69 protein-coding genes and 2 tRNA genes are annotated in these 98741 nt (G+C 56.8%); 38 read left to right on the top strand and 33 right to left on the bottom strand.

Features of this window, described 5'->3' with window-relative positions; translation table 11 throughout:
- Positions 1-189: 189 nt before the first annotated feature.
- Positions 190-1548 (bottom strand): DcaP family trimeric outer membrane transporter, encoded by a 1359-nt coding sequence (locus NB063_RS02285; protein WP_250927109.1) that lies wholly within the window; start codon positions 1546-1548, stop codon positions 190-192.
- 585 nt (positions 1549-2133) lie between these two features.
- On the opposite strand from NB063_RS02285, the gene NB063_RS02280 reads away from it, so the two are divergent.
- The 3 genes from NB063_RS02280 to NB063_RS02270 all read left to right on the top strand — a co-directional run bounded on the left by NB063_RS02280 (position 2134) and on the right by NB063_RS02270 (position 7136).
- Positions 2134-2913 (top strand): DUF4136 domain-containing protein, encoded by a 780-nt coding sequence (locus tag NB063_RS02280; protein ID WP_250927108.1) that lies wholly within the window; start codon positions 2134-2136, stop codon positions 2911-2913.
- Positions 2914-2966: 53 nt separating this feature from the next.
- The gene (locus NB063_RS02275; protein WP_250927107.1) at positions 2967-4832 is read left to right on the top strand and encodes a patatin-like phospholipase family protein; all 1866 of its coding nucleotides are present in this window, start codon (positions 2967-2969) and stop codon (positions 4830-4832) included.
- A gap of 96 nt (positions 4833-4928) precedes the next feature.
- The gene (locus NB063_RS02270; protein WP_250927106.1) at positions 4929-7136 is read left to right on the top strand and encodes a serine/threonine-protein kinase; all 2208 of its coding nucleotides are present in this window, start codon (positions 4929-4931) and stop codon (positions 7134-7136) included.
- Positions 7137-7172: 36 nt separating this feature from the next.
- Here the strand turns inward: NB063_RS02270 and NB063_RS02265 are convergent, their stop codons facing one another.
- Positions 7173-7445 carry a hypothetical protein gene (locus NB063_RS02265; RefSeq protein ID WP_250927105.1) on the bottom strand — a complete coding sequence of 91 codons (273 nt, stop codon included), beginning with the start codon at positions 7443-7445 and terminating at the stop codon, positions 7173-7175.
- Between the two features lie 1181 nt (positions 7446-8626).
- Here NB063_RS02265 and NB063_RS02260 point away from each other — a divergent pair.
- The 6 genes from NB063_RS02260 to NB063_RS02235 all read left to right on the top strand — a co-directional run bounded on the left by NB063_RS02260 (position 8627) and on the right by NB063_RS02235 (position 14689).
- Positions 8627-8845 carry a hypothetical protein gene (locus NB063_RS02260; protein ID WP_250927104.1) on the top strand — a complete coding sequence of 73 codons (219 nt, stop codon included), beginning with the start codon at positions 8627-8629 and terminating at the stop codon, positions 8843-8845.
- Between the two features lie 11 nt (positions 8846-8856).
- Positions 8857-11118 (top strand): DUF3987 domain-containing protein, encoded by a 2262-nt coding sequence (locus NB063_RS02255; RefSeq protein ID WP_250927103.1) that lies wholly within the window; start codon positions 8857-8859, stop codon positions 11116-11118.
- Between the two features lie 727 nt (positions 11119-11845).
- Positions 11846-12340: a DUF2924 domain-containing protein gene (locus NB063_RS02250; RefSeq protein WP_250927102.1), complete on the top strand. Its 495-nt coding sequence runs from the start codon at positions 11846-11848 to the stop codon at positions 12338-12340.
- Positions 12337-13875, top strand: a complete 1539-nt coding sequence (locus NB063_RS02245; RefSeq protein WP_250927101.1) for a recombinase family protein — start codon at positions 12337-12339, stop codon at positions 13873-13875. Before NB063_RS02250 ends, NB063_RS02245 begins: the two co-directional genes overlap by 4 nt.
- On the top strand, positions 13872-14291 hold the full coding sequence (locus NB063_RS02240; protein ID WP_250927100.1) for a hypothetical protein: 420 nt from the start codon (positions 13872-13874) through the stop codon (positions 14289-14291). The genes NB063_RS02245 and NB063_RS02240 overlap by 4 nt, the downstream gene beginning before the upstream one ends.
- A 143-nt stretch (positions 14292-14434) precedes the next feature.
- Complete coding sequence (locus NB063_RS02235) at positions 14435-14689, top strand: hypothetical protein (protein ID WP_250927099.1); 255 nt, start codon at positions 14435-14437, stop codon at positions 14687-14689.
- 404 nt (positions 14690-15093) lie between these two features.
- On the opposite strand, the gene NB063_RS02230 is transcribed toward NB063_RS02235, so the two are convergent.
- Positions 15094-15167, bottom strand: a tRNA-Arg gene (locus NB063_RS02230).
- Between the two features lie 237 nt (positions 15168-15404).
- On the opposite strand from NB063_RS02230, the gene NB063_RS02225 reads away from it, so the two are divergent.
- The 8 genes from NB063_RS02225 to NB063_RS02190 all read left to right on the top strand — a co-directional run bounded on the left by NB063_RS02225 (position 15405) and on the right by NB063_RS02190 (position 27090).
- Positions 15405-17981: a type IA DNA topoisomerase gene (locus tag NB063_RS02225; protein WP_250927098.1), complete on the top strand. Its 2577-nt coding sequence runs from the start codon at positions 15405-15407 to the stop codon at positions 17979-17981.
- A 201-nt stretch (positions 17982-18182) separates the two neighbouring features.
- Positions 18183-19190 carry an ABC transporter permease gene (locus tag NB063_RS02220; protein WP_250927097.1) on the top strand — a complete coding sequence of 336 codons (1008 nt, stop codon included), beginning with the start codon at positions 18183-18185 and terminating at the stop codon, positions 19188-19190.
- Complete coding sequence (locus NB063_RS02215) at positions 19187-20545, top strand: hypothetical protein (RefSeq protein ID WP_250927096.1); 1359 nt, start codon at positions 19187-19189, stop codon at positions 20543-20545. The genes NB063_RS02220 and NB063_RS02215 overlap by 4 nt, the downstream gene beginning before the upstream one ends.
- 124 nt (positions 20546-20669) lie before the next feature.
- Positions 20670-22382 carry a serine/threonine protein kinase gene (locus NB063_RS02210; protein ID WP_322975039.1) on the top strand — a complete coding sequence of 571 codons (1713 nt, stop codon included), beginning with the start codon at positions 20670-20672 and terminating at the stop codon, positions 22380-22382.
- On the top strand, positions 22379-22678 hold the full coding sequence (locus NB063_RS02205) for a hypothetical protein (RefSeq protein ID WP_250927094.1): 300 nt from the start codon (positions 22379-22381) through the stop codon (positions 22676-22678). The genes NB063_RS02210 and NB063_RS02205 overlap by 4 nt, the downstream gene beginning before the upstream one ends.
- Before the next feature lie 181 nt (positions 22679-22859).
- A complete protein-coding gene (gene gatB, locus NB063_RS02200) occupies positions 22860-24356 on the top strand; it encodes an Asp-tRNA(Asn)/Glu-tRNA(Gln) amidotransferase subunit GatB (RefSeq protein ID WP_250927093.1) in 1497 nt (498 codons plus the stop codon).
- Positions 24357-24944: 588 nt separating this feature from the next.
- Positions 24945-25832, top strand: coding sequence for a hypothetical protein (locus NB063_RS02195; protein ID WP_250927092.1), 888 nt, complete (start codon positions 24945-24947; stop codon positions 25830-25832).
- A gap of 289 nt (positions 25833-26121) precedes the next feature.
- Positions 26122-27090, top strand: coding sequence for an NAD(P)-dependent alcohol dehydrogenase (locus NB063_RS02190; protein ID WP_250927091.1), 969 nt, complete (start codon positions 26122-26124; stop codon positions 27088-27090).
- On the opposite strand, the gene NB063_RS02185 is transcribed toward NB063_RS02190, so the two are convergent.
- Complete coding sequence (locus NB063_RS02185; RefSeq protein ID WP_250927090.1) at positions 27068-27451, bottom strand: DoxX family protein; 384 nt, start codon at positions 27449-27451, stop codon at positions 27068-27070. The genes NB063_RS02190 and NB063_RS02185 overlap by 23 nt on opposite strands.
- Before the next feature lie 165 nt (positions 27452-27616).
- On the opposite strand from NB063_RS02185, the gene NB063_RS02180 reads away from it, so the two are divergent.
- Complete coding sequence (locus NB063_RS02180) at positions 27617-28645, top strand: DUF1570 domain-containing protein (protein WP_250927089.1); 1029 nt, start codon at positions 27617-27619, stop codon at positions 28643-28645.
- Positions 28646-28734: 89 nt separating this feature from the next.
- On the opposite strand, the gene NB063_RS02175 is transcribed toward NB063_RS02180, so the two are convergent.
- The 5 genes from NB063_RS02175 to NB063_RS02155 all read right to left on the bottom strand — a co-directional run bounded on the left by NB063_RS02175 (position 28735) and on the right by NB063_RS02155 (position 35837).
- Entirely contained in the window at positions 28735-31023 is a 2289-nt protein-coding gene (locus tag NB063_RS02175) for an HlyD family efflux transporter periplasmic adaptor subunit (RefSeq protein WP_250927088.1), read from the bottom strand.
- A gap of 21 nt (positions 31024-31044) precedes the next feature.
- A complete protein-coding gene (locus tag NB063_RS02170; RefSeq protein WP_250927087.1) occupies positions 31045-33261 on the bottom strand; it encodes an HlyD family secretion protein in 2217 nt (738 codons plus the stop codon).
- A gap of 142 nt (positions 33262-33403) precedes the next feature.
- Complete coding sequence (locus NB063_RS02165) at positions 33404-34333, bottom strand: aminotransferase class IV (protein ID WP_250927086.1); 930 nt, start codon at positions 34331-34333, stop codon at positions 33404-33406.
- On the bottom strand, positions 34305-35426 hold the full coding sequence (locus tag NB063_RS02160; protein ID WP_250927085.1) for a fatty acid desaturase family protein: 1122 nt from the start codon (positions 35424-35426) through the stop codon (positions 34305-34307). Before NB063_RS02160 ends, NB063_RS02165 begins: the two co-directional genes overlap by 29 nt.
- A gap of 337 nt (positions 35427-35763) precedes the next feature.
- A tRNA-Met gene (locus NB063_RS02155) sits at positions 35764-35837 on the bottom strand.
- Between the two features lie 377 nt (positions 35838-36214).
- Between NB063_RS02155 and NB063_RS02150 the strand changes: the two genes are divergently transcribed.
- A complete protein-coding gene (locus tag NB063_RS02150) occupies positions 36215-37291 on the top strand; it encodes a beta-ketoacyl-ACP synthase III (RefSeq protein ID WP_407652530.1) in 1077 nt (358 codons plus the stop codon).
- A gap of 59 nt (positions 37292-37350) precedes the next feature.
- Here the strand turns inward: NB063_RS02150 and NB063_RS02145 are convergent, their stop codons facing one another.
- Positions 37351-37881 (bottom strand): shikimate kinase, encoded by a 531-nt coding sequence (locus tag NB063_RS02145; protein WP_250927083.1) that lies wholly within the window; start codon positions 37879-37881, stop codon positions 37351-37353.
- A 54-nt stretch (positions 37882-37935) separates the two neighbouring features.
- Between NB063_RS02145 and NB063_RS02140 the strand changes: the two genes are divergently transcribed.
- Entirely contained in the window at positions 37936-39330 is a 1395-nt protein-coding gene (locus tag NB063_RS02140; protein WP_250927082.1) for a hypothetical protein, read from the top strand.
- 115 nt (positions 39331-39445) lie between these two features.
- Here the strand turns inward: NB063_RS02140 and NB063_RS02135 are convergent, their stop codons facing one another.
- The 15 genes from NB063_RS02135 to NB063_RS02065 all read right to left on the bottom strand — a co-directional run bounded on the left by NB063_RS02135 (position 39446) and on the right by NB063_RS02065 (position 63725).
- A complete protein-coding gene (locus NB063_RS02135; RefSeq protein WP_250927081.1) occupies positions 39446-40819 on the bottom strand; it encodes a hypothetical protein in 1374 nt (457 codons plus the stop codon).
- 216 nt (positions 40820-41035) lie between these two features.
- Positions 41036-43168, bottom strand: a complete 2133-nt coding sequence (locus tag NB063_RS02130; RefSeq protein WP_250927080.1) for a hypothetical protein — start codon at positions 43166-43168, stop codon at positions 41036-41038.
- A 2-nt stretch (positions 43169-43170) separates the two neighbouring features.
- Positions 43171-45198 (bottom strand): multiheme c-type cytochrome, encoded by a 2028-nt coding sequence (locus NB063_RS02125; protein ID WP_250927198.1) that lies wholly within the window; start codon positions 45196-45198, stop codon positions 43171-43173.
- 849 nt (positions 45199-46047) lie between these two features.
- The gene (locus NB063_RS02120; protein ID WP_250927079.1) at positions 46048-48537 is read right to left on the bottom strand and encodes a site-2 protease family protein; all 2490 of its coding nucleotides are present in this window, start codon (positions 48535-48537) and stop codon (positions 46048-46050) included.
- A gap of 136 nt (positions 48538-48673) precedes the next feature.
- The gene (locus tag NB063_RS02115) at positions 48674-49576 is read right to left on the bottom strand and encodes a thiazole synthase (protein ID WP_250927197.1); all 903 of its coding nucleotides are present in this window, start codon (positions 49574-49576) and stop codon (positions 48674-48676) included.
- 190 nt (positions 49577-49766) lie between these two features.
- Positions 49767-51059, bottom strand: coding sequence for a hemolysin family protein (locus NB063_RS02110; RefSeq protein WP_250927078.1), 1293 nt, complete (start codon positions 51057-51059; stop codon positions 49767-49769).
- Positions 51060-51116: 57 nt separating this feature from the next.
- On the bottom strand, positions 51117-51587 hold the full coding sequence (ybeY, locus tag NB063_RS02105; protein WP_250927077.1) for an rRNA maturation RNase YbeY: 471 nt from the start codon (positions 51585-51587) through the stop codon (positions 51117-51119).
- A gap of 8 nt (positions 51588-51595) precedes the next feature.
- Positions 51596-53959 carry an HD family phosphohydrolase gene (locus tag NB063_RS02100; protein WP_250927076.1) on the bottom strand — a complete coding sequence of 788 codons (2364 nt, stop codon included), beginning with the start codon at positions 53957-53959 and terminating at the stop codon, positions 51596-51598.
- Between the two features lie 19 nt (positions 53960-53978).
- Positions 53979-54980: a PhoH family protein gene (locus tag NB063_RS02095; RefSeq protein WP_250927075.1), complete on the bottom strand. Its 1002-nt coding sequence runs from the start codon at positions 54978-54980 to the stop codon at positions 53979-53981.
- A gap of 182 nt (positions 54981-55162) precedes the next feature.
- The gene (locus NB063_RS02090) at positions 55163-56047 is read right to left on the bottom strand and encodes a phosphatidate cytidylyltransferase (protein ID WP_250927074.1); all 885 of its coding nucleotides are present in this window, start codon (positions 56045-56047) and stop codon (positions 55163-55165) included.
- Between the two features lie 598 nt (positions 56048-56645).
- The gene (gene tpx, locus NB063_RS02085; protein ID WP_250927073.1) at positions 56646-57164 is read right to left on the bottom strand and encodes a thiol peroxidase; all 519 of its coding nucleotides are present in this window, start codon (positions 57162-57164) and stop codon (positions 56646-56648) included.
- A gap of 57 nt (positions 57165-57221) precedes the next feature.
- The gene (locus tag NB063_RS02080) at positions 57222-58619 is read right to left on the bottom strand and encodes a M48 family metalloprotease (protein WP_250927072.1); all 1398 of its coding nucleotides are present in this window, start codon (positions 58617-58619) and stop codon (positions 57222-57224) included.
- A gap of 857 nt (positions 58620-59476) precedes the next feature.
- Positions 59477-61558 (bottom strand): transglutaminase family protein, encoded by a 2082-nt coding sequence (locus NB063_RS02075; protein WP_250927071.1) that lies wholly within the window; start codon positions 61556-61558, stop codon positions 59477-59479.
- Positions 61555-62793 carry a DUF58 domain-containing protein gene (locus tag NB063_RS02070; protein WP_250927070.1) on the bottom strand — a complete coding sequence of 413 codons (1239 nt, stop codon included), beginning with the start codon at positions 62791-62793 and terminating at the stop codon, positions 61555-61557. Before NB063_RS02070 ends, NB063_RS02075 begins: the two co-directional genes overlap by 4 nt.
- Positions 62790-63725 carry an AAA family ATPase gene (locus tag NB063_RS02065; RefSeq protein ID WP_250927069.1) on the bottom strand — a complete coding sequence of 312 codons (936 nt, stop codon included), beginning with the start codon at positions 63723-63725 and terminating at the stop codon, positions 62790-62792. The genes NB063_RS02070 and NB063_RS02065 overlap by 4 nt, the downstream gene beginning before the upstream one ends.
- Positions 63726-64033: 308 nt before the next feature.
- On the opposite strand from NB063_RS02065, the gene NB063_RS02060 reads away from it, so the two are divergent.
- The 12 genes from NB063_RS02060 to NB063_RS02005 all read left to right on the top strand — a co-directional run bounded on the left by NB063_RS02060 (position 64034) and on the right by NB063_RS02005 (position 79121).
- Positions 64034-65257, top strand: a complete 1224-nt coding sequence (locus tag NB063_RS02060) for an amino acid aminotransferase (RefSeq protein WP_250927068.1) — start codon at positions 64034-64036, stop codon at positions 65255-65257.
- A gap of 215 nt (positions 65258-65472) precedes the next feature.
- Positions 65473-67587 (top strand): peptide ABC transporter substrate-binding protein, encoded by a 2115-nt coding sequence (locus tag NB063_RS02055; RefSeq protein ID WP_250927067.1) that lies wholly within the window; start codon positions 65473-65475, stop codon positions 67585-67587.
- On the top strand, positions 67584-68513 hold the full coding sequence (locus tag NB063_RS02050; protein ID WP_250927066.1) for an ABC transporter permease: 930 nt from the start codon (positions 67584-67586) through the stop codon (positions 68511-68513). Before NB063_RS02055 ends, NB063_RS02050 begins: the two co-directional genes overlap by 4 nt.
- Positions 68510-69766, top strand: a complete 1257-nt coding sequence (locus NB063_RS02045) for an ABC transporter permease (protein WP_250927065.1) — start codon at positions 68510-68512, stop codon at positions 69764-69766. The genes NB063_RS02050 and NB063_RS02045 overlap by 4 nt, the downstream gene beginning before the upstream one ends.
- The gene (locus NB063_RS02040) at positions 69763-70827 is read left to right on the top strand and encodes an ABC transporter ATP-binding protein (protein ID WP_250927064.1); all 1065 of its coding nucleotides are present in this window, start codon (positions 69763-69765) and stop codon (positions 70825-70827) included. The genes NB063_RS02045 and NB063_RS02040 overlap by 4 nt, the downstream gene beginning before the upstream one ends.
- Positions 70824-71846, top strand: a complete 1023-nt coding sequence (locus NB063_RS02035) for an ABC transporter ATP-binding protein (RefSeq protein WP_250927063.1) — start codon at positions 70824-70826, stop codon at positions 71844-71846. Before NB063_RS02040 ends, NB063_RS02035 begins: the two co-directional genes overlap by 4 nt.
- Before the next feature lie 116 nt (positions 71847-71962).
- Positions 71963-74587, top strand: a complete 2625-nt coding sequence (locus tag NB063_RS02030; RefSeq protein WP_250927062.1) for a M1 family metallopeptidase — start codon at positions 71963-71965, stop codon at positions 74585-74587.
- The gene (locus NB063_RS02025; protein ID WP_250927061.1) at positions 74584-75207 is read left to right on the top strand and encodes a DUF6702 family protein; all 624 of its coding nucleotides are present in this window, start codon (positions 74584-74586) and stop codon (positions 75205-75207) included. The genes NB063_RS02030 and NB063_RS02025 overlap by 4 nt, the downstream gene beginning before the upstream one ends.
- A gap of 137 nt (positions 75208-75344) precedes the next feature.
- Positions 75345-76220 carry a methylenetetrahydrofolate reductase [NAD(P)H] gene (gene metF / locus NB063_RS02020; protein ID WP_250927060.1) on the top strand — a complete coding sequence of 292 codons (876 nt, stop codon included), beginning with the start codon at positions 75345-75347 and terminating at the stop codon, positions 76218-76220.
- A gap of 503 nt (positions 76221-76723) precedes the next feature.
- Positions 76724-77116 (top strand): calmodulin-binding protein, encoded by a 393-nt coding sequence (locus tag NB063_RS02015; RefSeq protein WP_407652525.1) that lies wholly within the window; start codon positions 76724-76726, stop codon positions 77114-77116.
- A gap of 90 nt (positions 77117-77206) precedes the next feature.
- A complete protein-coding gene (locus NB063_RS02010) occupies positions 77207-78571 on the top strand; it encodes a helix-turn-helix domain-containing protein (protein WP_250927059.1) in 1365 nt (454 codons plus the stop codon).
- Positions 78492-79121, top strand: a complete 630-nt coding sequence (locus NB063_RS02005; protein WP_250927201.1) for a hypothetical protein — start codon at positions 78492-78494, stop codon at positions 79119-79121. Before NB063_RS02010 ends, NB063_RS02005 begins: the two co-directional genes overlap by 80 nt.
- On the opposite strand, the gene NB063_RS02000 is transcribed toward NB063_RS02005, so the two are convergent.
- The 7 genes from NB063_RS02000 to NB063_RS01970 form a co-directional block, all read right to left on the bottom strand.
- On the bottom strand, positions 79111-80724 hold the full coding sequence (locus tag NB063_RS02000) for an alpha-L-fucosidase (RefSeq protein ID WP_407652524.1): 1614 nt from the start codon (positions 80722-80724) through the stop codon (positions 79111-79113). The two genes, NB063_RS02005 and NB063_RS02000, sit on opposite strands and share 11 nt — an antisense overlap.
- Before the next feature lie 137 nt (positions 80725-80861).
- The gene (locus NB063_RS01995; RefSeq protein WP_250927058.1) at positions 80862-82337 is read right to left on the bottom strand and encodes a sugar MFS transporter; all 1476 of its coding nucleotides are present in this window, start codon (positions 82335-82337) and stop codon (positions 80862-80864) included.
- On the bottom strand, positions 82327-83355 hold the full coding sequence (locus NB063_RS01990; RefSeq protein WP_250927057.1) for a zinc-binding alcohol dehydrogenase family protein: 1029 nt from the start codon (positions 83353-83355) through the stop codon (positions 82327-82329). The genes NB063_RS01995 and NB063_RS01990 overlap by 11 nt, the downstream gene beginning before the upstream one ends.
- An 857-nt stretch (positions 83356-84212) precedes the next feature.
- Positions 84213-85145, bottom strand: a complete 933-nt coding sequence (locus tag NB063_RS01985) for an aldo/keto reductase (RefSeq protein WP_250927056.1) — start codon at positions 85143-85145, stop codon at positions 84213-84215.
- A gap of 196 nt (positions 85146-85341) precedes the next feature.
- The gene (locus NB063_RS01980) at positions 85342-86592 is read right to left on the bottom strand and encodes a tagaturonate epimerase family protein (protein ID WP_250927055.1); all 1251 of its coding nucleotides are present in this window, start codon (positions 86590-86592) and stop codon (positions 85342-85344) included.
- Between the two features lie 300 nt (positions 86593-86892).
- A complete protein-coding gene (locus tag NB063_RS01975) occupies positions 86893-88671 on the bottom strand; it encodes a hypothetical protein (RefSeq protein ID WP_250927054.1) in 1779 nt (592 codons plus the stop codon).
- 155 nt (positions 88672-88826) lie between these two features.
- Positions 88827-90629 (bottom strand): AI-2E family transporter, encoded by a 1803-nt coding sequence (locus NB063_RS01970; protein ID WP_250927053.1) that lies wholly within the window; start codon positions 90627-90629, stop codon positions 88827-88829.
- A gap of 268 nt (positions 90630-90897) precedes the next feature.
- Here NB063_RS01970 and NB063_RS01965 point away from each other — a divergent pair, with 268 nt between their 5' ends.
- Positions 90898-93375 (top strand): TolC family protein, encoded by a 2478-nt coding sequence (locus NB063_RS01965; protein ID WP_250927052.1) that lies wholly within the window; start codon positions 90898-90900, stop codon positions 93373-93375.
- 247 nt (positions 93376-93622) lie between these two features.
- Here the strand turns inward: NB063_RS01965 and NB063_RS01960 are convergent, their stop codons facing one another.
- Entirely contained in the window at positions 93623-94186 is a 564-nt protein-coding gene (locus tag NB063_RS01960; RefSeq protein WP_250927051.1) for a hypothetical protein, read from the bottom strand.
- Between the two features lie 285 nt (positions 94187-94471).
- On the opposite strand from NB063_RS01960, the gene folP reads away from it, so the two are divergent.
- The 5 genes from folP (at position 94472) to NB063_RS01935 (ending at position 98717) form a co-directional block, all read left to right on the top strand.
- Positions 94472-95389: a dihydropteroate synthase gene (gene folP / locus NB063_RS01955; RefSeq protein ID WP_250927050.1), complete on the top strand. Its 918-nt coding sequence runs from the start codon at positions 94472-94474 to the stop codon at positions 95387-95389.
- 745 nt (positions 95390-96134) lie between these two features.
- On the top strand, positions 96135-96551 hold the full coding sequence (locus NB063_RS01950; protein ID WP_250927049.1) for a hypothetical protein: 417 nt from the start codon (positions 96135-96137) through the stop codon (positions 96549-96551).
- A gap of 192 nt (positions 96552-96743) precedes the next feature.
- Complete coding sequence (locus tag NB063_RS01945; RefSeq protein ID WP_250927048.1) at positions 96744-97232, top strand: hypothetical protein; 489 nt, start codon at positions 96744-96746, stop codon at positions 97230-97232.
- A 120-nt stretch (positions 97233-97352) separates the two neighbouring features.
- Positions 97353-97835, top strand: a complete 483-nt coding sequence (locus tag NB063_RS01940) for a hypothetical protein (RefSeq protein ID WP_250927047.1) — start codon at positions 97353-97355, stop codon at positions 97833-97835.
- Positions 97836-98285: 450 nt separating this feature from the next.
- The gene (locus tag NB063_RS01935; protein ID WP_250927046.1) at positions 98286-98717 is read left to right on the top strand and encodes a hypothetical protein; all 432 of its coding nucleotides are present in this window, start codon (positions 98286-98288) and stop codon (positions 98715-98717) included.
- Positions 98718-98741: the final 24 nt, after the last annotated feature.

Raw genomic sequence — 98741 nt, 5'->3', positions numbered from 1 at the left:
GCACCCCAGGCTGTAACATGTCATCGCTCCGCGATTATGAAAAGCGCAACTTCAAAACTTACGCGTCGGGTTATGATTCAATCAACAGCCTGCTGGAGGCATTGAATCTGGGCGGCAACGCCGACCTGTGATCTCGGTCGTCCACTGGATCCTTGTCGGGACAGATTCAACCATCGCACCGACGTGGGCTCACGGTAAGTCAAAAATGACCGCCGTCTGAATGCGATGTGCCGGCGCACTCGCGCGATCGACGTTTTCGCGTGTCCCATACAGATACTCGATCCCCACTTTCACACGCTCCAGCGGACTCCAGATTAGGTTGGCGGCCAAGTAAGTTGTGCGATGCACATCGTCGGGGTCCTGAAACGCCGTATTGTCAAGGCTGTTTTCGGCATACGTCAAGTTGGAACTTAGGTCGTCGTTCCAATCCTGCGTATACCCGACCATCCAACCAAACAACGGCAGCAAATCACCTTGGTCGACCGCCGTCGGTGCCGCATCGGGCAAACCACGGTAACTGCCAATGCCCTCGCCGAACACGATTTGAGAATAGACCTTGCTGCGCTCGGTCAGGAGGATGCTGCCGGCAAAGTTGAAGCCCCAGGCGTCGCGCGTGAGAACCTCCGCGCCGGTTGGCTGAAATCCGACGACGCGGTAAAGCCCGGCGGCTTGAAATCTCAACAAGTCCGTCTTCAGCCGCAGGTGTCCTACGAAGTCAGGTGATTGACTGCGTGGATCGCCGGTGACCCCGACGGGTGGTTCGATGTTGAACTGAGTGTCCTCGATCGCCAATGCCAGTGTCAGGTCATCACCGAGCAGGGGCTGAGTCCAGCGGGCTTGAGCCTGCCGCCGGTTCACGCTGGACACGGAGCCCTCAAAATCGAGAGTGGCTGGGGCTGACGCAACATCCGTGAAGGTGGTCCATGTTTGTCCGACCAGCAGCGAGCCCACCTCGCCGTACGCATGCCGTAGGCGATACTGATTCCCGTCGCCGAAAAAGTCTCCTTCAACAAAAATCCGAATCGTATGCTCATCGGATACCCAGCGTGTATCAAAGCTTAATCGCGTCTGTCTGGCGTGAAATCGTGCGTTTGTCCGCGGTGGAGCCCCGACCGGTATGCTTGTCGTGACAAAGGAGTCCGTCGAATCAATCGGGGCGAAGTCATAGATGAAATCCGCTTTCACGAAGCCGCCAATCTTCATGGCAATGTTTTCACCAGCGACGATCACTCCGTTGGCGAAGTCAGGAGCCGAATACAGGTCGAGGCCCACTGCAAGCCGTTCTGGGCTGGTGAAAGCCTGCGTGAGTAGCGAGGAACGTCCACGAACACTTAGGTCCAGTGGTGCAGCGACAGTTTGAAGGAATGACGCCACCGCGATGGTCGGCTGATCCGTCATCGATGTGTCGATATCGTCGTCAGCAATCATGCCAACGGGTAAGTCAACGGGTAAGTCGGTGGCGGGCGCGGGAAACTGACCCTGAGCGCCGCTCGTTAGCAACAGCCAGAGCATGGCCGTTGCCATGACACCATTGTTGTGAAAGGGCATCTCGGTCCCTCCACGGCGTTGGCAAGTGAATTGCAGTTAAATCGTCTCGGACAGAGTGGCCTGAAGACGTTAAGAGATGGTTCCTTGAGTCTGTTATCGCCTTTCGTCGAGTAAAAATTTAACGATTTTAACGATTGCGAGGCATTTCGACACAATGCATACCCTGTGAACAGAGCGGCTGCTGTTCAGTTTGCCATGGCCCCAACTCATCTTCATCGCCCGACCCAAACTTCAATAAACATTCGCTCCACCAAACGTCGCGATGATTCCGCGCTCCGCCAATCTGTCGGTCATAGGGATCTGAGCGACTGGAAATCACTCATTTATCACTCGTTCTTAGCGATGCTCGGAGCCAGCCAGGCTCGTAAAGTGGGGTAACGGTGCAGTGTCACCGTTGGCCTGAGACAACGCGGGAAATCGTTTCCGCCAACGTACCAATGATCGATTGCCAATCCATGCGTTTTGAACTGAACCATCGAAACACGTCCCGGAAAAGTGACAACGGAAACGAATCTCGTCAACGTCCGTAGCAACTTCAATGGAACGACACAAAGATGCATCGACACAATCAAATTGGAGTCAAACATGATTGCGAACACCCCTGTCGAGGCGATCACTCAGTTCGGAGTCATGTTGGCCTTCGGCATCATCGTGATCGTGATGTTCGCAGTATTTGCGTCCGGAACGTCGATCGGCCGATTTTTGCTTCCGCGAGCGGTCACCGACGTGGTGTCGAAACTCTTGCCGCAATCGTTTATCACGGACGCCGAAGCTACGGCTACCGGTGATTTTATATTGCAGGTAAGCGGGACGCAGCGATTAACGAGCGTGCATGTGCACCGAGGTGTTGAGATGACGATCGCTTGGGCCTATGACGAATCAATCGAGTTCCCCCAAACGGGAACTTATGCTTTCAGCAGTTTTCAGCACAATCTTAAAGCGAACTCCGCATTGAAACCGCAGAAAGTCAAGGCTCGTATCGAGAAAGCACTCGCGGACACTTTGACGTCAAAGCAGTTTCAGACATCCGAAACGGGCGCTGCCGATATCGGGATCAGCGTATTTGGAGCGTTGGAAAAGGAGGTGTCGTTGCAGGCCATCACAGAAACTTTCGATCGGCCTGACGACGACGAGTGGCGAGAAGCCATCCATACGGCGATGACACACGGGCGTGACGAAGAAGTAACGACCTTGGGTCGCGGGTCTCTCGTGCTTGACATCGTCGATTCGCGAACGAAAGAGGTGCTTTGGAGAGCGGCAGCCATTTCAAACATGTTGGTGGACGTCAGCGATACCGAGAAAGAGCGTCGTATGGGTGTCGCGGTCAGTGAAATGTTACGACGTTTCCCCCCAAGTCGTGTCTGAGGAATTTTCAATGCCATCGCATGTTCGCGTGAGAGAAACAAGAGGAATCATGAATGGAGAACGATAGCGAGGGAGCGTACGATGAACGGATCATCGTCGAACTGAAGCGACTGCCCTGGTGCCAGGGTTTAAGTGAATCAGCCATCGCTGACATGGCGGCGGTGGGCGAGTATGTCCATTTGAAAGAAGGCGATATCGTTCATCTCGCCGATCAAACATTGACCTCAGTCTTCTTTGTCGTCGATGGACGCCTGCTGGCATCCGTCATGGATCGGTTCGGCAACTGCGTGCTCGAACGTCCGTTGACCCGAGGCTCAGTACACGGATTGCTTTCGATCGCACAGCCCGATAAAGCAAGCACAAACGTGGTCGCGACCGAGCCAACCACAGGAATCCGGCTAGGTATTGAATCGCTCGCCAAACTCGCGGGCACGCACCCTGACTTGCAGATGAATCTTTATCGGCTGGCCGGCAACATCGCTCGTCAGATCGTGATGGTCGATCGGACCAAGGATCAACCGTCGCGGGTCAGCATCGTTCATGAGTCTCCAGCCAGCCGTCGCCTGACGCCTGCGTTATTAAAACGACTGAAGCAAATGGAAGAGTCGCCATGTGTGCTGGGAGATGACCGTGAATGGGAACCCATCGAAGACGTCCCATTTCGATTGTTATTCGCCGATGGAAAACTGATCAGCGAACAAGAACGTCAATCGCAGTTGAATGAGTGGTCGGATTCTGATCGAATCTTTGTCGACCTGGATGCCCATCATGAGCAAGTCCATCTGGTTCGCTTGATGAGCGCGGCGGACCGGGTGTTGTGGTGTGTCCAACCCAGTGACGCTCACGCCGCTCTGCAAACCATCAAATCGCTGCAGTCTTTGGTAGCCGGTTGGCGTGAAAAAATCTGCTTGGTTTGGTTGCTCGACGGCGAAACGACAATCCCGCCCTATTTCCCCGAAGTCGCTGATCTCGTTGAACGCGATTTCAAACTCTCATTTTCGCAGCCCGCACCGAATCAAGGAGGACTCCTGCCAGCGGGAGTGGAGCGGATCGTTCACCATCTTCGTGGGATTCAAATCGGAATTGCTCTTGGCGGTGGTGCCGCGCGCGGCATGGCTCATTTGGGCGTCTTGAAAGTGCTTGAGGACAACGGCATCTACGTCGACATGATGGCGGGCACAAGTGCCGGTGCAATGTCAGGGACACTCTACGCGTCTGGCATGAGCGTCGATTACACAATCGAAAGTTTCAAGAAAGACTTGCGACTACCGTGGTACTTTCGATGTTTGCCAGGCGGTAGTTATTGGTACTTGTTGTTCAAATACAGAAGACGCCAATTCGGCCCCATGCTGAAAAAGTATCTAGGAGATGCGCGGCTCGAACAATTACCGCTTCCGATGTGTACCGTGACCGTCGATTTAGTTCGCGGTGGGCCAGTCGTTAGAGAAACCGGCGACGCGACGCAATGTATTCTCGAAAGCATCAACATACCTGGTTTTTCGGTGCCAATCGTTGGCAATGGCGAGGCCTTGATCGACGGTGGAATCGTCAACAACATTCCAGCGGACGTCTTGGTCGGGAAAGGATGTAACTTTGTGATCGCCTCGAGTGTAACGGCCAAGTTAGAAAAGGAATTTGCGGGGATCTGTGCTGACCCACCCGGTAAGAAGCGAAAGTCGCTTTCGGTGTTGAACGTTCTGATGCGAGCCAGCATGGTGCAAAACTTCAACATGAACTCGGTAGGAATTCAGCCTGCCGATTTCATCATCGAACCTGATGTGACAGCATTTGATCTATCCGAATTTGAGCGCACCGATGAATTAGCTGCGGTAGGTGAAAGAACAACAAGTGAGGTGCTGGAGATGTTAAAGCAACAACTGGCCAAGTTGGATAGCAAGTTGTTTCCGTGGGGATCGTAGCAGAACGAATCGACTGTTGGTCGCGATTTGTCTATCCGATCCTGCTGGCGTTTGTGCTGGGACATTCCTTCCTGTTTTGATAACCATGAGTCCCCCATGAGCCAAGATTCCTCCTTAAACCAGTCCCGTGTTTCGCGATTGCGATCGGCTACCGGATCAGTACTGACCCAAAATCTACTCTCGCCAAAGCGAATGTGGCTCGGACCGGCTCTAACCGCCATTGTGATTGCGGTCGTTGGATGGATGGCGCATCGATCGGTTGAGGACTCGGTCAAGACAAACGTTGCCGAACAACTTCAAGCGTTGCTCAGCGCAGATCTGGCCACACTGGAATTCTGGTTTGAGGAACGGCGCATCGACGCGCGCTCCATGGCGAGAATGAAACGCGTCAGTGAGTCGGTCGCGGAGTTGGCCGAAATCGGAAAAGAGTCCACTCCGGAAGAGGTCTCCGCTGCGTTGTTGACCAGCGATGCGATGGGTGAACTTCGGGAACGGATGCGGCCTCTGCTTGAGTCAGGCCGCATCGAAGGATTTGTCGTGATCGACCAGAGCGGCATAGTGATCGGCCGGGATCAGAACACGGCGGCTGGAGACACGTCCCTTGTCGAACGATTTCAACCTGTCCTGGCACCCGTCTTTGCAGGAAAGACTGTCATCATCCCACCGTTCCCAAGCGTGCTACCGCAAGTCGATCGGGATGGATCCATGCGAGCCGGTGTGCCAAACATGGCCGTGGCGAGCCCCGTCAAGTCCGTCGACGGAGACCCGATCGCCGCACTTTGCTTGACGTTGAATCCCGCGAAGGAATTCACCAAAATTCTGCGAGTGGCGCGTTACGGGAAGAGCGGTGAAACCTACGCCTTCAATGCGGAAGGGTTGATGATCACCGGCAGCCGATTCGATGACGAATTGAAGAAGATCGGTCTGCTTGCAGACGACGAACAGACGCGTTCGGTACTGAATGTTCGCATTCGCGATCCAGGTGTCGACCTCACCCGGGGAAACAGACCGACACTCCGCGGACCGGAGCAGCCGCTGACTCGCATGGCGGCGGACGCAATCAGTGGAGGAGAAGGTGTCGATGTGGATGGCTACCGCGATTATCGCGGCGTCCGCGTGGTCGGCGCGTGGAAATGGTTGCCCCGAGAAAACATTGGGATCGCGACGGAAGTGGATGCCGCGGAAGCCTTTCGGCCGCTGTACGCTTTGCGCCGCGCGTTTGGAGCCTTGGCTGGTTTGCTGGGGTTAACCACGATTGGGCTTGCAGGGCTCGCCGTTTATGCTTCGCGATTGGAACTTCACGCCCGGCAGGCTGCACTCGAAGCGAAACGACTCGGCCAATATGCCCTCAGCGAAAAACTCGGTGCAGGTGGGATGGGTGTTGTTTACCGCGCTCACCATGACATGCTCCATCGGCCGACCGCTGTCAAGCTTCTGCATGTGGATAAGACCAACGAACAAGCGATCGCTCGGTTTGAACGCGAGGTGCAACTGACAAGCCAACTGACGCATCCGAACACGATCGCGATCTACGATTACGGCCGCACTCCCGAAGGCATCTTCTACTACGCGATGGAGTATCTGGACGGAATCTCGCTGCACGATCTGGTCGACCGTTTTGGGCCGCTGCCTGAGGATCGCGTCAATCACATTTTGCGACAGCTCTGTGGCTCTCTCTCAGAAGCTCATGGACTCGGGCTGATCCATCGTGACATCAAACCCGCCAATATCATGCTGACCAAATGCGGCGGCATGTGTGACTTTGTCAAGTTACTTGATTTCGGGTTGGTGAAGCCCCAAAACGCGGATCGCAATATGACGCTCGCCGGATCACTAACCGGAACGCCGCTCTATATGTCGCCCGAAGCCATCCAGCAAGAAGAACTTGACGCACGCAGCGATCTGTATGCAGTCGGAGCCGTGGGATACTTTCTGCTGACCGGCACGCCGGTGTTCGATGGCAAGAGTATCGTCGACATCTGCAAACAGCATCTCCAGGCGACGCCACAACGTCCATCCGAGCGATTAGACAAACCGATCAATGAACAGTTGGAGGAGTTCATCCTGCGTTGTTTGGCCAAACGCCCCGAGGAGCGCCCGGCGAGCGCCGAACTCTGCGAGGAAGAATTATTGCGTTGCCCATCGGCGAGTCGCTGGACACAGGTGCAAGCCAAAGCATGGTGGGCAAAACATTTGAAAGAAGACCCGTTCGTTGGCGACACCACAACCGACACCAAAGCTGATGCACATGACGTCACCGCGACGATCGATGTTACCATCGACGCGCAAGAGCCCACCGAATAGGAAGTTTATCTTCTGCTCGTCTCGTTGCTGCACAGGCTATGGGATGTCGATCCTCACGGCGGACTTCCGCTCTTTCGCACCCAAAGAGTCGGTGCTGTTAGGGGGCAATCGCCTCCTTGCCAACCAAACATTCGCGACGCCGCCGTGGCCGCAAGCTTCTTTCCGAGTATGCCGCGGAGACTTCATCAAGGGTCGCTCGGCATCGTAGACCACTGCATTCCGTTCTTCCGCTGGTTGCCATGTTCGGGCGATCGTTGAGAAAGCCAATGCGAGGAAATCCATGTCGCAGACACTGTTGCTGCCTGCCATCAACGATTCATCGCAACGAGTTTTCTAAATTTTGACGGAATCTGGGGATCGAGGCGGACCGTTTGCATAAGTAACCCTGAGGGAGCCATTGTTTTCGGTCCGTCGGCTAAAGATCCACAGAAAGAAAATCGGCACCAACGCCGCGTGCTTGACGGCTTTTTCACGGGACGCTTTTTTTGCTGCGCAATTTTGCTGGCGAACGGATTATGTGACTACTGGAGCCGCACTGTTTCGTCAGCTGGATTGCCAACCGGGTAGGTCTGTTTCAGGTGCGATTGCTTCATTTTGCAGAAAAAGTGGTTCATGCCCTCGCGTGTTCGCCTAAGTAACCCAGGAGGGCAGTCTAATGCGGCGATGGAAGTGTTCTCGAAAACTATCGATGGCACGCACCTCCGATGAATTGCATAGCTAAGAAAGGGAGGCTCTTGTTTTCCCGACCAGCATTTTGGCCAAACTCCAGCTGCGGCTGAGCACGTTCTGACAAACGCGGCATAGGTAACTGGGGAGGGCCAATGTATGCGGTCGACAGAACTTTCGAGAAATCGAGATCGTGGCTTCGTCAATTCGGCCCGCGCGTCGGTGGGTTCACAATTTGCGACAGTGAGCTTCGTTCTGTATTTCAAAGTGCCGACTATTTTTGCATTGTTTTGAGATTGTCAACGCTGGTTCTGACGGCGTCTGAAAATCCCAGAGCCGGGTACGCGACGGCGAGATTGAGACCGTGTTTTCCTTAATTTTCGTTCGTTTCCGATGTCGCTGACTGCTTTGCCGTGAGCCAATCCATGCCAAGACAGGTTCGGATCAACGCGGGTCGGTCGGGCCGTCGAAAGCTGCTTCCATTTCCATTTCGAGCGTGTTTTGCCGAGTCAATTCGGTTTCGGGTTAGAGTCTCCGACGTCGTCAATCCAGCCGAAACTGTTGTTTGACAAACCGCGTTCAATTTCCATAATCCCAATTGCTCGAACACCGAGCCACTCAGCCAACCAACCAGCAACCGACCGAGCCAACAAGCTCCTCGCCCGCCTGCGAATCATTGCGGCGAGCTTCTTTTGAATCTGCCACTCGCGCCCGCATCGGGCGATGACTTCGCAGTTTTTGGTCCCTCTCTCTTTCTGGGCTTCGCCGCCTCCCCGTTGCTGGGCAATCGCTGCGAAGTCCTTCCACATGCTGCAAGGAAAGCTATGTCACAACCTCCGTTGCTACTGACCGTCGGCGAGATCGCCCGACGGTTGGACACCAAGATTCACCGCATCGAATACATCATTCGATCAAGACGAATCGAAGCAACCGGCTGTGCCGGTCACGCTCGCGTCTTCTCGCAGGCCAGCCTCGATCACATCGCCAGCAAACTGAGCCGCATGGATGCGGATCGCCACCCTTCCACTCGCTCCAACGGTTGAGGAACAATCGAATGACGAAACAAACCCACGCCACGGCCGCAAATCCGATTCGGGATGCGGCGTATCGGTACATCGACGCGGGATATCGCGTGCTGCCGGCCGATGCACGACGCAAGTTCCCAACGCTCGCGTCCTACAAGCAGTATCGCAACAAACCGCCAACCGAAAAACAAAACGACACTTGGTTCTCGTCAGCCGATGCAATTTGCATTTTGACCGGCGGGGTGTCCGGAAGTTTGGAAGTGCTCGATTTCGATCAGGCCGGCCGAGCGTTTGACGCTTGGTGCGATCAGGTAGAAGAGCATGACCCGCGTTTGTTGCAGCGATTGGTGGTTCAGAAATCGCGATCAGGCGGACGGCATGTGTTCTTCCGCAACGAGCTACTTACGCCGAAGAGCGGCGTACATGCCCGAACGGTTACACCTGAGGTCGATGGCAAAACGGTCCTGATCGAATCGCTTGGCGAGGGCAGCTTGGTGATGTGCGATCCGTCTCCGGGCTACGTCGTCCTGCAAGGCGACCTAACCAAGGTACCGGTGATGTCGGTCGACGAGCGGGCGATCTTGGTCGACGCGGCTTGTTCGCTCAACGAAGTGAAGCCGACCCAAGGAGACGCACCGACGACCAAGACCACGAGCGACGGAACCCAGCCCGGCGACGATTTCAGCGAGCGTGGTGATGTTGCCGCGATCCTGACGAGGCATGGTTGGCGATTGATTCGCGATGGCAACAACCAGCAATGGTGCAGGCCAGGGAAAGCCACCGGTTGCAGCGCAACGTTGAAAGACGGCGTGTTCTTCGTTTTCACTTCCAACGCTTCGCCGTTTGAACCCAACAAGTCGTACTCGCCGTTTGCAGTTTTCGCGTTGCTCGAACACGGCGGCGATTTCTCCGCGGCGACGAGGCAGCTTGCCAGCGAAGGTTACGGGAAAGCAAAGGACAACGACGTCAATCTATCGAGCTTTCTCGATGGCCTCTCCGGTGCGACCAAGCCGAAGGCGAAGCCACCCGCGGAGCCCGAACTTCCCGACCCCGGTCCGGTTCCTGAGTCGTTGTTGCAGGTTCCCGGCTTCGTCAGCAACGTCATGTCGCACTGCCTCGACACGGCTCCGTACCCGAATCCAACACTCGCATTCGCCGGTGCGATCGCGTTGCTAGCCACTTTGGCCGGTCGCAAGGTCCGCGATCCCGGCGACAACCGAACGAACCTTTACTTGCTGGGGCTGGCCCATTCGGCCGAGGGTAAAGACTGGCCACGAAAGTTGAACGTTCAGATACTGCACCAAGTCGGTTTGGCAGACTGCATCGGTGAACGATTCGCATCAGGCGAAGGGATTCAGGATGCGTTGCATTTAACACCTTCAATGTTATTTCAAACAGACGAGGTCGATGGCATGTTGCAGTCGATCAAGAAGTCCAATGACGCGCGTTACGAGAACGTGCTATCAACGCTGCTGACGATGTACTCATCCGCGAACACGGTCTATCCGATGCGTCGTAAGGCTGGCAAGGAATCACCGGGAACCATCGACCAACCTTCGTTGGTGGTTTTCGGGACCGCGATCCCGAACCACTACTACGCAGCACTTTCCGAGCGAATGCTGACCAACGGATTCTTCGCTCGCATGATGATTCTGGAATGCGGCCAACGGGGTGAGGGCCAAGAACCAAAGATCGCCGAAGTGCCCGACACGATCATCGACGTGGCCAGGTGGTGGGCGGACTACAAACCCGGCGGCGGCAACCTGGGGACATGGCATCCACGACCGAGAATTGTGCCACACGATGATACCGCCAAAGGGATCCTTGTCGAAGCGAGACTGCACGCCGAGCGTGAGTACGCCAAGGCGGAGCGCAAGAACGATTCGGTGAGCACCACGGTTTGGGGCCGTGTCAACGAACAGACTCGCAAGCTGGCGTTGTTGTACGCGATCAGTGCGAACCACGAATCGCCGGTAATTGACGAACCGGCGGCGAAGTGGGCCATGACATTGGTCGATCACTTGACCCAGAGAATGTTGTTCATGGCTTCGTCACACGTCGCCGAGAGCCCGTTTGCAACCGATTGCTTGAAGGTGTTTGCCAAAATTCGCAAAGAGGACAACCTGAAGATCGGTCACAGCAAGTTACTCAAGGCGATGGCGATGGAGGCGGTGCTCTTCAAGAAGCTGATTGCAACTCTGGTGGAACGCGGTGACATCATCGCCGAGCAAGAAACGACCGCCGGACGAACCGGGACGTTGTACCGATTGAACCGTGTCCAGCAAGACTGAGTCGGAAAGAACGTTGGTTTCGGAAAGAAGTCCTCCGCCGATGGGCCGCCGGCAATCGGAAAGAAGCAGAAAGAACGGAAAGAAGTCAGAAAGAAGATTGATTGAAAAAGAACATAAATAACACACTTCTCTCTCTTCTTTCCCTCTTTCCCTTCCCCCTCCCCTCGCAACCAATTTCCGGCGTCTGTGCGTGCGTGTGCGACATGGGCCGGAAAGAAGAAAGAAGTTCTTCCGCCGGTTGGTCATCTAATGCTGCAACTATCGGTCACGAAGACGAGGGCCATCGACAGGAATCGAACGGGTCCTCCCGGCGGATCTTTTTCATGACAGGGCCACCGGAACAGCCACGCTATTAGGCACAGTTTGTTTCGCTTGTCCGAACGAAATCTCAACCCAAAAACCACCCAACCATCTCCCCAAACAACGACCCGCCCATGGAAGCTCTATGCCAACGCCGATGACCATCGGTGCCCTCAATCCCCCGAGTTTGGATGCTCACAAAAGTCGAATCTTCATCGCCTTCACCCCAGTCCCGCCAACTCCAAATCGCCACTTGTTTGGCCGACGCGATCATCAACTTGCGAGCGTTGTCGCGAGTCTCCCTGCAAAAAACTGAGACTTCTTCCGAAAGTTGCCAACGTTCGGTTGACTCTGCCGCGAACTCATGGCTCTGTGTCACACCGCCGAACGTCTCGGCGGAAGAAACACACCAACGCAGGAGTCCCAAATGAAGCTCAACGTTGCCAAGGAGGTCGCTCGATTGCAGAAGATGACCTGTGGCGAACTACGCGATCAATTCGCCACTGTCACTGGCGAAACGACCAACGCGAAGAATCGCAAATGGCTGGTCCGCCGAATCGTGTGGCGGATGCAGGCGAATGTCGAAGGCGGTCTTTCGGCGGACGCGATCAATCGCATCCGTCAACTGGCCGACGGAGCGGACTTACGAGTCACTTCGCCGGCCACCCGGCGTCTCTCAAACGATGCCGCCAAACGCACCCGAGTCCTCCCGACCGGCGTGCAATCGTCGGCAACACCGCTGCCGGGAACGCTGATCACACGCGTCTACAAGGGCCGCGAGATTCGGGTTCGCGTCACAGCCGGTGGCTTTGAATTTGAAGGCGAGCTGTTTCGTTCGCTTTCGGCCGTCGCCAAACACATCACCGGGTCGCACTGGAGCGGCAACCGGTTCTTCAAACTTGATCAACAGGAATCCAAATGATGAAAGATCCAAAGAAGACGGTGCGATGTGCGATCTACACACGCAAGAGCACCGAAGAGGGACTCGAGCAAGAATACAGTTCTCTCGATGCCCAGCGTGATGCTGCTGAGGCCTATGTCGCTTCGCAAAAACACGAAGGCTGGGATGTTATACCAAAGTCGTACGATGACGGCGGTTTCACCGGCAGCAACATGGAACGACCGGCATTGAAGCGATTGCTCGCCGACATCGTGGCCGGTGAAATTGACTGTGTGATCGTTTACAAAGTCGACCGACTCAGCCGATCGCTGCTCGACTTCACCAAGATCGTGGAGGCGTTCGACCAGCACGGTGTCTCGTTCGTCAGCGTCACGCAGCAGTTCAACACATCAACGTCGATGGGCCGGCTAGTGCTCAATGTGCTGTTGTCGTTTGCCCAGTTTGAACGAGAAATGATCAGCGAGCGAATTCGCGACAAGGTGGCTGCCTCACGCCGCCGCGGCAAATGGTCCGGTGGAATGCCGCTGCTGGGCTACACGGTCGAGAATACCAAATTGGTCGTCGACGAAACCGAAGCCGACCGCGTTCGACAGATTTTTGGTCTGTATATCGAACATCGCTCACTGCTGCCGGTCGTCAAAGAACTTCGACAACGCGGTTGGACGACCAAACAGTGGGTGACGAAGAAGGGCGACCATCGAGGCGGCCGAGCTTTCACGAAGAACGCGGTTTACAAGTTGCTAACCAACGTCACCTACATCGGCAAGATTCGATACAAGGATGAAACACACCAGGGCGAGCATGATGGCATCGTGCCGCTCGACTTGTTTCGCCGCGTGCTGAATCAACTCAAGGCTAACGGTCAATCCGGCGGCACAGGTGTCCGCAACAAACACAATGCATTGCTCAAAGGCCTGATCTGGTGCAAAGCCTGTGGCCGCCCCATGACCCACTCGTACAGTTGCAAGGGAAGCAAGCGATATCGCTACTACGTCTGCGGTACCGCGATGCAAGAGGGCTGGGCGAAATGTCCGGCTCCATCGGTGCCAGCAGGCGAAATCGAACGCTTTGTTGTCGAACAAATTCAAACCATCGGCACCGACGAAGACATGCTCAACCAAACAATCGAGCAAATCGAGTCGCGATCCAATCAGCTTCGGACAAATCTCGAGGCGGAACGCAAATCGCTGCAACGGCAACTTCGCAACGATCATGAAAAGTTACGAGCGATCGCCGCCAACGTGGCAAACAATGGCCGAGTCGCTGGCTTGCCTGAACTGCAAGCACGAATCGACTCCGCCGAAGATCGCCTGAAAGCCATCGCCAGCGAAATACAGTCTCTCGAAGACCAGGCCATTGAAAACACGGATGTCCGGCGACTGCTTTCTGGCTTCGAAGAACTTTGGCAAACGATTCAGCCCCGTGAACAAGTCCGCCTTACCGCACTGCTCGTTGACCGCGTCGACTTCGATGGGGTCGCGGGCAACGTCGGCATCACGTTCCACGACACCGGCATGCAAAGCCTGACCGCCGAAAGCATGGAGGTGCCCGCATGAACGCCAAGCTCACCATCAACAAATCGTTCCACGTTCAAGTTCGGCGCAACGGCAGCAAGTCGCTCGCCGACGGCAAGGCCCCTGACAAGCCGCTCGGGCGAATCCCACGGATCACGCGGTTGCTGGCCCTGGCCCATCGCTGCCGCGATCTCGTCCGCGACAGCGTCATCATCAACCAAAGCGAACTGGCCCACTACGGCCAAATCTCCACCACCCGCATGTCCCAGATTATGTGGCTCGACAATTTGGCTCCGGACATCCAAGACGCTATCCTCGCCCTACCGCGAACCGTCCAAGGTCGCGACGCGATCCTAGAACGCGAAGTCCGCCCCATCGCCAAAACGCTCGACTGGGAACAGCAACGTTCCATGTGGGCGGATCTTCGGAAGCGGCTCCCCAAAACCGATCCCACCTGACCGAGGACTGGTCACCAACCCCAAACACTTTCCAAACTTCGCCCTTACGCCGCCACGTTCGCCCAAAGTCGCGGCTTTTTTCGTTTGCGGACGGTTCGTCGATCTATCGCTCTATTCGTGGGACGGCGTGGTACAATATCGGCATGAACGCTATCCAACTTTTTGATCGAATCCTAGATCCCGTCACTGACGCCTTCACACCTGAAGTCGCTCGTCGCGTTGTGGATTTGAAAGCCGACGCGGAGATGCAAAGCCGCATCGACGAGCTTGCAACCAAATCGAGCGATGGCAGTCTCACTGAAGAAGAAGTTGCGGAATACAAGAGTTTCGTGGACGTCATTGACCTGATTTCGGTGCTCCAAGCCAAATCGCAGCGTGTTCTGAACGCTGCTCGGTAGCATGGACAAGGCAACGCGAGAAATCATAATCGAGCGTGTAAACAACGCGTGCGAGTACTGTCGACTTCCCCAGTCTGCACAACCATTCGCATCTTTTCACACTACGTGGCATCAGCGGCTGTTAACCCGAGCATGATTTCTTTCGTCTGGCTCGCAGGGGCCGAAGCATCCGGCGAATGAACTTAGAGCGCTGCCAAAAGGCGAGAGCGCGATAGTCTCGGCGGAGAGTCGTCAACTTTCGGTTGAGAGGGCTCACCGGTACCGGCCAACAAGAGACCCCCGAGAGTCTCGGGAAGCCGCGAACACCGTAAAAACCAGGCGTTTTTCGCGGCAAAAACAAAGCCGTCACATTCGGCACTCTTTGCGAACTTGCGTGGCAGCATCAGTTCGCAGATTGCAAAGAGTACACCCGGAGGGATTCGAACCCCCAACCCTCGGTTCCGAAGACCGATGCGCTATCCAGTTGCGCCACGGGTGCACGTGGTTTGTTGTGACGATTAGTCGGCTGCCTCGACGTTGGGAGACTCGCCTTTCGTCAGTTCTTATGATGGACTTTTTTGGCTCTCGCGGCAAGGGTGCTGCTCGAGAACACGACCGGAACTTGTGTCTTCGTGGTCCGTTCGCTCCGGTTTGCCGGATTGGGTAAGCCATGTACATTTGGTGACGATGGCGTGTTTTCTTCCCAAAACGGAGCGGGGATTATGCCGGCCACTCGATGGCTTGGCAAGCGGGGATTGGGAACACGCGGACGTGGCGTTCATGGTCCAGATACAAAGGGATTGCGGTGAAGGTGATTCTGGCGGAAAAGCCTTCTGTCGCTCGTGATTTGGCGTCGTTTTTGAAAGCGTCGGATCGTCGCGATGGGTATTTCGAAGGCAATGGCTATCAAGTGACTTGGGCGTTCGGCCATTTGGTCGAACTGAAGGAGCCCGGCGATTATGACCCATCGCTCAAACGCTGGACGCTCGAGTCGCTGCCCTTTATTCCCGAAAAGTTTCAATTGCGACTTCGCGGTGATGATGGGGCGAAGAAGCAATTTGCGGTGATCAAGCGATTGTTTCGCGACGCCGACTCACTGATTTGTGCGACGGACGCCGGGCGTGAGGGCGAGTTGATCTTTCGCTATATCCTCACGCTTACCGCGTGCACGAAGAAACCGGCGGAGCGGTTGTGGCTGAGTTCATTGACGCCGACTGCGATTTCGGCCGCGTTTCGTTCGCTCCGTCCGCTATCGGACTTCGACAATCTGTACGCCGCGGCGCGGTGCCGGAGCCAAGCGGATTGGGTCGTCGGTCTCAACGCGACTCGCAATTACACGGTCCGCTACCGCGGTGGAGTGAGCAGGGGCAGGTCAGGCCACGATGATGCGGGACGCGGCACTGCAGGTCGGAGTGCCTCGGGTTTGTTATGGAGTTTGGGGCGGGTGCAAACTCCGGTGCTCGCGATGATCGTTCGCCGCGATGATGAGATCCGTACGTTTCGCCCCGAACCCTTTTGGGAATTATTGACGAAGTACCGCGAGGTTCAGTTTCGTCATACCGGCAAACGTTTCGACAAAGAGGACGACGCCAATGCGAAGCTCAAGATTGCCGCCACTCATCCACTGGAGGTTCAAAAGGTCGCCAGCAAGGCTGAGAAATCTCAACCGCCACAGCTTTATGATTTGACCGAGTTGCAACGAGACATGAGTCGTCGCTACGGCATCTCAGCGGCTGATACGTTGGCCGCCGCCCAATCGCTCTACGAAGCCAAGCTGATTACGTACCCGCGAACCGATTCGCAGTACCTCAGCAAAGACATGCGGAAGGATATCCCGGTTGTGATGGAGCAACTTCGCTCTCTCAAACCGAAAGAGATCGGCAAACTTGATTTGAAAGCGTTGCCGTTCACCGCCCGCATCGTCAACGACGCCAAAGTGTCCGACCACCATGCCGTCATCCCGACGGGAGCAACGGCCGGGGTGCTCCGCGATCGCGAACAGAAGGTTTATGACGCCATTGTGGTTCGTTTCATCGCGGCGTTCTATCCACCGTGTGAAAAAGAAATTACGACGGTAGATGCGAAAGCTGGCGAGGTTGATTTTAGGGCTCGCGGCGTGCGAGTTGTCGTGCCGGGGTGGACGGAGTTGTATCCACGCAAAGCCAAACGTGGCAAGGATGCGGACGAACAGCAAGTGTTGCCGGAATTCAAACCAGGCGAAACAGGGCCACACAAACCTTTTGTGAAGGCGGGCGAGACTTCACCGCCCAAACATTTCACCGAGAACACGTTGCTCGGTGCGATGGACACGGCGGGGAGGCTGGTCGACGAAGCGGAACTGCGTGAAGCCTTGAAGGAGAAAGGGTTGGGAACCCCCGCGACACGTGCGGCCACTATCGAAACGTTACTGAATCGTAAATACATCGCTCGCGAGAAGAAAAACGTTGTCGCCACCGATCTGGGTCGATATCTCGTCGCAATCGTACGTGATCGCAACTTGACTTCGCCGGAATTGACTGGCGAATGGGAAGCCAAGCTGAAACAGATCGAAGCCGGAAAATTGTCGGCCGATGTGTTTATGCATGAGATCGCCGAATACACCCGTGGGATCATCGAACACAGCGATTCGATGTCGATCGATCACAAGATCTACGGTCCATGCCCGCGATGCGGCGAACCGGTGATCGCGGGAAAGAAAGCGTTCGGGTGTTCGGGCTGGCGAAAGGGATGTCAGTTCGTGCTGCAGCCGACTTATCGGGGCGTGGACTTGTCGATGGCGCAGGTTCGCGAACTGCTGCAGCTCGGCGTAACGACTTCTCCCGTGGTGATCGATGACGGTTATCCATTTTTGTTGGCGATGTCGAACCCGGGCGTTACCGTCGAGATCCCGATACCACAGGGCAACGAACAAGACGGGGCGGCCCCACCGTCGACTTCCACACCGTCCGGAAAATCAGGCGGTTCGCAGGCAAAAGGATCACGCAGCAAGGACGCAGGTCAAAACGACTCGACGAGAGCGACGGCCAAAGCGGAGGGTGGCGGAGCGGCAAGCGAAAAGCCACTCGGCGTTTGTCCATTGTGCGGGAGCCCGGTGACCGAACAATCGAAATCGTATAGCTGTACTCGGTGGCGGGACGGTTGTGGGTTGACGATTTGGAAAACGATGTCTGGCAAAAAGATCTCGATGACGAACGCGAAGAAATTGCTCAAAGGTGGCGAGACTCCAGTGATCAAAGGTTTCCGCTCGAAGGCGGGGAAGCTGTTTGATGCCAAGTTAAAGCTGGTCGATGGCAAGATTCGTTTCATTTTCTAAGTCGCTCCCGCCCGTCCTTAACGAACTCGATCCGCGGTTTTCATCGTTGAGACCGCGAAACAGACGCACGAGGCAAACTAGAAACCGTGTTTTGCCATTCGCCGAGCAAGATGACGACTATGGGGTAAACGTCTTTGCGATAGAATTATCTGCGGAACGCTTTCTCCCCATCTCCCCATCTCCCCATCTCCCCATCTCCCCATGAAGCGACTGCTCACTCTTTTTGGTCCGATGCTCGCCTTGTTGATCGTGGTAATTGTATTCGCGGCGGCGGAATGGATTACGGGGACAGAAGGGAATTTTTCGTCGATCTCGTCGGCCCGGTTGGTGGGCGTGCAGAGCGTGAAGATCGGCATCGCCGCATTGGGCATGACGTTGATCATCATCAGTGGCGGTATCGACTTATCCGCCGGAACCGCAGCGGCCATGTGTGGCTGTGTTGCGGCGGTGGCGTTGGACAGCGGTTACTCGATTCAAACGGCGATCGTGGCGGCGGTGTTGTCTGGGGCCGCGTGCGGTTTGTTCAACGGTGTTCTGATTGCCTCATTAAAGCTGGTGCCGTTCATCATCACACTCGGTTCGATGACGATTTTCATGGGGTTCGGGAAATTCTTGTGCGATCAGGGCGGCACGATCACGCCGCCGCGCGAGACCATCCCCGATTGGCTGCGATCGATGGTGACGCAGTATCCCGATCCGATGTGGATTCCGTATTTGTATCCGTTGCCCAATTTCGGTTGGGGCGTGTGGCTGACGCTGGCCCTCTCGATCGTGGTCGCGGTGGTGTTGCACAAGACGGTGTTCGGTCGTCACGTGTTTGCGATCGGTTCGAGCGAGGCGACGGCGCGGTTATGCGGCGTGCGGGTCACTCGGACGAAGATTCTCGTTTACGTGATCGCGGGTGCGCTGTTCGGGTTGGCCGGATGTGTCGATATCGCGAGGCTGGAAAAAGGTGACGCGACGGCGGGCATGGGCTTGGAACTGGAAATCATCGCGGCGGTCGTGATCGGTGGCGGATCGTTGTTGGGCGGCCGGGGAAGTATCGTCGGAACATTGTGCGGGGTCTTGATCATGGGCGTGATCAATCTCGGTTGCACGGCCTTGGAGCTCGAAAATCAAGTTGAAAACATTCTGCTCGGGGTGATCATTATTGGGGCGGTCTATGTCGATCGCCTGCGCAGCATGCAGTTCTCGGGAGGCTCCTCATGACGCAAAAGAATCAACGATGGGTCGGTGCGATCTTTTGGGTCGTGGTGATCGTCGCCGGGACATCTTGGATGCTCGGCGGAGGCAACGCTGATGACGAAGCCCGAGCCGCCACATCGCAACGCGAAAGTCCCGCTGAGCTGATGCTCGGATCGCTGTGGACGCGGCAAGCGTCGTTTGCGATCGCGGATCCGACGGGAATCGTTCGGGTCGGCGATGTGGTGTTTGCTCCGAATGCGAAGGATTCCCAGACGGCGGGTTCCGATGCTACCGATGACAACGCGCCGGATGCGTGGCGGGAGATCGGATACGTCACCTCGGTTCGGCAGCACGACGATTCCGACAATCAGTTGACGGTAACGGTGTTTGAGTCGGACGCTTGGTCGACCGCGGCGGCGTTCACGGTTCATCGCAACAGCGGTCGTTTGGGAGACGTGCTGGCAACCATGGTGCCGCCCCAGAAGCGGGAAGAGTTGCAGCGGAAGTTGACGCTCGCGTTCGAGACTCACGCCGACGCGGTGGCTCGCGAAATTTTGCCATTGGTGGTCGAATCCGTCCAAGCCACCGTGCCGCTCATTGAGACGGCGTTGCGTGAAGCGATTGAGCGACACGATGAAGAGATTGATGCGCTCATATCGCGTTATCGCGAAGAGATCGTGCGTGAACGAATCGTGCCGCTGGTTCGCGAAGAGGTCTTGCCGATCGTGCAACGCCACGGCCAAGAACCCGCCGAATCAATCGGCCGGGAGGTTTGGAACAAAGCATCGTTGTGGCGATTCGGTTGGCGAGCGATCTACGACAAGTCACCGCTTCCCGAACGTGAATTGTTGGTCGAGGAATGGCGACGATTCGTCGACGAAGAGGTCATCCCGATTGTCGAGGAACATCTCGACGAGATCGCATTGGCGGTGGAAAATATTTTTAAAGACCTCGCCGCCAATGAGCGACTCCGAGAGGAGTTGTCGGCGGTGGTAGGAACGATCGCGGAAGATCCGGCTGCCCGTGATTTATTTCGTCAGATTCTTCGCGAGGCCATCGTCGACAACGATCGGATCCGAGAAGCGTGGACCGGGGTCTGGTCATCTCCGGAAGCGAAGGCGAGACTTCACCGGGCGGGCCAACGAATCGAGCCAATCCTTCGCGAGATCGGTGATGAACTGATGGGCACCCGTCGTGGTGGGATTGAACCGGGCTTTGCGAGGGTTTTGCGAAATCAAATTCTCGCCAAAGACCGAACTTGGATCACGATCACACCGGGTGAAGGAGATTTGACGGCGGGACAACCGATTCGTTTGCAAGAATCGAAACGATTCATGCCTTACCCGGTGGTGTATGTTGTGAAGAAGAATAATTTGTAGCGGTGCGGCCTGAGCCGACGTTTATTGATCGAAGCTGCCCCGCGATTCGGCCGCCGTTTGTGCCGCAGAACTGGAGCGTTCCGATCCCTTCGCTTTTCGTCTTCCCTCAACCCCTCGCCGACCTTTGACCCGCAGCCGACTCGGACCACTCGCTATTGAAACTCCGTTGGGTTCCAACCCGATGAGTAAGGATGCACGCGTGTGGCGGGCGATCCACGTATCGCTGCGTAAGAGCGTCGCCGTGCGAGTCTTTCACGTCGCCTTCGGTGGGACGTTGGAGTCTCGCACCCAGTTTGCGGAGGAATGGGCGCGGCTAAAGAAGCTCGACCATCCGGCAATTTGCAAGTGCTATGGCGGCGGGTTTGAAGACAGCGAAGCGTATCTGGCTCACGAGTTGATCGAAGGCCCGACGCTCGCGGACGAAATCTCGCGTCGGGGCCGGTTGCCTTGGGAAACCGTGCTCGATCTCGCCGAACCGATTACCGACGCACTCAGTTACCTTCACACCCGCGGGATCGTGCACGGTCGATTGGGGCCAGACAAGATCATCATCGCGGGTTTGAGTCCGGTCTTGATCGACGTTCGGGGCGAAGATGGCAGTGCTCCCTTTCGCGAGGGACCGTATCATTTCCAACGGCCGCCATCGCCCGAACAACTCAAACGTCGTCCACCGGAAGCCCCGGGACTGCACGACACCGTGACACCGCGCAGCGACTTGTACATGCTCGGTGCGTTGATGTATGAAGCGATCACGGGGGCGCCACCGATCAGCGGTTCCACGATCCAAGAAACGACCGCGAACCTGCAGTACCAAGAACCGACCACGGTGGCCTCGACGGTGATGGACACGCCCGTTTGGATGGACCGGTTGGTAATGCAATTGCTAGCGAAAGATCCGGCGGCGCGTCCCGTCTCCGCCGACGCGGTCAAGTTGCAGCTCGCCGAAGTTCGCCGTCGAGCGATGTCTCGCAGCGGTGTCGCTGAACATGCATCATCGGGATTCAGCCCACTGGCGGTGACGAATCAAGCGGACCGAGAAGAGGCCCGCGTGTTGCTGGGTAAGCACGCCAAAACGGATACCCCCGACCGCGTGATCGATGCCACGCCATGGCATGACAAAGCGTGGGTGCTGTTGCCGGTACTGGGTTTGTTGCTCGCGATGTTGGTCTGGGTGGCGTGGCCGCTGAATGAAGACAAGATGCGAGAGCGTGCCCAAGCGTTGCTTGATGAGGGCACGCGATCGTCGATGTCGCAGGCCAAGATCAGCTATCTCGAACCGATGGTGCACCAGTTTCCTGATGGGCAACACACCGCCTGGGCGTCCGAACAGATCGATCGTGTCGAGATGTTGGAAGCAGAACACGCGCTGACGGTGAAACTCAACCGTAACTTGCCGCTCAAGAACGAAGCGGAGCGGCTGTGCGCCGAAGCGATGAGGTATGAAACGTTCGGCGACAACGCGACTGCGGTCGACAAATACCAAAGTTTGATCACATTGCTCGGTGAAAAATCAACGGGCGAAAACGGCGACAAGTTTGACGAGTACCGACCGTTGGTGAATCTGGCGAGAAACAAGATCGCTCGCATTTCCGCGGCGGATACCGACCAAAGCGAAGCGGCGAGGATCATCTCGGCCAAAATGGATGAGGCAGACCAACTGTATCTTGAGGGGCGGACGATCGCGGCGAAAAAGATTTGGTACTCGATCGTCGAACTGTATGCCTCCAACGCGGCGGTCGCTCCCCTGGTCAAGACCGCTCAGGATCGACTCGCCGAAACATCCGCGAGCGGAAGTGGCGGAGCGATTCGGTTGGAGAAGCGGGAGCCGTCGCTGTGAGCGATTCTCCCCGACGCGGATTCGTGATCGCACCGGGAAAAGTGGTCCCGCGATATTTACGTGATCGCCAGGATCAACTCGCCGAGGCGGGCACGATTGAGAAGAGCAAATGGGCCGTGCTGACGGTGTTGTTCGTCGTCACAGGTGCGTTTGGAATGCCGTTGTTGTGGCGAAGCGACCGTTTTTCGCGGCTCGAAAAGTGTTTTTGGGGCGTGATCGTGCTCGCTTACACCGCCGCGTTGTTGTACGGCATGGTGATGGTGATTCGGTGGAGTGTCGGGGATGCCGTGAAGTAGCCGAATCGGTTATTTTGTGCATCGACACTGATTTTCGCGCGAGTTCTCTTCCGCCCCTGATCGCACGTACTGCCGACCGGGCTCGAGTCTCCGTCGCCACGATATCGAGTTCACCCACCCGCCTTCGCTGCGGTGCACGGTGACGACTCACGGCAAATCACAACACTGCAGCAGGAATCGCATGCCGACCACTCAACGACTCGCATTGAACAAATATCCCGTGACCGTGATCATCGGGTTGGAAGTTCACGTGCAATTGAAGACGAAGACGAAACTGTTCTGTGGCTGCACGACGCAGTTCGGCATGCCGGCCAACACCCAGGTTTGCCCGGTCTGCTTGGGCATGCCCGGTGCACTGCCGGTGATCAACCGCGAAGCAATCAAGCTTTCCGTCCGAACCGGGTTGGCGCTCAATTGTGATATCCCGCCGCTGACAAAATGGGACCGCAAGCAATACTTTTATCCCGATTTGCCGAAGGGTTATCAGATCAGTCAATTCGATCTGCCGATCTGTGCGGACGGATTCATCGAAATCGCCGACCCGGCGGATCCCGATAACACGCGGCGGATCGGAATCGTTCGTGCCCACCTCGAAGAAGACGCTGGAAAGAGCATGCACGACGAGTCGGCGGGCATTTCGGATTCCAAAATCGACCTCAACCGATGTGGCACGCCCCTGCTGGAAATCGTAAGCCAGCCCGACATCCGATCGGCGGACGAAGCCAAGGCCTGTTTGAATGAACTCAAACTGTTGCTCACGCACCTCGGCGTTTCCGATTGTGAGATGCAACAGGGCAGCCTCCGCGTCGACGCAAACGTCAACTTACACCTTGATGTCGACGGCAAAAAAGTGGCAACGCCGATCGTCGAGATCAAAAACCTCAACAGCTTCCGCAACGTCGGACGTGCACTCGATTACGAAGTCGAGCGACAACTGATCGCGTGGGAAGACACCGGACAAACGATCGACGACGCCCCCAAGCGGACCTTCGGCTGGGATGACGCGAGCGAGCGGACTTTCCCGCAACGCGAGAAAGAAGAATCCGCAGACTATCGATACTTCCCAGATCCGGACTTGCTGCCGGTGCGATTACCGCGTGAATATGTGGAAGAGATCGGCCAAACACTCGGCGAACTGCCGGCCGTCGCGCGAACTCGGTTGCAGGACCAGTATGACCTGAAATTGTATGACGCGGACGTGATCGTCAATCAAGGCCCTGACGTGATCGCCTACTTCGAAACCGCCGCAGCACGAAGTGGCGACGCTCGCAAAACCTCCGCGTGGATGATGCAAGACGTGATGCGGACGATGAAGGAACGCAACCTCGACGTGGGCGACTTCCCGATTCCCGCTGAACGCCTTGGCGCTCTGGTTCATCAAATCGTCGATGGCAAACTCGACAACGCTCGAGCGCGAGACGTCTTCGAATACTTGCTCGAACACGACGACAACGTTGACGCCGCCATGTCGGCACTTGGCATCGAGTCGGTCAACGAAGATGACCTCGTCGAACTGTGCCGGGAACTTCTTGCCGAGAACCCTCAAGTGATTACAGACGTCAAGGATGGCAAACAACAAGCAGTGGGTGCTCTGATCGGCAAGGCACGTGCCCGGAACCCGAACGCCAATCCCAAGGTCGTCCGACAAACGCTCTTGGACTTGATCGCGCAGGCATAGCCGCCTCCAAGTCTACTTTCCATCTCGGCATCCTTGATTGCGTCGGATGCCGAGTCGGTGGTTTGAGTCGCTCCACGGGTGCGACCAATCGACTCACCCACGACCGCAGCAAATCTGAGAAAGCGGCGACACAGCAAGCGTTTAGACGCCAACAACGCGCAAGATGATGCCGCTCATTTTGCACATGACCTTTTGTATCCCGGCAACAAGATTCGCCACCATTCTCGGTTTTTAATCCTAGTGGGTAGGCGCCCGGAACTGCTTTTCTCAAGGAAATCCTGCTTTCCCAAGCTTTCTTGGGGCAGAACGGTGCCGAGTTCAGGGTTGTCAATCATTCGCGAGTTCGAGACGAGATCGCGAGTCTGCGGGCCGACCCGCGTCTTCCGTTTCAATTGACATGAGTGCACCATTGAGGGAGAATCAGCCATCTATTCTTTCCGCAGGTAGCAACGTTTCCTCCCACCTAATTTGCGCAGCAACTCGCGCCTCGCACCATTCATTCATCGCGAGCGCAACCTATCAAGTATTCATTTGAGTTCTTATAAAGACTCGTAGAACGCCGCTGCAAAGTTCCCCTGGAGTACACGTATGACTTGGCGGAGTGCAGAAAAATATAAACTGATGGAAGAGCTCGAGTGGCCCGATTACTGGGACGATTACGAGCGAGCGGTGAGTGTCTGCGCTAGCGCCCATGACGAACCCATGAAACGGTTCGGCCTCAACGAATCCGAAGGCGGGCGGTTGCTGCAACATTTGCGTTTGCTCGACCCGAGCGGCGAATGTCTTGCGAGAATCAAACGCTCGCAAGGTTCTCTACATCGGGCCGAAGCGGCATTGCGGAGCAAGCTCGAACTGATGCCTGATGATTGGCGTTCGGACAAGACGTTCCACCGCATGCTGTGTGTTCTCAACATCCGAAACTGTTCGATCTACAAAGAGATCGTGAAGGCATTCGGGAAAATGCACGTCGACAATCGATCGCTTGTCGATCTGATTGCACTCTCGAGAACGCGGATGGGATTTCCTGTGGCGCTCGATTTGGTCGTCCGCGTCGGTACGAAGGAGGCCCGCGGAACGTTGCTCAAGATCGCCCGCAACGTGCAGAACAATCCCGCAAAGACGGCATTGCTCAATGACGCTGCCGTGGCTGTTTCCGTCAAGATCAACGATCGGCATGTGATACCGGTGTTGGTGAACCGTTTGATCACGGCCTATGGCCGACAATCGGAGAAACGCGAGGATGAAGTTTCGTCGATCATCGCCGACCTTTTGGGCGTCATCCAAAACACCCGCGAAGAACTCGCCCCGAAGCTGCTGCAACAACTTGCGGCCCTGGGTGGTGCGGATTCACGAAACGAGTCCGACGATATAGCCAACCCGCAATTAGGGATCGGACAGTCCATCATCTCCCGAGACCTCAGCCCGATCCGTGAGTTGGCCCGACAGGAAATGCAGCGTCGCAAAGTGGCCTCTTAGGAACGGACTCATTTGCCTCACGGCCCCGCGATAACGACAAACGAAGCGAACAAACATCCACGGGTAAGCCGGCACCGACCAATCCTTGGCCTCGATATCTTCGCGTCTACATAGTTGGTGGTTGGCACACGAATCGCTGGGTTCAGTGGAAATCGTGCCGAAAATTACGAGCCGAGTTCGTAGTCGAATTCACCAGGTTTCCATCCTTCCAGGATGCTTGGCGACATTCACCGCGTTATCGAATTTCCGCTCTGAGCGATATCTGCGTTTGATAGACGATTGATGCCCCATGATTGAGGATTTGTCGGACATGCATGCAATTGTTTTTGATGACTATGGAGATGCCAGTGTGCTGCACGCGGCGGACATTCCAATGCCCAAACGTTTGCCCGGACAGATCTTGATTGAAGTATTCGCGACGAGCGTTAATCCGATCGACTATCGGTTGCGGAGCGGCGAAATGAAGGGGTTGCTTCCGGGCGGTTTCCCTCGTGTACCCGGATACGACGTGGCGGGCATCGTCGCCGATTGTGCTGAAGACGCGCCGTTCTCCGCTGGCGATCGTGTCATGGCGTTCTTGAACTCGGCTCGCGGCGGAGCGTGCGCGGACTACGCGGTGTGTGCCGTCGACGCGGCTGCCAAGATCCCAGCGGACATGCCTTTTGAAGATGCCGCTGCAATCCCTCTGGCCGGCACAACGGCGTTGCAATCGCTGCGTGACCACGGACGGATGGAAGCGGGCGATCGCGTTCTCGTCAACGGCGCCAGTGGCGGGGTGGGGATGTTTGCTGTCCAAATTGCCAAAGCGCACGGGTGTCACTGTGATGCCGTCGCCAGTGGCGATAATCGCGAGTTTTGCATCTCTCTCGGTGCTGACCATTTCTACGACTACGAGCAAGTCGACTTTACCGATTCGAGTGAACGCTGGGACGTGATCTTTGACGCGGCGGGTAAATCCGGCTATTGGGATGCGAGAAACGTCATGAATGAGGGTGGTCGATACGTTTCGACAGAACCCGATGTCAAAGGGATGCTGATGACGGCGATTACGTGGCCGTTGTCAAAATCGGGAACCATCATGCTGGCGCACCCGAGATCAGATGATTTGCGCGAACTGATCCGACTGTATCAAGCCGGTCAATTAAAAGTCACGATTGACCGACGATACCCGATGGCGCAGTGCGCCGACGCGCACCGGCGGATCGAGTCTGGCGTCGACCGCGGCAAGGTCGTACTCACTCGCGCTGAGAGGTCCTGATCGCGGCCCAGTAAACCCAGGCAATCAAAAGGAATTGCAGTGGCAGTCGTGCGTAGATCGCCGCTAGGGGGAACGCCGGGAATTGCTCGACGTTCATCGCCATGTGTACGTTGGCGGGGAAAACTGCGATGAGTAGCGCGATCAGGCCCCATCCCGCGGTGCGCCGCAGCGACGGCACGAGCAGCCCAACACCACCGAGGACCTCGAATACGCCTGACACGTAAATCAACATCAGGTGGGCGGGCAGGTAGGGCGGCATGATCCGCCGGTACACCTCAGGGCTCACGAAATGATTGATCCCGGCCACTACAAAGAGTACGCCGAGCATCCAAAGTGAATTTTTTCGAGCGGTCGTGTTCATGGTGCGGAGGCGGTTTTGTTGGCGATGCGTTACAATGAAAATCGAGCGGGTTCGACACGCCTGCGTTACTTATCTGCACGCTTTGCCCCCACCCCCATCTGCATGCTCACGCCAAGCGACTTTTCCCGCCTTCTTTGTCTTTGGATCGCCGTCTCGTTCGCGAGCATGGCTACGGCAGATCAGGTGGTCTTTCGAGATCTTAAAGATGGCAAATTAGTTGGTGAGAAACGAGTGGTCGAAGGCGAGGTGCTGGTCGAAGCCTCTGACGGCGGGGTGATGCTGCAGGGGGATGATGGGCGGATTTGGTCGATTCAGCCAGAGCAAATCACGCACCGTGAAAACGGTCCACCCCCATCGCCGATTACCGCTTCAGAACTTGAAAACCGGATGCTGAGCGAACTGCCGGCCGGATTCGACGCGTTCCACACCGCCCACTACGTGATCATGCATCAGGGGAACACGGAATATGCACGTGACGTGGGCACGTTGTTCGAATCGCTGTACCGGGCATTTTTTACGTTCTGGAAAAACCAACGCGTGTCGCTTGACGAGCCCAAATACCCACTCGTCGCCGTGGTGCTGCGGGACCGCAATGCGTTTCTAAGACACGCCAGTGCTGAGATTGGGGAAACCGCACAAAGCGTGATCGGCTACTACCACCTCGAAAGTAACTGGATGACGACTTACCGCGTCGCAAACATTGAACGTAACATCGCCACGATCATTCATGAAGCCACCCATCAGCTCGCCTATAACTGCGGGCTGCAGACACGATTTGCGGACAACCCGATGTGGGTCAGTGAAGGTTTGGCGATGTTTTTCGAGTCGCCCGACCTGAGCAATCCTCGCGGATGGCGAGGCGTGGGCCGAGTCAACATCGTCAACCTGAAGCGTTGGCGACGCTATCAACCCAAACGCCCATCGGATTCGCTGGTCACTATGTTCGCGGACGACTCGAGGTTCCGATCGGCCGCGACGGCCGAAGACGCCTACGGTGAGTCTTGGGCGATGACCTATTTCGCGATCCGAACCATGAAAGAGGAATACATCAAATACCTGCAGGAGCTCAGCAAGAGTGAACCGTTGCGAGAACGAACCGGTCGCGAGCGAATTGAAATGGTCGAATCCGCATTCGGCATGTCTGTCAAAGAGCTTGACGAGAAGTTCGTGAACTATATGATGCGAGTTCGCTAACGCATTGTTGAAAAAGACGCAGTCTTGATAGGTAGATACGTGCGCCAGAACGCGGTCCACCGTCCAGCGACGGTCGCTACAGAGATGGGCTAACGGAAACGAAAGACTCCCGCGAAGCATTCTGCGACACGTTGCCAAAGGCTCTGCGGTGCGACCGGTATCTTGACCCTTCCGCTGCCACCGACCAACCACGTCGGCGCGGCGCGTCCGGATTCGGAGTTTTCGCTGTGGCTCGCGTTTTCGATCGCGATCGAAACAAGGTATCGCGTTTCCGGCGTCCACCGAGTGCGGGCAGCATCGGGATGATCGCGACGAACCGAGTCCACCTGCGGCTCGAAAGTTTCTTCGGAGATTTCGACTACTTTGCCCGTGAACCGTTCGGTCGGGGCGGCGTCCCAAATTACCACCGCCGGGCTACCGACATCGATCCGGTCGGCCTCCGCGGCATCAACGGCAACCTCAGCAACCCAATCGTTGGGATCCGCGATACTGAGCAGTTCCGTTCCCGGTGTGAAAACGCAACGGAGGTTTTCCGGATCGGTCGGCTTCCCGGACCAGGAGGCGAGCCGCACTCCGGTGCGTGCGGTGGTTGGCAAGTGCTCGACATCCGGCTCCAGTGAGTCCCCGTCGAGATCCATCGTGCCTGTCCCGATTGCGTCGCGATTGCCTGCTGCCGCAATGACGACTCCCGATCGTGGTGCGGTGATGGAGAGAGCGACTTGCTTCTTTTCGATCGTGGCGACTTCATCTCGCAGCTGGGCGAGCGACTCATTCGCTGCCGCCAGATGCTCGGCGGCCTCCGGGACGAGCGTTTGAGATTGCCGAAGCGATTCGATCCGGCGTGTTTGCTGTTCGAGCCGCCCCTCGGCGTCGATGAGTTGTTGTTCGAAGGTCGGATTTTCTAACCTCGCGAGTAGATCGCCCTGCTCCACTCGTTGACCAGGGCATACATGCAATTCGGCGAGTTCCCCACCGGACACGACGTAAACGCGTGTTTCCTCCTCCGGAACCATCCTTGCGAGCGCGACCACGTTTCTTGGCAGCTCGATGAATCCGAACGCGATCAAGCACGCAGCCACCCCCGTAGTCAGCATCAACCGTGACATGCGAATTTTCCTTCGGTTCGATGGGTTAGACAAGAATTTTCGCAACGGAACCACTGCGGCAGCCAACATACAAGCCACGGCCGCAACCGCCGCGATTTGACCGAGGATTTCGAGTCCGCAAGGACGCAGTGCCATCCAGACAAAAGTAATAATCGCGAACATCAGTAACCATCGGTAGGCAACCGCGGCCACACCATAAACGAGCAACCACATCGAACGGTCGACGCGTTCGATGACGGGCTGATCGTCGGTGACGCCGAGGCAGGTTCGACGCAAGCACCCGGTCAACCTGCGATTCGCACGAACGCCGAGATTGGGAACGTCGGTCAAATCAGACAAGAGATAGTAACCGTCGTATCGCAACAGCGGGTTCGCATTAAAGAACACGGTACTGATCCCGCAAACGACGATCACATGCGAGGCGATCGTGTGCACCAGGCCGGGGGATGAAGCGAACCAAACCCAGACGCATACCGACGCGATCAATAGCTCCGTCGCAATCCCCGCCAACGCAACCGCCGCGCGTCGCCAACGACTCGCCAGCATCCATGACTGCGATGTGTCACAGTACAACGCCGGAGTAAACACCAACAGCATCAATCCGATGCTCCGGGAACGAGCTCCAAATCGCTCAGATACCGCAGCGTGTCCGAGTTCGTGAGCAATTTTGGTCAACGCAATGATGCCCGCAAGAATCAACGCATTTTGCATCGTCAGCCATTCTCCCGCCGATGGCAGCTCACTGACGAATCGATCGTACTGAACCAACATCAAAACAAATGATGCAGCCACGAAGATGAACCCGGTGACGACTCCGATGCGAGATAGCAATGGGTTGGTCAGCGGTACGAGCCAACGCATCACGGGCGCGGGATCGACACCGGGGAAGCGGATAAACAACCATTGAGATACAGCGGCGAGCCAGCGTTTACGGCGTTCTTGATCCAAACGCAGCAACAGCGTGGCCCCTTGCCCGGGGGCGTGCGAGATCGTCAGCCCGCTCTCGTGAAAGCGGAACAACAACGCGTTGATCTGCGCAGGAGTGATGCGGCGGTTGGGGTACCTTCGTTGGTACTCGTCTCGTAGTTCGTCTAGCGAAACGTTGCCGTCGAGCCGGCAGAGAAAAAAGTATTCGTCTTCCCGCAATCGATGATATTTGCCCGCAACGGGATCGTGTACGTTCACGCTCGCGGCATGACGATGCGAAACCCGGACGGCCTTGAGTCCGACCTGATGTCGCACGCCGAGGCGTCGACTCGTGGATGATTGCACACCGCTCACTTGGTCAGCACCTCAGCGAAAGCGGAACAAAACGTGACGGTGCCACCACGCGACCAACTCATCACTGAGTGAATCGATCAGGCGTCGCGGCGAACAAACGATTTTCGCCGTGACATCGACATCACCACGGAAACCATCTTGGCGAAGCGGTCCGTTTGAATCTGGCAAAACCGAAGCAACCACATCGACCACGTTGGTCGCATCGGCGCGACGCCTCGCAACACCCCCGATTTGTGCCACCACGGCATCGTAAGTTTGCGTCGGCTGGGACGCGATCGCAAACCGGACGGGCAGTTTTTTCCCGCCATGATGGATACGCATGACTTCGCCCGCATTATCTTCGGGAAGTTTGAGGTCGAGTTCCCATTCGCCTTCGGGAGCCACGATTGCGAACAAACGATCCCCGCGACTGACGGGTCGCGAACGGAGCTTTTCGTCAAGACGCCAGCCCACGATGACGCCGCTGATCGGTGCTCGGATCGTCAAGTCTTCCTGCATCGAAGCGTTAATTTTCAGTCGTCTGCCGATCGTCCGGATTTCGCTTTCGAGTGTCGCCTGCTCGATCGCCGTTTGGGCAGCCCGGCGTGGGTCGTCGTTTGCAGCCAACTGCATCGCACGCAACGACGCGAGTTTTTCGGTAGCGGTGGCGAGTTGCCCAGACAGAGACTGTGTTTCGCGTGCGATTTCGGCGTTCTCAAGACTGACCAGCACGTCACCTGTCTCGACTCGTTGTCCATCGCGCACGTGCATTAGGTCAACGACGCCGTCAACGGTCGCAAAGACCGCTCGTCGCTCGACCGGGCGTGCGACTCCGGTGGCAACGACGGTGTGGTCGACACGAATAAACCATGATGCGGCAGCGAGACCAGCCAGGAACAGGATGATCACGATCGACCAATTGCGAATCGCAGCCTGGGTCATCCCGGCAAGTGGTCGGCGCATTGGCAAGACGAACACGTCGTTATAACGGATCGCATTGCCGAGCGCCGTGGACGCCTCCTGGCAGACCTCGGTCATGGCCGACGTGAGGCCGCTCGATTCACCGGAGAACGTCTCTAGCATCAGCATCGCGATCGGCGAACTCTCATCCCTGCTCGCGGTTTCGCTACCCGTATCGAATCGTTCGTTTGCAACTTGCTGCAGTGCGGCGTCAGGACGCGACGGTCTGGCCGCAAAGATCGGCAGCACCGTCACGCTAAGCACGCCCGATTCATCGAGATAGTCTTCGAGAGCTTCGACGACTTGCGGCGGTAATTCGTCTACGCGTTTGTCATGGACCTTGGACTTTTCGTCTTGAGTCAATCCTGGCTCGACGGGCGGGGGCAAGACGACCGGCTCACCCAAGATCGCAAGTCGATCGGCGAGAGCGTTCATCGTGCGAACCAAAGGGGAGCGGCGATCGACGACGGAAGAACCACTGATTGCAGTCACACGGTATCTTCGATTCTTTCGACGACGTGAGACCGATGTCAATACGACCGCTCGATCGCAAGACAACAAACGTGGTAGTTCCGACGCGATCGTGTACGCAGTCGTCGTCGGATCGAGCGATCCGTGGAAACGACGTAGCGATGCGCGAATGGGCATGTCCCGATCGAACTCGCCGATCGGTAGCATCGACGTGTCACGTGTTGCCCCGTCCGATACAGGGACGAGGGCGTTGGTCTGCGTCGTCTCGTGATTCTCCTCACCGGTCGATGGCCGTGACTCGATGTGGAAACGACTCGCCCGAACCGCGTCACCCGTGGAGGCTAGCATCCGCATCGCCGGCAATATTTCGGTCGCATCTCGTTCGTACGGCTGAACCACGAGCAGGCTGCACCGAATCGGTTCGGGCATCAACTCGGCAGACAGCCCGCCGCACGTTCCTGCTTCCGCCCCAGCCATGACAATTCCCGCCGCGGCAGGGTCGCAAGCGATCGTGGTGGATGTCACCGACGGCGTGGACGTTTCCAAAAGATGTCGGATTTGCTCGCGATCGATTCCGCGAGCGAGATTCTCATCGCGGATCAACATCCGCGGCTGTCCCCACGTCGTGTCCTGAACCGCCACCAGTGGCGATTTCATCCACTCACCCAAATGGGCAGCGACCCACTGCAAGAACTCGTCTCGGGAACTTGCCTTCGCGGCCAACTCACTCACCGCAGCCGCGACATCGATCGGCGCCGCAGGCGAATTCGTCTGAGCGTCGGTAGCGGAACCCGGAGAGGAAGATGTGGGAATGGCCATGCTTCCCAGAATACTCGCGTCGGGCAAAGCCGTCGCCTTTTGTCTGGCAAAAACTCGCACCGCTGCGAGGTTATTACTTCCACGACGGTGTGTTTGGTATGTGAGCTACGCACTCGACGGAAGAAAACCGCGCGCAGTCGAGTCACGCAATCCCTGGAAACCCACTCTGCAACCGCCTGACAATACTGCCAATTTCAGGCGTCTTAAATCGACGAATCACTGTCGCTTGGCCTTCGCGAATTTCCGAAACTTCGCTGGCAAACCACAATCCGGTGTCCGTGCCCATCAAAAGCATCGCCTCGGCATCCAGAATCATGGACGTGGTCAACGGTTTTCGCTGCGTCGCGATCCCCAGCGAACCGGCGTGCTTGACCACAAAGGCTTGCGTCACACCGGGAAGAATCCGTTCCGCCGGGGCCAACACCAACTCCCCGCCGATGACGAGCCCGATGTTGGCAACCGACGACTCCGTCCAACTGCCGTCGGAATCCCTGAGCAGGCCGGTCGATCCCGGAGCGGCGTCGCTGGCGTGCGTGTCTGCGATGAAATAGTGCAATCGGCAACGGACTTTTGCCTGCCGCGGCCAACTCGCTTGATCGGGCTGAACGACCTCAGTCAACACAACCGGCTGCCCGATCGATCGTCGCTTCTCGCCGGCCTCGTGATCGATGGCGTTGAGATGCATCGCCATCGTGGGCTTCGAACCGATCCGATCGCCTGGGGTCGCCCACGCGGTTATGCCGACGTCACGCTGCGCCGCAATCAACGCGTCGTTGCGATCGAGCAACTCCCGCATCCTCCGGTCGAGCGTTTCCACGGAAGGGACGTTCGCAATGCCAACGAGGGCGAGCGTGTTGCGAAAACGCTGCCAATGTTCGGCTGGCAAAAAAGGCTGGCCATCGTACGTTCGCAAACGTTCGACGGCCGTGACGGCTTGACGAAAACCGAGATCGTCGACCGGTAATCGGATTTCCCGGTAAGGCAGCCAACCGTCTTGGCCGATCCGTTCGCAAACAAAGTGGGCGTGATGGTTTTCGAAATCGTCAGGAGCCGACGGCGGTTGCTCGTTCATGGGAGCCCATCATAGCACGCGACTGTTTCGCGCCACGCGCCCGGTTCCACAATTTCACGATTGCCGAAGTAAGCGACACTTCCGATGTCTGGTGATAGATCGAATCAGCGGGCAACCCCTCGGTCAATCGACGGTGGGCTTCCCCAAGATTGTGATAGGGCAAGCGCGGAAACAAGTGATGGAGTGCGTGATACCGAGTCCCGATGGGTCCCCACAACTCGGTGAACCATGGGCGTTCGGGAAAGTTAACGCTGTCGAGCAATTGCTGCTCAAACGTCATTTCGCCGCCGTCGTTGTTCCAACGGTGAGCCCCCAGGGTACGAAACTCATTCAGAATCAGGATTCCCACCCCAACGCTATAGGCGATCAACCAGAACGGATCGAGCCATCGGTCGCGCATGACTCCACCACGGATCAGGAACCACACGCACCATGCAAAACACAGTACTTCTTGCATGATGACGATTCGCATCAGTTTTGGCGACGCGTCGGGCCGTTCATAAAACGGGTCCACTAACATCGTTGACATGTGACGGTGCACAAACGGTCGCAATCGCGGGAACACCCAACAGATGGGACTGATCACGGCAAACCGCAACAAAGCCAACAGCGGCAAGAACAATGCTTGGACGATAAAACCGACAATCAACCAAGGACTGCGGTGACTCAGTGGCAGGTACTCACCGTCATGGTCGGTCCCGTAATGTTTTCGCCGATGGTGATCGACGTGCGGATAATACAGAAACGAAGGGACGAGGAAAAAAATCCCACACAACGCGTTCCACGCGATGCGAAAGAACGTGAACCCTTTTTCCGGCAAATGCACCAACTCGTGAATGAACATCAACGCCCGCATGTACAGCACCACGGTGACGACGTAACTGACACCGATCACGGCGATCACCCACGGGGTGAAACCGTAAAAATACGGTGCCCAGAACATCGCGTGCAGCGTCAGGTGCCCGAGAATGATCGAGCACAGAAAGTCGACCCAATAAATCGTCTGATTGGGTCGCTGCAGATCCGCGATCAACGATCGGGCTTCTGAAAATCGAAACGGGTGACAAGTCGGTGATTTGATTGGGTGGTTCATTCAATCGATTCCGCGGCAGCCGGCATCAAACGGAAGAAAAATTCAATCGATCTTCGCGCCCAAATCTACCTCCGGTTTGGCAGTCTCGCAAAATCACGATTAACAAAAACAATCCACCAAAAAACATGGAAATGCGTCAAGCTGAGCGCATGATCACTAGTCCCTAAGGAAGTCAAGACGCCGTTATTGCGAGATACGGGCTGATGTCGCACCATCAATTAGATGGCAAATCGGCCGAGAAAGCCGACAGAGAGAATATCGCCGCCGTGAGGCGGTCCGATACAGCGGCGTTTTTAAAGAAGACGCGTGCTATTTTCGCTCGACGCGACGCCAAAAGTAGCGATGAGCGGACTCGAACCGCTGACCTAAGCCTTATGAAGACTCCGCTCTAACCGACTGAGCTACATCGCCTTGAAGATCACGAAAACGTAACCGAACGTTTCGCGGTCGCAAACCCGAGAGAGCACAAAAATGCCATTCAGGTTCGCCTGCGAAAACAGGTATCGTCTTCGAGAAGGCGGAAACTTACGACAATTCTCCTCATTTGAAAAGACGTCTCTTTGCCGTCTTCCTAAATCGCTAGATATGTCGTGATTGCAATCGTTTATGTATATTCGGCATCGACGCCCTCGCAAACCTTTTTGCGACTTTGAATCCCTGAAATCGAGGAAAGTTGGTTGCACACCGAACCGGCTAACGAACCGCCCCGCACATCCGTTCCTTCCGCCAAAAATCAAACTTCGGGCGGGTCACCCGCCGGAGGTGACAGCAGCGGCACCACTGGCGCCGTGCATGCACGGGGGACCGTTACCGCTCGCGGACGGCTGGGACAGATCGGCGGGATTCGCATCGCAGGCACGGGTTCCTACGTACCTGAAAATTGCGTCACCAACGAAGACCTCGCGGCACTCGGGTGCGATAGCGACTGGATCATCCGTCGCACGGGGATTCGGGAGCGAAGGCACGCAGCCCCCGACCAGGCCACCAGCGACATGTGCTACGAAGCTGCACGACGCTGTTTGGAAAATGCGGGCGTGAAAGTCGAAGACATCGACCTGATCGTGGTGGCGACGATCACCCCGGACACTCCAACGCCCTCGACCGCCTGCCAAGTGCAAAGTCGTCTGGGAGCATCAGCCCCCGCGATTGACCTCTCGGCCGCTTGCTCGGGATTCACGTACGCACTCGTGACCGCGGCGCAATTCGTCGCAACCGGCAACGCCGAGAACGCCTTGGTGATTGGTGCCGACTTGATGAGCCGGACGATTGATCCGGAAGACAAAAAAATATTCCCGCTGTTTGGAGATGCCGCCGCGGCAGCTCTCGTGACTCCCTCGCATCCTGCGTCCGATGTGCCCGAGGAAACAACGCCCCAGGCAGCGGACGACAACGCCCCGTTGACGGACGGCATCATCGCCTACCAACTCGGCAGCGAAGGTTGCTTTGGCGACATGCTGTGCATCAACGCCGGGGGTTCTCGTCAGCCGCTGACGCCGGAACGTTTCGAGGCCGGCGAACACTACATGAAGATGGACGGCCGCGGCGTTTTCAAATGGGCAGTCCGAGTTGTCGACGAGAGCGCCAAAGACGTGATGGCCCATGCGGGACTCTCCCCAGACGATCTCTCGCTGCTGATTTTGCATCAAGCCAACCAACGGATCATCGACTCCGCGGTCTCTGACCTGGGAGTCGATCCGTCCAAAGTCTTCGTCAACCTCGATCGATTCGGCAACACGTCCGCTGCCAGCATCCCGTTGGCTCTTGACGAAGCCGTCCAGGCGGGACGTTTGAAACGCGGTGACCTGGTATTGATGAGCGGTTTTGGCGCCGGCTTAGCCTGGGGCACGTTGATCCTGCGGTGGTAAGCCCGACGCATTTGGATTGAAAGCGGCAAAACAGGGCCACCCAATCAATCAGCTGAGAATCACTTCACAGCGGCAAACGCCGCCACGATCTCACTAACAATTTCTTCGATCGGCGTCTCTGACGTGTCGATCCGCAGATCGGCGACTTCCCGATAGAGCGGCTCACGGCGAGTCATCACTTCAACAATCTCCTCGGCGACGGGTTTTCCGGTCAACGAAGGGCGTCGCTCGCGAGTCGTCGCATCACCGGTGAGTCGGTCGGCAATGACCGCGGGAGCGGCGTCCAGCCACACGCACCAGCCGCTCGTGCTGATCAACTGGCGATTTTCCGGACGCAGGATCGCACCGCCGCCCAGCGCCACGACCCGTTGCGGCAACTCCGCAATTTCTTGCAAACACTTCGTTTCTCGATCACGAAATCCCGCTTCGCCCTCGGACGCAAAAATCTCCGCGATCGTCGTCCCGGCAGCTTCTTCGATCCCGATATCCAGGTCAAAGAACGGCAACGCGAGATTATCAGACAAAAGTTTCGCGACAGTACTCTTGCCGCACCCTCGATACCCGGTCAAATAGAGATGTGGTCGTTTCATAGGTCGAAACATTAGGCCATCGGATTACGATCGACAACAAGGGTGCGTCAGCAGATGAACGGTAAATTGACTTTGTTCGTGATTGCTGCGATCTCGTTCGTCGCCGTGGACAACCTTTTTGTCAACGGCATCATTGTCGGTGACGCTAACGGGACACAGGTGACGGCGCATCAACCATCGGGTTTGATTGCGGATCTGCCTCGACTCACTCTCACCGCACTTGCCGATGATGAGGCGAGCCAGCCAAGTCAAGCGATTACCGACGAAGACATCCCTGCCGCCTTGCAGAGCGATTTCAAACCCAGCGACATCGCGGCCGCAACCGCGTGGGCCGACCATCTCAATCTCGCCGATTGGTTAGGCCCGCTCGCGCCGCTAGCGCTGTCGCCGTTCTTCGGCGTGGCCTGTCTGTCAGGGCTTGCTCTTTGGGGCCCGGCGTCGATCACCGAGAACGGACTCCTCGGCCCAACCGGACCGCTGCACAGCGTTCCCCTCTTCGTGATTTTTGCGTTGCTGGCACTGCTAACCAGCTTGCCGCGATTATCCAAAGTCAGCAAACCGTTTGCTCAAGCGATGGATCGAGTCGAAGCGTACGCGGTCGTGATCATCTTGCTCGCCATCAAACTCTCCGCCAACTACGCGGGCGACACCAGCGGCATGGACGGCATCGAGTCGATCATGAACGACGACTCGCCCACAGCACTTGTGGGCGGACAAGTTGTTTTTCAAGCCGGCATCCTCAGCTTCACCGCCGAAACGCTGCTGATGATTGCGATGGCGATCAACGTGTTGGTCATCAACAGCGTCAAGTTCTTCTTCGAGTTTTTAGTATGGTTGACCCCATTTCCGACCGTCGACGCCATCTTTGAAGTCTGCAATAAAGCGATCTGCGCGGGCTTGATGGCGATCTACGCGTTTAGCCCAACGCTGGCGACCGCGATTAATCTGTTCGCCCTCCTGATTGCTTTGATCATCTTCCGGTGGACGGCGCGACGGGTGAAATTTTACCGCACGATGTTGCTCGATCCGGTACTCGCTCGATTGTGGCGTTCCTATGCCCTGCCCGGCGCGAACGGACTGATCGTATTCCCACAAGATTCCATCGGCCCATTCCCCGCTAAAAGCTGCTTGCGACTAACATGCGACGACTCCAAATGGTCGCTCGTCCCCGCATCGTCCTGGTCGCCACTTTCGTGGATGCCGATCCCTGGCGGTGGCGGACGCCAAGCCGTCGTGTTGTGTGACAAGACACCACCACGACTCGTCCGTGGATGGCTGACTCATACCGTCGAAGTTCGACTCGCCGACGACGAACCCAACACGTCTCGTCGCTGGACCTTGAAAACAAGCCGGCGACATGACCAACACTTCAACATCCTGGTGGGAACACTACGCCTCGAGATGGACGACGAAACTTCCGAAAAGGAAAACAAAATCGAGTTCGCGTGATCGACATCGTCGATTGCACCCGACTTTGAAAGAACATATCGCTCGACTCACACCTAACGCGGTCGCGGGACGTACACCGCTCCGTTGAGATCACCGCAATTCGTTCAACGCATTTCTAACGTGGCTGCGAGATCGGCTCACTCTGTTCACGCCATGGTTGCAGCCTGCCGATTCGTGCTGCGGGTTCCGCGCCGACATCAACGGGCGACTGCGGTTGCACCGACCCCGGCATGGCGTGTCGCGGCGGTCGGAGGAGCCACAGCAAACCGGTTGTTTGTCCCGAGATCGGAACCGATACGCTATGCGGCGGAGCGACTAGCCGAAGCAGATGCGTCGCGGGTAACCATCTGCCTTTGGATAAAACAATGGGGCGCCCACCTGCTGAAACGACGACATCAGACGGCAACCATTCACGCCCTGAAATACTGCGGCAGGCGCCTTCGACACGCAATTGAGCGGCATAGAGATCGAACCGAAGGGCGAGTGCATCGAAGCCGAAATCGTCTTCGATCGGTACCGTCAGCTCGCATCCCAAGTCCTCGGCCAAGCGTGGCAGGATTGACGCTGACATCCAACCTTCACCCGCCATGAGTTGTCCCGCGACATTGACGGAGCCGTCTCGATCGAGCTGGCAGCGGTCGATCGACACATCGCCGCGACCGGTAACCCGGTGGGGTAAGTCTTGTGTGAGTTGACCGAGATCAATGTTTCGAAAACGGCCGGCGAGCGAAAACGCCCATGGTTCGGCAACAACACCATCTTGCCGTGAGGCTGACATCGTCCCGTCAAAAGTAGCGTCAGAGCCAAGTCGGCCCAAGAACGGAAAGTAATCCGCAATCACATCGAGAGGCATCCGCAGCTCGCCGGTCTGCAAAGACCACGCGGTCACGGGCGGCGACGCCGAGCGATCACGTGTGACCTCGACCATCACACCTTCGCTATCGGGACGCTGCCCGGCGGGTATACAGCGGACGGTCGCCCACACCACGTTGTCACGGGTTTCAAGATAGGTGTCAAAGTCCTGCAGCGTTTGGGCGGTCGACTGGCCTCGCAAAGTCACATCATCGGCGGCGATGCGGACCGGGACACTGGTCAGGTCCGGTCGACACAGGAATCGGTCGTGCACGAGGGAGGCGACATGGTCGAGCATCTCGACCCTGATCTCGGGCTGGCTGAGCCGAATGACTGTGTTTTCGCTCTCCGCGATCCAACACACCGTGCGAATTTTTGCGACCGTACGGAGCGTCTCGGGGTCGGCGAGTCGGACGTCGGACAACCGCCAAGTGGATGGATCGGCCCGCTCAAAATCGCCGATTTGAACGTGTAATCCCGTCAAAAGCTCGACGTGGTTCTCCAACGCGTGGCGGGCCCGGTTGTGGTACCAAGGCGTCCAAGTGACGAGAATTGCGAACATCGTCAGGACGGTGGGCAACGCGCAGCAGCCAACGAACAGCCATCGAGCGATCGCCCGCGTGGTTCGTTCGTGCATAGCAAATGCGTCCTGGACGGGAAAAAAAAGAGATCGGCTGGTCGCAAAACTAACGAATTCCCGCGTTCCGGCGGAAGTGAAGTCGGGCCGAATTCCGCCTCCCAGACGCCCAAAACACCACAAATCCTTGATCGAGAGCGGTCCTAAAACGCCAGGACGCCCCAAACCACCAACGCAGCCCAAACCTTCCCGGTTAGCTTCCCGTCCGTCGCTGGCTCAGAATTTCCAACGGTATTCCATTCGGGTGCCGTAGACGTCCGGAAGGTCGCCCCGCCAACCGTGCATGACGTCGAACCGCAGCAACGTCGCATTGGAAATCGGGAATTGATACCGGGCCCCGAGACCAAACTGATCGCCATCGACGCCAGCGTTGGAATCACCATGTTCGGTCAGGTACGACGCCTCAAGCAGCAATTGTCGATCGAGACGGTTGCCGATCAGATCGACACCGATCGACCCGCCCGCGGTATCCGCCCCGGTCGGATCGAGCGTCGCGAGTCCGTTCAACCCGTCGGTATCAAAGTTGATGCCGGTGTTCCGCAGGATCCCGCCACTGTTGGCTGCTCGGGCAACTGATTGGGGCCGTCCCCATCCGTAGAAGAAGTTCGCATAAGGCACCACCGTCAGCGGCGAAGCGGTGATCAAACTGTTCTCCACCAACAGCAGTCCGCCGTCGGCAGTCCGATCGTCTTTCGCGAGATCCTGTCCCGAGTTGACGATCACGCGGACCGAGTTGCTGACGCGGTCGAAGTATCGCCGCGTGAAACTCGCTGTCATGTTGTGGTAGCTTTTTGCGGGGTTGTTGCGATCTCGCACAAACGCATACCCGGTCTCGATGTAGCCGTCGTAGGCCTCAATGAACCAGGCGTTGCCGAACGCCTGCGCGGCATGATTGTCGGTTCCGAACGCGGCGCTATTGATTTGGTCGACGGCGGCAAAGAACGTCACATCGAAGTTCGCCCAATTCAACAATCGACTGTGTCGGGCCGGCAAGGAGAATGCCGCACCGGTAACGGCATCTTCCATCCAGATCCCGTTTTGAAATAGCAGCGGAACCAATCCGACGGTGAACGGCAGCTCCATCGGAGATGTCCGATCGTAGAAGCCGCCCCAAATCGCCCCCAAATCGCCCTCGAAGAACGCAGTGACGAAATTCGGGTTAATGATACTTTGATAGTCGAGCTCACCATCATTGAGCTGCACCCCAGAAAATTTGCCGGCTCGATCGAGCGGCCCGATGAAACCGTGGAAGCGTTCGGTGTCGGTGACCTTCAAATCCATATCGAGATTCAAACGCGACGACCAATTGTCAGTACGTCCGGCGGCGTTGCGTCCCGCCGCAATCCCGGAGCGATAGTCGCCGTAGAGGTAGAACTGCGGCCGAACCATGTTGTAGGGGCCGAACCAATCAATCCCTCGGGGCGTCATCCCGTCACCGTAAAACGGTCGTCCCCATTCGATCCATGGTGATTGTGTCGGCACCGCGCGTTTGGAATCGTAGATCCACTGCGCGGCGTGCGGGTTATTGTACTGCGAACCCGCCGGCAACGGCGTCGCCGAAAAGTCAGAATAGGAATGATCGAATTGGTTTACGATCGGGTTCATCCCGGCAGCGGCAATGAAGTCATCCGACGACTCTTCCGATGTGGCGCAACCATCGACCATCGGCAAGCGTTGAGGCGGCGTCGAGTTCGTTTCGCTCGCCCCCCAGTCGATCAACGCCGAATGGCTCGACAAATGACAATCAATGTCAAAATCTTCCGGAAACGGATCTCCCTCCACGCCATCAAACGTCGGCAATCGCTGTGGTCGTGACGACGCTAACGCAGACGATCGAACGCCGCTCGATGTCGGCAGCGGCAGTGACAACCAGTCGGGGGCGGACATGGTGTCGGTTGCGCGCAAGTCAAATTCTAAGCGACTAAGTGGTTCGTTGACCGTAACGGAGACTTCCTCGGGAGTGACAGACGTCGGCTCGCTGGGAAGCGGAGCCGCCAACGTCGGCTGTCTGACGAAGAGATCTCGCTTGTCGGTCAGATCGGCCTCAAACAGATCCATCGTTGGCAACGGACGCGGCCGCAAGTCAGCCGCGGCATTCGGACGTGGCGGTAATTGCACTGGCAGCGGCACGCTCAACCAATCCAACTCCGATGGCGTGTGCGTCGTTTGGATCTCGATGTCGTTCGCAACAATCAGGTCGCCTGCACAAGCGAACTGACTCGGCGCCGCAACGAGACCCGCGACGATCATCATCCGCAGTAAATTGCGGCGACGCGACTTCGTTGTTCGCGACTCGGCGAGTTGTGACGTCGATGGATCGGGAACAGCGGTTTGGATGTGGTTCAACATGTCTATCGAACCTCAAATGTGAAGCTGGATCGGCAGATGTCGATCATGTTTTCGTTCATCCGACGCATCATGTCGGGAGTCGCTCCGACCATTCGCATCAGATACATCGGTTCGGTACGGCTGCGCATGCGGACGCTCAATCGATACGTGCCCGGCATGCTGAATGCCGACGCCGGGATGGTGTATTCGGCGATCCGATGATCCAACGGAGCGATGCTGTGCGCTTCCATGCGAATCAAAGGTGGGTGATTGAGAACGCTGACGGGAACGGCGCCTGGTCTCAGGAACACGAGTTGGTCGAGGCTGAAGTTCAGCGGCAAAGGAACTTCTCGGTCAGTTCCGCGAACGTTATTGATCAGGAATTTTGTTTGCAGGTTGAATAAACCCTTGTCGCGCGGGATCCGTCCTTGTGCAACGTCCACGCTGTTCATGTCAGCGAGATCGGCGTTGGAATCGAGGTAACCGGTCTCCCAAACTCGCCGCCCGCTCGGATCGATCAATGCCGCGTTGAGCCACAATTGGGGCTGCGCACCGAGCGAACCGGTTGGCAAGTTGTGCCCGTCACTCGCGTTGTCGACCCGGTATCCAATTTTCAGGGGCGAACCGATTTGCGGTGTCGTGTAGAACACCGGATCGCTGATATGAGCCGCCGCCTCGAGCGTCATCGCAGCCACACCTCGCTTGGCATGAACTTTGACCAGATTCTCATCGATGATTTTTCTCGCATCGATGCGATCGTCCGCTTCGGTCCACGGTTCGGGGAATGTCATTCCAGCTGGAACGTTGTCCTCAAACTCCTTCGTCCCCCATCCCGCGCGGTCGTCAAACGTCAACCATTGACGGGGTGAATACTTCTTGGCTTTCGGATTGTGTGGGAAGATCCCTGGGTGTGCGATCGAGTAGCCCGGCCCCCAAAACGTGTGATTGGAATGCTTCTTAGGTTCACCGTATCGTTTTCCCGAAAGCTCGGCCACGTGGCAATGTTCGTAACCGAGATCCTTGCCCGGTACGGCGCCCATATGACAATCTTGGCAAGTCGCTCCACGCTTCGCAGCCGGTCCTGCCCGGTATTGCCCGTGAACAACTTCCAACCAAATGCCCGGATGCACGGCGACCTGATGACAGGAAACACAAACGTCTGAATTGGTGAGCGGTTCAAAGAAGTAAGAGCCGTTATGAATCTTTTGGCCGGGTCCGGTTTGCGACGGATCAGTCTTGAGTTTGTGCTCTTTGGCAGATGCGAGAGCGGCATAGAGAGCCTGTCCGTCGCCTCCGCGACCAACGGGCGCATGAATGTCGCCGGGCTCGATCCGGCGGTCGCCGTTGCTCCGCCAATAATGTTCGTTGATGCGGTGACAAGAAATACAGGTGACCCCTTCGCGGGCGACCGCGGGTTGGTCGAGCATGCTGACCGTTCGCGGGATCTTGAGCTGGGTGGCGACGGGTGAGTGGCAACGCACGCAGAAAGAGCCAACCGTGCCCTGCGTGAGATCCGTCATCGCTTGTTCAAAACGGTGAAACATCGGGGACACCGATGCGTACGCATGGCTGCTAACGGACCATTCCTCGTACTGTTTCGGATGGCAGGCGCGGCACGACTCGGCAGATGGATAGACGTCTTCGGTCCACAAACCGATGTGCGGATCGTTGGCGTTGTCATTCTTGGCGGGAGTGCCGCCGTCGGCTGCTTTGATTTTCGTTTTCGCGCCGAGGCCCGCGAGAGGATCGACGTCGCCACCTGAGTTGCGTGGTGGCCCCAATGCACCGATCCCGAGCAGGTCGTCTCCCCCGAGCAGGTTATTACCCCGGCGCAGATCATTACCGCCGAGAAGATCGGCGCCGCCTCCGAGCAAGTCGTTCCCACCCAGCAGGTCATCGCTCGAACTGCCGAGCAGATCCTCGTCGTCGCCATCGATCGGCGTGCTGGCGAGTCGGCCGGTCGCGCCCAGCCGTGTCGGCCTCGTGTGCTGTTGCCTCCCGTAGGGATCCGCCGCCTCGACACACGTCGATTGCCAAACCGGCGCAGCCATCAGGAGGCACAGCGTCACAAATGGGAACACACGATAGTGTTTCACGTGTTTATGTTTCATGGGAGCGTGCGGCACGATTGCTACCACCTGCGTTCTCGATGCAATCGGTAGAATCAGACGTGAAGGTGACATACCTCGACTTGATCGACCTGACAGCGGAGCGCACCGTAGCACGATCGGAATACATCGCACGGTCAGCCTAACCGTCAAAGTCAACCACCGGTGAGGCAGCATCAATCACACGCAAAAACAAACGGTTCAGCTGTGAATTTGCTGGGCGGCGTACCTGAGTAACGCGACGTCTCACGCGTTTTCAGAAGCTTTGAAGCTATTAATGTGGAGTTCGCTCCTAGGCTGTGAATTTATCCACGTGGCCGTTCGCTCCCGCGAACGAGCGCACCACTAACCTCCGTTTGCGGATCAAACGGCCACGTTAATTCGCCGTTGGCGAATAAATTCACAGCTATTCCGCGAACGAGCGTTCCCGTATTCCTCGTTTGCGGAGGACATCGATTGTTTTAGTGACGTATTTAACGAAACGACGCGAGCCGTCCGGTAACGCGGGACCGGACGGCTCGCGCCGTTCCGCTACATTGAAACCCTTCAGTTAAACACTCGGCGTCCCGAGAGGCTCCGCTACGTGAGGGGCGATAACTTGAATAAGGCTGCCCGAATGTGTCCAGTGAGTGCTTTGTCGGCGTTAAAAATCGGTGTGGAACCGGACGGCTCGCGCCGTTCCGCTAAGTCTTTCTGCGGTAGGGCGTGAACCATCCGGTTCGGATAAAGCAAGTTTCCAGGTAAGAAAACACCCTAGTCGCAGCCCAGCGCTCCGAGCACGGCTCAACCGAGTCAGTCGAAGTCCGCCGTGGGGGTCGCGTAGAGTAATTCAAAGTCGTGGAAACCACGCTGATTGAGAAACGCCACGATCGCGGAGATGGTGGCGGTTTGATCCGTCGCACGATGAATGGACAGATTGAGGTACCGCACGTCCTCATCATCACTTATCGCGGGAACGATAAGCATCTCGTCATCGTCCCCCGCCATCTCGGCGAGAACATCGTCCGGGGTCAGCACTGAACCGCTGACGTGCGACGCGAAATGATGACTCCGTCGCGTCGGATCGGAAAACCCGAGCAGGTTGGTTTCGTCGACGAGATAGTCATCCAGAAGCGGATACTCCTCGTCGGCATCGTCTTCGGCATCTGAGCCAGCCGGTTCACCTGCCGCGATACGAGCCTGCGCCTCGATGGAACGTTGTTCGACCAAGGCTTGGAAGGCCAGTTCGTCCTGTTGATATCGCTGATACATCCGCCCCACTTCGGCCTGTTCGCCTTCCAGCCCACTCAATACCTCGGCGGTGTACCTTAATTGCAACTCCCGAATCCGCGAAGCAAACACGGCGGCTTGGCGCGGGTCATAGTTGTCGGCATCGAACTGCTCGTATTGTTCTTTGCCGATCTGTTGCCGTTGCTCGAATAAGTCCGGAGCCGAATCGCGTGTGATCCCATCGAGCAGAAGCTTGAGAACGGTCCGGCATTGGATCTGCGACGGTGTGGGCGGATCGAGTGGCGACCACGCTGGCATGTACAACCGCTCGTTCCCCGCTCGCGGCATCTGGAAGTAATTTTTCAACACTTGATCCGCCGCATCAGCATCTGGAGCAGTCGCTCGAATTTGGATCGAGGAATGATGCAGTCCGCTGATCACATCAACGACCGGACCGCCGGGCGAAGGCAACTCTTGCTGCACACCCTCATCGAGTCCCGCCACATCCGGTGCCCGATGGCGTTTGTTAGCGGCGTTATCAGATGCGATCTTTGCAATCCACGTTTCCGCCGGGTCGATCGGCCGAAACAGTCGTCGCATGCGCTCCTGAAACTCTTCATCGGAATCGTCCGCGAACTCGTCATCAAAGAGTTCTTCTTCCTCCGCGTCTGTTTTGTCGGGGTCCTTCGGGATCGATGCCAACCAAACGTTACCGAAACGCGCGTGCGTGAACTTCTTGAGATCGTCGTCTCGCAGACTTCGTTTCGCTGCCTCCAGCTCCGCAGCCGAGTTGAATCGCGCCACCGCGAGATAGGATCCATCGATCGGTTCGGTACCAAGCTGAAACTGCGTGTCGTCAACGTCGAGCGACACGCGGTGCTCGGTCGCATCGAAAAGTTCGTCGTCAAACAAACCGCCCTGGAAAAAATCCCTCCCGATCAAGATCCCAATTCCGCCGAAGATGGCGATCAAGAACGCTCCGCCATAAACCATCCAAATTGCCAACGTGGCACCGATGCCCGGCGGCTTGACGATCAACGATTCGTACATCTGTACAATCATCGCGGCTTTGTTCTGGGTCGGTGTCGGAGCCAGCGGCGTGGATTGGATCTCGTGGTCGAGGAGGTGAATCGCCGCGTCCGGAATTTCGTCCCGCTCGGGCTGTGGCAGCGGGCGATCCCGTAACCGCCGAATCAACTTCGCGATCCGAAAGTTTGTCGGCAACGACATCACCAACGGGATCGCGATAAAGAGAATGAAGATGCTGTTGGTAAAGATCGCAAAGGCGAACATCGCTAGGATACCGAGCATCCTCGCAACAAGCTCCAAGATCGGCGACCGGCTGAAAACGGTCAGATGCATGATCCATCCGCCGTCGAGCGGCATGATCGGTAACAGGTTGAGCGTATTGAGCAACAACCCCATGCCACCAAGTTCCAACATCCAGTCCGTCTCCAACGCAATCCCCGCGATCATCAACGGCAGCGATGCGATGATTCCGGGAACCGGCCCGGCGAGATACACCAGTGCCTTCTTCCAACCCGAAATGTTGAAGTGCCGACCGCTCACGGCGGCTCCCAAGAACGGGATAAAAAACATCTTCACATTGCGGTAACCGAACACCCGCATCGCCACGTAATGTCCGGCTTCGTGAAACAACAACACGACAACCAACATCGATACGATCCACGGGTCCCACCACGCGACACCGGCGGCGACGAAGACGGCGAGTGAAACCAGCAACACGACGAACTTGGTAAACCCGCCGGTTGATTTGTTTTCGATCGCTCGAACGGCGGTAACCAATTCCGATTTCCGCGAATCATCAGGCGTCCAAATCGAACCTGACTGATAAAACTCACGGCCCGACGATGGCGTGCCCTCGATACCAATCGTTGCACCGGAATCATTCACCGCAAACGGATCCGCTGACTCGGACAAGCCGCCGTTGCCGGCTGTGTCTTGAGGTGTCGAATCGACATTTGTCAACGCAGCCGCACCGTTGGCCTCCGATTGGGTTCGCAGCCGGATCGTGGGCCGAATGACAGGACGGATTTCGTTATGCTGGTTCATGCCAATAGGCTAACCGAGCGCCAGATCCGATGCCACTGAGACACACGCCGGTCACAATCTCGCATTTCTTGCCGGCACGATCTGCGAGCCTAGTTCCGAAGCGGTCCAACTACCGCACGTCCAAGTCGGCGTCGAATTACGTGGCGGTCCCGTCGCTTGAGCTACCGTAAGGACGGGTGCTGATCACACCTTCGCTCGGGCTGCTTGCGGTACCGTACAAGCGGGCCGGAATCCGTCCGGCGAGGGCCGCGTTTCGGCCCGCAATGACCCCATGTTTCATCGCCACCGCCATGCGAACAGGATCACGTGCATGGGCAATCGCGGTGTTCAACAGCACCCCGTCGGCCCCGAGTTCCATCGCGATAGCAACATCACTTGCCGTTCCGACACCCGCATCGATGATCACGGGATAATCGGGGTCATCATCTTTGAGATATTCCAAAATGATCTTCAAACTGTTGGGGTTCAAAATTCCCTGACCGCTGCCGATCGGGCTGCCCGCCGGCATCACACTGGCGGCACCCGCTTTTTTCAGCCGAACCGCCGTGATCGGGCAATCGCTTGTGTAACACAACACGGAAAACCCATCTTCCACTAGCTTTTCGCACGCGATGACCGTTTCGACGGGGTCGGGCAACAACGTTTTTGAATCACCGAGCACCTCGAGTTTGACCCAATCGGCACCTGGATTACCTAGCGTTCTGAGAATTTCACGCCCCAAGCGGGCAGCCCGAACCGCGTCGGTGGCGGTGTAGCACCCCGCCGTATTGGGAAGCAGCGTGTATCGTTCGGGATCGAGAAAATCGAGAATGTTTTGGCCGGTTTTGTCATACAAACGCTCGCGGCGGACCGCGACGGTGACGCAGTCGCTGCCTGACGCGGCTAATGAATCCCGCATTTGATCCATCGAATCGTATCGCCCCGTGCCGACGATTAAACGGCTTTTCAGCGTGTGATTGCCGATACGAAGCGGACTATCGTCGGGCAAACCGGTCGCGTCGGATTGGTTGCTGGCGGGGTTGGATACGGGAGATGCCATGGGCATTGCGATTCACCAGGTGCGTGGGATGCGGTTTCGATCGTTCCCAATTGTTGCAGGTCGGCAGAAAAGCGGAAGGGTCGAGACAACGGCCGCGCCGAACTGTCTCAGCACGTGAACCGAGCCCAGCCTGAGGGCACGACGTTCACCGCCCAACGCGATAATCCAACCGGTCTATGAGGCTTCTGACCTATCCCGCCCACTGCGAGACACCGTTACCACGCCGGAGCTGCATCGATTCGATTTTGCGATTGGTGGCCCGCAAAATTTCAATCTCCAAATTCCCGAGTTTCAACAGGTGACCCGCGTCGGGAATCGATCCCGTGTTATACAGCACCCAGCCCGCGATCGTTTCGTAGTCTTCACTCTCGGGGATGTCCCAGTGCACCTGTTCGTTGAGATCATCGATCATCACCCGGCCATCGACTTCGATCGTGTTATCGTCAATCACACGAATCCCGTACTCTTCTTCTTCGTCAGACTCATCAACGATCTCGCCAACGATCTCTTCGAGAGCGTCTTCGATCGTCACAACGCCTGCCGTTTGCTGGAACTCGTCGACCACAATCGCCATGTGCGAACGGTTGTGCAGAAACTCCATCAACAACGCTTCCACACTGCGGTCCTTCGGTACCGACCAAGGTCGACGACACAACTCCACGATCGGTTGATTGGGCAACCCGTCGGAAACCAAAAACGGCAATAAATCCTTGACGAACAGAATCCCAACAACGTTATCGATGTTGGCTTCGTAGACCGGATAACGGGTTCGGCCACTCGCGATGATCTTGGCAACCGCGTCCTGCCACGTGCACGTGGCGTCGATCGCTTCAACGTCACCCCGCGGGGTCATGATATGCCCGACGGTATCTTCGTGAAGCTCCATCACGCCTTGAATCATTTCTCGCACGCCTGGACCGAAGTAACCTTCACGTGTTCCCGCGGCTACGATCGTGCGAATTTCATCTTCAAGCTGTTCCTCGTCTTCGTCTTCGGTCTCGAGCTTCCCGGCGAGCCGACGCGTCACAATCTCGAGAACTTCGCCCGGCGCTTGCAACGGCCGCATGGTAATCGACAACGTGAACCAGAACGGCCACGTGTAATACAACAATGGTGCCGAAGTGAAACGCGTCACCGCGGCGGGCAACCAGAGATGCGTGAGCATCATCAACAGCCCTGCCACAATCCCCCACGCGACCAATGTTTGACGCTCTTCGCCGTAATGGTCGATCACGGCGATCGTTCCGAACATCAAGAACAGAACCGTGCCGATCATCCGCAAATATTCGCTGCCCCGGATCGCAGCGTCCTGATGATCGAGCACCGAACCGAACCGGTCTCGGTTCTTCTTCACTCGGCAGTAGACTTCAAACGATCGACCGGCAAACCCGTCGAGCAGTTCGACGCCGAGACCGCCAATGCTGCCGAGCAGAAAACCAGAAATCGTCCAGGCCACGGCGACCCAGAATGGAAGTTCAGTCATGAAGAGTGAGTGTGTGTGTGAAAAGGGCAGAGGGTTTGGGAGTTGGGAGTTGGGAGATCAGGGGGTGGCTGGTTTACTGGCTGGCATCTGGAGTGCCTTTCGTTCGGCTTCTCGCATTTCTTTTCGTGTTTCTTCGTCGGTGTCGTCGAAGCCGACTAAGTGCAACGTCCCATGGATCACGTACAGCAACAACTCTTCAGCGACCGACCATCCCACGTCGACCGCTTCGCTCGCCGCGGTATCGATACTAACCACTAATTCGCCTTCGACGACCGGAGGCTGCAACTCATACGGGAAGCTGATCACATCGGTCGGGTAATCATGCTGCAGAAATTCCCGATTGATCTCGTGAATCGTCGGATCGTCGGTCACTCGGACGCCGACTCGGCAATCGGTGCAATTCCCGATCGATGCGGCTCTGCGTACCGCCGATTCGATCTCCGCGATCCCGAGCGGGTGCTCTGGCGTGGAGTGCTCGCGAACCTTTTCGCGGACGCGAGCGTCGATCGTGATCTCAATCTCACTCATCAGATCGGTCACGCGGATTGCTGCCCTGGATATTTGACACGTGCATGATAGATCGCAGTCAGCGACTTCACCAAACTTTGGCGGACCCGATGGAGCTGCGAAAACGTTAGACCACATTCATCGAACTGGCCGTCAGAAACCTTCTTCTGCGCGATCGCGTCAACGAGGTTCGAAATCCGCGCGGGAGTCGGATCGACCAACGTCCGTGACGCACTCTCGACGGTATCGGCGAGCATCAATACTGCGGCTTCGAGGGTTTGTGGTTTCGGTCCCGGATAGCGGAAATCCTTATCGCTGACCGATTCACGGTTCGGGTCCTCTTCGCTCCGGCGGGCCGCTTCGCGGTAAAAATACTCCACCAACGTGGTGCCGTGATGCTGCAGAATGAAGTCGATGATCGGACGCGGCAAATGGTGATTGCGAGCGAGGTCCGCACCGTCTTTGACGTGCGCGATGATCACCAACGTGCTCATCGCTGGCTGCAGTGAATCGTGTTGATTGATGCCCGCACTTTGATTCTCGATGAAGTATTCGGGCTTGAACATCTTGCCGATGTCGTGGAAATACGCGCCCACACGGACGAGCAATCCATTCGCACCGATCGCATCAGCAGCCGCCTCGGCGATCGACGCGACATTGATCGAGTGGTTGTATGTTCCCGGTGCCCGCTGGGCCAATCGCCGCAACAACGGGTGACTCGCATCGCCAAGTTCCAACAGCGAAAGATCCGTTTGCACCCCGAACGCTTTTTCAACCAACGGAAGCAGGCCGGTCATCGCCAACGAGGAAACCAAAATACACAGTCCTGCCCAGCCCGCTTCGCTGACCAAACCCGACAACACCCGTTGCAAGGGCCCACTGAGCAACATCGGCTCGAGCGATTCGCCGGGCGCGCCTGACGACAACGTTTGTCCGGACACAATTCCCACACCAATGGTCGTCAACATCGTGATCACAGCCGACAGGATCCCCACCGTGATCAGGTGAGTACGACTGCGGATTCGACCGGTCAGCAACGCACACGACGTGCAAGCGGCCGCCATCACGACCAAGTTAGAGAGGTCTGCACCAAGCAACAATGTCACGCTCAGACTCGCACCCGCCATGACCAACAACGCGAAATCGCGACCATACACGACGGCCGCGGTGATCGATGCGAGCACCAACGGCACCAACTCCGCCCGCCACGCATCGCGGGAGGCGTAGTAACTCAGCACGATCGTTGCGACCACCAGCGATAAGACCCTGGCGAGTTTCCAATGATCGGTCATCAACGCCCGATCGTCGACAAACCAGATGTAAGAGCCGCACAACAGATACAACGCGATGATCATTCCGGCGAACGCAGCCACGCGTGCCACCCGGTCGAAGATCTGCATGTTATCGACGAGCACTTTCCACTCACTCCGGAGCAACTCGAGCTCCCGGATGCTGAGCGGTTTGCCCGCATCGGCGAGTTTGGACTGGCCCGCATAATACGTCATCTGCACCGTCTCGACCGCTTCGGCCGCTTGGTCACGTGCTTTCTGGCTGAGTTCGTCGTCGTACTTCAACGTTTCATAATTCGGCAACTGATCACGCAACCATTTCGCGATCATCTCCGCCGCGACCTGGCCTTCATCGGACGGATATCGCGTCCGGAAATTCTCTTTGAGTTTCGTGCGAAGCTCGCTCGCGGCTTCGGCGATCCGAACCTTGCTGAGTTCGACCGGCACCGCTTCGTCCGTCTCATTGCCCTGGAACACACGGATCATCCGCTGCGAACCTTGCTCGGGCGAGTGTTGCGGTGCCTGCAACACGCCGTTTCGATAGAGCGGCATCATCGCCGACTCAACGACACTCTCAAGTTCCGTCAGCTCGACGTCTTTGGCAAACACGCGTTTGAGCAATGCGAACCGTTCGGCCGGGGACTCGTCTTCGGAAGACGTTTCGCTGCCTTCGTAGAACTCGGCCAACGCGGCCTTTTCTTTTTCTCCGAGCTGTTCATACGAGGACGCCCCCAGTACCAAGAACAATCGGTTACGCAGTGCCGCACGAAGCTGCTCGAGTCTGACCGGCGAATTCCGATACAGCGTCAAGACTTCGCGGCGTTTGCGTTCGCGTTGGTCATCCGTCGCCACGCGATCGGGAACTTGAAAGGTCACCCGACTCATCAAGTCACGCGCCGGAATCGCGCCCATCCGATAGGCGAACGTCGGTTGCCATGTGCGACAGGAGGCTAGCAACACCACCGCCGCGACGAACGCGAGCGCAAACCGGATTGCAAGATTGCTCTTATCGCTCTTATCCCACCACGTCACCCATTTGGGCTTAGGGATACCGAGCGATTCGATGCGTTCTTTACCCGCACGTTGAGTTTTTGCAGTGCTCATGATGATCTCTCGAGCTCGCTCATTGAGAACCGTCAGGGCTGGAATTCATCGCCCCGTTGTGTGTCTCCCGCCGTTCAGACGCTTCGTAGGCATTCACGATCGCCTGCACCAATCGGTGACGAACAATATCATGTGCCCCCAATCGAATCACGCTGACGCCGTCGATAGCGCTGAGTCGGTACAACGCATCATGCAGGCCGCTCCGCACGCCCCGTGGCAAGTCCAACTGAGTCGCATCACCACTGACGACCATCTTGCTCCGTTCGCCCATTCGGGTCAGGAACATTTTCATCTGAGCGACGGTCGTGTTTTGGGCTTCGTCCAAAATGATGAACGCATCATTGAGCGTTCGACCACGCATGTAGGCCAACGGGATGATTTCGATCACGTCTTGCTCCATCAACCCACGGGCTTGGTCGAAATCGACCATCTCGCCGAGAGCATCCATCAGCGGACGGAGGTACGGATTGAGTTTCGCACGCAAGTCGCCCGGCAGGAAACCGAGACTCTCTCCCGCTTCGACGGCAGGACGGACGAGCACGATCTTGCGGACCTGACCTGATTTGTAAGCTTCGACTGCTGTGGCAACAGCAAGATACGTTTTACCGCAGCCCGCGGGCCCGGTCGCAAAAGTTAAGTCATGCGTCCGGATCGCTTCAACATATTTGGCTTGCCCAGGCGTCCGCGGTGTGATCTTGCGGCCGGCGTGTTGGATGTCGATCTTCTCGCTGCTCGGCCGGGCCGGCACGCCATTTTCAACGATCGCACCTTCTTCGGTCGCAGCGGTTTCGACATCGCCGACGGTCAACTCACGTTTCTTTCGCGCGATCACGCGAAGTCGCTCCAACGTGCGCGTCGCGGCGCTAACCTTTGTTTCTTCTCCCGCTACCCGAACACGTCCATCACGGTGCGTGATATCGACACCAAATAGACGGCGGAGTTTGCGGACGTGCTGGTCACGGGGACCAAACAGCATCAGGACTTCGTCAGGACCCGCTGTCGAAATCGTAGCTTCGCTCATAACGGGCTTCACTGGACAACCACGACGGATGAATAGGGAACGTTGATCTGACGACTCTCGTTTCGAGGAAAGGAAGTAACCAACACGGGGAACTGGCTCCGCGTGATTCTAAACGACACCGGAAACACTCGGCACGTTCGATTCGACGTTAACCGCCATTTTACCGCAACCCGCAACCGAGGTCATGCCACGGCCGCGAAACACAGAAAAGCTGGCAAAGACGCGAAAATCAGGCTATCCGTCACATCCCAAATGCCACCCAGCCCGGGCAACAAATTTCCGGAATCTTTCGCCCCACAGGCCCGTTTTACTAAGGATTCAGCTAAGTCGCCGACCATCCCGCAAATCGCCAGCAGCGGTCCGAGCACCAGTGCCAGCCACAAAGGTGGTGCTGACGCCGCCCCCGAGATCGCAGGAAAAAGATACGTGATACAGGCCGCCGCGACCAAGGTGGAAACAACAATTCCGCCGATCGAACCCTCCCAGGTTTTGCCGGGGCTCAACCGGGGGATCAGTTTCCGCCGTCCGATCGCTTTACCGGTAAAGTAGGCACCCGCATCGGTACTCTTGGTGATCGCGATCATGCTCAGCAACGCCACTAGCCCCCAATTGCCCTCGCCGAGCCCACGCATCATCACCAATAAACTCATCGGCAACCCGACGTACGTGGCCGTGAACACGCTCGCGGTCAGACGACGCAAAACACCCGACGGATCCGAACCGACCGAATAGTCCTTCATTTCGTCTAAGAAAAAAATCATCGTGGCCAAGATTCCCGCCAACGTGATCCAGCCCATCTGGCCAATTGGACAATCCACCGGATAGGGTTCAATCGAGTCGGGCATCCAAGCGGCCAACGCATTCCAAAGGATCGAAACGTACGGCGCCGATGTCACCAATGTCGTTGCGACCAGGATCACGCCGCGGTGCACCGGAAATCCCGCCCGCAGCAGCAAGCCACCCATATCCCAAGCGGTCCCGAGTGCATAAAACAACAACAACGGGAACAGGAACAAACCCGGTGCACCGGAGACCGAGTAGTTCGCATCGGCGAACAACGACGCCACGGCGAAGATTATCAGAATCGCGCTAGTGCGAAGACGATCGAGGAGCAAGGAGTAGCTGGGGTCTGGAAGGAGTCGAACAGGCGTTTTCCCTCGCCGGTTAGCACCGAGCAAGAGAACCGGATGGAGAGGTGGTTAAGCAGGTCAGCGGTGATTCTGAACTCGAAGAAGTCATCACGTCTTTCGTCCAGCCCACGCTTCTCCAAAAGTCATTAAGACGAGTCGTTGCAATCACCCGACGCGTCAGCGTCGAACGAATCATGATCCATTTTTCCGCATTGAAGCAGCGGGTTTGTAGACGAGCGTCACCGCGAAATTCGCACTTCGCGTTTTCAGCTAATTGTTGAATCTTGGATCTCGATTCAATCAATTCGCCGTCGCAGAGCTTCGCAATTGCGAAGCATCACTCGCTCTCCCATGGGACATCGATTTATTTACTGCGGGATATCCAAAGTAGCGGAACGGCGCGAGACGTCCGGTGACTCGGGACCGGACGGCTTGCGCCGTTCCGCTAAAAAGAGCACTAAAACAATCAACGTCCCTGGGAAGAGCGAAACAATTCAACTTTAACAGCAATCCGCCGAAGCGATGTTTGCCAAGACTAGCCGACGAGAGCGGTGAGTGCTTCCAACGCTTTGGCGTAATCCGGTTCCTGAGTCACTTCTGAAACGATCTGCTTGTAAACGACTTTGCCGTCGGCATCGAGCACGAGGACGGCGCGGCTGAGCAATTTCAGCTCTTCGATTTCCAACCCGTAAGCTTCACCAAATTCGTGAGTTTGGTAATCGCTGGCGGTACGCATCGAAATATTTTCGGCGCCGCAGAAGCGGACTTGCGCGAACGGCAAATCGCGGCTGACGGTGACGGCGTTGATCTTGTCACCTAACTCACCGAGCTTTTCGTTGAAAGTCTTGGTTTGGACCGCACAGGTCGCCGTGTCCAGGCTCGGCACGACGCTGAGGATCGTCGGCTTGCCCTTCAAATCGGCCAGTGTGAGTTCCTTCAGACCTTCGTGTGCGTAGTGCAGTTTGAAATCCGGTGCGGTCTGGCCGATCGCCAGATCGCTACCTGCCAACGTCATCGGGTTGCCTTTGAATGTGATCACTCCGCTCTGACTCATCAGAATCGACTCTCGTATACGTGGGTTTATTCTTTTCGGACTGAGCGAGGGGTTCGCTCAGATCGCTAGAGTATGGCTGTCGGAGCCGAGATCGGGAAGCGGGCGGCTGATTCGACGCAATCTCGCTACCCGGGTCGCCAGGCTCGGATGCAGCCAACTGAATTTCCGCGAGGACGGGTGATCCGCCGTCACACGGGTCAGCGCGTCCGCCATCATTTCGGCAGCCATTTCACGTGTCATCGGCACGTCGAGCATCCCCGTGGACTGTCCCGTCGGTTCCCCGGATTCGGTCCTCCGCCGCTCGCGATCGCGGGAGGCGTCACACGCCCGCACCGCCAAACGGCACGCCGTGGCATCTGCGTCGAGCTCGGACAAATGGCTGACCGTGCCGAGCACGACGACCGTCGTGATCAGCCCCAATGCACCGCCAACGGCCGCACCCATCGAAGGAGTCAACCACTGACTGTCGATCAGGATCGCACTGGACCAACTCGACACGACCCAAGCGGGCAAAATCGCCGCCATCCGGATCGGCACGTGAAATCGACGCACGTGAGCGATCTCATGCATCACAACCATTAACCGTTGACCACGCGGTAACTCATCGAGCAATCGGTCAGACAATAACAACAATCGGCCCGGCCGTACGATTCCGGCTACCATCGCGTTAAGCAACCTGCCGCCGGTGTTCCAACGGGCTGTTTTCATCCCGAAAAGTCGGTGAGTCGAGATCCCACAACGTTGCAACCATGTTTCGACTTCCCTGCGATGAACGTCAGAAACCGGCTCGGTCTTTGCAATCAGGCGGACCAAGTATGGCAGGGCAACGGCAATCGCTGCCACACCGAGACCGATCAGCCACCACACTAAATTGCCGGAGTTTCCGCCGCCAATCGCGTCCGGGTCAGTGAAATAATCTGTTTGAACTTTTCCCGCGATATCACCGAGGCTGAGAAAGACGAGCGTCGGAAGGATCAACCAAGCAGGGCCGCTCCGCATCATCTGCGTCATCGCACCGAGAGCCTTCTTCACCGATTTCTCCTGGATGCCGATGATCGCGGCAAACCAATATTCGGCTGACCAAGTCGCCAAGAGCAGCGTCAATCCCGGCGCGAGCAACCCGATCGCTTGGAACGCCATGCTGTCCTCAAGGATCGGCTGGACTCGCAACCAGGCCGACAATGAGAAGCCGTAGTGGCACAACAGCGTGATCGGCAGCGCGAACCAGCGGAAGGTTTCCATCTGCATCCGCAGAAAACCGACCGCCTCGCCATATTCGAGCGACCCGCGAATGACCTGACGGGCCAACAGCCGAGCGGCGATATGAGCGAGCAAAACCCAGCCCGACACCAACAAAACGCTCGCCATAACGGCACGCGACGACGGTTCGGCTACGGCGGGCGAGGAGCCGCACATGAGCGAAACGATGACCAACAAGAAAATGTAAAGCGTCAAGAGGCTACTCACTCGGTGCGTCACGAAAGAAACCACCACTGACGCGCAATCGGCGAACCGAAAACGAGCCGCACTGGCCGCGTAGCCTCCATCAAAGCCTACGATCGCCGACCGTGAAGGACTTTTCCGACAAAATCACCCCGAATTGCCCCTCCACAGAACCGAATGCAACGATTCTAAGGCCCAGCCTTCGACTGTCGCCCATTTGCTCCGCAAATGGACTCCGCAATCCAATCTCCATTTGCGGGACGCGTCGATTTAATGACTCAAGCATTTCAGATGAAAAGGAACGATGGACGTCCATCGTGAGGACTAGACGGATTACGCCGTTCTGGTTCATTGGAAATCCTGCAGTAGTTAAGACGTCGCCCGCAAATGGTTTACTCAACCTAACTTTCATTTGCGGAGCAAATGGGCGACGAACTAACAATATGTGCCACTCGCTTCAGAACGTTGGAGTCACCTTCGAGTGCGAAATCACGCTCTACTGCGGTCTGGCGACTGTCGCCCATTTGCTCCTCAAATGGACCACTCACTCGATTCTCCAATCTCCCTTTGCTCGGGAATTCGATTGTTTTAGTGCTCTTATGAGCGGAACGGCGCGAGCCGTCCGGTCCCGCGTTCCCGGACGGCTCGCGCCGTTCCGCTACTATTGAAATCCCGCATTCATTAAATCGACGTCCCCCGCGAATGGGCTCCTCACCCCAATCTCCATTTGCGGATAGGGTGTGAATCTATTCGCCGGAGGCGAATCTATGTGGCCGTTTGCTCCGCAAACGACGCTTACGGGAACGCTCATTCGCGGAGCGAATCGCCACGTGGATAAGTTCACAACCTAGGAGCAAATGGGCGACACTTTAACTTCCCAGTTGACGAAGCAAATTCACCGATTCGTCGTTGACCCCGCCGCTGTACCGAATCGTGGCATATTTTCGGTACCATTCTGCTGCACGAGAGGAATCCGGGACACTTAGTTGACCTTCCAGCCGACTGGCGAACTGGTGCATCGTTTCGTGTGGCTGGCGGTCGACGCCAGCTTTTCGCCATCGACGATCCATTTGCGCAAGCATCTCTTGGATCTGCTGAACTCTCGGATCGCCCGACATTTCCGCCACTGCCAGACGACGACGCTGAGCAAACCGCATCATCAACCAACCGGCAGCCAACAACGCCAACACGCCCGGAACAATTGGATTGAGCAACAAGCTCAACACCATCCACACCAATCTGCCAATGCCTCCCATTCGGATCGATGCGACCAACTGGGCCCACCACGCTTGAACCGCATCCCAAAGCTGGCTTGCACCTGAAACCTGGGTCGACTGAGGCACACCGCTAGCCGGAGTCGCTTCGACGAGCACCCAACCGCGTTCAGGATCGTAGGCTTCCGCCCACGCATGTGCGTCTCGATTTCGTGCCAACCAATAATCGCCATAGTCGTTCTTCTCAACCGCGATCAGCCCGGTCACATAGCGGCACGGTACTCCGACGGATCGCAGTAACACAGCCGCGCCACTGGCGAAGTACTCACAATGCGCCGGTGGACGCTCCAACAGGAAATACGCGATCGGATCGGTCGCGTCCGGAATTTCGATACCGAATTGATACTGGTAATGATCGAGAAAGAAATTCTCGACCGCAGCGATCTTGTCCCCCGTCGTGACCGCTTCGCCGATCACCTCCCGTGCCAGCTCGCCGATGCGTGGATCGAGGTCATCGGGAAGCGCGGTCAACGTCAACCAGTCTTTCGGCCTCAACTTGGGCTTGTCGATCGAGTCCACACCATCGGCCCGCAAACGCCATGTCCGATAAGGGGTCTCCGGCGGCATCATGTCCGCGGTGACGATGCGATGGATATCGATCGACAAACGGTCCACCGGCGCACGCACTTTACTGACCCCCAACGGGGTAAACAGCACCTCGCGGTAGGGCTGACTGGGCCAGATATCGAGCGGCAATTGGCTCTCGCCGGTTTGATCAGCCACCGCTTGGGTCAGATCAAACGTCGCGCCACCAACGCCCCCCCCGAGAACACTCGCCTCGTCCGTTTTGCTCAACGGTGTCAGCGGGATCGCTCTCGCTTCTCGCTGCCACTGACCTTGTCGATAATATCCAAACGCTTTCCCACGGAGATATCCGGGCATGCTGTCGGCGTACACCCGCAGTGCAACACGATCTCCAGACAGGTCTTTTTGACGGGCAACACTCCCGATCCGTCCACTGCCTGAGAAGCCCGCTGAATCCGGCCGCAGCGACGGATTGATGAACGCGTTCATGGTGTCTTCGATCTGCCGGGCGTATCGATACAAACCACTCGCCGAAACCCAGCCCACCGTCGCGCAAAAAATAGCAACCGAGATGAGCCAAACGACGTGCCGGACCGAAAAACGTCCGCCGCCACCACCCCCAATGCGGCGACTCGCAAAGTAATAGCCGATTGCGAGCATCACCAGGGCGAGCGAGAGCAATTGATAAATCACACGTCCCGAAGGATCCACCCGGACGTCCCCGATAAAAACGACCGCCGCGATTGCGAGGATTGGCAGAAACGATGGCAGTCTGTCGTCTTTATTGATCGCAAAAAAAAGAGCGATTTGGTAGACCAACAGATACTCCGCAATCAGCACCGCGTCGGGGATGAGAAAGCTCGACTTGCCCGCCGCCCACGACAACGGCAGAACGGTACGTTGGATGACGAACACGATCACCAGCAGAATCGGTAAACGCTGAACCACGCGTTCGGACAAAAACCGATTTTGCGTAAACGTCGCAACGATCACTAGCACGATCGCGACGGTCGAAAAAACAGGCGTGCGAAAGAAGTAACCTAACGCGCTGGCCTGCAGCACCACCAACGCCGCGGCAACCATTCGTTGCACCCGAGCAGACGGGATGTGTGCCTGTGATGGAATCACTTGGGAAGATGTGACTTGGGTCATAGTGACTCGATCCCTCCATCACGGACTTCTCGAATCCCCAACTGAACCACATCGCACTCGTCAAGATCGATCGGTGCGGTCGTTTCGCCATCGCGTACGATAAAGATTTTCACGCGGCATCCACGCTGCATCGCCACCCGCACGAGTTCGCGTCGTGACTCGTCCCAATCGAGAAAAACACCGACGACGGTTGAAATATTCGTCAGTTCATCCGCCAGCGCAGGTGCCACAGTTCCAAACGGATTCTTGCGACAGGCGTCGACGCCGGCAACGATTTCCAAAACGTTGTCAAAGTGCGCGGTGTGTCGGCCCGACCGAAAGACGTACAACTCCGGGCCAGCGGCAAACAGATCGATCAAATACTCACTACGTGACAACGCGTCCGCGATCGCGGCCGACAAACTGATCGCCGCTTCGAGATCTAGAAAACCCTCTTTCGCGGGCTTTCGTCCCGGCGGAACAAACGTATCCAGCACCAACGCCACCCGGCAGTAATATTCCTCGTGGTACTCACGAACGATCGGACGCCCCAACCGGGCCCACGAACGGTAATCAATCCGCCTCGCCGAGTCGCCCGAAACGTATTCGCGGTTGCCGATGTACTCGGGCGACTCGCCGATATTCGACGTCAACGCAACGCCGCCGGGCTGATAGCGTGCTCCGACGGGCAGATCGAGCCCAAACAACGGTTGAAAGCTAGGCAAGACGAGCAACGTTGGCTTTTCGGATTCACACCGCCCGTCGCGAAACAGATGAAACGGAAACGTCGAAAACGCACGCGGCCGTGGCAGGATATGGACTCCACGACGGCAAGCCCGCATCGGCAGTGACGTGGTGAGGGAATCGCCCGCCGCGATTTCGGCGAACGTGGTTTCCGGCTCGAGCATTTCGATGTCCGCAGGCAGACCAAAAATCGCCACACCGACGTCGTACGCAGCACGTTTGCCGCGATTGATAATCGTCAGGTTCGCGTGGAACGATTCGCCGGCCGTCGTCCGATCGGGAAAGTCGTGCAGCACTTCGAGACGCGGACGCGTTGCCGCACCGACAAACCGGTCGATAAAGAAGAACGCCGTCAACGCACAGAATACTTGATAGATCGGCGTCTCCACCGACGCACTGCCGATCATCGCCGAAAAGATCAATCCCGCGCACAACCACTTGCCTGCGGTCGTGAATCGAAACAGCCACAGGAATCGCGAATAACGATACACAAATGACCATTCCCAATTCATGACGGAACTTTCACCCGCGCGAGAATCTCGGCAACCATTTCGCTCGCCGATGCACCGCTGTATTTGGCTTTGGGCGTCATGATCAATCGGTGCGACAACACATAAGGCGCCAACCGCTGAACGTCGTCGGGCAGAACATAGTCGCGTCCCGCCGCGAACGCCGCCGCTTGGCTAGCTCGAAACAACATCAACGATCCCCGCGGGCTGACACCCAACTTCAATCTCGGGTCGACGCGTGTTTGTTGAATAATGTCAACGATATAACGTGAGATGCTCTCGTCGACGCGGACGTTGCGCACCATCGACTGAAACGCCACCACGTCTTCTTTCGAGAGCACGGACTGCAAGCTTTCGAGCGGATGCGTGATTGCTTGGGCGTGCAGAATCTTGACTTCGGTATCCGCGTCGGGATAACCGAGTTCCAATTGCACGAGGAACCGATCCAATTGGGCTTCGGGCAACGGGTACGTCCCGTGGAACTCTACCGGGTTCTGCGTCGCCAACACGAGAAAGGGCGACGGCAGGTCGTGTTGCACGCCCTCGATCGTCGCATGCATTTCGCTCATCGCTTCGAGCAACGCCGACTGCGTCCGGGGCGACGCCCGGTTAATTTCGTCGGCCAGCAACACGTGGCAAAATACCGGCCCGGGACGAAATGAAAACGTGCCTTCGTTTGGATTGTAGATCGAGGAGCCGAGAATATCGGCCGGCAACAAATCTGGCGTGAATTGAACCCGGTGAAACTGCACATCGATCGCTTTGGCGACCGCCTTGGCCAGCGTCGTCTTGCCCACCCCCGGGACGTCTTGCATCAACACCGACCCGTTGGACAACAACGAGATGACCAACACCTCGATGCATTCACGATTGCCCTGAATGATTCCGGCGAGTGAGTCGGTCAGTGCGGCGATCTTTTCCTGTGCGTGCTGCATCCTGCTGTTTTCCTCATTCGACGTCGCGTCTGATCCCGCGAACCATCTCGCGGTCAATGCATCTGGAAGGTTATAGGCTACCCGATGTCACCGAGGCGTTGTGTCCAGTTCACACCCCCTGACTCGCGGCGGCTGATACTTAGCGTCTCCAATTTGCGTCGTTCACGGGGGGCCTGTGCGGGACTCTTCCCAAACCCGTCCGGGCCAACCGAACCGGCCCTACTTGAGACGGCACCGGTTCGTTACGATTGTTGGTACCAGGTCGAATTTCCCTATCCGTCTTTTCCTTCGCTGTGTTGATTTCCCGCATGACCGCGTCTGAATCGGCTACCGCCGCCCCGAACCGCTTCGATTCCATCCCGCTGGCACCTCCCGATTCGATTTTGGGACTGACCGAAGCATTCTTGGCAGATCCCCGCACCGAAAAGATGAACCTGACGGTGGGTGTCTACAAAGACGCGTCGGGTCTGACCCCGATCTTGAAGTGCGTCAAAGCGGCTGAACGAAAACTGGTTGAAACCGAGAAAACCAAGGGATATCTCCCAATCGACGGGTTCCCCGACTACCGCTCGCACGTCCAGAAACTGGTCTTCAGCGATCAAATTCCCGCCGATCGGATCGCGATGGTGCAGGCCCCCGGCGGCACCGGCGCCCTCCGCGTCGCGGGCGAGTTTTTGGCTACCCAATGTTCACCCACGCGGGTGTTTTTGCCCAATCCGACGTGGGCAAACCACAACGCGATCATGCGATCCGCTGGTTTGGACGTCGAAACCTATTCGTATCTCGCCAACGACCGACGCAGTCTCGATTTCGACGCGTTGCTCGACGACCTGAACACGAAAACCCGTCCCGGGGACGCGGTTTTGATGCACGCCTGCTGTCACAACCCTACCGGCGTCGACCCGACGGCGGATCAGTGGAAAGAAATTGCCAAGGTGATGGGTTCGCGGGGTCTGATCCCGCTTCTCGACTTTGCTTACCAGGGTTTCGGAGACGGACTCGACGAAGACGCCGTGGGACTTCGCACGATTCTCGGACAATGCCCCGAAGCGATCGTGTGTTCTTCGTACAGCAAGAACTTCGGCCTCTACAGCGAACGAGTTGGCGCGGTCGGACTCGTGGCCGCCAATGCGGCAGCAGCCACCGCGGCACTGAGCCAACTGAAAGTCACCGTGCGGGCCAACTACAGCAATCCACCGCGTCACGGCGGGGCCATCGTCGCCACGATCCTCGACGACGACGAACTGACCCAGATGTGGAAGAGCGAACTCGAAGAAATGCGTCTTCGTATCACCCATCTCCGCACCCAGTTTGTCGAAGGCATGTCAAAACAAGCCGGTGCACCGGACTTCTCATCTCTGTTGAATCAGAAAGGAATGTTCTCCTATAGTGGCCTGACGGCGATGCAAGCCGACGAACTTCGCAGCAAACACGGCGTGTATGTCGTGGGCAGCGGTCGGATTAACGTCGCCGGAATGGATGAGAAGCGAATGGATTGGCTCTGCAGCGCCGTTGCGGATGTGGTCGGGTAGGGGTTTTCGACTAACTCTCGAGTTGCCCGTGCTGGACTCGGTTACATTAAGTTGGCGTGAGGTCGGTGTGCGATCCGTTCCTCGATTTTTTCGAAGAGCGATGAACCTGGTGGTACGCGCCACCTGTACAACACCCGTCAAGGCCGCGTGTCATCGATCAACAATCGGTTGACGCGTGACGAGTAGCTTTCCCCCGAACTCCGAATTTCAAAGCAATGCCTCCTGAACTGCGACGTCTGTTTGCGATTCTCGCCGTGGTGGTCATGGGGATCGCTGTCGTTTGGGCGACCCGTTTTGATTCGATGCCGCCCGCCGACTTCAGCATCCAAAACGGCACCGACCCCAAAACGCTCGACCCGCACCGCGCCACGGGGCAGCCTGAAAGCCGCATCCTGTTTGGGATTTTCTCGGGGTTGTTGCAAATGCTCCCCGATGGCGATCCGGATCCTGAAACAGGGCTGCAACCGATGTCGGCCCAACCCGCCGTCGCGAAGAGCTATGAAGTCTCCGATGACAAACTGACCTACACGTTTCATCTGCGAGACGATGCGGTGTGGTCAGATGGCGTGCCGATTACGTCGGCCGATTTTGTTTGGTCGTGGACGCGGATGCTGCACCCCGCCACAGCCTGTGAATACAACTTTCAATTGTTCAGTGTCCCCTTTGCCGAACAATTCAGCTCCGGAATTGTCAACGTCGGCGACCGCTGCGAAGTCGAACTGTTCGATCGGCCGAACCCCGATGGAACCACCGAAGCGGACACCGGCGAACTGAACATTCAAAACTTCCCTCGCGGCACGATGCTGTATGGTACTCTACGCGAGATCCGAAAACCGAGCGAGCCGGAATTCGACGACAGCGTCAGCGAAGAGGACCGCGAAGACGCGATGGTGAAATGGCAGGAAAAGTGGGTCTACGTTCTCGACATTGCAAACGTGTCTGACGACGGCGAAGTCGATTGGGATGGGCCGACGACGACTCAAACCTTCACCGCCCACGCGAACTCACCGATCGCGGAACCCGACACGCGGCGGATTCACAACGTCTTGGTCGCGTTCTCGAAACTCGGTGGCGTCGAAACGCCCGATGATCGCACGTTGGTCGTTAACCTCAAAGATCCGCTGCCGTATTTCCCATCGCTGACGGCGTACTATCCGCTGTTTCCGGTGCCGCGGCACACGATCGAAAAACACGGGATGCCGATGTGGACGAAAGCGGAAAACATCGTTTCCAACGGTGCCTACGTCGTCGGACTGCGTCGGTTGCGAGACCGCGTTCGCCTCGTCAAAAATCCGCGTTGGTTCGCTGCCGATGAAGTCGCGATTGAAACCATCGATGCACTGTCGACCGAGGGTCAAAACACGGCGCTGAACATGTACGAGACCGGTCAAATCGACTGGGTCACTGATCCGCCGACGGCATTGATGGAAACGCTTAAGAAACGCGACGACTTCTATGCCGCGCCGATGTTGTCAGTTTACTTCTTCCGGATGAACACGACGCGCAAACCACTCGACGATCCACGTGTTCGCCGCGCCCTTGCGATGGCGATCGATCGGCAACAGATCGTTGATCAAGTCGCCAAGGCGGGGCAAGTTCCGGCTTACGCGTTGGTGCCTCCTGGAATCGCCGGCTATGAACCGCCGCCGGGATTCAAGCCGGACATCGAAGAAGCCAAACGGTTACTCGCCGAAGCGGGATTCCCGGGCGGCCGAGGCATGCCCAAGGTCACCGTGCTTTACAACACGAGCGAAGGACACCGGGCGATTGCGGAAGTGATCCAACAGCAACTGCAAAACAACCTCAACGTCAAACTTGAACTGCAGAACATGGAGTGGGGCAGTTTTCTGGATAAGACCAACCAACTCGATTACGACATCGCGCGAGCTGGCTGGATCGCCGACTACGCGGACCCGAACACGTTCCTCGATCTTTGGCTAACCGACGGACCGCAGAACAGCACGGGATGGTCCAACGCCGAGTTCGACCGGCTGCTCAAAGCCGCCGCGGCTGAAAGTGACATGGCCACGCGAATGAAATACCTGTCCGACGCCGAAGCGATTTGGATCGAGGAGATGCCCGTCATTCCGCTGTATTTCTACGTCGGCATCAACATGGTGAAGCCTCGTATCAAGGGCTTCTTCCCCAGCCCACAGGACCTCCACCCGTTGCATTTGATGAGCATCGATGATTCCGCCGATCCCAAAGTCGCCACCGACCGGCAGGTGACACCGCGGGTCGTCGCGAGCAATCCACCCGACCTCGCTGTTCCGTCTCAGCGGACGTCTGTTTCGATCAAGCCAATCGCAGAAAGGGCATCAGCCAAGTGAAAGATTTACTCAGCTATGCGATCCGACGATTCGGATGGATGCTACTCACGGTGTGGGCGGTTTACACCGTTTCGTTTGTTCTGATGCGGGCGGTGCCCGGGAACCCGTTCAGTAGCGAGCGGACGGTTCCGCCAGCGATCGAGCGACAACTGCGAGCCCGATACAACCTCGACGCCCCGCCGATTGAACAGTACACGGATTACCTCGTCGGCATCGTTACCCGCGGTGACCTCGGCGTTTCGATCCGATTGGAAGACTACACGGTCAACGAAGTTCTCGCCGAAGGATTTCCCGTCTCCGCTTCGCTCGCCATTTTGGCTCTCGTGTTCGCCCTCACCCTCGGGGTCACCGCCGGCGTGGTTTCCGCGGTTTACCGGGGTTCAATCGGCGACGTGGCGTTGATGGCCACGGCGGTGTTGGGCATCGCGATCCCGAATTTCGTTTTAGCGTCGCTGGCGATCTTGCTGTTTGTGTTCTTGATCCCGATCTTTCCGGCGGCCGGATGGGGGACGCTCCGCCAAGTCGCCTTGCCCGCCCTCTGCTTGGGTGCCCCCGTCGCCGCCTACGTCGCACGACTAACGCGAGCGGGAATGCTCGAGGTGCTCGGCCGCGAACACGTGCGAACCGCGTTCGCGAAAGGGCTCCCCAAAAGCACCGTGATTCTGAAACACGTTTTACCGGGTGCGTTGTTGCCGGTGGTTTCCTACCTCGGCCCGGCAACGGCCAGCGTGCTGACGGGATCACTCGTGCTCGAAAAAATCTTTGCCCTGCCCGGTATCGGCAGCCACTTCATCTACGCCGCCACACAGCGTGATTACACGCTCGCGATGGGCATGGTGTTGACATACACGGTGCTGCTGTTCGTCATGAATTCGCTGGTCGACTTGTCATACGCTGTCATTGATCCGCGGGTGAAATTGCAATGAGTGATTCTCCTCCCCCTTCACGTCCCGTCGCAGGGCCTGATGAAGCCGCGTTGGCTCGCATCCTGCAAGAGTCTCGTGAAATCCGTGGTGTTTCGTTGTGGCAAGATGCGTGGCGTCGCCTGCGTCGCAACCGCGCCGCGATGGCCTCGCTGGTGTTTCTGATCACGTTGATGCTCGCCGCGATCTTCACACCGCTCCTGCCGCTGCAAAGTCCAATCGACAAGGACCTCAACAATCGCAGGTTCCTGCCTCCCAACGCCGAATCGGTTGTCATGGGCAGTCGACCGGGACTGAAGTTCGAAGACGGTCGTCTCACCGCGCAGCTCGCCAAATATCAGGCCGAGATCGCTGAGCAGCGAGCAGAAATCCTCGCGATCAGCGATCCGGTTGAACGTGCCGAACAACTCGCTGCCTTCGATACACGGTCGTCCGTCGAGCATCCGTTCAATCAATTATGGAATCAGCTCGGTCCGGTCGCGTTCACGATGTGCCGCATCCGCGTCGCGATCTTTGGTGATTGGGCGGTGCCGTCACTGTTTGGCACCGACAAACTCGGTCGAGACTTGCTCTCGCGAGTCTTCTGGGGTTCCCGCGTCTCACTCGTCGTCGGCATCGTCGCCACGATCGTCAGTTTGATCATCGGGGTCAGCTACGGTGCGATCGCCGGCTATCTCGGCGGAACCGTCGACGCGATCATGATGCGATTTGTCGACATGCTGTATTCGATCCCGTTTATCTTCGTCGTGATTTTCCTGGTTACCTTTTTGGGCGAAGACAGCGTCAAGAAAATTCTTGATGATTACGGAATCGAACAGATCACGATTTTCTACATCATCATCGGTGCAATCTACTGGCTCACGATGTCACGCGTCGTTCGCGGCCAGGTCCTTTCGCTGCGACATGAACAATTTGTCGAAGCGGCACGGACGGTCGGTGCCTCTCCCGCTCGGATCATTTTCCGGCACGTCGTACCCAACACGCTGGGCGTTGTGATCGTTTACCTGACGCTGACGATCCCGTCGGTGATGCTGTTCGAGGCGTTTCTATCGTTTCTCGGCCTGGGCGTCGCTCCACCTGACGTTTCGTTGGGATTGCTTCTCAACGATGGCGTTGAGGCGCTCTCGATCGTGGAACTGTTTTGGTGGGTCGTGGTGTTCCCCGGTGCAGCGCTCGCGTTGACGCTGTTTGCACTTAATTTCTTAGGCGATGGCCTCCGTGACGCCTTGGACCCGAAGATGAAAAATCGATCATGACGCAAACGGAATCGACCCCAGCAACGACCAGTTCTGAATCGTCCGACGACGCGATCTTGAGCGTGAGCGATCTGCACGTCAGCTTCAAGACCGACGAAGGCATGGTCCGCGCGGTTCGCGGCGTCTCGTTCGACGTCCGTGCCGGAGAAACCGTCGCGATCGTGGGCGAGAGCGGCTCGGGCAAGAGCGTGACGAACCTCGCGATGATGGGATTAGTCCCCAAACCGCCTGGCAACGTTGACAGTGGCAAGGCGATGTTCGGCGGCCGCGATCTTCTTACGATGTCCGACCGAAATTTGCAGGACATCCGAGGGCGACACATCGCGATGATCTTCCAAGATCCGATGACGGCGCTGAATCCGTTGATGACGGTTGAGCAACAACTCACCGAGATGACACGATTGCACCTAAGCCTGACGCGTCAAGAAGCACGCAAACGAGCCGTTGAGATGCTTGGTTTGGTCGGCATCACGGCTCCCGAAAAGCGACTGCGTGATTACCCACACCAATTCAGCGGCGGGATGCGACAACGCGTGATGATCGCGATGGCGTTATCGTGCGAACCCGAATTGTTGATCGCGGATGAACCAACGACGGCGCTCGACGTGACCATCCAGGCGCAGATCATGGAACTGCTCGCCGACCTGCAGGCGCGCAAAGGCACCGCGATCGTGCTGATCACTCACGACCTCGGCGTCGTCGCGGGAGTCGCCGATCGCGTGTTGGTGATGTACGCGGGACGGATCGTTGAGAGAGCGGACGTGCGGACGCTGTTCGCCAACCCGCAACACCCTTACACGATCGGACTGCTCGGCTCGCTACCCAACATCGAGTCCAATCGTGACGAACCGCTCGCCGCGATCCCCGGACAACCGCCTGACCTTTCGCAGCCGATAGTCGGATGTTCGTTCCGCGACCGATGCCCACATCGTTTCGAACGCTGCCAAACCGACGATCCGGTACTGACATCGCGGGGTGCCTTGGAAAGCGAACCCCATATGGCCGCCTGCCACGCTGACCTGACCAACGCGGACGCAGAGCACGCGGAGGCGCAGCAATGAGCGAAACACAAACAAACACCGACACTCCGCTGCTGAGCGTCCGGGATCTGAAGGTTCACTTCCCGTTTCGACGAGGCTCGCTGCTGAATCCTCAAAAAGGGGTCATCCGCGCTGTTGATGGGATTTCCTTTGACATCGCTCGCGGCGAAACCCTCGGCCTCGTCGGCGAGTCCGGCTGCGGGAAATCGACGACCGCCCGAGCGATTATTAATTTGGTGTCGCCCACGAGCGGTGACGTGAAAGTTGATGGCGTTTCGATCGCGGGGATGTCTGACGCGGCAATGCTGCCTTATCGCAGGCGTGTGCAGATGGTTTTCCAAGACCCGTTTGCGTCACTGAACCCACGCATGACGGTGGGTGGCATCATCGGCGAACCGCTCGTCGTGCACTCGCTCGCACGTGGACGCGATCGCAAACTCGAAGTATTGCGTTTGATGGAACTTGTGGGACTCAATCCGCGATTTCTTAATCGTTATCCGCACGAATTCAGTGGCGGGCAACGACAACGGATCGGGATCGCACGTGCACTCGCCGTTCAACCGGACTTGATCCTGTGCGACGAACCGGTCTCAGCGTTGGACGTTTCGATTCAGGCGCAAATCATCAACTTGCTGATGGATCTGCAACAAAAACTCGGATTGTCCTATCTCTTCATCGCCCACGATTTGGCCGTCGTCCGTCACATCGCGACCCGCGTCGGAGTGATGTACTTAGGACGAATCGCTGAACTCGCCACCGCTGAAGAACTGTACGCCGGACCGAAACATCCGTACACAGAAGCGTTGCTGTCGGCCGTTCCGGTACCGGATCCCGAACTCGCGGCCAAACGTCAACGCATCGTTCTTTCGGGTGAGGTCCCCTCGCCAGACGTGTATTACCCGGGCTGTGCGTTCGCGGATCGTTGCCCCGTGAAGATCGAACGATGCCTCACCGACCGCCCAGCACTTCCAAATAAGAAACATGCGGCGGCATGTTGGGTGCGTGAAGAAGACGTCCAATTGGATCAGAGGTCGGTTTAACACCATTCGTGCGGGATACCGGCAAGCACCGCGTTCAGCGACTCCGATAGGGCTGATTTTATGCGGAGGGCGACTATGATGTTCGCTTCCCTGTTTTTCCGCGTAGAGGTCTGTCTGTGATTCGCTTCGTCCGGTTGGTCGCTTTGGTATGTGTTCTAGGTGGTTCGGTATCCGCTCAACCGCTGAGTAATCCAAAGCACAGCGACCCACGTGATCCCTTTTTCCCGATTCAACATTGGTTGCCGACACCGGGCGTTTATCGCACCGCATCGGGAGCACCGGGACCGTTCTACTGGCAACAGCGAGCCGACTATGAGATCGACGTCACGCTTAATGATGTTGACCATAGCATCAAAGGCGAGTGCCGCATCACGTATCACAACGTTTCGCCCGATACGTTGACCTACATCTGGGTCCAGCTCGACCAGAATCGGTTTCGCAACGATTCCGCCGCAATCACCACGCAGACAGCACCATCGCTCTCGGGCCGAACTCCGTTTTCATCCGTGCAAACGATGCTCGCGCAAGAAGCCTTTGACGGTGGCTACAAGATCGAATCTGTTTCCGAGATCAAAGCGGGCGGCAAGTCGCGATCTCGCACCGCCGAACCGACACCGCTGACCTATATGGTTGCCGACACGATGATGCGTGTCGATTTGCAAACGCCACTCGCCCCCGGGGAATCGACCACGATTGCAATCGCGTATCACTACAACATCATCGATGCCAAGATGATCCGTGCCCGAGGTGGTTATGAGCACTTCAAAGAGGACGACAACGCGATCTATGAAATCTCACAGTGGTTCCCGCGTGTTGCCGCTTATACCGATTACACCGGATGGCAGCATGACCAATTCCTCGGTGCCGGGGAGTTCACCTTGGAACTCGGTGATTACCGCGTCAGCATCACGGTGCCAGATGACATGGTCGTGACGGGCACGGGTACGTTATCGAACCCGGAAGCGGTCTTGAAGAAAGAATGGATCGAACGCCTCGATTCGATCCACGAGAACAACAAGCCGACCTTCATCGTCACGCCCGAAGAAGCTAAAGCGAACGAGACGGCGAAGTCAGGAAAATCGAAAGGTAAGAAACGAACTTCATCGAAGTCGTCTGCGAGCGACGCGACGAAGACCTGGGTGTTCACCGCCGACAACGTTCGCGATTTCGCGTGGGCAGCCAGCCGAAAGTTCATCTGGGACGCGATGCCGGTCAAAGTCGGTGATCGCACCGTGACGGCGATGTCGTTCTATCCCAACGAAGCCGAACCGTTGTGGAGCCAATATTCGACCGAATCAATCGCCCACACGCTCGAAGTCTACGGTCGCTACACGTTCGACTATCCCTACGACGTCGCGATCAGTGTCAACGGTCCCGTCTATGGGATGGAATACCCGATGATCTGTTTCAACGGCCCACGCCCCGAAGACGACGGCACCTATAGCAAGGCGACCAAGTATGGGCTGATCAGCGTCATCATCCACGAAGTCGGCCACAACTTCTTTCCGATGATCGTCAATAGCGACGAACGCCAGTGGACGTGGATGGACGAAGGACTCAACACGTTCTTGCAATATCTCGCCGAACAAGAATGGGAAGAAGACTATCCGTCGAGCCGCGGACCGGCGGAAAAGATCGTGCCATACATGCGTGGCGGGAACCAACGTCCGATCATGACGGGCAGCGACGAGATCTTGCAATTCGGCAATAACGGATACGCCAAACCGGCCGCGGCGCTGAACATCCTTCGTGAAACGGTTCTCGGACGCGAGCGATTCGATTTCGCGTTTCGCGAATATTGCCGCCGCTGGAAATTTAAACGTCCCACGCCCGCCGATTTCTTCCGCACGATGGAAGATGCCTCGGGAACGAATCTGGATTGGTTCTGGCGAGGTTGGTTCTACAGCACCGAGCATGTCGACATCGCGATCGATTCAGTTGAACTATTCGTGATCGACAGCGGCGATCCAGACGAAGCACACGAACGCAAACGTCGTGAAGATGACATGAGAGAGGAAACGCCCACGGATGAACGCAACCATGGACTCCGACGCCGGATCGAATGGCAACCGGGCCTCAAAGATTTTTACAACTCGCCTGAATACGACGAAGACAAAGTCGAAGAATCCGACCGCAAGACGTATCAGAAATTCCTCGACCGACTCGACGAAGAACAACGTGCCTTGCTGCAACGAACGACACAGTTTTATGTGATCAAGTTTTTGAATAAGGGCGGATTGGTGATGCCGATCCCGTTGCGGGTTTATTACGCCGACAACACGCAGGAGCAAATGATGCTGCCTGCGGAAATTTGGCGTAAAAACTCCAAAGAGATCAAAAAGCTGCTGCTGACCGAAAAGGAAATCGTGCGGCTCGAGATCGATCCCAAACGAGAGATCGCGGACACGAACACCGCCAACAATCATTGGCCGCCGAAGCTCGAACCCACCCGGTTCCAACTCTTCAAGGACGAGAAGAAAAAGAACGAGATGCAGAAGGCTCGTGGTGACGAAGACGAATCGGATGACGATTCTGACGAGGAAGATTCCGACAAGGACTCAAGCGACAAGAAATCGACTGAGAAAGAAACGGCGAAGAACCCCAACGGCAAAGAAGCCGCCGAACGCGGAACCGCTCCCAAACCTTCGGATATCGGTGAGGACGCGGAGTCCGCGAAACCGAAGCCCAACCGCAAACGCAAGCCAACCGCGAAGGAAACGAACGAAGGGAAGGCCGAATGATCGCTGCGTTCTTGTGCCTGGTCTCAGGCATGCTGATGCATCCGGCGGCGGAATCGCTCGCCGAAATGCAATGGAACACCGCAACCGATCGACTCGAGATCGCGTTGCGGTTACGGATCACGGATGAACAACAATTCATTCGTTCAGTGACAGAGGAAAGCGTCGACTCGCTGCTCGAAGACGGCGAAGCATTTGGGGATGCCGCGATCTCGGTGCTCGAACGCCGACTCGGATTCGGCAATCTGAGAGAGCTGAACACTCGGCAAGATGCCGCTAAGCTCCAATCAAAATATCACTGGGTCGGACGACGCAGCGAAGGTGGACATGCCTGGTGGTTTTTCGAAGTCACCCCAGCGGGCGGACGTCCAACACATCTCCGCTGCACGCTGTTCGAAAAGCGATCACGGGACGCCGACGTCCGTGATGCGGCATCGCACGATCACGTTCACGCGATCCCCGTGAGCACATTCCTCGTCTTGCCCGATGCGAAGCCTGCCGGCGAAACACCAGTCGCCGGGGCCGCCGATTCGCCCCCACCGCACTCGTTCGCGGTCACGCCAGAGCATCCGATCACAGAGATCGAATGGACGCGACCTGAACCTAGCGAGGACGCTGAGTAGCGGTTTTCGCCCATTGGAAGTTGGCAGGAACGGCATTCCGCCTATACTGGGCAGTTCGCAGGGGCGTCCTCGCACCACTCGGGCGTCCATTTTGGCTGCAAACCGCACCTCACCAACCTAATTTCAACGAATCACGCATGACTCTGGCCGACCAATACCTCTCCGATGGCTGCGCCATTTCCTTCGAATTGTTCCCGCCCAAGACCCCCGAGGGTATCGATTCGCTGTGCCAGAACGTTGAACGGTTGATGCAATTTCAACCTAAGTATTTCACATGTACTTACGGAGCGGGCGGATCGAGCCAACGGACGACGCTCGATGTCCTGGAGCGGGTCAAGCAAATCACCCAGCTTCCCGTCGCCTCGCACCTGACCTGCGTGGGTTCCAACACCGACCAATTATGCGAATACCTGCAACGGGCCACCGACCTCGGCGTCGATTACATCGTGGCCCTGCGTGGCGATCCGCCCAAAGGATCGACTGAATTTAGCGTTACCGAAGGTGGACTTCGGTATGCCAACGAACTCGTCGAGCTGATCCGTGAACGGTTCTCCGACCTGGGAATCGCTGTGGCGGGTTACCCCGAAGTTCACCAAGAAGCCGTTGATGCGAAAACCGACCTAGAAAATTTGAAACGGAAAGTCGATGCGGGCGCCGACATCGTCATCACACAATTGTTCTATGAGAACGCCGATTTTTATCGTTTCCGTGACGACTGCGTGCGTGCGGGCATTCACGTGCCGATCATTCCGGGCGTGTTGCCGGTGACGAATTTCAAACAAGCCCAACGGATCGCCGGCATGTGCAAAGCCGCAATTCCGGCCAGCTTGGAAACGGAAATGACGAAGGACGATTCAGCCGAACATCAATTCCGCGTCGGCGTCGAGCACGCTCGCAAACAGACGATCGACCTAATTGAAAACGGCGTGCCCGGAATCCACTACTACGTGCTCAACAAATCCGAAGCCGCCGCTGAATTGCTCGACGGCTTGCAGCTTGCCGGCCAAGCGTAGCGTCTGTCGTCGTTTGGGACATCGATTGTTTTCATAACGTTTTAGCGGAACGGCGCGAGCCGTCTGGTGACTCGAGACCGGACGGCTCGCGCCGTTCCGCTAAAAAGAGCACTCAAACAATTAACGTCTCTCGCGACTAAAGCATATTTCAAACGTTGTAGATTCACTTCCCACAGGACGGCCTCGATTTGGGCGGTAGGAACCGGCCCAACATTTGATCCGATGCCGAGCGGCAATCCGAGCTACGCGGCTCACTTCTCTCGACAATTCTCCCCAATCACCTCGATCGACGTGAAATCACTCGCGTTGGCAGGGATCTCCCCGCGACACCGCGGCTCCCCTAAATCACCCGACTTCCTAATTTCGCGGTAGAAAGGGCTAAACCGATCGACCGGATTATGCCGAAGAAACGGGTGTAGCCATCTCAGAGCACTTTTTCGCGGACGCGGGAGCCATCCCGTCGTCACGTCCCATGTGTTCGTGTCGCCTAACGGGAAATACACGTGATTCGTCGATTCGTAATAATGTCCATCGCCTGCGGCGTTATCGCAATTTCCGCGGCAACCTGCTCGAGTGTCTCCGCCCAAGTGCCTGCTCCGGGCATGCCCGCTGGTGCGATGGGAGGCCCCGGTGCGGGGTATGGCAACCAACAAGCGTTCGGACAAGCCTGGGGAAGTTCTGCGGCCAACGTCGATTGGAACCGCTTCTACCACTACCCCTACGTTTACTACCCCCAGAACTTCTGGGGACAAGAATATTTCAAGAGCAGTGACAGTCTCTATCACCGCTACCCGACCGAGATGCGAATCCCTGTCTACAATAAGCAGTGGCACAATTACTATCCAAGTAATCGCCGGTTCCACAAGGGACACCACTTCATCCTAGACACATTCTAAACAAGGAGCGACATCGCTCTGAGCCAAACACCTCGTTCGCTACAAGGGCCACCGCCACGCCGCGGTCGGCCCGTTTCTTTACCACGTCTCTTGGCATCCACTGCAGCCTGTTTTTGGCTGATCGACGCCAACGGAACGCTGGTCTATCTCTCCCCTGAAATGCTGACATGGCTCGGGGTTGAGGGAGATGTGCCGCCATCGATCGCGACTGCGATCACGCCTGATCCCGTCATGTGGACGGGCACCGCCGCCAACCGTGGCCATCTCACCCGGCGACTGCACATTCCCGCGACCGAAGTCAAAGGCAACGCTGGCAAACATCTTGCCACCGAACCTCGCGTCGTCACAGCCCACTTCGTCCAACTCGCACCGCTACTAGACGCCCCACACGCGAACGACGCTTCCGCCGGAGCGACACTCATCCTGGGCTGCCTCGGTCAGTACCTACCGGACAACAGCGTTCCGTGGAGCGATTGGTTTGGCGAGCAGGGTGTTCGCGAAGCCGCGAAACTCGACGAAGAAATCGCCAAATTTCGTGCCCAGCAAAAACGTCACGCCACGATGCTGCTTGCCGGCACGTCGCCGACCTCTCGACGATTCCGCTCGCGCGTCGAGCTCGCATGCCGGATTCGATGCCATGTCGGACTCACCGGCCTGGGAGGCTGCGGCGCTGGTGAAATCGCATCGCTGATTCATCATGCATCGACATCCGCCGAACCACTCGTGTGTTTGGATGCATCGTTGATGGACTCCGAATTGTTAGAAGTCTACGCGTCTCCAGTCATCGCCGAACTCAGGGAATCTTCCAACGCCACCGGAACATTATGCCTGGACCGTTTTGACGAGATGCCGACCGATGGGCAGGCCCGACTGATCGAATGGGTAGAAACCTGGCCGGAAAGATTGCGACTGATCGGAATACGATACGACGACACTTCCGGCACGAAGACGTCTCTGGCCGAACCGCTCGAAATTCTAATGTCGACGTTTCCAATCGAGATTCCAACGCTCGCATCCCGTTCGGCCGACCTCGAACTGATCGCATCCGGGCTGACCCGCACCGCACGTCTGTCCCGCGAAACCAACGAACTCATCCGCACTTACCCCTGGCCGGGCCAGTGGGAGGAACTCACCGCCGCGATCCGGTTCGCGGCCGAGATGGCTACGGGTGACCGCATCGGCCGAGAACATCTTCCGCTCGCGATTCGATCCTACCGCGTCTCCACGTCGACATCAGGCCAAGTATCGACACGTGATAACGAAATCACCATCGGCCCCCCGCAACCCACGCCACGCGACTTCAAACTGGAATCACTCGACGCAACGCTTAGCGAGTACGAAGCGAGTTTAATCGAGCGAGCCATGGAAGCCGCCGATGGCAACAAAGCCGAAGCGGCTCGACGACTGGGCATCAGCCGCTCACGCCTCCTGCGAAAACTCAGCGGCGACACATGATCGACTCCACACCCCAGCCAAACTTCACTCGAGCTATCGAACGACCGGGCGGTCAGTGCCGATGATCACGCCGACACAACCCGAAGACCCCACCACCAAACTCACGATCTGGTGGGTTGGAAACAGCAACTCACCGTGGCACGATGAATTTGTCCGTTGGATCATCGGACCAGACTCGCCTCGTCCAACCGAGGCGAAGTGGGAAATCCTTTACTCCGAAGACGGAAGTCCGTCACTACCACGTGCCACCGGACAACCGATTCACTCGCCCAAATGCAAGCTAGGTATTGTCGTCTGGACGGTCCCCAGCCACGGAATCGCGGAACTTCTCAAACATATCGCAGCGACTCGCCGAACCCGACCGGGCTATGCTCACGTCACCGCCGGATTAGCTTCTCCGGCGGAACGCTTGTTAATCAGTGAGTTCGGAGTCGTTGCCCACATCCAGCATCCAAAAGACTGGGCGTCCTGGTCCGCGTTGTTCGCCGACCAAAAAAAAACAGCGAGATCAATTTCGGTCAACCGAAATCAATCTACGGTTACTGGGTGAGTTTCAACACGTATGCGAAATCACACGGCTTCGTGGCAGGCATTTTCACCTTCAGCCCCGCGTCGGTCCGCTCGTAGGAAATCGTTTCATCGCTACCGAGCATCTCGACCGACTTGATTTCGCCGGGCCAGTATTCGGAACCTTTGGCTAACGCACGAATCGTGACTTCACCGGACTCAGGCCAGGCCAAGATCGTCGCGTAGACGACGCCATCTTTCTGAGTAAATCGCACGTCGTCGGAGGTGAACGGCTTGTCTTTCGATTCCGAAACGTGGCCGGTCGAGACCGTCGTTGGACCTTCGCCGAATGTCTTCCAATAGGTGGTGTCGTAAATCGACTCGCCATTGATTTCCAACCAACCGCCGATCGCTCGCAAGATCGCTTGGTCTTCATCTGGAATTGTTCCATCAGAACGGGGCCCGACGTTCAACAACAAACAACCGTTCTTCGAAACGATGTCGATCAAGTCATCGACGAGACGGTCTGGTGTCTTGTACTTCTGATCTTTCGTGTAGCCCCACGAACTCGAACTCACCGCGGTATCGGTTTGCCAAAACGGGGTTCGGATCTGATCCATCTTGGACCGCTCTTTATCGAGCACAGCCGCTTTTTCAGGGAACGCATCCCACTTGTAATTGATGATCCCGATCGGGCCATCTCGTTCGCTCGTGCGGTTGTAATAGTACGCGGCAAACTTCTTGAGATGATCCGAAAACTTATTGTCTTGGTACTTCGTGTTGCGTGATGGGGTGATGCCGAAGTCGAACCAAAACACATCGGGTTGATATTTGTCGACGATCTCGCACGAGCGAGCCAACCAATCGTCTTTGAACTGCTCATCTTGAGGAGGGAAGAAATTCTGATAATCCCACGCGTTGTCCTTGAACAAGAACGGCATCGGTCGGCCGTACAGGTCGGCGTATTGTGGATCCGCGTTGTCGAAGTTTTCATTGCGGACGTAGAACATCCAATTGAACGCCCGGTGACTGCTGACGCCGAACTTTAGTCCTTCACCGCGTACAGCTTTGGACAATTCAGCGATCACGTCGCGTTTGGGCCCCATCTCGGTCGCATCCCACCGCGTGTAGTCACACTCGTACATCGGGAAACCGTCATGGTGTTCGGCGACGGGAATCACGTACTTCGCGCCGGTTTCCTTGAACAACTTCGCCCAAGCCGCCGCGTCGAAGTTCTCCGCCTTGAACATCGGGATGAAGTCTTTATATCCGAACGTCTTCTGCGGCCCGTAAGTTTCAATGTGGTGCTGGAAAAAATTGTCTCCGCGTCGACCTTGGTTGATGTACATCTGACGCGGGTACCACTCGCTGCCGAACGCCGGCACGCTGTAGGCCCCCCAGTGAATGAAGATGCCGAATTTTGCGTCCTTGTACCACTGTGGAATTTCGTAGTTTTCGAGTGATGACCATTCGGGTTTGAACGGCCCCGCCTGAGCGACCTGTTCAATCTTTTCGACGGCCGGCGCGACCTTGGGATGCGGCGCCGTGCGATCAACCGCAGTCGACGACTGTGCCGAGACCGTTGTCGCGACGAGCAGCGTCATCGCGGGAAAAAAGGTTTTTGAGAGTCTTTGGAGTGTTTGCATGATCAAAATCAACGAAGCATGGGGATGTGTGGACGTACCAATCCTTTACGGCGTGAACGTCAGGAGAACGCCCATCGCCATGGAACGAGAATGCATGCATTCCCGATCCAGCGTTTAACGATCCGGTCCAACCGGTACTACGTCGCGGATGCTTCAGGGTTTTCGAAACGCGTGAACGTTCGAATCCCGAAAATCGCAATCGCGACGAAACAAATCATTGGGAGATAGAACGAGTTGCGGACACCAAGCTCATCAATGAACTTGCCCTGCAACAGCGGCAACAAGGCACCACCGACAATGGCCATGATCAGTCCCGCGGAACCAAGTTTGGCTTCTTCAGCGGGCAAACCCTTGAGCGCAATGCCATAAATCGTCGGGAACATCAACGACATGCAGGCCGAGATAAGCACGAGGCAGATCAAACCTGTCTTGCCTTCGATAAAAATCGCACCCGCCGTGAATGCGATTGCCGCAGCCGCAAGGGACGCCAACAGTTTGCCAGGGCTGATGTACTTCAACAAAAATGTACACACGAATCGACTGGTCAGAAAAATCACCATCGCGGCAATGTTCCAAGTCTGAGCCTCGGCGAGCGAGAGACTGACCAGTTCCATGCCGTAGTGAATGATGAACGTCCAGCACGTGATTTGAGCTCCGACGTAGAACGCCTGAGCAATCACGCCTTCGCGATAGTGAGCCTTGCTCAGCAATCGTCCGATGATCTCGGTCATCGGTGCATCGGGATGCTCGGACGCAAAGGTCGGCATTTTGGTAACGGCAAACAAACCGAGGAAACACAATACGACGATCGCAATCACGACATACGGTGTTCGCACAACCGCGAGATCGTGCAGCTGCATGGTTTTGAATGCCGCAGGATCGGAGACTTGCATGTTCGCCAGCCCTTTACTGACCGCGGCATCGAGCGTTCCGAATTCCTCTTCGAAATTGGGCAGTCCGGACGGATAATCCGCTTCGACATACGCGACCGCCGCAGGCTCCTTGTTCTCCATGCTTGAGCGGAACTCACCAACCTGCAAATTAGGCGCGATGATGGTCGTCGCGATCACCATCCCGGTCAGCGAACCGATGGGGTTAAATGCCTGGGCCAAATTCAGTCGCTGAGTGGCGGTTTCGGGAGGCCCCATCGCCAGGATATACGGATTACAACTCGTCTCGAGGAACGCCAGCCCAAACGTCAGGACATAGAAACCCGCAATGAAGATCCAAAAGTTCTGATTCAAACTCGCCGGGATACTCAACAGCGCCCCGACGGCATAGAGCGTGAATCCGACCATGATCGCACCCTTGTACGAAAACTTGCGGATGAAATACGCTGCCGGCAACGCCATCGTGAAATAGCCGCCATAGAAGGCGAACTGAACCAGCGAACTTTGCGTGTTGCTGATCTGGAAGACTTCTTTGAAAACCTTCACCAACGGATTGGTGATGTCGTTCGCGAATCCCCACAATGCAAAACAGCACGTCGTGAGCACGAACGCAGCGAAGTATTCTTTGGGGATGACTTCGATGCCACGCGATACGTGTTCGGAGGGTTGCGGTGCGACGCTCGCATCATCGACCGCATAGGGGTCAGGAGTTTCAATCGACATAGATGACTGCCTTGACCACCCCGGTTTCGGGATCGGTCCATGAGGGGAAGGAATCGGCAACATCCTCGAATTTTGCGTGGTGCGTGATCCAAGGTTGAGTATCGATGGTGCCCTTCTCGATCAAATCGATGATCCGTGCAAAATCTCGAGAGAGGGCGTTTCGCGATGCCATCAACGTTAATTCGCGTCGATGCATCGCGGGTGCGTGAGGGAAGTTCAAATTTTGCTGGGTGATACCGACGTAAACCACTCGCCCACCAAACGCGGCAAGTTCAAGCGATCGGGCCATCGAGTGATGATTGCCTGTCGCATCGATCACCACGTCGGCACGTTGGTTCGAGGTCATCTCATCAAGTTGTTCGATGTCGGAATCCTCACCGGTGACTTTGAGGGTATCGCTAACACCCATCTTTTCACGGACGAACTGCAATCGGGTTTCGCTGATGTCGGCAACGATCGGCCGTGCCCCGGCGACTTTGGCGAACTCCAATGCCGACAAACCGATCGGACCGGCACCGATAATCAAAACGTTCTCGCCCTCTTTCACCCCAGCGCGGTCCACCGCATGACAACCGATCGCGAGTGTTTCAACGAGAGCGGATTGTTCGTAGGTCAAGTTGTTGGCAACGTGAAGCTTGCGAGCCGGCAGGATCATCTTTTCCGTCAAACCGCCATCGCACATCACACCAAGCGTTTTGTGGTGTTCGCAGCAATTCGTTAGCCCCCGACGACACGAATAACACTCCTGACAATTGATGTAGGGTTCGACCGAGCATTTGTCACCAACGACGACGTTCGTCACACCTTCGCCAACCGCCAACACTTCCACGCCGAGTTCATGTCCGGGAATCCGTGGATACGAAAAGAACGGGAACTTACCTAAGTATCCGCCCAAGTCCGTACCACACACGCCGACGCGGTGGATCCGAACAAGTGCTTCCCCCGCCGCAGGCGCGGATGGCTCGGGAACATCGATCAGTGCCCACTTTTTAGGTTGTTCGAGTTGAAGAGCTTTCATGATTCATTCAGGCAGGGTGCAAGGGGAGACGAGCAAGAAAGTGGCTCGTCGAGTTTAACGACTATCGCAGATGTCATGTTGAAACAGTCAAGGGTCGCAAGAGTTTATACACCAGACGATTTACCTTCTTTCTCGCCAACGTCGCAGCACGTTTGCTGGCGAAAGGGGCCAAGCCCTCGGGCTCCGACACAATCAAATATAGACTTCACTAAGTACTGGTTCTTTATCAGCATCAACTCGGGGTGACACCGGACGGCTCGCGCCCTTCCGCTATGTTTTTTAGCTTACTAGCGGAAGGGCGCAAGCCCTCCGGTTCCAGCACCATCAAATATAGACTTCACAAAGTACGAACTCTTTATCAGTGTCAACTTGGGTGACGCCGGACGGCTCGCGCCGTTCCGCTATGTTTTTTAGCTTACTAGCGGAAGGGCGCAAGCCCTCCGGTTCCAGCACGATCAAATATAGACTTCACAAAGTACGAACTCTTTATCAGTGTCAACTTGGGTGACACCGGACGGCTCGCGCCGTTCCGCTATGTTTTTTAGCTTACTAGCGGAAGGGCGCAAGCCCTCCGGTTCCAGCACGATCAAATATAGACTTCACAAAGTACGAACTCTTTATCAGCGTCAACTTAAGTGACACCGGACGGCTCGCGCCGTTCCGCTATGTTTTTTAGCTTACTAGCGGAAGGGCGCAAGCCCTCCGGTTCCGGCAACATCAAATATAGACTTCACAAAGTACGAACTCTTCGTCAGCATCAACTTGGGTGACACCGGACGGCTCGCGCCGTTCCGCTATGTTTGCTAGCGGCAATCCCTCCAGCGTCGTCAATCACCAAATCCAACCCTAACAAAGCACTAGTTGTTCTCGGGAAGCCCTTCGGCGTGACCGATATTCTTGACGGGTTCGAGAATCTGCAGGACGTCGGCAAGCAGGGCCTCATCCATCGGTTCCGCGAGCCACTCGACCCACTTGCGAATGTTGTTCGGGTTGGCACTGCCAGCAACCGTAGTCGTCATGTCTGGGTTCGCACATGAGAACTGCAACGCGAGCTGAGCGATGTCAACGCCATTCTTCTCGCAATGCTCCGCCGCCTTGCGTGCCGCGTCGCGAACGTTCTGTGGATCCTTGTGCCATGCAGGCAACGGAGCGTTCGTTAGCAAACGGGCTGCAAACGGACCGCCGTTGATCACACCAACGCCTTTGGCTTTCAACTCCGGCACCAACTCGTCGGCAAGCCGTGTGTTTTGCAACGTGTATTGGTTGTACGACAGGATGCAGTCCAAATCCGCTTGGGCTGAAATTTCATGGAACACCTTCATCGGATAACCGCTGATTCCGACATAGCGAACCTTGCCCGATTCCTGAATCTTACGCAGCGCCGGCAGAGTCTCTTCCACGATTTGATTCAGCGGCACGAACTCGATGTCATGGCAAAGAATAATGTCGAGGTGATCCGTGCCGAGACGTTGCAAACTCACGTCAACACTTTCAACGACACGGTTGGCAGAGAAGTCGAACTTGTCGGCGTCGTATCGCCCCAACTTCGTGCACAGCGTATAGCTCTCCCGTGGAACTTCTTTGAGTGCGATCCCCAACAAGACTTCCGACTTGCCGCGACCGTAATACGGCGACGTGTCGATGAAGTTCAAACCGAGATCCAGCGCCGTACGGACGCTTTCGAAAACGTCGTCGAGTTGAACACTGCGAAACTCCGATCCGAGAGAGGAAGCTCCGAAGCTTAAGATCGGAAGCTCGAGATCCGTGTTACCTAATTTGCGGGTTTCCATCGTCAAACTTCTTTGTTGGGATAAATAGGTTCGAAAAAAATCGGATCGACGAAACGTATCCCATCTCGAGAAAACGCTTCGCGAACCAATCCGATCATGCAGGCACTGATATGCCGCTGTAAAAACAATCGCAGAAGGGACGACACCGCCTGTGCAGATAGACTGGCGGCGTCATTTCCCAAAAACGGATGCAACGCTAGCCGATGAACAACGGCACCAAGTGACGGTCGTAAATGTTCTCGGTAACCTGCTTGCCGACAATCTCGTTGTTGGCCTTGAGCAAATCGGTGTAGCGGGTTCCTGCTTTGGCGGCGACCTTAAACGACACATGCAGCAACTGACGCATGCTGGCGTTGAACATCGGGTTCGATTGCACGTGGCGGATCGCCGATGCGAACTCGCTTCCGCTGTATGATTTCACGGTCGCTTCGTCAGGCAGTTCGTCACGTTTGACATCGATCACGCTCGCATACGGGGCCGACAATTCGTCGACGTGCTGCAACGCGTAAACGTAGATTTCTTTAGCGAGTTCCAAGCCGTCACCACCGGCTTCGGCCAAACCGATCAACTCTTCCAACCACGTCGTGCCGGCCGTTTTCAGGTGCACGCCAGCGCCGGTGCGACGCAACGACTCACGGATGATCGGATACAAACTGAACTTGTCGCTGCCGCTGTGCACGCTCAATTTCAAAACATCGGGCAGCCCGTACGCTTTGACCGCGTGATCGATCACGGCGAGATCATCATTGAACTCACGCTCGAACTGCGCCAAATCCCCGACGTAATCAACACCCTTGTTGAATCGGCCGGTGAACTTCGGCGCGATCGTTTGTACCGGAACCTTCTCATCGGCGAGAGCAGCCAAGATAATCAATAGTTCGGGTGGAGTTTGAGGGGAGTCGGTTTCGTCCATTGAAACCTCGGCAATCAGATTGCCTGTTCCCTTTACCGACTCGAGATGCCGATAAATTTCGGACGCTTCCTTGACGGCGAGCAAGTATTGCTGGGCGACACGGCGAACGTCGTCTTTCGTTACACTCAATGGACTCGAAAGACCGGGTAACTCGAGCGTTCCGATCAGCTCGCCATGCCGGTCAATGAATGCCTCCACTTCGCTATCGGGAGCCGCTTTGCCGATCGAATCCGCAACGTCGATGGTAAAGAAATCACTGCAAGCCAAGAACGGTTCGACGGTCGCGAGTTGAATGTGGTCGGCGTCGACGTGCCACGGTTTGTTCCAACCGAGCTCCTCGACCGCGACCTTTGCAGCGTCGTATACGCTCTGGGGTTTGGAGCCGACAAAAGTGTGCTCGCGGTTGGACTTATTCCAAACCGGAGCAACGTCGACGCCTTTGGTGGCGAGTTTCTGAAATGCGCGAAGTTGCGCGGCCGCTTGGTGTGCGAAACGGTCGCCGACGCCAAACGAATATTTTTCGATGGTAAGCATAGATCCTGTTCCCTTTGAATTGAGGAGCCCATTCTTACCCAAACCGCGAAACACTGAATAGCCAGGTCACACATTTTCATGTGGATTCTTAACCTAGAAAGTTTCGCTGCAATGCCCGTGTTCGAGAGCCCAGACGCTCGCAGGTCGAGACTCACAACCCGAGACTTCGTCCGCTACTTCGCATCACGCTAAGCAAACGGCATCCCGAGACCGATCGTCGAAAGAGATTCAACGCGCGCATCGCAAGCCTATAGACCGGCAAATCATGCCGGTCGATTCTGCCGGAACGATCGAAGAGGACTAAGGCGCGATCGACTGGATGAGATCGAGCGACAACGTCGCATCACGGCCGCTGCCTTGCAGTTGCCCAAGTCCGATCTGATAACCGCTTGGCGCTGTCGCGACGTCGCTCGGCAAGGTCACCGGGAGTTCCTGTTTGTTGACCAAACGAATGCTGACCCCTGAATCATCGCTGGACATCTTGCCAACGACCAACGCGCCGTCGCTGCCTCGTTCTTCACGGGATTGTGAGATCCACGCGGGCGAGGCTTTGGTAAACGCGATCACTAATTTCATATCCTTGGAAAGCTTACCGAGCACGGGCTGCAGTTCCGACATCGATTCAGACGGAACCGTTCCGGCCAGCCGCGACAGATTCTCATAAGTTTCTTGAACGACCGCGTCGCGAGCCGGATCGTTTGCATCCATCGCGGCAATCTCATCAAGTGCCTTGTTCAAACTCGCGACTTCCGCTTCGACGTCGACCGCGGGCGATTCGGGCTCTGTGGTTTCGAAAGGTTCGACCTCAGCAGATGAATCCGAAAACACATCGCTCGAATCGGATCCGGCAATTGATTCCATCGCAGGCAACTCAGGAATTGCGAGTTCGGGCATTTCAGGCTCAGCCATCTCCGGCTCAACCGAGTCCGGCAATGTCATCATCTCCTCAGCAGATTCCTCAATCGCGGGCGTCGCAGCATCGGTATTATCCACCGCTGTGAAATCGACCGGATTGTCTTGAGGCGTTCCGCCGAAGTCATTCGTTGGACTCAGATCGTTTGGCGGCATAGGATCGACGCTATCGCCGGTGATTTCGCTTAGAGCTACCGACGCGGGATCGACGAACTCGTTCGCGTCGGTCGCGTCGTTGAGTTCTTCACCGATGGGACGTCCGGTAACCGGTTCATCGTCGACAATTCGCGGCTCGAAATTGTCGAGCGGCATCGGCGTGCTAGCTCGCAACTGTGTCTTCGATCCACCAACGGCCGGCAAGATGTCACTGATGACCGGGATGTCTTGACCGAGGAAATGCAGAATCGTGCCCACGATCGGCAGTGACAACAGGCCACCGAGAGCGACACCAATCACCGACTTGATCGGCGAACTGCTCTTACGACGCCGACGCGCCGAGACATCCATCATGATCTCGGCTGGTTTCGAACCCCGAGTATCGCTTTCGTCCGGATCGTTGACCATAAACTCGGACAGCTCATCGTCTTCGGCCTCTGATGTTATGCCCAAATCACCATCGTCGACGTCGGCTTCGATCTCGTCGATGAAGTCTAGCTCGTCCGCCTCGGATTTTGCCGACTCCGAGTCCACGGCCACATCCTCGATTTCGGTCGGTTGCTCTTCCAAGTGAACGGTGTCGACTTCCTCGACCGTTTCCAATTGTGCAAAGTCGGTGTCGCGAACGGTCGTGGCAGATGATTCGGACACGGGCTCCAATTCGCCGGGATCGTTCAGATCCAAGCCCGCCATGCTCATTGCGCCGGCGCCAACGCTCGCAGCCGGGCTGACGACGTTGCCGCCCGCCACCGATGCTGCGCTGCCGAGGCTAGCGGCGGGGGCCGAGGCAGCGGTCCGAATGGGGGTACTTGTGTCACCCGACCAACTGTCATTTCCCCATTCGCCGCCCACATTGCCCTCGGATGCCAACGCGGCTTCATCGCCGATGATCACTAACGCCGGTGGCATGATGGCGTTGATTTCTTTCCCGCTGAGCGTCTCTTGACACCACGGGCACTTCGCTTGAACGGACTGAGCAGCACCGCCAGCGGCTAAAAGTGCGTCCGGCACCCGTACGGATTCGTGACAGCGAGGGCACTTCGTAACCAACATGAGTAGGACCGAGTATTTGCAGAGTTATTAAAATGATCAGAAGGCGTGCGCAGTATAACTGCCCCGCATTCAATATTCAGCCCCTCCGCTCGAAATGCGTTCACCGGTCGCCACTAGGCTTGATCCGGCTTCGGCTGCTCGTCCTCATTCCGGATCTCGTGGTTGAGGATTTCTAGTAGCGTCTGCAAAAACACGACGACCATCGGCCCGACCAAGATCCCGATCGGCCCGAAAACAGAAACCCCGCCGATCACGCTCAGCAACGCAAAAAGCGGGTGCAATTGGCTGCGGCCATGCAACACATATACCTTGATCACGTTGTCGATCGACGACACCACGCCGGCCCCCCAAAGTGCCAACAACGCTGCCGCGAGCCACCGCTGATCGACCACGCCGAGCCAGAGTGCACACGGCACCCACACCGACGCCGCCCCGAGAAACGGCACCAAGGCCATCAGACTGGTTAAGAAAAGCAACAACACGATTTGCTCAAAACCGCAGATCCAAAATCCGATCGTCGCCAGAATCCCCTGAACGATCGCGCTGGCCACGCTTGCCAACACGACCGCCCGGCTCGTCCGGTCAAACTCCATCAACAATTGATGTTCGTACTCATCGTCCATCGGAGACAATCGCATCAACGTCGCGATCATCTTGGGTCCATCGATCAAAAAGAAATAGACCGAGATCACCAAGATCACCATCCCGAACAAAACCTGAGCGAGCAAGCTGCCCGTGGCACTGGTCAGCCGCACGAACCGAGGCTGCAATGATTCCCGGGCCCCTCGAATCAACCGGCTAAAATCGGCTTCATCCGGGTTAGCCAACAACTTCAATTGGCTCTGCAACGCTCCGCCAAGTTTCAGATGCATCCAAGTCCGAATTGACGCGGCCGTGAAAACCGCCATCTGTTCGAATTGTTCCGAAACATTGAGCCGCAGCAGCGGATTGAGAATGCCCTCGGACTCATCATCAATATTCTTTCGCTCGGCCGAGCGGAGTTGGTCGGCAAATTCCTTCGTATTCGCGATCGCACGCTCAGCCGCTTCGTCCGCCGAAACCGGCCCCGGCACATCATTCTGCAAGTACTCAATGATCGCGGCCGCCTTGTCCAACTCAGCCGCCTTGGCGGCAAAGTCGTATTTTCCTGGCGTCAGATCCTCCGCCGCGGCAATTCCTGGCCCCGCGATACCCATCGTGTCAACGATCCGATCGAGCTCGCGAAAGTGATCCGCGTGCATGAGGTCCAAACCTAGTTGGCCGCGAACCCGGTCCATCGCCACCGATGCACTGCCATTCATCCGCGACAACAACACTGTGAACTGGGTCGTCGCAACCGAAACCAACATCACTAAGGGCAACAGCACGATGAACAGAACCAATCCGGTCGTCATTCCGGCCGCCAACCTCTTGCGACGCCCCGTCTTCAGCAGAAACCACAGGTACACGGGCCGAAAGATCACGACCAACAATGCGGCCAAGAACAACGGAACAAAAAACCCCACCATCACCTGATAGAACAGCACCCCGACGGCCAGGATCCCGATCACCAACATCACCACCGACATGATCCGCGAAAGCGAGGGCAACTGGGGAAACAGAATCTGTTTGCGTGGGACAACTGACGTGGCAGCAGCCTCCACCGTTTCGCTCGGCTTTCCAAACGCGGCTGCAGTTTTCTTGAAGAACGACGGCTTGCCCGTGCCGAGCGACTCCAGCCCCGCACCTCCTGCGCCGTCGATTCCGCCGTCGCCTGAACATTCAACGCCGACATCTTCATCGTGAGCGTCAACGCGAGCATCATCGCCGCCAGTTTCACCAGAGTTGGTTTCACGCGGTCGATTCGCCGCACCATCCTGGACAGGTCGATTTTGCGGCGTTTGTGGCTTTTTCGATCGGTTTCGTCGCTTCGTCATTGGCTACTCAGGCTGTCCCCGCAGGAGGCGGGGCGGTTGAATCGGAATAATCGTCTTTTTCTTCGGAATCGTCAAAGTCTACCAGGAGCCCTGGCCGATACCTTTCTCGGACAGAGATCTCATGTCGCTCGGTGGAGCGTACGGCGTGAGATTTTTGTAGGGGGGCTTTCCAATTCAACGGTTTACACGGATGTCCGTGACTGAAGTGCCTTGTGGCACTAGCAGTCGTGGGTTTCACGGGAACCGCCGATCCAGGGAAGTCCAGGGCATGAATCGCTCGCTGCTATACCGCTACACTGCTTACTTGCAACTCGGGCTCGCGCTCCTGCTTGCCAGCGGTTGTGCACCTACTCAGCCGTTCTTTCTTAACGAATCGCCCGATTTGAAGTATTACCTTCAAACCGCGACGCAGATTGAATATCCCGACGTGGAAGTGGAAAGTCTACCCGACACAACGCAGACACTGCGCCCTTTGACGGTCGGCAACCACGACTATGAGTTCTGGAACCTGCAACTCGAAGAAGCAGTCTCGATCGCGCTTGGCAATGCGAAGTTCTTCATCACGACGAGCGGCATCGCCGAAACTCGTCAAAACGTCGCCGATCAATTCATCAGTGGCACGTCCGATCAGTTCGGCAGCATCTACGATGTCGCCATCAGCCAATCGACCACCCAGTCGGTTCCGTTGACCGTTGATAGCAACGGCAACCGAGTCTTGCCACGAGGCGTCCTGCGTGCCAACCAAGTCGGCGGTGTCGAAGACGCGTTGGCCGAATTCGATGCTCAAGCCAGTGGCTTCCTGAACTACAGCAATACCGACCGTCCTCGTAACTCGGGCAACAGCAGCGTCTCGCGATCCGACTTTCAATCCGACGACGTCACCGCACAAGCCGCGATCAGCAAGCGACTCGCAACCGGCGGCGTCGCCACCATCCGCAATCAGCTCGTCTACGGAAGCAACAACCTGCCTCTGGGGTCAATCAACTCCGCATCACGCATCGTTTCGAGCGATTACACCGTGACGATGGAAGCCCAAGTGCAACAGCCTTTGATGCGTAATCGTGGCACGTTGGTCAACCGCATCCCCGTCGTCCTGGCGAGCCTGAACGAAGACGTTTCGATCGCTGAATACGAAATCCAAGTCCGCAACCTCGTCCGTGACGTCGAGAACGCTTACTGGGATCTGTATGTCGCTTATCGCGGCGTGGCGACCGCGATCATCGGTCGTAACAGTGCGATCGCCACCGCTCAATTCGCCCGCCTCGCACTCGAGAACGGTACCGGAACGCGTCAAGAACTCGCCCAAGCGGTTGAACAGTACTACCAATTCCGTGGATTGCTCGAGTCCGCCATCGCCGGCTCAAACCTTCCCGGCTCGGATCGTCAGGGTGTCTACGGTGCCGAACGTCGACTGCGTGAAATGCTCGGCATCTCACCGACCGACGGACGTTTGATCCGCCCCATCGACGAACCAACCATCGCTCGTGTTGAACACGACTGGAACGAAGCGGTCGCTCAGGCGTTGTACCTGTCGCCTGAACTTCGCCAAACCAAGACCCGCATCAAACAACAAGAACTCGAACTCATTTCGGCCAAAAACCAGATCTTGCCAGAAGTGAACCTTTCGTTGCTCTACCGCTACGTCGGTGTCGGCGACACCCTCGGCCCGCCAAGCGGTTCGGATGTCGACTTCCCCGCCCCGGGCAGCAGTGCACTCGAAAGCCTCACTGATGGAAATTACCAAGAAGGTGCCGTTCGTTTGGAAATCACTCCTTCGGCATTCGGTGCCCGTCGCGAACTGACACGGATCCGAGGTGCCAAACTCCGTCTCGCTCGTGAGAAAGCGAACCTGCAAGAGAAAGAACGTTTGCTCGTGAGCCGTTTGTCGGACGCCGACGCCAAAGTCGCCACACACTATCAACTCGTCCAAACCAACGCCCAACGTTGGCAAGCGGCTGAGCAAGAAGTGGAGGCCCGTTTGGCCGAATTCAAGAACGGTCGTAGCCCGGTCAACGTGGTGTTGCAGAGTCAACAACGCAAGGCCCAAGCACAAATCGATTACTACCGGGCACTCGGTGAATACAACAAATCGTTGAACTACGTCGACTACCTCAAAGGCACCATGCTCGCCAACAACAACATCGTGCTGCGTGAAGGACCGTGGAACAAGAAAGCCTATTGGGACGCCCTCGAACGGGCTCGCGAACGCAGTGCCGGTAAAGAACTGGTCTACGGCGTGAGCCGACCGGGAGTCGTCCGCACCGGACCGCTTCGTGACGCAGCCTCGGCCGCCGACATCATCGGTAGCGGAACGATGACTCACGGACAAACCCTGTCGCCTGAATCGATGATGCTCAACGAGCCAGGCCTCAGCGGCGAGTTCAACACCCCGGGCAACGATCCGCTGGGGATCAACCTTGATCCATACCGCAACCCGGTCGAAGTCAACGATCGACCTTTGAGTGAACTGGGTGACAGCCCCGCGGAACTGCTCAGCCCCGCACCGGCTGGAAACCGCTTGCTCGAAGGCGGAGTACCGACGCCGGCTCCTCAGATCAACAACTCACCGAGCGTGATCCCGACACCGCAAGGACAGCTCGATACCAGTTCGACCGGCGGTGCCAGCCGATGGCAATCCGCTCGTCACGTCGACCGCAACGCGACCGTCCGACAGGTCATGTTCGAAGACTCGGCACCGACGGAATACGTTCCGGCACCCGTGCGACGGAAGGCGATTCCACAATAAGCGTGAATCAAACCTTCCCTAAACCAGACATTGCTTTTTCCGTGTAGGGGCGGAGGCTTGAGTAGTTGTCGCCGGGTACGCGCCCGGATCAACGACGACACTCCCACGACTAGCTCGATCGGTCCGCTTCGGCAGGCCCTTCGGGCTTTTCGTCGTTTCTACACACACCTGCAAAAAGAAAGGCCGGTTCACACCGGCCGCTCTCCACCCCTGGCCGGCGAGAACCGGCCCGTGCTTCCCTCGCTGCCTACTCCGCAGCGCCTTGTTGACCCGATGCCGTCGTCGTCGGCAACTTAGGAACAGGAATATTTTCGAAACGATCGCGGTTGATCTTGGTCGCCATGCTGCCCGGCGTCGTCGCAGGAACCGAATGTGTGACCAAAATTTGCGGCGATACCCCGTCGACGGCTAGACCAGCAACCGCGTCACGAACGGCGGCAACTCGGGCACCCGTTTCATTCGGGTTGGCACCTTCGAGCACATAGATTTCACGACGAGCCAAAGGCGCCTGCGTCGCGATCCAGCGCACCCGGTTGTGGCCCGCGGCCAGCAACGCACCGTCGCCCGCACGGAACAACTCATGCCCAATCGTGTTGTGCAATCGCCAACCGTTGGTCTTCATGACTTCAAACGGGGCAACCGTTTGAAGTGCGTCGACTTCGTTGAACGGATCTGGCCACGCCGCGTTGCGATAGAATGCCATCTTCTTGTTGTGCAACCAGGTGCCAAAGTCTGCGGATGCCGTCGAAGTGAACCCGACCATCAGTAGAAAGATCCAGATGGTCGGTTTTCGAAAGAGAGTCACAGCCATCACGATTGAGATCCTTCTACAGATACGTATTACTTGCGGTGCGGTTCCGATCCGGCAGCCGTATGAAGGGTTAATCCGTTCAACCCACACCGCTGGAATCGACACTTGAGCCCTGCCGGCTTAGTCCAGCTCCCCCGCAGACCCCAACACGCCCCATCCGTTACAAATTACCCTGTTCGGAACTCCCGCTTATTCTTCACCTATCCGTAATATTCCGCCCCTCAGCGACAAAATTGCCTCGGATATCCAACGCAATCCTTACCAACCACCATCCAATACTCCGTCATGTCGTCTCCTCTTGTTTGGAAAACCTCCCGCCGCACGATCACCATCGGCGACCGCCCGCGGGTGATGGGGATCCTCAATGTCACCCCCGATAGCTTTTCCGATGGCGGAAGATTCTATGACCAGGAATCCGACGACGACCAACCGAGGATCAACGCCGCGGTCTCCGCCGGGCTGCAAATGCAAGCTGACGGGGCCGACATCATCGACATCGGTGGTGAAAGCACGCGTCCGTACAGCACTCCTGTCGACGCAGCGACTGAGTCGGCGCGTGTCGTACCGGTGATCGAGAAACTCGCACAGCAACTCACGATCCCGATCAGCATCGATTCCAGCAAAGCGATTGTGGCGGAGGCGGCGATTTCCGCGGGAGCCGAGATTGTCAACGACATCACAGGCCTCGAAGGCGATCCGGAAATGGCCGATCTCGTCAAACGAACCGGAGTCGGCGTTTGCGTCATGCACATGCAAGGCACGCCACAGACGATGCAAGACGCTCCGACCTACCAAAACGTTGTCGAAGAAATCCGCGACTATCTGATCGCTCGTCGTGATGCGTGTTTGGCGTCGGGCATCGAACAAGCAAACATCTGCCTCGACCCAGGCATCGGTTTTGGCAAAACACACGCTCACAACCTCGAACTCGTCCGCGGAATCCCGCGTTTCATCGACCTGGGCTGCGTCTGCCTCATCGGACATTCGCGGAAGGGTTTTATCCGCAAACAACTCGCGTCACTCGCCGAAGCTTCAGCCGCCGGGACGTCTTCGCATCAGTTCAATCCGCTGGCAGGAACACTCGCCGTCTCTCTCGCCGCGGCCGCCGCCGGAGCACACCTGCTCCGCGTCCATGATGTCGCCGAAACCACCCAAGCCCTTGAAATGTTCCAAGCCTGCGGCGCGATACCTCGACAAAGTTAGCGTTCGCGATAGTGCCGGCTGCATGGCATTGATCCATGCATCACGACGGATCAATCGAACGGGTCAGGGTTCTTTCGAGCCACGTCGCCGACTGGCTAGAGCGTTTCTGTAAATGACGTAGGTTTTCAAAGGTAGCTACGTTCGCCAGAACGTGGTCCACCGTCGGGCGACGGTGGCTACGACAAAAATGGAAATGCTCTAGCGGAAACGGGTTTGGGAACGGCACAGTTTCAAGTTGGTTCGCGATTCGGTTTCGAACAGCAATCGTGCCCGCTTTTCCGCTCCCTATTCAAAAGCAGCTCCCGCCCGCTGGCCCCATAACGAACGCCGAGCACAACAACGAAATTGGACATCGCCTCGCCCACCCTCTCTAATAGACGTCGCTGGTGATGGCAAACGAGGTGCTATCGCACCACGGGTATCAACCTAGCACCGCCGCCAACCGGTGAGATTTTCTTGGACATCCGATTGAAATCCATTCCCATTTCCCCCTCGGCGACTCCATGAAGTGCTTTACGTGCGACGATGACGCTCGAGCCGTGTGCAAGTTCTGTGGACGTGCAATCTGCCTGGCTCACCGTAAGTGTCACGTTCTGTTTCTGGGATACGGCAAGAAGACACCTAGCGCAATTTTCGATGGCGGGTCCAACACGGGAATCACCGTCCAAGACGCTTCATGGTGTGGCAAATGCACGCCTGAGCATCAAAAAACCTATTGAAAGATTCAATCGACGAAAGAATAGTCATGACTTTACGCAAGAGCCTTTATCAAGCTTCGCTTTCGCTTGCCATCCTTCTTGTCCCCGTCGGATACGTTGCTTGGGGCACGCCTCCCACAGACTCGCACACTGAATCCACACCGAGAGTTGTTCCCGGTGTTCCGAACCAAGCCTCACATGCTCACAACATTCGCCTCCGTATCGTGTCCGTCACACCGGTTGAGGTTTTGAGCGACACACGCCTCCTGAAGCTCGAAGTGGAGCGATATTATGGCAAGATCGACACCGCCTCACTGAATCGGGCAAAAAAGCACGAAACAATGCGGTTCACCATCCTGTTTCCCGCTTCACCCGACGCCGACATTCGACCCGGTGATCTGATGAACTACTGGCTTGTCGGGTACACTCCAATGCGTGGGGGAAACGTCGCGGACAACCGCTGAATCATACCTGATCACTCGCTTCCAGACGGCGGATAGAATTCGCATGCAAGGGAACGGCGGTAAAGTCATGCTTGCAATTGGAAGCCTAACGCCCGCCGCCCGCTGACGCGGGTTGAGGTGGTCGCAGTTTTCGTCAGCTCCCACGTCAACCGCCGCTGCACGCGCATCGCTACCGTCCTCCGATTGAAACCTATGACTCCGAATCCGTACGAGCATCCTCGCGTCGCACTCGAGGCTTCGGACATCACGCAAGTCTGTGTTCGACGCCTCGATATTGCGGCGATTGCCTCCTCGCTTTGCGTTCTCTTTCTCGTTTCGTTGGCAGCCACTGCCGTGCCTTCAGTCCGATTGTGGTTTATGCCACGATTCGGTTGGACGGCCGGACTGGCTCTGTTTCCCGCAAATTTCTTGCTGTTGTATCTTTGGCGCCCGTCACCAAGGCTTCTTGCGAGTGCAACGATGATGTTTTTCGCAACTGCCGCGATCAACGCGGCAAAAATTGCTTGGATTGGGACTGTTCCGGTTGTCTCCAATGCTTTCACCGACCGTTTGCCGTCCGCCTACTTTTGGTCGGTGTTTCTATTTGTCGCAATCGGCGTCTATGTTGGTTGGGTTGCATGGACCACTCGTCACCACGTTGCCGTTTTACCCGAACGGGGAGACGACAGCTCTCAACCTTGACATGCCTCCGCTGCGAGCTTGCGGCCGTTTTGACAATCAAAATCTCTCGTCGCCTCCCCGTAATTGCTACCATTAAGCGACTGTAATCCGACCTCGACTGACACCGAATATGGAGACGCTATGATTCGCTCCCTTCCCGCCTGTCTTGCATTTTTGGCATTCCTCCCTGTCATGGGTCTTGCCGACGATCCTGTTCCGACTGGACATTCGACTCTTCATATCGTCTTCATCACGCCTCATTCGCACCAAATGATGGGTGGCGGCATGGGAGGCATGGGCCGCTCGCAATCGCCGATGATTCGTATCGGTGACATTGTTGGTCCAGCGGACGATATACGCCCAATCCGCATTTCCATTGATGGCGAGTTTGTTGGGCATGCGATGGTTGGCACGTGGGACATCAAGCCCGTATTCGTTCTTCCTGAGGGGAAGCATCAACTGACATTTGCAATCGAAGGACTCGATCCAGTCGCTGCCGACATCAAGGTGCTGGGCACGAACTCGACGCAGTATCTCATCGTCAAGCTTCCGTCAAAGAAAGCCAAACCTAAGAACTCGACCGATTCTGCTGACGCGTCGACAAGCCAGCCCTTTGACAACTAGTCACGGCAATCGCAGGGATGCAGCCGATCGGCGATCGATACCATCTACCGTTCTTTGATTTGACAACCGCGAAGAGCACAAAGGCCGGAATGAGATGAACTGTCGCACCGCATGATCGGATGGACGATCGACGTTCATCGTGTTTTTGAGTGTGGGTTTGCGGTACTCCCGCTGAAATTGGGCGAGGCTGATTTTGCCACCGAGGGCACAGAGACTCCTGTCCCACCTCAACTCGGTGCTCTCCGTGTCCTCTGTGGCTGATTCTTCCCTGGAGCGATGTTGCGCGATCGATTGACTCCAAGAGAGCACGAAGACGTGTAGAATGTGGAACTGTAACATGCACACGAAGGATGGTGGTCCGGTCAGTCGGTTCGGGTCCGAGTCATGCGTGCGGCTTCGGTGATTGGCACCCTTTGCGTCTGAATTACAGAATCTCACCAGGAAACTCTTATGTCGATCCGAATGTTAGTCACCGCTTTCGTTATTTTGGCCGCATGCATCGGGCTGACCGCCTTCACGAAAGCTGATACCAACGCGGTGGCTCCTGATAGCAAACTTCGCGAACTACTAACCGAAAGACGTGACGCACTGCGGCAGCGTCTTGCGGCCATCGAAGCATCCTACAAAGTCGGGAATACGGAAATAGGCCTCGTCATTGCCGCCGAAAATGACTTGCTTGACGCTGAGCTTGAAATGTCAAATCAACCTGCTGATCGCATCGCAATTTTGGAAAAAGTTGTTTCCAACATGAAGCGGATCGAGGACTGGACGCGTCAGCGTGTCGGCGATGGCACCGCACTTCAGCAGGACGCTTTGCTTGCCAAAGCCTCACGATTACAAGCTGAAATCGCACTTCTTCGGGAGCGTGGCGCCGACCAATGACGTTGGATAACTGAAGCCGTAACA

Source organism: Aporhodopirellula aestuarii, from assembly GCF_023701485.1.
In the GTDB taxonomy this organism is placed as follows: domain Bacteria; phylum Planctomycetota; class Planctomycetia; order Pirellulales; family Pirellulaceae; genus Rhodopirellula; species Rhodopirellula aestuarii.
Note: the sequence above shows the minus strand (reverse complement) of the source record. Positions and strands in the feature narration are given on the sequence as shown.

What these genes read in the sequence shown, in the direction of transcription:
- NB063_RS02285 (WP_250927109.1), bottom strand. Translation starts at nt 1,548, where the DNA reads ATGCCCTTTCACAACAATGGTGTCATGGCAACGGCCATGCTCTGGCTG.
- NB063_RS02280 (WP_250927108.1), top strand. Translation starts at nt 2,134, where the DNA reads ATGATTGCGAACACCCCTGTCGAGGCGATCACTCAGTTCGGAGTCATG.
- NB063_RS02275 (WP_250927107.1), top strand. Translation starts at nt 2,967, where the DNA reads ATGGAGAACGATAGCGAGGGAGCGTACGATGAACGGATCATCGTCGAA.
- NB063_RS02270 (WP_250927106.1), top strand. Translation starts at nt 4,929, where the DNA reads ATGAGCCAAGATTCCTCCTTAAACCAGTCCCGTGTTTCGCGATTGCGA.
- NB063_RS02265 (WP_250927105.1), bottom strand. Translation starts at nt 7,445, where the DNA reads ATGGCAGGCAGCAACAGTGTCTGCGACATGGATTTCCTCGCATTGGCT.
- NB063_RS02260 (WP_250927104.1), top strand. Translation starts at nt 8,627, where the DNA reads ATGTCACAACCTCCGTTGCTACTGACCGTCGGCGAGATCGCCCGACGG.
- NB063_RS02255 (WP_250927103.1), top strand. Translation starts at nt 8,857, where the DNA reads ATGACGAAACAAACCCACGCCACGGCCGCAAATCCGATTCGGGATGCG.
- NB063_RS02250 (WP_250927102.1), top strand. Translation starts at nt 11,846, where the DNA reads ATGAAGCTCAACGTTGCCAAGGAGGTCGCTCGATTGCAGAAGATGACC.
- NB063_RS02245 (WP_250927101.1), top strand. Translation starts at nt 12,337, where the DNA reads ATGATGAAAGATCCAAAGAAGACGGTGCGATGTGCGATCTACACACGC.
- NB063_RS02240 (WP_250927100.1), top strand. Translation starts at nt 13,872, where the DNA reads ATGAACGCCAAGCTCACCATCAACAAATCGTTCCACGTTCAAGTTCGG.
- NB063_RS02235 (WP_250927099.1), top strand. Translation starts at nt 14,435, where the DNA reads ATGAACGCTATCCAACTTTTTGATCGAATCCTAGATCCCGTCACTGAC.
- NB063_RS02225 (WP_250927098.1), top strand. Translation starts at nt 15,405, where the DNA reads ATGGCTTGGCAAGCGGGGATTGGGAACACGCGGACGTGGCGTTCATGG.
- NB063_RS02220 (WP_250927097.1), top strand. Translation starts at nt 18,183, where the DNA reads ATGAAGCGACTGCTCACTCTTTTTGGTCCGATGCTCGCCTTGTTGATC.
- NB063_RS02215 (WP_250927096.1), top strand. Translation starts at nt 19,187, where the DNA reads ATGACGCAAAAGAATCAACGATGGGTCGGTGCGATCTTTTGGGTCGTG.
- gatB (WP_250927093.1), top strand. Translation starts at nt 22,860, where the DNA reads ATGCCGACCACTCAACGACTCGCATTGAACAAATATCCCGTGACCGTG.
- NB063_RS02195 (WP_250927092.1), top strand. Translation starts at nt 24,945, where the DNA reads ATGACTTGGCGGAGTGCAGAAAAATATAAACTGATGGAAGAGCTCGAG.
- NB063_RS02190 (WP_250927091.1), top strand. Translation starts at nt 26,122, where the DNA reads ATGATTGAGGATTTGTCGGACATGCATGCAATTGTTTTTGATGACTAT.
- NB063_RS02185 (WP_250927090.1), bottom strand. Translation starts at nt 27,451, where the DNA reads ATGAACACGACCGCTCGAAAAAATTCACTTTGGATGCTCGGCGTACTC.
- NB063_RS02180 (WP_250927089.1), top strand. Translation starts at nt 27,617, where the DNA reads ATGGCTACGGCAGATCAGGTGGTCTTTCGAGATCTTAAAGATGGCAAA.
- NB063_RS02170 (WP_250927087.1), bottom strand. Translation starts at nt 33,261, where the DNA reads ATGGCCATTCCCACATCTTCCTCTCCGGGTTCCGCTACCGACGCTCAG.
- NB063_RS02165 (WP_250927086.1), bottom strand. Translation starts at nt 34,333, where the DNA reads ATGAACGAGCAACCGCCGTCGGCTCCTGACGATTTCGAAAACCATCAC.
- NB063_RS02160 (WP_250927085.1), bottom strand. Translation starts at nt 35,426, where the DNA reads ATGAACCACCCAATCAAATCACCGACTTGTCACCCGTTTCGATTTTCA.
- NB063_RS02145 (WP_250927083.1), bottom strand. Translation starts at nt 37,881, where the DNA reads ATGAAACGACCACATCTCTATTTGACCGGGTATCGAGGGTGCGGCAAG.
- NB063_RS02140 (WP_250927082.1), top strand. Translation starts at nt 37,936, where the DNA reads ATGAACGGTAAATTGACTTTGTTCGTGATTGCTGCGATCTCGTTCGTC.
- NB063_RS02135 (WP_250927081.1), bottom strand. Translation starts at nt 40,819, where the DNA reads ATGCACGAACGAACCACGCGGGCGATCGCTCGATGGCTGTTCGTTGGC.
- NB063_RS02130 (WP_250927080.1), bottom strand. Translation starts at nt 43,168, where the DNA reads ATGTTGAACCACATCCAAACCGCTGTTCCCGATCCATCGACGTCACAA.
- NB063_RS02125 (WP_250927198.1), bottom strand. Translation starts at nt 45,198, where the DNA reads ATGGCTGCGCCGGTTTGGCAATCGACGTGTGTCGAGGCGGCGGATCCC.
- NB063_RS02120 (WP_250927079.1), bottom strand. Translation starts at nt 48,537, where the DNA reads ATGAACCAGCATAACGAAATCCGTCCTGTCATTCGGCCCACGATCCGG.
- NB063_RS02115 (WP_250927197.1), bottom strand. Translation starts at nt 49,576, where the DNA reads ATGGCATCTCCCGTATCCAACCCCGCCAGCAACCAATCCGACGCGACC.
- NB063_RS02110 (WP_250927078.1), bottom strand. Translation starts at nt 51,059, where the DNA reads ATGACTGAACTTCCATTCTGGGTCGCCGTGGCCTGGACGATTTCTGGT.
- ybeY (WP_250927077.1), bottom strand. Translation starts at nt 51,587, where the DNA reads ATGAGTGAGATTGAGATCACGATCGACGCTCGCGTCCGCGAAAAGGTT.
- NB063_RS02100 (WP_250927076.1), bottom strand. Translation starts at nt 53,959, where the DNA reads ATGAGCACTGCAAAAACTCAACGTGCGGGTAAAGAACGCATCGAATCG.
- NB063_RS02095 (WP_250927075.1), bottom strand. Translation starts at nt 54,980, where the DNA reads ATGAGCGAAGCTACGATTTCGACAGCGGGTCCTGACGAAGTCCTGATG.
- tpx (WP_250927073.1), bottom strand. Translation starts at nt 57,164, where the DNA reads ATGAGTCAGAGCGGAGTGATCACATTCAAAGGCAACCCGATGACGTTG.
- NB063_RS02075 (WP_250927071.1), bottom strand. Translation starts at nt 61,558, where the DNA reads ATGACCCAAGTCACATCTTCCCAAGTGATTCCATCACAGGCACACATC.
- NB063_RS02070 (WP_250927070.1), bottom strand. Translation starts at nt 62,793, where the DNA reads ATGAATTGGGAATGGTCATTTGTGTATCGTTATTCGCGATTCCTGTGG.
- NB063_RS02065 (WP_250927069.1), bottom strand. Translation starts at nt 63,725, where the DNA reads ATGCAGCACGCACAGGAAAAGATCGCCGCACTGACCGACTCACTCGCC.
- NB063_RS02060 (WP_250927068.1), top strand. Translation starts at nt 64,034, where the DNA reads ATGACCGCGTCTGAATCGGCTACCGCCGCCCCGAACCGCTTCGATTCC.
- NB063_RS02055 (WP_250927067.1), top strand. Translation starts at nt 65,473, where the DNA reads ATGCCTCCTGAACTGCGACGTCTGTTTGCGATTCTCGCCGTGGTGGTC.
- NB063_RS02045 (WP_250927065.1), top strand. Translation starts at nt 68,510, where the DNA reads ATGAGTGATTCTCCTCCCCCTTCACGTCCCGTCGCAGGGCCTGATGAA.
- NB063_RS02040 (WP_250927064.1), top strand. Translation starts at nt 69,763, where the DNA reads ATGACGCAAACGGAATCGACCCCAGCAACGACCAGTTCTGAATCGTCC.
- NB063_RS02035 (WP_250927063.1), top strand. Translation starts at nt 70,824, where the DNA reads ATGAGCGAAACACAAACAAACACCGACACTCCGCTGCTGAGCGTCCGG.
- NB063_RS02025 (WP_250927061.1), top strand. Translation starts at nt 74,584, where the DNA reads ATGATCGCTGCGTTCTTGTGCCTGGTCTCAGGCATGCTGATGCATCCG.
- metF (WP_250927060.1), top strand. Translation starts at nt 75,345, where the DNA reads ATGACTCTGGCCGACCAATACCTCTCCGATGGCTGCGCCATTTCCTTC.
- NB063_RS02005 (WP_250927201.1), top strand. Translation starts at nt 78,492, where the DNA reads ATGGCAACAAAGCCGAAGCGGCTCGACGACTGGGCATCAGCCGCTCAC.
- NB063_RS02000 (WP_407652524.1), bottom strand. Translation starts at nt 80,724, where the DNA reads ATGCAAACACTCCAAAGACTCTCAAAAACCTTTTTTCCCGCGATGACG.
- NB063_RS01995 (WP_250927058.1), bottom strand. Translation starts at nt 82,337, where the DNA reads ATGTCGATTGAAACTCCTGACCCCTATGCGGTCGATGATGCGAGCGTC.
- NB063_RS01990 (WP_250927057.1), bottom strand. Translation starts at nt 83,355, where the DNA reads ATGAAAGCTCTTCAACTCGAACAACCTAAAAAGTGGGCACTGATCGAT.
- NB063_RS01985 (WP_250927056.1), bottom strand. Translation starts at nt 85,145, where the DNA reads ATGGAAACCCGCAAATTAGGTAACACGGATCTCGAGCTTCCGATCTTA.
- NB063_RS01980 (WP_250927055.1), bottom strand. Translation starts at nt 86,592, where the DNA reads ATGCTTACCATCGAAAAATATTCGTTTGGCGTCGGCGACCGTTTCGCA.
- NB063_RS01970 (WP_250927053.1), bottom strand. Translation starts at nt 90,629, where the DNA reads ATGACGAAGCGACGAAACCGATCGAAAAAGCCACAAACGCCGCAAAAT.
- NB063_RS01965 (WP_250927052.1), top strand. Translation starts at nt 90,898, where the DNA reads ATGAATCGCTCGCTGCTATACCGCTACACTGCTTACTTGCAACTCGGG.
- NB063_RS01960 (WP_250927051.1), bottom strand. Translation starts at nt 94,186, where the DNA reads ATGGCTGTGACTCTCTTTCGAAAACCGACCATCTGGATCTTTCTACTG.
- folP (WP_250927050.1), top strand. Translation starts at nt 94,472, where the DNA reads ATGTCGTCTCCTCTTGTTTGGAAAACCTCCCGCCGCACGATCACCATC.
- NB063_RS01950 (WP_250927049.1), top strand. Translation starts at nt 96,135, where the DNA reads ATGACTTTACGCAAGAGCCTTTATCAAGCTTCGCTTTCGCTTGCCATC.
- NB063_RS01945 (WP_250927048.1), top strand. Translation starts at nt 96,744, where the DNA reads ATGACTCCGAATCCGTACGAGCATCCTCGCGTCGCACTCGAGGCTTCG.
- NB063_RS01940 (WP_250927047.1), top strand. Translation starts at nt 97,353, where the DNA reads ATGATTCGCTCCCTTCCCGCCTGTCTTGCATTTTTGGCATTCCTCCCT.
- NB063_RS01935 (WP_250927046.1), top strand. Translation starts at nt 98,286, where the DNA reads ATGTCGATCCGAATGTTAGTCACCGCTTTCGTTATTTTGGCCGCATGC.